The following is a 115,343-nucleotide window of genomic DNA, read 5'->3' as shown; positions in this document are numbered from 1 at the left end:
AGGACCGCGAGATCACCGTCTTCCGGGCCGACGGGGGCTCGTTGGGGCTCCCCGAGGGCGCGAGTTGCGTGGACGCGGCGTACGCGCAGTACGGCGAGGACGCGCACGCCTGTATCGGCGCCCGGGTCAACGGCCGGCTGGCGACGCTGAGCACCGTTCTGCGGGACGGCGACACGGTCCAGCTCCTCATGGGGCAGGACCCGGCCTCCGAGCCCTCCAGGGAGTGGCTGGAGCACGCGCACACGCCCGTCGCCAGGATCGCCATCCAGCGCTGGCTGGCCGCCCACCCGACCCAGGACGACCCGGCGCACGCGTCCGAGTCCTCCGCGGACGCCTCCGAGGCCGAGGCCGCGCGCGCGGCCCTCGACGCCCGAGCCGCGCAGGACGGCTCCGACGAGTCCCCGGCCGCCGCGACCGCCGTCGTCGACCAGCCCGGCGCGACCGTACGACTCGCCGGTTGCTGTACGCCCGTACCGCCCGACGAGGTCACCGGCTTCGCCGTGCGCGGGGGAGTGGTGACCGTGCACCGGGTGGAGTGCGCCGGGGTCGCGCGTATGAAGAGCACCGGGCGCGCCGAGGTCGGCGTGCACTGGGGGGACACCACCGAGGCCCGCGTCACCCTGGTCGCCGAATCGTTCGGCCGGCCCCATCTGCTGGCGGACCTCACCGAGGCCATCGCCCTGGAGGGCGTCGCGATCGTCTCGGCGACCGTCGAACCCCCCAGCCAGCAGCGCGTACGCCACACCTACACGCTCCAACTCCCGGACGCGGCGCACCTTCCCGCGCTCATGCGGGCCATGCGCAACGTGCCCGGCGTGTACGACGTGAGCCGGGCGCAGCATCACGTGGCGGTTCCCTGACCTACCCGTTCGGGTGGGCCTGGTGCGAGTCGCCGCCATGGAGCGGGCGGGCGCTGGTAGCGGTGGTGCATGCTGCTCAACCCCCGCACCCGGTTCACGTCGGCGCTGCTCGCCTCCGCCGTCTCCGTCTGCCTCGTCGCCGCGAGCGCCCCCGCGGCCCCCCTGGGCGTCGGCGACCGCCTCTTCCCGCACCTGGGCAACCCCGGGTACGACGTGGCGTCGTACGACCTCGCCTTCACCTACCCCGGAAGCAACAGCAAGCCGCTCTCCGCCGTCACGACCATCGACGCCTGGACCACCACCGGACTCGAACAGATCAACCTCGACTTCTCCCACGGGACGGTCGGCTCGGTCGAGGTCGACGGTGAGCCCGCGTCGTTCACCAGTGCGGGCGAGGACCTGGTGGTGACGCCCAGGACACCGCTGCCCGCCGGGAGCTGGACGCGGATCACCGTGCGGCACACCAGCGACCCCGTGTCCGCGCCGGGCCGGGACGGCGGCTGGGTGCGCACCGACGACGGGCTCGCCATGGCCAACCAGGCCGATGTCGCGCACCTGGTGTTCCCGTGCAACGACCACCCCTCCGACAAGGCGATGTTCACCATCAGGGTCACCGCCCCGAACGCCTACACGGCGGTGGCCAGCGGTCTGCCCACCGGCGTCGACCGGATCGGCGAGGCCACGACCTGGACGTACCGCACCCAGCACCCCATGGCCACCGAACTGGCCCAAGTGTCCATCGGCCGCTCCACCGTGGTGCACCGCACCGGACCGCACGGACTGCCCCTGCGCGATGTCGTGCCCACCAAGGACCGCGCCCTGCTCGAGCCGTGGCTGAAGAAGACGCCCGCGCAGATCGAGTGGATGGAGAACAAGGTCGGCCGCTATCCGTTCGAGACGTACGGGCTGCTCATGGCCGAGGCGTCGACCGGCTTCGAACTGGAGACACAGACCCTCTCCCTCTTCGAGAGAGGGTTGTTCACCGAGCCCGCGTACCCCGAGTGGTACGTCGACTCGATCATGGTGCACGAACTGGCCCACCAGTGGTTCGGCGACAGCGTCAGCCCCCGCACCTGGTCCGACCTGTGGCTCAACGAGGGACACGCCACCTGGTACGAGGCCCTCTACGCGGAGGAGAAGGCCGGGCGGAAGCTGGCGGACCGGATGAAGGCGGCCTACGCGTCCTCCGACCGCTGGCGCACCGCCGGCGGACCACCGGCCGCCCCCAAGCCGCCCAAGCCCGGCCAGAAGATCGGCATCTTCCGCCCGAACGTCTACGACGGGGCCGCCCTCGCCCTCTATGCCCTGCGCCAGGAGATCGGCCGCCCGGCGTTCCAGCGGTTGGAGGAGACCTGGGTCGCCCTCCACAAGGACGGCGTCGCGGGCACCGCCGACTTCACGCGCCTCGCCTCCGAGATCGCGGGGCGGGACCTGGGCGCCTTCTTCCAGGCTTGGCTGTACGGGGTGAAGACCCCGCCGATGCCTGGACACCCGGACTGGAAGTCCCTCGCACCCACGACATAGCGCCGCGAAATAACACCGTGACGAGACGGGGCGTGCCGTGCGACCATCTTCAGGTCGGCGGCGCCTGCCCCCGGCCGCACGCGACGGCCTCCGGGAATCTCCCGGGGTGCTCGTACGTTGTGATCCGTGACGGGGCTCGCTCCGTCACCGCACACGAAACCCCATCGACGTAAGGACCCAATGACCTCCTCTTCTTCCCCTTCCCAGGACACTGAGCGCTTCGCGCACACCTACCCCGAAGGTCTTCGGGCCGATGCCCTGATGGAAGAGGACGTCGCCTGGAGCCACGAGATCGACGGAGACCGGGACGGCGACCAGTTCGACCGCTCCGAGCGCGCGGCCCTGCGCCGTGTGGCGGGCCTCTCCACCGAGCTCGAGGACGTCACCGAGGTCGAGTACCGCCAGCTCCGCCTGGAGCGGGTCGTGCTCGTCGGCGTGTGGACCACGGGGACCATCCGGGACGCGGACAACTCGCTCGCCGAACTCGCCGCCCTCGCGGAGACCGCCGGCGCGCTCGTGCTCGACGGCGTCGTCCAGCGCCGCGACAAGCCCGACGCGGCCACCTACATCGGCTCCGGCAAGGCCAACGAGCTGCGGGACATCGTCATCGAAACGGGCGCGGACACCGTCATCTGCGACGGTGAGCTGAGCCCGGGCCAGCTGATCCACCTCGAAGACGTCGTCAAGGTCAAGGTCATCGACCGTACGGCCCTGATCCTCGACATCTTCGCCCAGCACGCCAAGTCCCGAGAGGGCAAGGCGCAGGTCGCCCTCGCGCAGATGCAGTACATGCTGCCGAGGCTGCGCGGCTGGGGTCAGTCGCTGTCCCGTCAGATGGGCGGCGGCAAGGGCGGCGGCCTCGCCACCCGTGGTCCCGGTGAGACCAAGATCGAGACGGACCGGCGCCGGATCCGCGAGAAGATGGCGAAGATGCGCCGGGAGATCGCGGAGATGAAGACCGGCCGCGACATCCAGCGGCAGGTGCGCCGACGCAACAAGGTGCCTTCGGTCGCCATCGCCGGCTACACCAACGCCGGCAAGTCCTCGCTGCTCAACCGCCTCACGGGCGCGGGCGTCCTGGTCGAGAACGCCCTGTTCGCGACCCTCGACCCGACCGTGCGCCGGACCGAGACGCCCGGCGGGCGCCTCTACACGCTGGCGGACACCGTCGGCTTCGTACGGCATCTGCCGCACCACCTCGTCGAGGCGTTCCGCTCCACGATGGAGGAGGTCGGCGACTCCGACCTGATCCTGCACGTGGTCGACGGTTCGCACCCGGCACCGGAGGAGCAGCTGGCCGCCGTGCGCGAGGTGATCAGGGACGTCGGCGCCACCGGCGTACCCGAGATCGTCGTGATCAACAAGGCGGACGCGGCGGACCCGCTGACGCTCCAGCGGCTGATGCGGATGGAGACGCGTTCCATCGCGGTGTCCGCCCGCACCGGTCAGGGCATCGACGAGCTGCTCGCGCTGATCGACAACGAGCTGCCCCGGCCCTCGGTCGAGGTCGAGGCGCTCGTGCCGTACACCCACGGCAAGCTGGTCGCCCGTGCGCACACCGAGGGCGAGGTGATCTCCGAGGAGCACACGGCGGAGGGCACGTTGCTCAAGGCGCGTGTGCATGAAGAGTTGGCGGCGGAACTGGCGCCGTACGTTCCGGCGGCAGCGGTGCATTAGGCTCCGCCGGGTGGGTGCGTTGTTGTCTGCGGGTGTTTTGTGGCTTGTCGCGCAGTTCCCCGCGCCCCTGGAAGAGGCCCCCCATGCCGAAGGCATGGGGGGCCTCTTCCATCACTGGGTGGCGAACTTTGTGCTTACCTCGTTGTAGACGCCCTTGGCCACCTTGCCCAGGTGGGGGCCTGCCAGCCAGCCTGAACTCACTGGGCCGATCGAGGTGTTGGAGACCAGGGCCGGTTTGCCGTCCGAGCCCGTGGCGACCCAGCCGCCGCCGGAGGAGCCGCCGGTCATGGTGCATCCGATCCGGTACATCGTCGGGTCGGACCTGACGATCGACAGCCGGCCCGGCTTGTCCTGGCACCGGTACATCGTCTCGCCGTCGAACGGAGCCGCCGCCGGATACCCGGTCGCCGTGATGCTCCCCACCCGAGACACGGCAGGCGCGTCGAAGTCCACCGGCAGGGCCGAACCGACGGTCTCCTCGAGCGACTTGCCGCTGCCGCCCTTCTCCGGCGTCACATGGATGACCGCGAAGTCGTACGGAGCCCCGTCGCCGCCCGTCGCACCGCCCTGCTTGATCCACTGGTCCGAGGTCTGCGCCCAGTCGGCCCACCAGACGCCGAAGGGCGCGATCTCCGTGCGGGGCGCGTTCTCCACCTCGGCGCTCGACACACCGGCGTTGTTGTACGACGGCACGAAGGCCAGGTTGCGGTACCAGCCGCCCTTCTTGCCGGCGTGCACACAGTGGCCCGCCGTCCAGACGAGGTTCGACTTACCGGGGTGGGCGGGGTCGGCCACCACGGTCGCCGAGCAGACCATCGTGCCCTCCGGGGCGTCGAAGAACACCTTGCCCGCCTCGGGCGAGCTGGAGTGGTAGGCGGGCGGCACCGCCCTGGCCGGCACGGCCCGCGGCGTCGGGTCGGTGACGCCCTGGTCGCCCGAGAGGTCGCCCGCGTCGACGCTCTTCTCGGGGTCGTCGGCGTCCCGCATCCGGTCCGTGTTCCACAGGCCCTCGATGATCGGGTTGACGTAGTCCTCGGCCTCGCGCAGCCAGTCGTCCTTGTCCCAGTTCTTCCAGGCGCCGTTCTTCCACTTGTCGATGTCGATCCCGTGCTCTTTGAGCTTGTCCTTGAGCCCGTCCGGGATCGTGATCTTCCCGGCCCCGTCGTCGGCCGCGGACGCGGAGGGCTGCCCGCTCGCGTCGGTGCTCCCGGAGCCCGTACCGCAGGCGGTGGCGGTGAGTGCCAGCGCCATGGCGAGGCCGACGGCGGCCGGCACGGGGGAGGTGCCGCGACGCGTGTTCCTCCCTCGGCGGGCGGTGAAGGGTGAACGTATGGGTCGCATGAGCTGACTCCCCCTGGCGTGGTCGAACCGTGTGCTGTCCCCGCACGGCAACACACACTATTCGGTCGCCGTGGGGGCCGACCGCCGGAACCGCAACGGTTTCGCTACGGGCTACTGACCTGCTGATCGTCGTGCGGGCCGCCCATGTGACGGCTTGTCATCACTGTTTCGCAAGTGCCTCTTCCGGTGCGGTGATGCCGGGCGGCCCGTCGTCTTTCAGCAGTGCTCACGCCATCGCCCCGTCGCCGTAAGGATCTTGAGTCGACCCGTGACTCCCATGGCGCACCGGGTGTTGGTAACGGGAGGGGTGTATCGGCGAGTTGGTGTTCGGCGGGCGGCGGAGCAGTGGGGAGTCGGGGCATTGGGGTTGCGGGAGTCCATGGAGACGGGGGCAACGGGAGCGGGAGCGGACCCCGAGGTCGACATGTGCGCCGGCGTGCGCGAGGCGCACGAGGGGATTCTGCGGCGTCAGTCGGCGCGTGAGTCATCGGCACGCACCTACGCGCGCGCCCTGCCCATCGTCCCCGTACGAGCACGCGGGATGACGATCGAGGGCGCCGACGGGCGTCGCTACCTCGACTGCCTCTCGGGCGCGGGGACACTGGCCCTCGGTCACAACCACCCCGTCGTGCTCGCGGCGATCCGCAAGGTGCTCGACTCGGGGGCGCCGCTGCACGTCCTCGACCTGGCGACCCCGGTCAAGGACGCCTTCATCACCGAGCTGTTCCGTACCCTGCCGCCCGGACTGGCCGACCACGCGCGCGTGCAGTTCTGCGGACCGGCCGGCACAGACGCGGTGGAGGCCGCGTTCAAGCTCGTGCGCGCCGCGACCGGCCGGACCGGGATGCTCGCCTTCGCGGGCGCCTATCACGGGATGACCGCAGGTTCCCTCGGCGCCTCCGGCCACGCGACCGATGTCCGGGTCGCCCGGCTGCCGTTCCCCCAGGACTACCGCTGTCCCTTCGGGATGGGCGGCGACCGGGGCGCCGAACTCGCCGCCCGCTGGACCGAGTCCGTCCTCGACGACACCAAGTCGGGCGTGCCCCTGCCCGCCGGGATGATCCTCGAACCCGTCCAGGGCGAGGGCGGGGTGATTCCCGCACCGGACGCCTGGCTGCGCCGCATGCGGCGGATCACCGAATCCCGCTCGATCCCCCTGATCGCCGACGAGATCCAGACGGGAGTGGGCCGTACCGGCACCTTCTGGGCGGTGGAGCACAGCGGGGTTACCCCCGATGTGATGGTGCTGTCCAAGGCGATCGGAGGCAGCCTGCCACTGGCGGTCGTGGTCTACCGCGAAGATCTCGACGTCTGGGAACCGGGCGCCCACGCGGGCACCTTCCGCGGCAACCAGCTCGCCATGGCCGCGGGTACGGCCACCCTGAGGTACGTCCGCGAGCACGGCCTCGCCGACCGCGCGGCCACCCTGGGGAACTGCATGCTCTCCCAACTCCGGCAACTGGCGGCGGAGTTCCCGATCATCGGCGATGTGCGCGGACGGGGACTGATGATCGGGGTCGAACTGGTCGAACCAGGGGAGGCGCGGGGCAGCGGGTCCAGCGCGGACTTCGCCGGCGCTGATCGGGGCACCGATCCTGAGGTCCTCCCCGGCCCGGTCGGCGGTGGGCCGCACCCCGCCGCGCCCGAACTTGCCGCCGCCGTACAGCGGGAGTGCCTGCGCCGGGGGCTGATCGTCGAACTCGGGGGACGCCGGGCGAGTGTGGTCCGGCTGCTGCCTCCGCTGACCATCAGCGACGAGCAGGCCGCCGCCGTCGTCGACCGGCTGGCCGACGCCGTGGCGGCGGTGGCACGCGGCCGCACCGACCCCGGCGGCCCTCACGCCCCCCGCTCCGAGCGAGCGGGGTAGTCCAGGCCCACTGCCCGCCCGTACCCGCCGAACACCTCGGTCCACCCCGCACGTGCACTCGAACAACTTCACGAGGAACCGTCTTGAACAGCACCCCCGTACCCGAAGGCCGTTCCCACCCCACCCCCGCGCGAGGCCGCGGGCCAGGGAAGGAGCCCGGGAAGGAGACCGTGCCCCGGCAGAAGGGGGCGGCCGGCGGAGCAGAGTGGGCGCGCGGTGCCACGGCCGACCTCCTCGAACACCTCGACCCCCACACCGCGGCCCAGGCCGCCGCTACCGAGAACCTGCTGCGCTGCTGGGTACGGGAGAACGATCTCCCCGCCCCCGGCGACGCCGTCCTCCGCATCCCCCTCCCGGCCAGCGGCACCGCCCTGCTGGCCCCCGTCCACTACTGGTCCCCGACGGGCTGGCACCGCTTCGGCCTTCCCCATCTGGCCGACGCCCCCGTGGGAGCCCCGGCCGCCGACGCGGTCACGGTCGCGACCCTGCTCGCGAGGGAGGCGTACGCAGGCCAGAAGCCGACCGGGACGGACGGCGACCCGGTGACCGAGGCGGCCTCCACCGACGTGGACGCCCTCCCCGGAGCGCTCGACGAGCCGGCCCCACCGGACGCCGTCCCCTCCGTGCTGCCCTCGGACGCGGTCGACCTGGTCGCACGGGTGGCCGACTCCGTTCGCCGGACCGCCGTCTTCATCAGTGACCGGCGCGCACAGCCGGCCGACGGTCCAGACCTCTTTCTCAGCGCCGAGCAGGCGCTCCTGCTCGGCCACCCCCTGCATCCGACCCCGAAGAGCCGCGAAGGGCTCGCCGACGCGGAAGCGCGGCTCTACTCCCCGGAGTTGCGGGGCGCCTTCCCTCTCCACTGGCTGGCGGTGGCGCCCTCCGTACTCGCCACGGACTCGGCCTGGACCGAACGCGGCCGTCCGATCCGCGCCGAACAGCTCACCGCTCAGCTCATCGGTACCGCACTGCCCCTGCCCGACGGCTACGCGGCCCTGCCCCTGCACCCCTGGCAGATCCGCGAGACCCGGCACCGCCCACAGATCGCCTCCCTGTTCGAAGCCGGGCTGCTCCGCGACCTGTGCGCCCACGGCTCCCTCTGGCACCCCACCTCCTCCGTACGGACCGTCCACCGCTCGGGCGCCCCCGCGATGCTGAAGCTCTCGCTGGGCCTGCGCATCACCAACTCCCGGCGCGAGAACCTCCGCAAGGAACTCCACCGGGGCGTGGAGGTGCACCGGCTGCTGCGCGGCGGACTGGCCAAACAGTGGCAGTCCGTCCACCCGGCCTTCGACATCGTCCGCGACCCGGCCTGGCTCGCCGTCGACGACCCGGACGGCAGCCCCGTGCCGGGCCTCGACGTGATGATCCGGCACAACCCGTTCCACCCGGCGGACGACGTGACCTGCGTCGCCGGACTCGTCTCGCCCCGCCCCCGCCTGGGCGGCACGATGGACCCACGACCGGAGGGACCGGTTCTGCGGTCCCGGCTCGCCGAGGTCGTCACACGGCTCGCCGGACGAACCGGCCGCCCGCGCGGCGCGGTCGCCGCCGAGTGGTTCCTGCGGTACCTGGAGCAGGTCGTACGGCCCGTGCTCTGGCTGGACAGCGAGGCGGGCATCGCCCTGGAGGCCCACCAGCAGAACACCCTGCTCCTGCTGGACGGCGACGGCTGGCCCAGAGGAGGCCGCTACCGCGACAACCAGGGGTACTACTTCCGCGAGTCCCGGCGCGCCGAACTCGACGCCCGGCTGCCCGGCATCGGCGAACAGAGCGACACGTTCGTCTCCGACGAGGTCACCGACGAGCGTTTCGCCTACTACCTCGGCATCAACAACGTCCTCGGCCTGATCGGCGCGTTCGGCTCGCAGCGCCTCGCCGACGAACAGCTGCTGCTCGCCGCGTTCCGGCGCTTCCTCAAGGACATCGCCTCGGGCCCCGCCCGACCGCGTACGTCCCTGCCCGGCTCCCTGCTCGACTCACCCGTCCTGCGCTGCAAGGCCAATCTGCTCACCCGGCTGCACGGCCTGGACGAGCTCGTCGGCCCGGTCGACACCCAGTCCGTCTACGTCACCATCGCCAACCCCCTCCACTCCTGACCCCCGCGGCGACGACAGCGACTCCCCCCACACCTTCACCCCCGAGGAACCCGACACACCCCATCTCCCGAGAGGAGCGTCCCGTGCCTTCCGCCGACGCGAGCACCGACGCCCGTACCGACATCACCACCGCCCCGACCGCCGAGGACAGCGAGGACAGCGAGGACACGCTGGAGCTGCGGCTGCCCGCCGAGTTCGTCGCGAGGTACACGCAGACCGGCGAGACCGGCGAGAGCGCCGACGATCTTCTCGACCGCATCGGGGACTGGGGGCCGAGCCGTACGCCGGCGGGGTCGTTCCACCTGGTCCCCGTCCAGGTCGAGCGCGATCTGCCGCTGATCGGCCGCTGGATAAACGACCCCACCGTGGCCACCTTCTGGGAGCTGGCAGGCACCGAGTGCGTGACCGAGGCCCATCTGCGGTCCCAGCTCGACGGCGACGGACGCAGCGTCCCCTGTCTCGGCCTGCTGGAGGGGACCCCGATGAGCTACTGGGAGGTCTACCGCGCCGACCTCGATCCACTGGCCCGGCACTACCCCGCCCGGCCCCACGACACCGGAGTGCACCTTCTGCTCGGCGGTGTCGCCGATCGCGGACGCGGCCTGGGCAGCATCCTGCTCAGAGCGGTCGCCGACCTCGTCCTCGACAACCGTCCTTCCTGCGCGCGTGTCGTCGCGGAACCGGATCTGCGCAACACTCCCTCCGTTTCGGCCTTTCTGAGCGCCGGTTTCCGGTTCGCCGCCGAGGTGGATCTGCCCGTCAAGCGGGCCGCCCTCATGGTCCGGGACCGGGGTCTGCGCGATGTGCTGTAGACCCCCTGTGCCCCTTCTGATCCCACTGTGCGCTCCCGCCTTGATCACCCGATTGTCAGTGCCGCCCCGTAGGGTGGTCGCGCTATGACAAAGCCCTCACTCCACGAACTCCTGCACGCTGCCGTCACCGCCGTCGGCGGTACGGAGCGCCCCGGCCAGGTGACCATGGCCGAAGCCGTCGCGGAGGCGATCGACGACGGTTCCCATCTGCTGATCCAGGCAGGCACCGGCACCGGTAAGTCGCTCGGCTACCTCGTACCCGCGCTCGCGCACGGCGAGCGGGTCGTGGTCGCGACCGCGACCCTCGCGCTGCAGCGGCAGCTCGTGGAGCGCGACCTGCCACGGACGGTCGACGCCCTGCATCCGGTGCTGCGCCGCCGCCCCGAGTTCGCGATGCTCAAGGGGAGATCGAACTACCTGTGCCTGCACCGCCTCCACGAAGGCGTGCCGCAGGACGAGGACGAGGGTCTCTTCGACCAGTTCGAGGCAGCCGCCCCCACCAGCAAGCTGGGCCAGGACCTGCTGCGCCTGCGCGACTGGTCGGACGAGACCGAGACGGGCGACCGTGACGGCCTCACCCCCGGTGTCTCCGACAAGGCCTGGGCGCAGGTCTCCGTCTCCTCCCGCGAGTGCCTGGGCGCCTCGAAGTGCGCGTACGGCGCCGAGTGCTTCGCCGAGATGGCCCGCGAGCGCGCCAAGCTCGCCGAGGTGATCGTCACGAACCACGCGCTGCTCGCGATCGACGCCATCGAGGGTGCGCCCGTCCTGCCGCAGCACGAGGTGCTGATCGTCGACGAGGCGCACGAGCTGGTCTCGCGGGTCACCGGAGTGGCGACCGGGGAACTCACCCCCGGCCAGGTCAACCGTGCCGTGCGCCGGGCGGCGAAGCTCGTCAACGAGAAGGCCGCCGACCAGCTCCAGACGGCGGCCGAGGGTTTCGAGCGGGTGATGGAACTGGCCTTGCCGGGCCGCCTGGAGGAGGTCCCGGAGGATCTCGGGTACGCGCTGATGGCGCTGAGGGACGCGGCCCGCACGGTGATCTCCGCGATCGGCGCGACCCGCGACAAGTCGGTCCAGGACGAGGACGCGGTCCGCAAACAGGCGCTGGCCTCGGTGGAGTCCGTGCACGACGTCGCGGAGCGGATCGCGAACGGCTCCGAGTGGGACGTCGTCTGGTACGAGCGGCACGACCGCTTCGGTGCGTCCCTGCGAGTCGCCCCCATGTCCGTGTCGGGTCTCCTGAGGGAGAAGCTCTTCACGGACCGCTCCGTGGTCCTCACCTCGGCGACGCTCAAGCTGGGCGGCGACTTCAACGGCGTCGGGGCCTCCCTGGGCCTCGCCCCCGAGGGCACGGCGGGGGACGATCTCCCGCAGTGGAAGGGCGTCGACGTCGGCTCGCCCTTCGACTACCCGAAACAGGGCATCCTCTACGTCGCCAAGCACCTGGCCCGCCCCGCGCGCGACGGCGACCGCGGGGACATGCTCGACGAGCTCACGGAGCTGATTCAGGCGGCGGGCGGGCGTACGCTCGGCCTGTTCTCCTCGATGCGGGCCGCTCAGCTCGCCGCGGAGGAACTCCGTTCCCGCATCCCCGAGTTCCCCATCCTCCTGCAGGGTGAGGAGACGCTGGGCGAGCTGATCAAGAACTTCGCGGCCGACCCGAAGACCTGTCTGTTCGGCACGCTGTCGCTCTGGCAGGGCGTCGATGTCCCGGGCGCCAGCTGCCAGTTGGTCGTCATGGACAAGATCCCGTTCCCACGCCCGGACGACCCGCTGATGAGCGCCCGTCAGAAGGCCGTCGAGGACGCTGGGGGCAACGGCTTCATGGCCGTCGCCGCCACGCACGCGGCGCTGCTGATGGCGCAGGGTGCCGGCCGCCTCGTACGGGCGACGGGGGACCGAGGTGTGGTCGCCGTACTGGACCAGCGCCTGGCCACGGCCCGGTACGGGAGTTATCTGAAGGCCTCCCTGCCGGACTTCTGGTACACCACGGACCCGAACGTGGTCCGGCGCTCGCTGGCCGCGATCGACGCGGCGGCGAAACAGACGGAGGACGCGAAGGACGCGCCTGCGGCCGAGGAAGTCGAGCAGGCGGCGGAGGCCTAGACGCCGATGTGCCGGGCACCGACCTCAGTCGGTGCCCGGCACATTCGCGCGCCTGAACACGGAACAGCGTGAACACGGGACAACACAGGGCCCCGGAACCGGCGCAGGGGTTCCGGGGCCCGGCCAGGGGTGGGCCCGTGGGCCCACCTCCCGCAGCTCTCACACGCGGCGGAGAACCGCCACCACCTTGCCGAGGATCGTCGCCTCGTCGCCGGGGATCGGCTGGTACGCGGAGTTGTGCGGGAGGAGCCAGACATGGCCGTCCTCGCGCTTGAAGCGCTTGACCGTGGCCTCGCCGTCCAGCATCGCGGCCACGATGTCGCCGTTCTCGGCGACCGGCTGGCGGCGCACCGTCACCCAGTCGCCGTCACAGATCGCCGCCTCGATCATCGAGTCACCGACGACCTTCAGGACGAAGAGCTCTCCGTCACCCACCAGTTGGCGGGGGAGCGGGAACACGTCCTCGACCGATTCCTCGGCGAGGATGGGACCGCCGGCGGCGATACGGCCCACCAGGGGCACGTACGACGCGGCGGGCTTGCCCGCGGTGTCCGTGGGCTGCACGGAAGCCCCTTGGTCGGAACCGCGTACTTCATAGGCGCGCGGGCGGTGCGGGTCACGGCGCAGGAATCCCTTGCGCTCCAGGGCCATGAGCTGGTGTGCGACCGATGAAGTACTGGAGAGGCCGACTGCCTGCCCGATCTCGCGCATCGACGGCGGGTAACCGCGTCGTTGCACGGAGTCCCTGATGACCTCGATCACGCGCCGTTGCCGGTCGGTGAGTCCCGAGCTGTCAGCTCGGATTCCTGGAGGTCGTCCAGGGAGGGACCGCTTGTGTCCCTCGGGATTCGTGGCTTCGTTCATCGCATGCACCGGCTCGAGTCGGCCCTGGGAGCGGTCCTGGGCGGTGATGGTGGCACTGTCTGCGGTGGTGGTCACGTCGGCCCCTCTCGATGGTCTCCCGTGCAGTGCAACGGTAGTTGCTTTCGAAAGGTTGCGCCAAACACACGTTCGAGTGAAAAATTGGCGATGGCCTGCCGCGATCAGATTTCTGGGTGTATGGCTGACGAACTGCCGGGCGGACAAAAGGGCTGATTGTTGTACCCTTCACCGCCGGGGTGGCGACCTCGTGGGCCGGTGCCCAAGTCTGCCACCCGGAATCCCGCCGGCCGGGGATCGGCCCTCGCCGCGCGCGGTTCTCACCGTATCTCCGCATGTTCCGCAGCGGTATGGCCGTGCGGCACATGCCAATAGCGTTGCGACACGCGTGTGTGCGGTGGATGTACGGGCCAATCCCCACATGTAGTGGTTGGATTACGGCCGTAGCCCAGAAGTTGTGGTCCCCCGGGTCTTCGGTCCCTCGGACATCACCTATGCTGGGGGCTGCTTCGAGGGGCTCAAGGGTCCTTGCGAGGCCATTGAGTCTGCTGTGAGGGAGGGTTGGAGAACATGCACTGCCCCTTCTGCAGGCACCCCGACAGCCGCGTCGTCGACAGTCGTACGACCGACGACGGCACGTCGATCCGCAGGCGCCGCCAGTGTCCCGACTGCTCCCGCCGGTTCACGACCGTCGAGACGTGCTCGCTCATGGTGGTCAAGCGGTCCGGAGTCACCGAACCGTTCAGTCGTACGAAGGTCATCAATGGCGTGCGCAAGGCGTGCCAGGGGCGACCCGTCACCGAGGACGCTCTCGCCCAACTCGGCCAGCGTGTCGAGGAAGCGGTGCGCGCCACCGGAAGTGCCGAGCTGACCACCCACGACGTGGGGCTGGCCATACTCGGTCCGTTGCAGGAACTCGACCTTGTCGCCTACCTGCGATTCGCGTCCGTCTACCGGGCGTTCGACTCGCTGGACGACTTCGAGGCCGCCATCGCGGAGCTCAGGGAAGCGCCGCGCCGCCCCGCCGTGGACGACGAAGACCCGGATGTGGGGCGCCAGGAAGACGACCGCGGGTCCGGGGGGACTGCTCAGGTCCCCGTGCCCGCCCACGCCGCCGACTGACCGGCGGGCCGGAACCGGACAGCGCGTTCGGACCCGGCCCCGGATCACGGCAGGCGAAGACCTGCTGCGGGTGGCAGGTAGCAGAGTGCCCGCAGCGCAAGAAACAACACCGTGTCATGGGAACAACGTGACACTTCTGGGCGTTTTGCCCGATACAGGGAGGCGGCATGACAGAGACGGCGAGCGGTCCGGCACGGAGTTCCCGAGCCAAGGGGACGAAGGTGGCCAAGGGCCTGCGCATCGAGCGGATCCACACCACCCCGGGCGTGCACCCGTACGACGAGGTCGAGTGGGCGAGCCGTGACGTCGTCATGACCAACTGGCGCGACGGCTCGATCAACTTCGAGCAGCGTGGCGTCGAGTTCCCCGAGTTCTGGTCGGTGAACGCGGTCAACATCGTCACCAGCAAGTACTTCCGCGGTGCTGTGGGCACCCCGCAGCGCGAGGTGAGCCTCAAGCAGCTCATCGACCGCATCGTGAAGACGTACACGAAGGCCGGTGAGGACTACAAGTACTTCTCCTCCCCGGCCGACGCGGAGATCTTCGAGCACGAGCTGGCGTACGCCCTCCTGCACCAGATCTTCAGCTTCAACAGCCCGGTCTGGTTCAACGTCGGGACGCCCCAGCCCCAGCAGGTCTCGGCCTGCTTCATCCTGGCCGTCGACGACTCCATGGAGTCGATCCTCGACTGGTACAAGGAAGAGGGCATGATCTTCAAGGGCGGCTCCGGCGCCGGCCTGAACCTGTCCCGGATCCGTTCCTCCAAGGAACTGCTCTCCTCCGGCGGCAACGCCTCCGGCCCGGTCTCCTTCATGCGCGGCGCCGACGCCTCGGCAGGAACGATCAAGTCGGGCGGCGCCACCCGCCGCGCGGCCAAGATGGTCATCCTCGACGTCGACCACCCCGACATCGAGGACTTCATCGAGACCAAGGTGAAGGAAGAGGAGAAGATCCGCGCCCTGCGCGACGCGGGCTTCGACATGGACCTGGGCGGCGACGACATCACGTCCGTCCAGTACCAGAACGCCAACAACTCGGTCCGCGTGAACGACACGTTCATGAAGGCGGTCGAGGCGGGCGGCAAGTTCGGCCTCACCTCCCGGATGACCGGCGAGGTCATCGAGGAGGTCGACGCCAAGACCCTCTTCCGCAAGATGGCCGAGGCGGCCTGGGCCTGCGCCGACCCGGGCATCCAGTACGACGACACGATCAACCGCTGGCACACCTGCCCGGAGTCCGGCCGAATCAACGGCTCGAACCCGTGCAGCGAGTACATGCACCTGGACAACACGTCCTGCAACCTCGCCTCGCTGAACCTGATGAAGTTCCTCAAGGACGACGGCAAGGGCCGCCAGTCATTCGAGATCGACCGCTTCGCGAAGGTCGTCGAGCTCGTCATCACCGCGATGGACATCTCCATCTGCTTCGCCGACTTCCCGACCGAGAAGATCGGCGAGAACACGCGCGCGTTCCGTCAGCTCGGCATCGGCTACGCCAACCTCGGCGCCCTGCTGATGGCGACCGGTCACGCGTACGACTCCGAGGGCGGCCGCGCCCTGGCCGGGGCCATCACCTCCCTGATGACCGGCACGTCGTACCGCCGCTCCGCCGAACTCGCCGCGGTCGTCGGCCCGTACGACGGTTACGCCCGCAACGCGCAGCCGCACCTGCGGGTCATGAAGCAGCACGCGGACGAGAACGACAAGGCCGTCCGGATGGACGACCTGGACACCCCGATCTGGGCCGCCGCCACAGAGGCCTGGCAGGACGTCGTCCGCATCGGCGAGAAGAACGGCTTCCGCAACGCTCAGGCGTCCGTCATCGCCCCGACCGGCACCATCGGTCTCGCGATGTCCTGCGACACCACGGGTCTTGAGCCCGACCTCGCGCTGGTCAAGTTCAAGAAGCTCGTCGGCGGCGGCTCGATGCAGATCGTCAACGGCACTGTGCCGCAGGCACTGCGCCGCCTGGGCTACCAGGAGGAGCAGATCGAGGCGATCGTCGCCCACATCGCCGAGCACGGCCATGTGATCGACGCCCCGGGTCTCAAGCACGAGCACTACGAGGTGTTCGACTGCGCGATGGGCGAGCGGACCATCTCCGCGATGGGCCACGTCCGCATGATGGCCGCGATCCAGCCCTGGATCTCCGGTGCCCTGTCCAAGACGGTCAACATGCCGGAGACGGCGACCGTCGAGGAGGTCGAGGAGATCTACTTCGAGGCTTGGAAGATGGGCGTCAAGGCGCTCGCGATCTACCGCGACAACTGCAAGGTCGGTCAGCCGCTCTCCGCCAAGAAGAAGGAGGACGAGAAGGCCGAGGTGACCGCGAAGACCGAGGCGACGATCCGTGAGGCCGTCGAGAAGGTCGTCGAGTACCGCCCGGTCCGCAAGCGCCTCCCCAAGGGCCGCCCCGGCATCACCACGTCCTTCACGGTCGGCGGCGCCGAGGGTTACATGACCGCCAACTCCTACCCGGACGACGGTCTCGGCGAGGTCTTCCTGAAGATGTCCAAGCAGGGCTCCACCCTCGCCGGCATGATGGACGCCTTCTCGATCGCCATCTCGGTGGGTCTGCAGTACGGCGTGCCGCTGGAGACGTACGTCTCGAAGTTCACCAACATGCGCTTCGAGCCGGCGGGGATGACGGACGATCCCGATGTCCGCATGGCCCAGTCGATCGTCGACTACATCTTCCGTCGCCTGGCGCTGGACTTCCTTCCCTTCGAGACGCGTTCCGCCCTCGGCATCCACTCCGCCGACGAGCGCCAGCGCCACCTGGAGACGGGCTCGTACGAGCCGACCGAGGAAGAGGTCGACATCGAGGGCTTGGCCCAGTCGGCGCCCCGCGCCCAGGAACTGAAGGCCGTCGCCACCCCGAAGACCGCCGCCGAGAAGGCGCCGGAGCCCGCGCTGGCGCAGGTGCACACCAGCGCCGAGCTGGTGGAGATGCAGCTGGGCATCCAGGCGGACGCCCCGCTGTGCTTCTCCTGCGGTACGAAGATGCAGCGGGCCGGCTCCTGCTACATCTGCGAGGGATGCGGGTCGACCAGCGGTTGCAGCTGACCTCGGCCGACGGTCCCTGACCGGTGAATGAGGAGTGAGGGAGGAGGGGTGCCGGCCATGTGCCGGTGCCCCTCCTTCGTCATGTCGTGGGCCGCGTAACCTCCGTCCATGGACAACGAGTTGCGGCATCATGACGGGGACATGGGCGAAATCTCGGGGGCTGCCCGGGGCGCGGCTCTCGAGGCGCTGGTCATGGATCTGCGTTCCCCGGATCCCGTGGTGCGGGACGAGCAGGCGTACGTCACGGCCGTCCGCTGGATACCCGGGCTCGACACGGCGGAGCGGCGGTGGCTCGGGGACCGTATGGCCGAACTGTTCGACGATCCCGACATTCAGGCGCGCGCGTTCGCTCCGCTCGTCCTGGCCCGGATCGTCGACGCGGGGGACTGGCGGCAGGAGTGGTGGGAGGCGTTCGCCGGGTGGTACCCCGGTGAGAGCGATCTGCGCGGATACGACCCCGAGCTCGGCTGGGTGCATGCCGCCGCACACGGGGCCGATCTGCTGGCGGCTCTCGCGCGGCGGCCGCGGCAGAGCCCCGAACCGTTGCTCGCGTTGATCGTCGCGCGGCTGCTGGCCGACACCGGGCAGGTCTTCGACGCCCAGGAGGACGACCGCATCGCTCGTGCCCTGGCCAGGATCCTGTGCCGGCCCGGGCTCGGTGCCGCCGAGTCGGTGGGATGGCTGGACTTTGTCGCGGCGGCGTTCCGGACGGGGGAGCCGGGGCCGGTTCCCCCGTGGGCCTCGAACACCATGCGTACGCTGCGGATGCTCTACCTGCTGGTCGACCGCGGACTGCTGACGCCGGGAGAGGACGGCCCGCCGAGCACGGTCACCCATCGGGAGGCCGTACTCGACGCCCTGGCCGCCACCCTCGCGATCGTCACCCCCTACCTGCCCTCCCCGTCGGGGAAGGATCAGGTCTGACGCGTGCGGCCCATCTCATCGGTGAACGTCGCGGGGTCGTCCTCGAAGCCCTGGACACCGGAGTGGAAGTCCCACGACCCGGACTCGTCCCGGACGAACTCGGCGACCGTGGCCGCCGTGGACCCCAGTACGCCGCCGAAGTCGTCCTCGGCCAGGACCGTGTAGCCCTCGCGGATGCGCAGGCCGGGACTGAGGACGCTCACGAACGTCCGGTGCGCGGAACGCTGTTGGATGATCACACCGACCACCACGCGCGCGTACTGCGCGCCCAGCCGGTCGAACTCCAGCGTCATGACCTCGTCCCAGCCGAAGCCCTTGCCGTCCTTGCTGTCCCGGTTGAGTGTGATCGTGCCGTCCGGGGAGCGGCTGTCGAAATGCACCACATAGGCGGGATCGCCGTACGGATCGCTCGCCGGGTAGGTCGCGGCAACGATGTCGAGATCGGTGGGCGGCTGCCCGGCCGGACTCGGATCCCACTTCAGTGAGACTTCGGCCTTGCGGATCCCCTTGTTGAGGGCCTTCACCAGACTTCCCTTCCCCGTTCGCCGTGGGCTCTCGCTCCAACTGCCGGTACATCACAGCTGGTTGTCCATCGTGCCACGCGCGCGGGGGCGCTCGCGCGGTTGTACTCCGCCGGAGCGTGACCGACGCCACGCTCCGAGCCCTTACGATGGCGCGGTGCTGGTCAAGTGGATTCGCTGCACCGTGGTGGACCGCCGCGGTTTCGAACGGGGGCAGCGAAAGTGGGCGGGACTTCTGGGGGAGCCGGGATTCCGGGGGCAGGGCGGGGGCTGGAGCCGGGGACGTCCCGGCGTGGCGCACGTCTTCGCCTTCTGGGAGAGCCGCGCCTTCTACGACTCCTTCATGGCCCGCTCCCATGACCGGCTCGCCACCGCCCAGTCGGGCACGTTCAAGGACCAGCAGGTCAAACTGTTCGATCACCGTTTCGACGTGAAGACCGGCTTCGAGCCGCGCTTCACGGACTCCGACCTGGTACGGGTGGCACACTGCCGCGTCCACGAGGAGCGCGCCGAGCACTTCGCGCTGATGCAGGAGAAGGTCTGGAACCCGGCGATGGCCGGTTCGCCCGGCATGGTGCGAGGCCTGTTCGGCGAGGCGCCGGGGCACGAGTTCCTGATCCTGTCGATGTGGCGGTCGGCCGCCGAGCACGGCAAGTACCGGGCAGAGCGGGTGGAGCGACTGGCGCTGCGGGCCCAGCTGGAGGCGGACGTCGCGGCACTCGCCGGCGACATCGTCGAACTGGAGCCCAGCTGGACAGTCTGAGCCGGACGGCCCGATTCCGTGGCCCGAAACGCAACGCTGTGTGTTCCACCGCGCACGACATGTGTGACATACGCCGTATAGGGGCCGTGCAAGTGTCCGCTCGGCGCCGAGCCGATCTAGGGTTTTGGCATGGTAAGACCACGGCGCATCGTCCTTGTCCGGCACGGCGAGTCAATGGGCAATGCCGATGACACCGTCTACGAGCGGGAGCCGGACCACGCCCTCGCCCTCACCGAACGCGGCTGGCGACAGGCGGAGGAGACGGGCAAGCGGCTGCGCGAGGTGTTCGGGCAGGAGCAGGTCAGTGTGTACGTCTCCCCCTACCGCCGCACGCTCGAGACCCTGCGTGCGTTCAGCCTGAACCCCGACAACATACGCGTACGCGAGGAGCCCCGGCTCCGGGAGCAGGACTGGGGCAACTGGCAGGACCGGGAGGACGTACGGCTGCAGAAGGCGTACCGGGACGCGTACGGGCACTTCTTCTACCGCTTCGCCCAGGGGGAGTCCGGCGCCGATGTGTACGACAGGGTCGGCGGCTTCCTGGAGAGCCTGTACCGCAGCTTCGAGGCTCCTGACCATCCGCCGAACGTGTTGATCGTGACCCATGGGCTGGCCATGCGGCTGTTCTGCATGCGCTGGTTCCACTGGACGGTCGCGGAATTCGAGTCGCTGTCCAATCCGGGGAACGCGGAGATGCGGATGCTCGTTCTCGGGAGCAACGGCAAGTACACCCTCGACCGCCCGTTCGAGCGTTGGTGCGAGCCGGAATCGTACGGAATCACCGGATAGAGTGACAGGGCGATGACTGCTGCTTCCCCTTCCCACGAGCGCCTGGAGCGCGCCCTGGCCAGCCTTCGCGGGCTCGCGGTGGGGGACGCCCTGGGGTCGCAGTTCTTCGTACCCGTGAACCACCCCCTGCTCAAGCTCCGCGAGCTGCCGCCCGGTACATGGCAGTGGACGGACGACACGGAGATGGCGTGCTCCGTGGTGGCCGTGCTGGCCGAGCACCGGCGCATCGACCAGGACGCGCTGGCCCAGTCCTTCGCGCGGCACCACGACTTCGACCGCGGGTACGGGCCCGCGGTGAACCGCCTCCTGCGACTGATCCGGGAGGGCGGCGACTGGCGTGAGCTGGCGTCCGCCCTGTTCAACGGGCAGGGTTCCTGGGGCAACGGCGCGGCCATGCGCATCGCCCCTCTGGGCGCCTGGTACGCGGACGACCCGGAGCAGGCGACCCATCAGGCGGAGATCTCCGCCTACCCCACGCATCAGCACCGCGAGGCCGTCGTCGGCGCCATGGCGGTCGCCGCTGCCGCCGCCCTGGTGGCCGCTCCGGGCGGGCCTGCGAGTCCCGGTGCGCTCCTCGACGGTGTGCTCGCGCTCATCCCGCGAAGCGCCGTCTCCGTCGGGCTGCGACGTGCCCGGGACATGCTCGACTACGCCGACGCCGGCACCGTGGCGGCCGTACTGGGCTGTGGCCGGCGTACGACGGCGCACGACACGGTGCCGTTCGCGCTCTGGTCGGCCGCGCGTGCGCTGGGTGACTACGAGGCCGCCTTCTGGGCGACGGCCCAGGTGGGCGGCGACGTGGACACGAACTGCGCCATCGTGGGCGGCGTACTCGCTGCGGGAAAGGCCGGGGCACCGCCGTCGGCGTGGCTGGAGCGGACGGAATCACTGCCGGCGTGGGCGCCCGCCGGCGCCTAGCGCGAGCGCGGGTGCCTCGCGAGGGCGGCTCCTGGGAGGTGCCGCGCGGTCGCGGTGGGCGTCCGCGCCAGGAGCGCCACCGGGAGCCGGAGCCCGTACGTTCGCACGCCGTCCCGGGCTCCCAGCCGGCGCGCGCCGCCCGGGACTTGGCCGGACGATTCCGCAGGCTCCCCGGGTGACCATGACACCGGTCCTGGGCCGCGCCCCGCGGCCGCTGAAGGTGGCCCCGGCCCGAGGCGCCGGCGGGAATGGCTCTGCGTGGCCGGGGCGCGTCGCTCCCGGCGCCCGAGGGACCTGCTCCCTGACCTTGCGTCCAGCAGCCCACTGCGGGTCCGCTGTCGGGAGATCAGCCGCCCGCCGGACCCGCGGTGCTCGCCGTGCCTGCCAGGGCCTCCAGGTCGCTCTTGCGGACGCGGATCACGAAGCAGGCGGTGGCGAGGGCCAGGACGGCCATCGCGGCGGCCGGGATGAAGGCCGTGGAGATGCCGTGAGCGAGTACCTCGTGGCTCCAGGGGGCGGGGAGCTGCTTGGTCCTGGCGAACTCCGCCTTCTGCTCCGGCGTGGCCTCGGCGAGGAATTTGGGCACCTGTTTCGTCGCCTCGTCGCGGCTGGCCGAGCCGAACACCGTCGTCAGGATGGAGAGACCGAGCGAACCGCCCACCTGCTGCGTGACGTTGAGCAGCCCGGACGCGGCGCCCGCCTCGTGCGGGGCGACCCCGGAGACCGCCGTCAGCGTCAGCGTCACGAAGTTCAGGCCCATGCCGAAGCCGAACACCACCATCGGGCCGAGGACCCCGCCGACGTACGAGCTGTCGGGAGTGATGAACGCCTGCCAGGTGAGGCCGAGCGCGGCCAGCGTCGATCCGGCGACCATGAACGGTTTGGGCCCGAGGACCGGCAGGAACCGCTGCGAGAGGCCCGCGCCCGTGGCGATCGCGACGGTCACCGGCAGGAAGGCGAGGCCCGCCTCGATCGGCGTGTACAGCAGGACGTTCTGCACGAACAGGACGATGAAGAAGAACATGCCGAACATCGCGGCGGCCAGGCTCAGCATGATCACGTAGGTGCCCGACCGGTTGCGGTCGGCGAACATCTTCAGCGGGGTGATCGGCTCCTTCGCGCGCATCTCCACGAGGACGAACACGGCCAGCAGGACCACCGCCGTGCCGAAGGACGCGAGCGTCAGACCGTCCCGCCAGCCCTCCTCCGCCGCGCGGATGAAGCCGTACACGAGGGACGCCATGCCCAGCGTCGAGGTCAGCGCGCCCAGGAAGTCGAAGCGGCCCGGATGACGTTCGGACTCGGCGATGTACACCGGCGTGAGCACGGCGATCAGAATGCCGATCGGTACGTTGACGAAGAGCACCCAGCGCCAGTTGAGCCACTCCGTGAGCATGCCGCCGGCGAGCAGACCGACGGCGCCGCCGCCGGCCGAGACGGCGGCGAAGACCCCGAACGCCCGGTTCCGCTCCGGGCCTTCGGCGAACGTGGTGGTGATGAGCGCCAGCGCGGTGGGCGAGGCGATCGCGCCGCCGACGCCCTGGAGGGCCCGCGCGGCCAGCAACTGCCAGGGTTCCTGGGCGAGTCCGCCGAGCAAGGAGGCGGCGATGAACAGGAGGATGCCGGTCATGAAGACACGGCGGCGGCCCAGGATGTCGCCGGCCCGGCCGCCGAGCAGCAGCATGCCGCCGAAAGTGAGGGTGTAGGCGCTGACCACCCAGGTGAGGTCGGTGGTGCTGAACTTGAGGGCGTCTTGAATGTGGGGCAGTGCGATATTCACAATCGTCGCATCGAGTACCACCATGAGTTGGCAGGCCGCGATGACGGTGAGCGCTATGCCGGGATGCCCTTCCCGGCGGGCCGCACCTGGTTTCTGGTCCTTCGTCAATGAAGAGGTAGTCACTGTTGGGTCCCCCATAAGAGCACTAGTGAACGCTTGCGTTCACTGTCGCGTCGAACGGTAGTGAGTCCCCGACAGTGAACGCAAGCGTTCACTGAACTCGTCCGCCGGGTCGCCTGTCGGTCGCCCGGGTAATCTCTGCGGTTCACCGCGTCGGCGATCATGGCAATACCGACAATCCTGATAATCCTCGCACTGCCCGCTCCCCCTTGCCCGCTGGAGACAGATCAGATGGTTACTTCGCGCTGGACGGCCGCCCCCGCTCGGCCGGCCTCCCCCCGCCGGCGCGGCGCCGTGCTCGAACGCGCGATCCTCGAAGCCGCGCTGGAACAACTCAGTACCGTCGGCTGGAACGGGCTCACCATGGAGGGCGTCGCCGCCGGAGCGCAGACCGGCAAGGCCGCGGTGTACCGGCGCTGGCCCTCGAAGGAGGACCTCGTCGCGGACGCGCTCCAGGCCGGACTGCCGCGCTTCGACCGGGCGCCCGACCTCGGGAACGTCCGGGACGACCTGGTCGAGCTGTGCCGGCAGGCGCGGGCGGCGATGTTCTCGCGCCCCGGATTCGCGCTGCGCTCGGTGATTCACGAATGCGACAGCCCGCAGGTGGAGCGTTTCCAGAGTGTGATCTTCGGGGGTCTCGTCGAACCGGCCGCCAGGCTTCTCCGGGAGATCATCGACCGGGGAATCGAGCGGGGGGAGACCCGCCCCGACGCCGCGAACGGCTACGTTTTCGACGCCATCCCGGCGATGATGATGTACCGGGCGAAGGTGTGCGGGAGCGAATGGGGGGAGCGGGACATCGAGGAGATGATCGACCAGTTGATGGTTCCGCTGCTGCGGTCGGGGAGGGCATGAAGTCGCTTGCGGGAACCGGGGTGTCGAGCGGGGTTCCGGGCGGCGTAGTCTAAGACCGCCATGCCGTACGAAGCACCCACCCACACCGTCGAGCGCTCCCTGCGCGCCACGACCGGAGCGAAGGTCATCGCCGGCGTCGACGAGGTCGGGCGGGGCGCGTGGGCCGGTCCCGTCACCGTCTGCGCGGCGGTCACCGGTCTCCGGCGGCCCCCCGAGGGACTCACCGACTCCAAGCTCCTCGCGGTCAAGCGGCGTACCCAACTCGCGGAAGTGCTGCGGAGTTGGGTCACGTCGTACGCGCTGGGACACGCCTCTCCGGAGGAGATCGACGACCTGGGGATGACCGCAGCGCTGCGGCTCGCCGCGGAGCGTGCCCTGGAGGCCTTGCCGGTCCGTCCCGACGCGGTCATCCTCGACGGGAAGCACGACTACCTGGGATCGCCGTGGCAGGTCCGCACGGTGATCAAGGGTGACCAGTCGTGTGTGGCGGTCGCGGCGGCGTCCGTGATCGCCAAGGTCCAGCGCGACAAAATGATGGCCGAACTGGGTATCGACCATGCAGACTTCGATTTTGCGGCCAATGCCGGGTATCCGTCCCCCGTGCACAAGGCCGCGCTGGTGGAGCGGGGGCCCACCCCGTACCACCGGCTGTCGTGGGCGTATCTTGATGCGCTGCCCCAGTGGCGGCACCTCAAGAAGGCCCGCAGTTGGGCGGTCGGGAGCGTTCCGGAGATCGAGGGCCAGCTCGGCTTCGACTTCTGACGATTCCGTCCGCACTCATGTGCCACCCGCCGACGCGAGTCGCACCGGCGTTTGATAAATATCAGGTCATGCCTCTCATTCCCGAGGAGCCTCAGATTCACGAGAGTGCCCAGGGTCCCCGCGTAGCTCCGGCCAGTGGCCGTACCGCGCAGACCCCTCGTCCCGTACCCGGTCCCCGTCCCGCGGCTGTGCCGCGTCCCGGCCGTCCGGGGCCTTTCCGGCCCACGGCGCCGGCCCAGCGCGCACCGCACGACGCGCCTGCGGCCGTGGCCTCGACCGCGGGCGCGGTCAAGCCCGGGCCGTCCGCGGCTCCGGCCGCCCCTGTCCCTTCCGCCCCTGCCTCCCAGGCCCCGGCGACCCCGCAGATCCAGCTGATCCCGGCCTCGGCCGAGGGCGCGCTGGACGCTGCCGAGGAAGCCGTCGACCTGCTCCTGGAGTCGGGTCGGGCCCCCGGTGAGGTGCTGGTGATCACCACCGGCGATCCGCACCCGTGGGCCGCGCACGAGCTGTCCTTCGGCGAGGCGCCGTACTGGGCGCAGCACGACGCTGGTGACGACGTCTTCTACGCCGACGCCGCCGCTCTGAGCCGTGCCGCCTCCCGTCCCGTGGTCGTCGTCGCCGTCAACGGCGGTGCCGACGCGGCCGCCGCCGCCCTTCCGCTGGCCCTCGGCCGAGCCGGTGCCCTGCTGATCGTCTGCGGCGACCCGCAGCAGATCAACTCGGTGCTGGGCGCGGGCGTCTGACCGGTTCCGGTTCGTCCGAGCGGCCCCGGGAACCGTCCCCGGGGGCGGCCGGTCCAGCGACACCGGACCGGCGGAGGGCGGGTCACTGAAGCGGTAACGCACGGTGGGCGCTTCGGCGTTCCCGGACACGGGCATGCCGTGCCGACGGGAGGCACGCGTACGCGTGCGGCTGCCGTGCGCGTCGGCTGCCTGCCGTCCAGGGTGGTCGTGTGCCCGCGTGCGTACGCGCGTGCTGTGCCGCTGTCGTACGTCGACCGGCGGACGCCGTTGTCCGCGGTGACGTTCTCTGTGTACGACTTCCTGCGCGCCGCCGCCGTCACCCCGGGACGTCACTCCTGGCCGACAGGCGTGGCCGCGCGGTACGTGAGCCGGCGAGACGCCGGAGAGGTCACGCGGGTCGGTCGATGTGCGCCGGGGTCAGCGGGCTGCCGCCCGGCGCAGGATGTCCGAGGCGGCGCCTCCCGTGCGGGGCATCGGCAGCGGCGGAGGCGCCTCGGACATGGCGAAGGGCTCGGGCGGTGAATCCGCGTTCGGGCGGCGCCCGCCGCGGCCCTCGCCCAGCACCTGCCAGCCGTCGCGGGTCAGCGTGATGTACGCGCCGCAGCGCAGCCCGTGCAGTGTGCAGGCGTCACGCAGTCCCCACATCCACGCGCCGTCCTCCTGCGTCCAGCGGGCGTCGCCGTCACGGCAGTAGAGCAGCACGGCAGTGCGCACCGGCGTACGGCGGCGCAGGTCGTGAGGGATGACCCGGCGCAGCTGCGCGAGCAGCGAGTTCCGGAACATCCAGCCGTCGGCCGGAGCCGAGCGACGGGTGAACGAGGCGCTCGCCCGCAGTCGCTCGTCCGGATCGAGGACAGCGACGACGGCGGTCGCCGGCCCCGGGCGGTGCCGGGCGTGCAGACCGCTGACGACCTCGCGGGGATTGCGCAGCAGGGGAATCCCGGCTGCGGCCCACTCCGCGGGTTCGAGCATGCGGGCTGCTGAGTTGGTGGAAGCGGCGGACAGGTCGGCAGACGTCGACATGGATGCCGCGGGGGACGGAGCGAATCCGAAGGTCACGGTCCTCCCTTCGGCTACACGCCCACTACGGGCGGGAGATCGGACTTGGGGAGCGCACACCGCGGCGGAGCCCTGCCGGACCACGGACACGCCGTGCGGGGAGCGGACTCCAATTCTTGCTGTCGAACTGGGTTGCGGCAACGAGCAAATGGGGCCACCGACCGGCTTCTGGTGATCTGTGGATTATATCCCTGCCAGGTGTGTCATTTGTAGATGCCTGGGGTGGCCGGGAACGAGCCGTTAGTCCGCTTGTTCGGCTTGGTTCATGTTCCCGTCATCAGGCTGCGGGGCGGGGACCAGTGGTGACGTTCCCCGCACGCTGAGTCAGGCCCTCAGTCGCAGGCCGCTGTTGCCGCGCGAACGCCTCAACGTGCGTCCCGTGGAGGCCTGTTGTCCGGCCGAAATGCGCCCCTTCTGAACTGGCCCTCAGAGATATGTACGCGCGCGTGGCCACGCCTCACGCGGTTGACGGATCCTGTGACCGGTCGTGCGCGCCTCGTCACCGCCGGGACGGCCGGCCGATTGGGCCGATGTCAGTGCTGTGGGGTTGCATGGGGGCATGAACAACCAGGAGCTGCGAGCCGAGGCCGACGCCATCCTTGCCGAGCTGGTCGGTGCCCCGGGAGGGTCCGCGCGGCTGCGGGAGGACCAGTGGCAGGCCGTGGCGGCCCTGGTGGAGGAGCGACGGCGGGCGCTGGTGGTGCAGCGCACCGGCTGGGGAAAGTCGGCGGTGTACTTCGTCGCCACGGCCCTGCTGCGCAGGCGGGGTGCCGGCCCGACGGTGATCATCTCGCCGCTGCTGGCGCTGATGCGGAACCAGGTCGAGTCGGCGTCGCGGGCCGGAATCCGGGCACGCACCATCAACTCGGCCAACCCGGAGGAGTGGGACGCCATCTACGGGGAGGTCGAGCGCGGCGAGACCGACGTGCTCCTCGTCAGTCCGGAGCGCCTCAACTCCGTGGACTTCCGTGATCAGGTGCTGCCCAGGCTCGCGGCCACGACCGGCCTGCTGGTGGTCGACGAGGCGCACTGCATCTCCGACTGGGGCCATGATTTCCGCCCGGACTACCGCAGGCTGCGCACGATGCTGGCGGAGCTGCCGGCCGGGGTACCGGTGCTGGCCACGACGGCGACCGCGAACGCGCGCGTGACGGCGGACGTGGCCGAGCAACTGGGCACGGGGGGCGAGGACGCCCTGGTGCTGCGCGGGCCACTGGACCGGGAGAGCCTGCGGCTGGGGGTGCTGGCCCTGCCGGACGCGGCGCACCGGCTGGCGTGGCTGGGGGAGAGGCTGGGGGAGCTGCCCGGCTCGGGGATCATCTACACGCTGACGGTGGCCGCGGCGGAGGAGGTCGCGGCGTCCCTGCGACAGCGCGGTTATCCGGTGGCCTCCTACACGGGGAAGACGGAGAACGCCGACCGGTTGCAGGCGGAGGAGGATCTGCTGGCGAACCGGGTGAAGGCGCTGGTGGCGACCTCGGCGCTCGGGATGGGCTTCGACAAGCCGGACCTGGGGTTCGTGGTGCACCTGGGGTCGCCCTCGTCCCCGATCGCCTACTACCAGCAGGTGGGGCGCGCGGGACGTGGTGTGGATCATGCGGATGTACTGCTGCTGCCCGGGCGGGAGGACGAGGCGATCTGGGCGTACTTCGCGTCGGTGGGCTTCCCTCCCGAGGAGCAGGTACGGCGCACACTGACGGTTCTGGAGGAGGCGGGGCGCCCGTTGTCGCTGCCGGCGCTGGAACCGCTGGTCGATCTTCGGCGGTCGCGGCTGGAGACGATGCTGAAGGTCCTGGACGTGGACGGGGCCGTCAAGCGCGTCAAGGGCGGCTGGACCGCGACAGGGCAGCCATGGGTGTACGACGCCGAGCGCTACGCCTGGGTCGCCAAACAGCGGGCCGCCGAGCAGCAGGCCATGCGGGACTATGTGGCGACCGACGGGTGCCGGATGGAGTTCCTGCAGCGGCAGCTCGACGACGAGAAGGCCGTCCCGTGCGGTCGCTGCGACACCTGCGCCGGGCCCTGGTTCGACCCCGCCGTCTCGCCGGGTGCGCTCGCGGCGGCGACCGGCGAGTTGGACCGTCCGGGGGTCGAGGTCGAGCCGCGCCGGATGTGGCCCTCGGGCATGTCCGCCGTCGGAATCGACCTCAAGGGCCGTATCCCCGCGGGCCAGCAGGCGGCCGCAGGGCGGGCACTGGGCCGTCTCTCGGACATCGGCTGGGGCAACCGTCTGCGTCCGCTGCTGTCGGCGCAGGCCGCCGACGGGCCGGTTCCGGACGATGTGCTGGCCGCCGTGGTCACGGTGGTGACCGACTGGGCCCGCTCGCCGGGCGGCTGGGCCGACGGCTCCCCCGACGCGATGGCGCGACCTGTGGGGGTCGTCGCCATCCCCTCCCGCACTCGCCCGCAACTGGTCGCCTCCCTGGCCGGGGGCCTGGCCCGGGTCGGCAGACTCCCGCTGCTGGGCAGCCTCGCCTACACCGAGCGGGCCGACGAGTACGCGGCGCACCGCAGCAACTCGGCCCAGCGACTGCGCGCCCTGGCGGCCTCGTTCACCGTGCCCGCGAGCCTTGCCGCCGCCCTGGCCGCCACCCCCGGCCCGGTCCTGCTGGTCGACGACTACACCGACTCCGGCTGGACCCTGGCCGTGGGAGCACGTCTGCTGCGCCAGAACGGAGCCGAGCAGGTGCTCCCGCTCACCCTTGCCGTGGCCGGGTAAGCGGGGTGGGCCTGCGCTGGGCGCCCATCCGCCGCCCGGCGTGATCCTTGATGTGCTCCTGATCGAAGTTATCCACAGGCTCAAGCGGAATCTTGAGATCCGCGAGATCGTCACGGCATGACGAATCACGGCGAAACGCATCAGGTCACCCTCCGCACCCCGGCCGAACTGGCCGACGCCCTGCCCTATTTGCTCGGCTACCACCCCGAGGACAGCATCGTTCTGGTCGCGCTGCACGACAGGGAGGGCCGCGGCCGGTTCGGCGGTCGCGCCCGGCTCGGCATTCCCGCCAACCCGGACGACTGGCCCGCCGCCGCACAGCAACTGACGCACGGTCTGGTGACCGGCAGCGAGCGCAGAGGAGCACGGCCCGAGAGCATGGTGGTGTACCTCTGCCAGGAACCGGCCGAGGGAGAGGCCCGGCACGAGGTGCGGGAACGGCTGCGCCCGCTCGCCCAGTTGCTGCGCACCGCGTGCGGTCGTCTCGACGTACCCGTGGTCGAGGCACTGTGCATCGCCGACAACCGGTTCTGGTCCTACTGCTGTGTGACGCCCGAGTGCTGTCCGGACGAAGGGGTGCCCATGGGCCTGCCCGGAACCTCGGTACTGGCCGCCGCCGCTACTTATGCCGGCCTGCAAGTGCGAGGCACATTGAGCGAGTTGCGGGCCAGGTTCCATCCTTGGGAGACCGCTGCGGCGCTGGAACAGGAACACGCGCTCGACACCGCCAACGCCCGCCTGGTCCCGCGCATCCTCGACAGCGCGAGCCGCGCCGACGTGGCCGAGGAGACCCTGCGACAGGCACACCGGGTCAGGAGCCGCTTCGCCGACGCCCCCGCCGTGTCCGGCACCCTCCTTGCGGACCTCCGCGACGACGAACTGCTCACACACGACGAGGCCGCCACGCTGATTCTGGGCCTGCAGGACCGTACGACCCGCGATCGGGCGGCGGAGTGGATGGAAGGCGACGAGGCGGCGCCCGCCCTACGCCTCTGGAGGGCTCTCGCGCGCCGCTGCGTCGGGCCGTACCGCGAGCACGCCGCGGCACCACTGACGCTCGCGGGCTGGGTCGCCTGGTCCACCGGCGACGACCTGGAGGCCAGGGAAGCCCTGGCCATGGCTCTGGGTGCGGATCCCGGTTACCTGTTCGCCCGCCTGCTGCACCAGGCCTGCAACGAGGGTCTGGACCCGGAGTCGATCCGCCGCTGTCTGCGCGCGGAGCGCGGCGGCCGAGCACACGCGGCAGCCGGACCGCCCAGGACCAGTCCGTCCGTCGAACGGGCCGGGACGGGCGAGGAGACGAGCATTGGCTGGGACGACGAGAGGGGCACCGGCCGGGATGAGGAAACGGGCGTCGGCTGGGACGAGGACCCGGAAGGGTTCGAGGCCACGGAGCGGTTCGGGGGACCGAGCGGGGTCGATTACGGGCAGGGGATGGACCGTGACAGCCGGATCGACGGCATCGAACCCGCCGCGCCGTCCGATGCCGCGGGCCCCCCGTCCTGCTCGACGTCGGTCACCGGCGCCGCTCGGGCGCTGGAATCGGCCACGAGGCGTCGGCGGCGGGTAGGCCTCACAGACGGCGGCGATACCCGGCGCCGTGCCGCTGGCACGAGCAGTACTCGTCCTCAGACCTCGGGCAGGCCCGTCGTACGTCGCCCCGGCGCCGGCGCGGAAGGAACCGCTCTTCGCCGCGGCAGGACGAAGGGGAACGACGCGTGAAGAGGGGAGGGGTGGCTGACGGGCGCCCGTCCGGGAAGCGGGCGCCGGGCGGGCGGGTCGACAGGGGCCGGACAAGCACCGGGCGTGCGCGCGATGAACGGACCGGCGGCCGACGACCGAGCAACGGCGGAACGCCTGAGGAGCGATCCGCCGGTGACGGCACTGCCGGGCGGCGATGCGGCCGAGCGCCGGTAAGCGGGCGGTCCGGCAGCGGTGGAACTCGCCGCAGGCGATTGAGCATCGGCAGTGCCGCCCACGTACAACTGAGCGACGCCAGGACGGCTCACGGACACCTCTCCCTCCCGACCACAACGGACAGCCGGTGCGGTCGTTCCGGCGCGGGCCGGACGCATGCCCCGTCTCACCGCCATTCGGTCGGCTTGTACCGCCGGAGGCGTGACTCGGGGAAGCCCTGGTCCGTTCACCTGAGTGGCGGAACCCCTGGACGGGCCGAACCGCCGCATCACCCCCGTCCCGCCGAGGCCCCCTGCCAGGTGCCGAGCGCGCCCTCGGCGCCCAGAGAGCAGAAGAAGCCGCCCATGCATCCGCCGCCCCCGCCCTCGGCCGCCGACGACGACCGGCGGGCGGCAAACACACCCGCACCGCCCTTGCGAGGAGGTGGCGGCGGAGTACCCGGGAGCGGGGGCGCCCCACGTGGCTCGCAGCCGCGCTTTCCGGTCAGCGGGTCCCCTCCATCGGCGGGCGCGCAGTCATCGCCCGGGCCGCCTGTTCCTCCTCGAACACCCTCTGCCGCGATGCCTGCCGCCCGCCGTCCCGCCCAGCTGCCCCCCACCCACACCACCCTGATCTGCGTCGCGCTCCCCGGGCTCGCGATCTCCACGGACCAAGGGCAGCTCACGGGCCGAGGGCTGGAGGGTTTCTATCGCGGGGGAAGGCGCTTACTCGCCCGATGCCAGGTCCGCGTGGCCGGGCGTGAGCCCCTCCCGGTACAGGCCCGCATGACCGGCGCCGACCGCGCCCGGTTCGTGGGGACGTTACGCGCGACCCCGGACGGCGGGCCGGACCCTGACGTCGTCGTCGAGCGCATCCGTCACGCGGACGGCACGGAGCGGATCACCCTGCGCAGTTCGGCGCCGCGCCCGCTGCGTGTGCCGGTCGAGGTGTCACTCGGTACCGATCTGGCCGATCTGGGCATGATCGCCGCCGGCACCCCCGGCCCCGAACTGCCCGCCAGCGTGCACGCCTTCGGCCTGCGCTGGTCCGGCGCCACCGGCGGCGCCGCCGTCACGGCCGATCCGCCACCCGCCGACGCGCTGGCCTCCGCCGGTCTGCTGCGGTGGGAACTCGAACTGCCCCCGGGCGGTTCCTCGACCCTGGAGCTGCGCATACGGCAGGACGGGGCGGGACCCGTCCGAGCCGTGGGCCGTGCGGCGACCAGCCCTCTCGCTTCTGCACGGGCCGGCGGCGACGATCCACGCGTCGCGGCGCTCCTCGAAACCAGCATCGCCGATCTGCAGGCCCTGCTTCTGCGTGACTCCGCGCACCCCTCCGACACGCATCTCGCGGCGGGAGCACCCTGGCGCTGCGGCATGGCCCCGGCCGAAGCGCTCGCCGCCGCCCGCATGACGCTGCCGCTGGGCACCGGGCTCGCCGCGGGCACGCTGCGGACCCTCGCCCGCACCCAACTCCCGGGGCCGGGACCGAGATCCGGCATGCTCCCGGGACCACGCCGGGACGCGGGCCCACACCTGCCACCGGGCTGCACGGGTACGGAGGCCACACTGCTCTTCCCCGTGCTCCTGGCCGAGGCCCGTCGCTGGGGGCTGCCGGAACAGACGATCGAGGAACTGCTCCCGACCGCCGAGCGCTGTCTCACCTGGCTGCGCGCGACTGTGGACGAGGGCACCTACCTGCCCGATCCGCAGCCCGGCGGCCCGGTGCGCTGCGAGACGCAGGCCCACGCACACCGCGCCGCCCTTCTGGGCGCCGATCTCCTCGACGCTTACGGCCGGCCGGGCGGTGCTGGGTTGCGGCAGTGGGCCCAGGAGCTGCGCATCGCGTTCCGGGCCGACTTCTGGATGGACGACCTGAGCGGCGGCAGACCCGCGGCTGCCCGAACCCCGGACGGGCGTAACGTGCCGCACTTCGGCGCCGTCGCCGCCCATCTCCTCGACACCGGTCTGCTGGGTGCGGGCGAACATGCCCCCGGGCTGCTCGACAAGGTGCAGACCGAACAGCTCGCCCGGCTCTTCGGCGGGCCGGCCATGGACTCCGGCTGGGGACTGCGCGGCCTGGGCGTCAAGGAGGCGGGATACAACCCGTTCGGCCACCGGAGTGGAGCCGTGCGGGTCCAGGAGACCGCGGTGGCCGTCGCGGGACTGGCCACCGCCGGGTACGAGAAGGAGGCGAGCGCGCTGCTGCGCGGCATCCTCGCGGCCGCCGAGGCGTTCCAGTTCCGATTGCCGGAGATGTACGCGGGGGAGCAGCGCACGGACCCGGGCGCCCCGCTGCCCCACCCGGCGGCCTGCCGGCCCTCGGCGACCGCAGCCGCCTCGGGGGTACTGCTGCTGGCCACCATGGCCGGCATCCGGCCGGACGCCCCGGCGAGCACGGTCATGCTCCGCCCCGTACGCAGCGTGCCCCTGGGCGAGATCAGCCTGACCGGGCTGCGGATCGCCGGTGCCCCCTTCTCCGTACGGGTCGGTCGGCTCGGCGTCGCCATGGTCGAGGAGGCCGCCGCAGGACTGCAACTGGGAGCGTGACCTCGTACAACATGCCTGTCAGGAGAAGGGAAGCGGCCGGTGGCGCACGTGTCCGACCACTATGGATCAGCCATGGGCGCGGCCGGAGTAGGGAGTGTTTATCGTCAGGCAGACGACTATGATCACGGCATGCCCTACGACCCGTCAGCCTTCCCGCCCTTCGCCGTCACCGTGGACCTGGTCGTGCTGACCGTGCGTCGTCATGCCCTGTGCGCGCTGGCGGTGCGCAGGGGTGAGCCGCCCTTCCAGGGACGCTGGGCGCTCCCCGGTGGCTTCGTGCGGGCCGACGAGGACCTGTCGCAGGCGGCAGCGCGGGAACTGGCCGAGGAGACGGGCCTGCGCGCCCACGATCCGATCGCCCCCGCTCAGGACAACGGCGCGCACCTGGAACAGCTCGCGACCTACGGTGACCCCAAGCGCGACCCCCGGATGCGAGTGGTCAGCGTCGCCCATCTCGCGCTCGCCCCCGACCTGCCCGCCCCCAGGGCGGGCGGCGACGCCAACAGCGCGCGCTGGGCACCCGTGGAGGAACTGCTGCAGCAGGGCGGCTACGGCCGGGACGGCGAACAGGCGGCCCCGCTGGCCTTCGACCACGCCCAGATCCTCTCGGACGGCGTGGAGCGCGCCCGCTCCAAGATCGAGTACTCGTCGCTGGCCACGGCGTTCTGCCCGACCGAGTTCACCGTCGGCGAGCTGCGCCGGGTGTACGAGGCCGTGTGGGGCGTCGCCCTCGACCCGCGCAACTTCCACCGCAAGGTCACGGGCACCCCCGGCTTCCTGGTCCCCACCGGGGGGACGACCACCCGGCAGGGCGGTCGCCCGGCCCAGCTCTTCCGAGCCGGAGGCGCCACCCTGCTCAACCCCCCGATGCTGCGTCCCGAGGTCTGACACGGCCCCCACCGCACCCGGTAAAACGGACATAACGCGCTATCTTGCTACGGGTGATCCAGGCCTTCGGACTGACCAGCAACCCCCGCAAGGAGCTACCGCCCGCCGTCGACGACGTCTCCTTCGAGGCACGCGCGGGCCGCGTCACCACGATCCTCGGCACCCCGGGCGCCGGCAAGACAACAGTGCTCAGGCTCATGCTCGAACTCCAACCAGGCCGTGGAATCACCTACTTCAGAGGCCGCCCTCTGCACCGCATCGCCCACCCGTCACGTGAGATCGGCGTTGTCCTGGGTGATGTACCGGGGCACCCCGCGCGCACCGTCCGAGGCCAACTCCGCATGCTGTGCGCGGCCGCAGGCGTTCCGGCCCGTCGTGCCGACGAGGTTCTCGAGGTGGTCGGCCTGGTCAGCCTGCGTGACGAACGCCTGGGCACTCTGGCACGCGGCATGGACCGCCGGCTAGGTCTTGCCTGCGCACTGCTGGCGGACCCGCACACGCTCGTACTCGACGCCCTCACCAACGGACTGTCCGCTCGCGAACGCCACTGGCTGCACGGCATGCTGCGCGCCCATGCCACCCAGGGCGGCACCGTCCTGTGCACCACCACCGACGCCAAGGAGGCCGCCCGCACCGCCGACCGGATCATCACTCTGGAGCACGGGCGACTCGTCGCCGACCAGGCGGCCACGGAATTCTCCCGCACCCGACTGCGCCCCCGCGTCGCCGTCCGCAGCCCCCACGCCACCCGTCTCGCGGCCCTGCTGACCAAAGAGGCCCGCACGGCACAGCTCTCCGTGGAAGTCGTACAGGAGACCGACAATCGGCTTTCCGTGTACGGCAGTACGTGCGCGGACATCGGCGAGACCGCGTTCCGGCACGGCATCCTCGTGCACGAACTCGCCGACGAGGTCGGCGACATGGGGCCCGGGATCGACTCGGCCTCCCGGCGGCCCGAGGACCGCCGCGAGGACGCTGCTGCTCTGCGTCCAGGTTCCGCCGCCCCGGCGCCGTCCGAGGGCGCCCCGGCATCCCGTCTCCCCGCGCTGAACGAAGCCCCCGACGCCGTACGGGCGGTGACCCCGCTCTCCGAGCCGACAGCTGGCCGAGCCTCCGTGAGGACAACGTCCGCACGCACCCAGGACGCCCGCCCACGCTCCTGCGACGCCCTCACCTCCGACAGCCTCCCCCCGCTCCCCCCGCCCATCTCCGTCCGCCCCGCTCCCAGCCCACTGCGTCCTCTCCGCTACGAACTGCGCCGCGCCGGTGGTGTCGGCACCGGGTTTCTGACCGCGGCCGCCGTGCTCGTCTCGTCCGCGCTCGTCGCCGTACTCCTGGCCCGCATCGGCCACACTCCGCAGCACCGCCTGCTGGCCGCCTGGCCGAGGGAGCTGCCGCTGCCGCCCGCGGCGATCGGCGCCGGGCTGCTCGGCGCCATCGCCTTCGGTGACGAGTTCCGCCATCCCGCCCTGGCGGTGGACAGCGGCACCGTGCCCCGCCGGCTGGGACTGCTCGCCGCCAAGCTGTTCGTCGCCGCGATCACCGGGCTGCTGCTGGCATTCCTCACCGTGGGCTGCGACGCCGAAGTGCTCTACCTCGTCTACGGACGGGAACTGGCACAGGTTCCCGCGGAGTGGCTTCCGCTGACCGCGAGTTGGATCGGCCTCGTGATCGGCTGCGCCTGGGCCGGGGTGCTGGCCGCGGGCATCTTCCGGTCCACCACCGCCGGGCTCGCGGCGGTGGTCGCCGTACCGGTCCTCGTGGTGCCCCTCGTGCAGAAGGCCGTGGAGGGACCGTCCGTGCGAAGTGCGGCCGGGTTCTCCGTGCGGCTGCGGGAACTGTTCCTCGCACAGTGGCCGTTCGGGGGCGAGCGGTATCTGGCCGCCGCAGCGCGGATGATCGCCCAACCCGTGGGTGGCGCGCTCGCGTTGTCGCTGACTGCCCTGCTGTGCGCGTATCTGGTCACGACCCTGCGAAGCAGGGTCCGATGACGATCGTCCGCACCCTTCGAGTCCTGCCCTGCGCACAACTCCCCGAGGGACGCCCGTTTCTTTCCGATAAGGCGTCAATTGCGACGGGGTGAGCGATCACCCTTTCGTGTGCTTTTCACCAAAGACCTCAAGGGAGTTGGAGGCAGAGCCGACAAAGGATCCGTGAGTACCCTTGCGCACACCATGATGACCGCCGCCCGCTCCGCAGACTCCGGTCTCGTCGGCCCGGGCGGACTCGACCGCTACCCCTACGCCGAGGCCCCCGGGGCCGGCCGCGTGGGAGTTCCTTCCTGGGACGCCGCGGACCCGGAGCTGGGCCGCGTCGGCCGTCGCACCGCGGGCAGCCGCGGTCGCGGACTGCACGGTCAACTCGTCCAGCAACTGGGCCAGATGATCGTCTCCGGCGACCTGGGCGCGGACCGCCCCCTGGTGCCCGAGGAGATCGGCCAGCGGTTCGAGGTCTCCCGCACCGTCGTCCGTGAGTCGCTCCGTGTCCTGGAGGCCAAGGGCCTGGTGAGCGCCCGGCCGAACGTGGGCACGCGCGTGCGTCCCGTCAGCGACTGGAACCTCCTCGACCCCGACATCATCGAGTGGCGGGCCTTCGGGCCGCAGCGCGACGACCAGCGTCGTGAGCTCAGCGAGCTGCGCTGGACGATCGAGCCGCTCGCCGCCCGTCTGGCCGCCGGGCACGGGCGCGAGGAGGCTCAGCAGCGGCTCGTCGACATGGTCGAGATCATGGGCCACGCCATGAACCAGGGTGACGCGCTGACGTTCTCTCGCGCCGACGCCGAGTACCACTCGCTGCTCATTCAGCTCGCCGGCAACCGCATGCTGGAACACCTCTCCGGGATCGTGTCCGCCGCCCTCCAGGTGTCCGGCGGTCCGATGACCGGTTGCGACCGGCCCACCGAGGCGTCCCTGGCGCACCACGCCCGGATCGTCGACGCCCTCGGGGCGGGCGACGGCGCGGCGGCGGAAGCGGCCATGCGACAGCTCCTCGTCGTGCACCCCGAGGTCGAGCGCGTGGTCCCGGCCCCGCGCGAGCACTGATCGCGCCGAGGGCGGCGCCGATCGGGAACCGTGTCACTCTCCGGCAGCATCGCTCGCTCGCGAACTGTGACTGCCGGGCCCCGTCGGGCTCCCGAGAGGGCTCGGCGGGGTCCGGCAGCGGGACGAAGTGGGGGCGGACCGTCCGCAAACGCCCGCCAGGGCTGCGACGACAGCTGTGGGAGTGGGCACAGTGAGGTCGGGACGGTCTGGTTGCGACCAGGGCCGACCACCTCTAGCCGTATCTGACCGCTTTTGAGTGCTTACGGGGTGTGACTCGGGCCACGCAGATTGGGCGTAACGCTCGCGGAAGCAGCGCGATGACCTAAGAGGTGACAGCCGCGGAAGGAATACGGACGCCGTTCAAGGCGCTGTGCATCTTCCCGGCCCTTTGCCCGCGCCGTCGGCCCATCCCCAGTCGGCGGTCGTCGGCCCCTGTCCGTAGTGGACGGGGCCGGAAGCCGTTTTCCAACGTTCCGAGAGGTTGTTCGTGTCGGCCAGCACATCCCGTACGCTCCCGCCCGAGATCGCCGAGTCCGTCTCTGTCATGGCGCTCATCGAGCGGGGAAAGGCTGAGGGGCAGATCGCCGGCGACGACGTACGTCGGGCCTTCGAAGCTGACCAGATTCCGGCCACTCAGTGGAAGAACGTACTGCGCAGCCTCAACCAGATCCTCGAGGAAGAGGGTGTGACGCTGATGGTCAGTGCCGCGGAGCCCAAGCGCACCCGAAAGAGCGTCGCAGCGAAGAGTCCCGCCAAGCGCACCGCCACCAAGACGGTCGCGGCGAAGACGGTGACCACGAAGAAGGCCACCGCCACCGCCACCCCGGCGGCTCCCGTCGCCGAGTCCTCCGCCGAGGACGAGGCGCCCGTGAAGAAGGCCGTCGCCAAGAAGACGACGACCGCCAAGAAGACGGTCGCGAAGAAGACCGTCGCCAAGAAGACGGCGGCCAAGAAGACGACCGCCGGCAAGGACGACGCCGAAGGCATCGAGGACGAGGTCCTCGAGGACGTCAAGCCCGGCGAAGAGGAAGAGGAGGGTGGCGAGAACAAGGGCTTCGTCCTCTCCGACGACGACGAGGACGACGCGCCGGCCCAGCAGGTTGCCGTGGCCGGTGCCACCGCGGACCCGGTCAAGGACTACCTCAAGCAGATCGGCAAGGTCCCGCTCCTCAACGCCGAGCAGGAGGTCGAGCTCGCCAAGCGTATCGAGGCGGGTCTCTTCGCCGAGGACAAGCTGGCGAACGCCGACAAGCTGGCCCCGAAGCTCAAGCGCGAGCTGGAGATCATCGCCGAGGACGGCCGCCGCGCCAAGAACCACCTCCTGGAGGCCAACCTCCGTCTGGTGGTCTCCCTGGCCAAGCGTTACACCGGCCGCGGCATGCTCTTCCTGGACCTGATCCAGGAGGGCAACCTCGGTCTGATCCGCGCGGTCGAGAAGTTCGACTACACCAAGGGCTACAAGTTCTCGACGTACGCCACCTGGTGGATCCGTCAGGCGATCACCCGCGCCATGGCGGACCAGGCCCGCACCATCCGTATCCCGGTGCACATGGTCGAGGTCATCAACAAGCTCGCGCGCGTGCAGCGCCAGATGCTCCAGGACCTGGGCCGCGAGCCCACCCCGGAGGAGCTGGCCAAGGAACTCGACATGACCCCGGAGAAGGTCATCGAGGTCCAGAAGTACGGCCGTGAGCCGATCTCCCTCCACACCCCCCTGGGTGAGGACGGCGACAGCGAGTTCGGTGACCTCATCGAGGACTCCGAGGCGGTCGTCCCGGCCGACGCGGTCAGCTTCACGCTCCTCCAGGAGCAGCTGCACTCGGTCCTCGACACCCTCTCCGAGCGCGAGGCGGGCGTCGTCTCGATGCGCTTCGGTCTCACCGACGGTCAGCCGAAGACCCTCGACGAGATCGGCAAGGTGTACGGCGTCACGCGCGAGCGCATCCGCCAGATCGAGTCCAAGACCATGTCGAAGCTGCGTCACCCGTCGCGCTCCCAGGTGCTGCGCGACTACCTCGACTAGGACACGGCCGTACGACACGGAAGGCCCGGCTCCCCTCAGGGGAACCGGGCCTTCGTGCTGAGCGGGCGCGGCTCGTCGCACCGGCGTGCGAGGAGCGTTGCCCGGCGCGTGCGCGATGAAATGCTCCAGCCGTCGGCGTCCCTCTTTCGTGGCCCGCGCGTGCGGGGCCGGGCAGGTTGGATCACTCTGGGTTTCTCGTGATCACCCCAGAGTGAGGAGCGCGCATGCGTCACCCCCTTGTCCGGGCCCTGTCCCGGACGCTGACCCGGTCGCTGGTCATGGCGGCCGCGGCGGCCGTGATACCGCTGGCATCCGCCACGCCCGCGGCTGCCGACGGCGTCGTCGTCGGCGGATTCCCGGTCGACGTGTCCGAAGGCCCGTGGACGGTGGCGCTGTCCAGCCGTGACCGGTTCGGCGGTACCAGGGCGGGGCAGTTCTGCGGCGGCGTGGCCGTCGGCAGGACCACCGTGCTGACGGCGGCCCACTGCATGGACGAGGACGTCCTGGGAGCGCCGCCCAACCGTGTTCAGGATCTGAAGGTCATTACCGGGCGCACCGAGCTGACGTCGACCGAGGGCAAAGAGATCGCCGTCCGCGACACCTGGGTCAATCCCGGCTACGACAAGATCAGTAACGCCGGGGACTTCGCTGTGCTCACCCTCGCCGAGGCCCTCCCGCAGGGCTCGGTCATCGGGATGGCGGGCGCCGGCGATCCGGCCTATCAGCCGGGTGCGAGTGCCACGGTCTACGGCTGGGGCGACATCACGGGCGGCGGGGACTACGCGCGCAGTCTGCGGGCCGCACGTGTGCACGTGCTGTCCGACGCGCTCTGCGAGCGGGCCTATCCCGGCAGCGCCGACGGGACCTATCGAGCGGACAGCATGCTGTGTGCCGGTGAGGCCGTCGGAGGGCCGGACGCCTGCCAAGGGGACAGCGGAGGGCCGCTGGTCGCCCAGGGGCGGCTGATCGGGCTCGTGTCCTGGGGGAGCGGCTGTGGACGGCCCGGCAGCCCGGGCGTCTACACGCGGCTCTCGCACGTCATACGGACGCTGGGGTGGGATACCCCCGCTGCTCCCGGTAACGGTGGCTGAGTGTCCATGTGCGGACTCCGAGGGGCATCGCAGCCCTGGCCCGCTCGAGCGTGCCTGGTGGTCCGTGAGCGGCTTGTGAAGCGCGCCTTGTGAAGCGGGCGGCCACTCCTGAGTGCAGGAGTGGCCGCCCGAATCAACCGGCCTGTGCCGGGGGTGGCTCGTCGTCGAAGCGCGGTATCAGCGGTCTTCTTCGGTGGAGCTGGCTGGAACGGTCGTCAGTCGCTCCGTCTCGTCCTGTATCTCAGCGGCGATCTTCTTGAGTTCCGGCTCGAACTTGCGACCGTGGTGGGCGCAGAAGAGCAGTTCTCCGCCGCTCGCCAAGACAACGCGAAGGTATGCCTGGGCGCCGCAGCGGTCGCAGCGATCAGCGGCCGTCAGCGGGCTCGCGGGGGTCAGAACAGTAGTCACGTCGCCTCTTCTCTAGCTCGACGAGCTGTCGTACCAGGGTCAACATCCAACCAGGCCGAAAACGTTCCCGCTCGTGGCTCTTCCTCGAAAAAATCTTTCGAGACGGCTGTCTGCTGCCGGTTGGCGGCGAATGTGCCGTATTGCGTGTCTTTGTGTCTGTACGGGTTCGCGCTGTCTGTCGTCTGTAGGGGTGTTGGTCCTCCCGGCCGGGTTGCCGGTTGTTCTTGAGGACGTGCCCGGAGCCTAAATGGTTCATGCCTGGAAGGGAACGTGATATGTACTTCACTCCAACGAGGGATCGAACAGTTATGCGACTCTGGTTTAGTCTGAGTTTCAGACGAGGGTGGCGTTACATCGGCTCTACCAGGCCTCGGTACCCTCTGAGCGGTGACCGAAGCCGGGCCCTTACCCACCAGGGCCCCAACTGAAATTCAGCGAGGAGCGAACCGCGTGACCGCCGATACGTCCGTGCCGTCCACAGCGCTGCTGGCAGGAGCAGACCGGGACGGTTCCAACTACACCGCGCGGCACCTGCTCGTCCTCGAGGGGCTCGAGGCAGTGCGCAAGCGTCCCGGCATGTACATCGGGTCGACCGACAGTCGTGGCCTGATGCACTGCCTCTGGGAGATCATCGACAACTCCGTGGACGAGGCCCTCGGGGGCTACTGCGACCACATCGACGTCATCCTGCACGATGACGGCTCCGTCGAGGTACGGGACAACGGCCGCGGCATCCCCGTGGACGTCGAGCCCAAGACCGGCCTTTCCGGTGTCGAGGTCGTCATGACCAAGCTGCACGCCGGCGGCAAGTTCGGTGGCGGCTCGTACGCCGCTTCCGGTGGCCTGCACGGCGTGGGCGCGTCGGTGGTGAACGCTCTCTCGGCCCGCCTGGACGTCGAGGTCGACCGCGGAGGCAACACTCACGCGATCAGCTTCCGCCGCGGCGTGCCCGGCTCCTTCGGGGCCGACGGTCCGGACGCCTCGTTCGAGACCGGTGGCCTGCGCAAGACCAAGCGGATCCCCAAGACCCGTACCGGCACGCGCGTGCGGTACTGGGCCGACCGCCAGATCTTCCTCAAGGACGCCAAGCTCTCCCTGGAGAACCTCCACCAGCGTGCCCGGCAGACCGCGTTCCTGGTGCCCGGGCTCACCATCGTGGTGCGTGACGAGTTCGGGCTCGGCGAAGGCGGCAGCAAGGGCGAGGAGTCGTTCCGTTTCGACGGAGGCATCAGCGAGTTCTGCGAGTACCTGGCCGCCGACAAGCCGGTCTGCGACGTCCTCCGTTTCTCCGGACAGGGCCTCTTCAAGGAGACGGTCCCGGTCCTGGACGACCACGGTCAGATGACACCCACCGAGGTCACCCGCGAACTGGGCGTCGACGTGGCGCTGCGCTGGGGGACGGGCTACGACACGAACCTCAAGTCGTTCGTGAACATCATCGCCACGCCCAAGGGCGGCACCCACGTCGCGGGCTTCGAACAGGCCGTCGCGAAGACGATGAACGAGGTTCTGCGCACCAAGAAACTGCTGCGCGTGGCCGAGGACGACATCGTCAAGGACGACGCCTTGGAGGGCCTCACCGCAGTCGTCACGGTACGTCTCGCCGAGCCGCAGTTCGAGGGTCAGACCAAGGAGGTGCTCGGCACCTCGGCGGCCCGACGCATCGTGACGAATGTGGTGTCCAAGGAGCTCAAGGACTTTCTGACCTCCACCAAGCGGGATGCCGCGGCCCAGGCCCGGGTGGTCATGGAGAAGGCTGTGGCTGCCGCGCGTACGCGCATCGCGGCTCGTCAGCACAAGGACGCACAGCGCCGGAAGACGGCCCTGGAATCCTCCTCGCTGCCCGCCAAGCTCGCCGACTGCCGTAGTGACGACGTCGAGCGCAGCGAACTGTTCATCGTGGAGGGCGACTCCGCGCTCGGTACCGCCAAGCTCGCCCGGAACTCGGAGTTCCAGGCGCTGCTGCCGATCCGGGGCAAGATCCTCAACGTCCAGAAGTCGTCCGTGACGGACATGCTGAAGAACGCCGAGTGCGGCGCGATCATCCAGGTCATAGGGGCCGGATCCGGTCGTACGTTCGATATCGATGCGGCTCGCTACGGCAAGATCATCATGATGACCGACGCCGACGTCGACGGCTCCCACATCCGCACCCTGCTCCTGACGCTGTTCCACCGCTACATGCGGCCCATGGTCGAAGCGGGCCGGGTGTTCGCCGCGGTGCCGCCGCTGCACCGCATCGAGCTCATCCAGCCGAAGAAGGGCCAGGACAAGTACGTCTACACGTACTCGGACCGTGAACTGCGCGAGAGGCTGCTGGAGTTCCAGAGCAAGGGGGTCCGTTACAAGGACTCGATCCAGCGCTACAAGGGCCTCGGTGAGATGGACGCCGACCAGCTGGCCGAGACCACGATGGATCCGCGCCATCGCACGCTGCGCCGGATCAACCTGTCCGACCTGGAGTCGGCCGAGCAGGTCTTCGACCTTCTGATGGGCAACGACGTCGCCCCTCGCAAGGAGTTCATCTCCAGTTCGGCTGCCACGCTGGACAGGTCTCGAATCGACGCGTGATCCGTGCGGGACTCGCGGCCGGGGCGGCACTTCCACGTGCCGCCCCGGCGCCGTTTCTCCACCCTCGGGTGGAGGTCGGTGCCGGGGCGAATCCACCCTTCGACCACCCCTGCTCCGATCCTGTGACGTGCCGTTTTCCGTAGTGTCGAAGCGTCGACAGCACCCGCTGCCGGCTCTCCCCTTCTTCGCCCACGGAGGCCTGCATGTCCGGGCTTGTCGACGCCTTGCTGATCGTCGCCGTCGCCGGTTTGGTGGTCGTGCGACTGTTCCGCACCCGCCGGATAGACGGCGACCGGCGCTGGTGGGTCGTGCCCGTGATCCTGGCCGTCGTGGCACTGCGTGAGCCCGGCCTGATCGACGCCCATCATCGAGCGGAGTCGATCAGTCTGTTCGCGGCCGAGCTGTTCATCGGCCTCGCCACCGGCGCCGGCTGGGCCTGGACCACCCGTGTCTGGGTCGAACCGGGCGGCGAGGTGTGGAGTCGGAGCACCAGGGCGAGCGTAGCCGTGTGGATCATCGGGATCGGTCTCCGTGCCGGCGTCTTCGCCCTGAGCGCGGCGCTCGGCGTCCATCAGGGCACGTCGGCACTGCTTCTCGCTCTCGCGGCGACCCTGCTGCTCCGCGCCGGAATCCTGCGCTTGCGATCGAACTCCCTGCGTGCGACGTCCCCGCACCCGGATTCGCTTCACCCCGCCTCCACGTCCTCGGCGCAGGGGCAGAACACGGCCTACGGTGACAGCGTGCCTCTGCGGAAGGAGCACCTGTGACGAAGAACGACTGGTTGCGCTGGCCTTCCAGGGAGGCGCTCGGCCGCGAGGGCCGCACCGCCAACCGCCGTCGGCTCGCCTGGGCCACCCGGCTGCTGATCCTCGGCATGCTGCTGTGGGGAACCGTCAGCAGCGGCCCGCCCCGAGGCAGTGACTCGGCTCTGGCCGTCGGGGGAGTCGTTCTCGCCGCCCTGCTCGCCTGGGCGTTCCACCGGACGACGTTCCAACACCGACTGTGGCCCTCTCTGGCGCTCCTGCTGCTGCTTCAGGGCCTCGCGGTCGCGGGTCAGGCCGCGGGGTTCCGGGTACCGGCACTCGTCCTGTGGTGCGGGTGCGCGATCACGGCACTGCAAAGACTGCCCCTGTCAGCCGCAGTGCCCACGAGTGTGGTGGCCCTCGGTTCGTACGCGGTGGTCAATGACGACCCCTTGCTCACCACAACCGTCACCAGCGTCGGTCTCGCACTCGCCGGGTACGTCCTGAGGCTCGACGCCGAAGCGCGTGGCAACGCCCAGCGGCTGCTCGCCCAGGAACGAGCCGCTCGGGCAGCCGAAGCGGAGTCGGCGGCGCTCGCGGAACGGGCCCGGATCGCGCGGGAGATCCACGACGTGCTCGCGCACAGCCTCTCGGCGCAACTGGTCCACCTGGAAGCGGCCCGTCTGCTGATCGAGCGGGGCGCCGACCGGGACCGGATACTCGAACGGGTGGTCGCGGCGCGGGGAATGGCCCGTGACGGTCTGGCCGAGACGAGACAGGCCCTGTCCGCGCTGAGGGGCGAGATGTCCCCGCTGGAGGACTACCTGAGCGAGATCGTCGGCGTGACGGACGATGTGGGCGTCACCATTACGGGTGAGCGCAGACCGCTGCCGGCGGAGGCATCACAGGCCGTGCGCAGGGTGGCCCAGGAGGCGCTGACCAACGTCCGCAAGCATGCTCCCGGCGCCAAGGTCCAGGTGCGGCTGGACTACAGCGAGCACCAAGTGACGCTCGACGTAAGGGACTCGGGCGGTTCGCCGGGCGAACTCACGGGGGTGGGCGGCGGGTACGGTCTGCTGGGCATGCGCGAGCGTGCCGAGTTGCTGGGCGGCTCGCTGGATGCGGGGCCGGACGAGAAGGGTTTCGTGGTGACCTTGAGGGTGCCGACATGACGGCGGAGGCCGGGCGGGAACCCGCGCGGGTCGTGGTGGCGGACGACCAGACCGTCGTACGTGAAGGCATCGTGATGCTGCTCGGCCTGCTGCCCGGGATCGAGGTCGTCGGAGCGGCCGGGGACGGGGACGAGGCCGTGCAGCTCGTCGCGCAACTCGCGCCGGACGTCGTGCTGATGGACCTGCGTATGCCGCGTTGCGACGGCGTCGAGGCGACCCGGCGGATCAGGGCGGAGTACCCCGGGACCCAGGTCGTGGTGCTCACGACGTTCGCCGACGACGAGTCGCTGTTCCGCGCGTTGCGGGCAGGTGCGCGCGGCTATCTCACCAAGGACGCGGACGGCGACGACATCGTCAGGGCGGTGCACAGCGTGCTGTCCGGGGACGCGGGGCTGGCGCCCAGCATCCAACGAAGGCTCCTGGAGCGGCTGACGGAGTCCGAGAAGAAGCCGGCCCCGCCCGCGGAGCCGCCCGACGGGCTCACCACGAGGGAGGCCGAAGTGCTGATACTGATCGCGGACGGTCTCAGCAACCAGGAGATCGCGGTCAAGCTCCATGTCTCCACGGCGACCGTGAAGACCCACATCAACAACCTCTTCGCCAAGACGGGAATCAAAGACCGTGCGCAGGCGGTGCGTTACGCCTATGGGAAGGGGTTGGTGCGGCCTCCCACAGCGTGAATCACCTAATGGGGTGAACACCGTGGCGAAGAAGAGTCGGGGATCTTCCCGTTCTGTCCATCCTTGGGCATGCAGTCAAGCACCGGTCGTCCTCGCAGGCGCGGGGGCGGTCCTGAGAGTTCGGCCGAGACCCACGAAGGTCATGCCGCTGTCCCGGCCCATGTGGAGACGGGCGGGGACACGCGGTTCGACGACCCCTGGTACGACGCGCTTGCCTCTGGCTGGGGCGAGTTGGACGGGACGGGCGCACCCGCTCCCGTTGTCCCGCCCATGCGCCGGGAGCAGGAGAACCGGGGCGGCCGTGCGGCGGACGTCTATCTGGAGGTGCAGCGCAGCGCGGCCTTCCAGGAGGTGCGCAGGCGGTACCGCAGGTTCGTGATTCCCGGCGTCGCGGTCTTCTTCTCCTGGTACGTGGGCTATGTGGTGACCGCGACCACGGCGCCCGGGTTCATGGCGCGGCCCGTGGTGGGCGCGGTGAACGTGGCGATGCTGGCGGGACTCGGGCAGTTCCTGACGACCTTCCTGTTCACCTGGGCGTATGCGCGGCACGCACGGTTGCGCAGGGACCGGGCGGCGCTCGATCTGCGCTGGGACACCCAGGAACTGACGCGTGGCCTGCGAGGCGGTGGATCGTGACCGGCAACCATCAGATGCTGGCGCTGGCGCTGGCGCTGTTCAGCGCGTTCGTCGCCGTCACGTTGGGCATCACCACCTGGGTCAGCCGGCACCGTCAGGGTTCGGCGGAGGAGTTCTACGCGGGCGGCCGGCTCTTCTCCCCGATGGAGAATGGTTTTGCCATCGCGGGTGACTACATGTCGGCCGCGTCCTTCCTCGGGATCTCCGGCCTCATCGCACTCTTCGGGTACGACGGGCTGCTGTACTCGGTGGGATTCCTGGTGGCCTGGCTGGTTGTGCTGTTCCTGGTCGCCGAACTGGTGCGCAACTGCGGGCGGTTCACGCTGGCCGATGTCATCGCGGCGCGGATGCGGGAGAGGCCGGTGCGGATCGCGGCGGGAACTTCCTCGGTCACTGTGTCCGTTCTCTATTTGGTGGCGCAAATGGTGGGCGCGGGCAGTCTGGTCGCGCTGCTGCTGGGCGGGACCAGCGAGGCAGCACAGTCCTGGACGGTGATCGCGGTCGGCGCGCTCATGGTGATCTATGTGTCGTTGGGAGGGATGCGAGCCACTACCTGGATCCAGATCGTCAAGGCGGTCCTGCTGATGGGCGGAGCGATCGCACTGACCGTGCTGGTGCTGGTGCGCTTCCACGGCGACTTCGACCAGTTGCTGCGCACGGCGGCCGAGCGCAGTGGCCACGGTGACGCGTTCCTCGCTCCCGGACTGAGGTACGGAGGCGACTGGACCTCGCGTTTCGACTTCATCAGCCTGGGGCTCGCCCTAGTGCTGGGGACGGCCGGACTGCCGCACATCCTGTCCCGCTTCTACACCGTGCCGACCGCTCGGGCAGCGCGCCGGTCGGTCGTCTGGTCGATCGGGCTCATCGGCGGCTTCTATCTGATGACGATCGTCCTCGGCTTCGGCGCGGCAGCGATCGTCGGACCTCAGGCGGTCCGTGGCTCGAACGCGGCCGGGAACACGGCGGTGCCGCTGCTGGCCCTCGATCTGGGCGGCGGCGCGGACTCCACAGGCGGAACGGTTCTGTTCGCGATCGTCGCCGCCATCGCCTTCGCAACCATTCTCGCCGTGGTCGCGGGCATCACGCTCGCTTCCTCGGCGTCAGTGGCCCACGACCTGTACGCGTCGCTGCGCCGCCCGCGCGCCAAGCCGCGCAGCGAGGTGGCTGTGGCCCGCACCGCGGCGGTCGGCATCGGCGTCGTCGCGATCGCCCTCGGGCTGCTGGCCCGAGACCTCAACGTCGCCTTCCTGGTGGGCCTCGCCTTCGCCGTCGCGGCGTCCGCGAATCTGCCGGTGCTGCTCTACTCCCTGTTCTGGGGCGGCTTCACCACCCGGGGTGCGGTGTGGTCGGTGTACGGGGGGCTGATCCCGTCGGTGGTCCTGGTGCTGCTGTCGCCCGTGGTGTCGGGCAGCCCTGATTCGCTGTTCCCGGGAGTGGATTTCCAGTACTTCCCCTTGCAGAACCCGGGTCTCGTCTCGATCCCGCTGGGATTCCTCGCCGGCTGGCTCGGCACGGTCACCTCGGCGGAGGACCCGGACGAGGCCAAGCACGCGGAGACCGAGGTGCGCTCGCTCACGGGAGCGGGCGCCGTTTAGCGGGCGGTGATTCCAGGCTCGTACGCCCCCTGCGGTGGAGGCGGGACGTTCAGGGGGCCACCCACGCGTACCGGTGTTCGGGGCGGCCTGTGTCGCCGTACTTGAGGGAGAGGCGCAGGCGGCCGGCCTGTTCCAGGTGGCGGAGGTAGCGCTGGGCGGTGGAGCGGCTCAATCCTGTCTCGGCGGCCACCTCGTGAGCCGAGAGCGGGTGGCCGGCGCGGTGGAGCACACCGCAGATGAGGTCCGTGGTCGGTTCCGAGTGGCCGGTCGGGAGGCCGGGGGCCGAAGGTGCCGGCGGGGTGCGCAGCGCGCCGAAGATCCGGTCGACCTGCTCCTGGCCGGTGTGGTCCCGGTCGCCGACGCGGTCGACCGTGCGGCGCAGGGCCGCGTAGGAGTCCAGGCGGGCGCGCAGTGCGGCGAAGGTGAACGGCTTGACCAGATAGTGCAGTGCGCCCACGCGCATCGCGGCCTGCACAGTGTCGACGTCGCTCGCCGCCGTGATCATGATGACGTCGGTGCAGTGGCCCTGTTCCCGCATGCGGTGGACGAGTTCGAGCCCTGTCTGGTCGGGCAGGTAGTGGTCGAGCAGAACCAGGTCGATGGTGCCCTGCTGCACGGCGGCCAGGCCCTGGGCGGCACTGTGCGCACGGGCGGCGACCCTGAATCCGGGAACCCTTCCCACATATCTGGCGTTGATCTCCGCGACGCGAAGATCGTCGTCCACTACCAGGACGTCAATCATCGGGCCTCTCCCTCAGGGCCGACGAGCACAACAGACTCTTGCAGACGGAACAACGACTCGCGTCCAGAAGACCGATGTTGTGGCATACGCCATTCCTTCCGCCATCGAACTACGGCGCACGGGCAAGATCTTCACACTTCCGTCAGGTCCGCCCGTACCTCAGGAGCGGGTCGCCCAGACGTAACGGTGCTCCGGGCGGCCCGCGTCGCCGTACTTGAGCGTCAGCCTGGCGCGTCCCGTGCGCTCCAGGAGCTTCAGATAGCGCTGGGCGGTCTGGCGGCTCACCCCCGTCCGCTCGGCGATCTCCTGGGCCGACAGGGGGCCTTCGGCGTTCACCAGGGCCCGGCGCACGAGTTCCGCGGTGGTGGGGGAGTGTCCTTTGGGCAGTTCGGGCTCGGGGCCGGAGGACAGGGCGCCGAAGATCCGGTCCACTTCGGCCTGTTCGGCCTCGCCGCCACCGTCGAGGGTGCGGCGCAGCTCCGCGTACGCCTCCAGCTTGGAGCGCAGCCCCGCGAAGGCGAACGGCTTGACCAGATACTGCAGCGCCCCCTGCCGCATCGCCGCCTGCACGGTCGACACGTCCCGGGCCGCCGTCACCATGATCACGTCGGTCTCGTGGCCGCGCCGGCGCATCTCCTGGACGACCGACAGGCCCGTGTCGTCGGGCAGATAGTGGTCCATGAGGACGAGGTCCAGATGCGGGAGCAGCTCCAACTGCCGCAGCGCCTCGGACGCGCTGTGGGCCTCGCCGGCGACGTGGAAACCGGGCACCTTCTCCACGTAGGCGGCGTTGACGCGCGCCACGCGGATGTCGTCGTCCACGACCAGTACCTCGATCATCGCGGCTCCTCCTCGGCGGTGGCTGTGGCGACTGTGTCCGCCGCGGTCGGCTCCAGGCACGGTTGTGCGTCCGGGACGCGTGCGTGCTCCGCTTCCGGAGCGCGGCCGGGGCGTGGTAGCGGTGCCGGGTCCGGCTCGGCGAGTGCCTCCGGCAGTACGACCATGAACTCGGCGCCCCCGCCGTCGGCATCGGCCACGCGCGCGCTGCCGCCCTGCCGCTCCGCCAGACGGCGCACCAGGGGGAGACCGATCCCGCGTTTGCCGTGCGCCGGCGGCTTCTTCGTGGACCACCCCTCCGTGAAGATCAACTCGCGCTGCTCCGCCGGGATTCCGGGCCCCGTGTCGCGCACTCGGAGGATCGCGGTACGGCCCTCCGCGCGCAGTTCGACCTCCACGCGCGCGTGCGCCGTACCGGCGACGGCGTCCAGCGCGTTGTCGACCAGGTTGCCGACGACGGTGACCAGCCCCCTGGGATCGATCAGCCGGTCCGGGAGCAGGGTTTGGTCCGAGACGAGCAGGGCGACCCCGCGCTCTGCCGCCACGGTCGCCTTGCCGACCAGCAGAGCCGCGAGCAGCGGATCGCGGATCTTCTCGGCGACCTGCTCCGCGGTGGCCCGGTGGTCGCCCACCACCTCGCCGACGAACTCCACGGCGTCGTCGAACATCTCCAGTTCGAGCAGGCCCAGGAGCGTGTGCATGCGGTTGGCGTGTTCGTGGTCCTGGGCACGCAGGGCGTCGAGCAGACCGTGCGTGGAGTCGAGCTCGCGGCCGAGCTGTTCCAGTTCGGTCCGGTCGCGGAGGGTGGCCACGGCGCCGCCGTCGTCGGTGGGCATGCGGTTGGCGACCAGCACCCGCTGACCGCGCACGGTGAGCAGGTCGGTTCCGGTCACGCGGCCGGCCAGCACATCGGTCGTACGTCCGGCGCCGAGCGCCTCGTCCAGGGAGCGGCCGACGGCCTCCTCGCCGATGCCCAGCAGGCGCTGTGCCTCGTCGTTGAGGAGCCGGACGCGGCCCGCGCGGTCCAGGGCGACGACCCCCTCGCGGATGCCGTGCAGGACGGCCTCGCGCTCCGCGAGCAGCGACGCGATGTCCGAGAAGGCCAGGTCACGGGTCTGTCGTTGCACCCGTCGGGAGATCAGCCAGGCGGCCAGGGCGCCCACGGCCATGGCGCCCCCCGCGTAGGCGAGCAGCCCCGGGATCGCGTGGAACAGCCGGGCGCGCACGCTGTCGTACTCGATGCCGACCGAGACCGCCCCGACGACCCTGCCGCCGGTGTCGCGCAGCGGCACCTTGCCCCGGGCGGAGCGGCCCAGGGTGCCGCTGTCGATCTCCATGACCTCCTTGCCCGCCAGCGCCTGGCGGGGGTCGGTGGAGACGACCCGGCCGATCTCCTTCGGATCCGTGTGCGACCAACGCACGCCCCGCATGTCCATCACCACGACGTACTCGGCCCCGCTGGCCTTCCGGATCCGCTCCGCCTCGGCCTGCACCGGCCCGTCGACCGACGGCTTGCTGTGCTGCAGGTCCTCGGCGATCTGCGGCTGGGCCGCGGTGGTCTGCGCGATCGCCAGCGCCCGGCGCATCGCCTGGTCGTCCAACTGGTCGCTGAGCGGCGCGAGGAACAGCCCGGTCGCGAGCACCGCCACTCCCGCGGCGATCGCCACCTGCATCAGCAGCACCTGCGAGAACATCCGCCGCGGCAGACCGAGGCGCAGGCGGCGTACGGGGGGAGTGGGGCTCATACCCATGACGGTACGGGGACGAGCGGCCCATGCCGTAGTGGGGTGACGTGGATCCCTTGATCAATGCGTGTACAGACCGTGCGCGGATATGTACGGCTGCTTGACGGGTGGACTGCGGGCCGCCCGGGCCGACGCCGTACAGATTGACGTGTGCGGATTGATGCCGTGCGGTCAGCGCCTCGGAGCCGCCGACTCCAGTTCACGCACCGCCACCACGTCCAGCCGCGCCGGTGAACCCAACGCCGACCCGCAGCTCTCCGGGCGCGGTGGCAGCGAGGCGCCCTGGGTCACCGCGACGCTCCACCGGCGGCCGTCCGTGTGAGCGACGGTCACCTCCCAGCGGGGCGCCGAGCCGTCTGTGCGTTCGACGCTCAGTGCGTCCATCGCGTATTCGCGCACCGCCGAGCGGACGGCCAGTTCCGCGGCCTGCCCGGGCCGCTCCCAGGCGGAGCCGCCGCGGCAGCCGTCCAACTCGAGACGCCCTTCGCGCACGCCCTGGAGGATCTCCTTGACGTGCGGAGCCTGGGCGCGGCCGTACGCGTACCCGTACGGAAGCACAAGCAGCGTGGGGGAGAAGCGGTGACCACCGAGGTGCGTGACCTCCCAGGCGCCCTCGACCCCGGAGGCGGCCAGCTCGGCGGCGAGAGGGCGGCCGAGCAGCGCACAGCAGCGGTCGCGCTTGCCGTTGGTGCAGACGAGGGCGAGGGGGTCGCCGGTGTGGGGCCGCCCCTGGAGCACCGTGTCGAAGGTGCGTGGGTCGCCCTCGCCGAGAGCCGCGAAGTCGAGGTCGAGCAGCTGTTCGGGGTCACATGTCGTGGCGCTGTGCAGCCAGACGCCTCCGGGAGTGGTGTGGGCCGCGTACACCTGCCGTACGGCAGGTGGCCCGAAGTCGGCGTGCCGGCCTGGGCGGCGGATCAGGGCGATCCGCACGCCGGTGCCCTCGGCGGCCTTCTCGAGGGCGCGGCCGAGAGCGGGGTTCAGATGGCTCATGGTGAGCGCCTGGGCACCCCACGGACCGGGCTGCTCGACCAGCAGCCACGTCCTCGCGGTCGCCGCGGTTCCCGCGATGGGCTCGTCGAGGTCCCGGGAGACGGTTGCGCACCTACTCACAGAGGTGAGCCTAACCTGACTTGGGAGGAGGCGACTTCCGGCCGCGCGGAACGGGTGGTCCGGCGGTCCATCCCCATCCGGCTACTCCGGGAGCGCCTGCGGAGGGCGCTCACCCACGTACGTTCCGGACGGGCGCATCCGCAGGGGACGTTCGCCGTACTCCTCCAGGGCGTGCGCGATCCAGCCCGCCGTACGGGCGACGGCGAAGATCGTCTCGCCTGCCGACGCTCCCATGCCGCAGGCGACGGTGAACACGGCCAGGGCGAGGTCCACGTTGGCGTGCAGCGGGGCGTGGCGAGCGGTGGTGGTCACGACGTCGTGGGCCGCGGCGAGGGCGGGAGCGGCCTGCGGCATCTCCTCCAGGAGGGCGAAGAGGGCACGCGCGCGTGGGTCCTCACCGGAGTAGAGCCGGTGGCCCAGCCCAGGGACACGGCGGCCCGCGCGCAGCTCGTCCGCGACCACGGGAGCCGCGTCGCCCTCTTCGAGCACGTCGACGAGCATCCTGTGCGCCAGACCGCTGGCGGCGCCGTGGAGCGGGCCCTCGAGGACGCCGAGCCCGGCCGAGACGGCTGCGTAGGGGTGCGCGCGGGCGGACGCGGCGACGCGAACGGCGAGGGTCGAGGCGGCCAGGTCGTGGTCGACGAGGAGACCGAGTGCCGTGTCCAGGGTGCGCAGCGAGGCCTCGTCGGCGATCCGGACGGTGAGCCGGGCCCAGAGGCGGTGCGCCAGTGAGCCTTCGTCGCGGTGGCCGGCCGACAGTGGCGGCAGGGCGGCGACAAGGGTGGGGATGAGGGTGCGGGCGGTGCCCAGGACGGTGTCCTCGGAGAGGTCGAAGCGGAGTGGGTCGACCGCGGCCGCGGCGATGGCGGCGACCCGGAGGCGGTCTACGGGGTCGCTGTGCTCCGGCAGAGCGTTCACCGAGCGGCGGGCGGCGGCGACCGAGGCCTTGGGCGCGGTGAAGGTGACTCCGGGACGCAGAGTGCCGGTCCACAGCCACTCGGCGACTTCTTCGTAGGAGTGGCGTGAGGCCAGTTCGGTGGCATCGACGCCCCGGAAGTAGTACCGGTCCTTGTCGATGAGGGTGAGCCGGGTGCGTACGGACAGATCCCCGCCGGACCCCGGACTTCCGCTGCTCTCCCGCTTGTTGCGGTGGGCGAGCGCCTCCACCTCGCGGGCGTCGAAGGTGCTGCCGCGGCCACCGGGGTCGCGTCGGCTGTCGAGCTGACCGCGACTCACGTACGCGTACACGGTTTCAGGCTTCACGCCGAGCAGTTCGGCGGTCTCCTTGGTGCTCAGGCGGCGGCTCGTGTGATCGGGGGCGGGCTCTTGATCGCGCATGGGTGTCACCGTATCCATCTGGATTGCATGTTGATTGAATCAATATTGACATCGTTTTAGTCAATCATGGACAGTCGAATCAAGTCCAAGGAGGAAACATGTCGATCAACCGGGCCGCAACCGCCGCATCCACCGCCGTCGTCGACGTACCGCGGGGCCTCGCGGGCGTCGTCGTCACCGACACCCGAATTGGGGACGTCCGGGGGCGCGAGGGCTTTTACCACTACCGCCAGTACTCCGCCGTGGAACTCGCACAGACCCGGGGCTTCGAGGACGTCTGGCATCTCCTCGTCCACGGGGGACTGCCGGACGCGGCTCGTCTCGCCGCCTTCACCGCGCAGACCGCGGCGCTGCGACGGCTGCCCGACGAGGTGCGGGCGGCCCTGCCGGCGATCGCGGCGGCGAGCGGCCGGTCCGGACCGCTGGCCGGAATGCGCACGGCGCTGTCGCTGCTCGGCGCCGCCAAGGGCTTCCGTCCCGTCTACGACATCGACGCCGAGCAGCGATGCGCGGACGCGCTGGCCGCCTCCGCGGCCGTGCCGACCGTGCTGACGGCGCTGTATCGGCTGGGCCGGGGCCTCGACCCCGTGGAGCCGAGGGACGACCTCCCCTATGCGGCCAACTACCTGTACATGTTGACCGGGTCGGAGCCGGACCCGCTGCACGCCAGGGCGATCGAGCAATATCTGATCTCGACCATTGACCATGGATTCAATGCATCAACGTTCACGGCGCGAGTCATCACGTCGACGGGCGCGGATGTGGTGGCGTGTCTGGTGGGCGCCGTCGGAGCGCTGTCCGGCCCGTTGCACGGCGGAGCCCCGAGCCGCGCGCTGGACACCCTGGACGCGATCGGGACGCCGGACCGCATCGATCCCTGGATCCGCGAACGCGTCCTCGCCGGTGACCGCATCATGGGCTTCGGGCATCCGGTCTACCGCACCGAGGACCCCCGCTCCCGCATGCTGCGGGGGATCGCGGAGCAGTTCGGCGGCCCGCTGGTCGAGCTTGCGGTCGAGGTCGAACGCCGGGTGGAGGCGATCCTGGCCGAACTGAAGCCGGGCCGCGAACTGCACACGAACGTCGAGTTCTACGCGGGCGTGGTCATGGAACTGTGCGGTCTGCCGCGCGAGATGTTCACACCGACGTTCGCCGCGGCCCGCGTGGTGGGCTGGAGCGCCAACATCCTGGAGCAGGCGGAGGACTCGAAGATCATCCGGCCGGCGGCCCGGTATGTGGGGCCCGTACCCCCGGTGGCGGTACCGGTCGCCGTCTGAGGCCCGCAGGCCCGGTATCGCGCGGGTCGCTCACTCGGCGACGATTTCTCTGGCTCGTATCCTGGGGCGGCATTCGTTCCTCGTACGTGCGCGAGGCCCATGGACCGGTGTGCGCGCCGGCGTGAGAGAGGTCGCAGAGTGAGTCAGCCGAGTCCGAGCCAGAGCCCTCGGCAGATCCCCGTCATCGTCCTCGCCGGCTTCCTCGGTTCCGGCAAGACCACTCTCCTCAACCACCTCCTCCACCGCGGCGGTGGCAGCCGTATCGGCGCCATCGTCAACGACTTCGGAGCCATCGAGATCGACGCGATGGCCGTCGCGGGAGCACTGGGCGACTCCACGGTCTCGCTGGGCAACGGATGTCTGTGCTGCGCCGTTGATGCGAGCGAACTTGATGTCTATCTTGATCGACTCACTCAACCCTCGGCCCGGATCGACGTCATCGTCATCGAGGCCAGCGGGCTCGCCGAACCGCAGGAACTCGTACGGATGATGCTCGCCAGCGAGAACCCCCGGGTCGTGTACGGGGGGCTCGTCGAGGTCGTCGACGCGGTCGAGTTCGAGGACACGCGCGTGAAGCACCCCGAGATCGACAGGCACCTCGCCCTCGCCGATCTCGTCGTCGTCAACAAGGTCGGACAGGTCACCGACGGCGGTGAGCGCGTCCTGAACGCAGTCCACGGGCTGGTCGACCGGGCGGCTGTGGTGTCCGCCGACTACGGGCGCGTCGACCCCGAGCTCCTCTTCGACTGCCGGCCGAGCGAGGAGCGCATCGGTCAGCTGACCTTCGACGACCTGCACGATCACAGCAAGGACGAGGACGAGGACGGTCACGACGAGAACGGCACGGGAGACCATTCAGGGCATCTGCACGCCGCCTACGACAGCCTCTCCTTCACCTCCTCGACGCCCCTCCACCCGCGCCGGCTGATGGACTTCCTCGACAGCCGGCCCGAAGGGCTCTACCGCATCAAGGGGTACGTCGACTTCGGGCCGCACGACCCGCGCAACCGGTACACCGTGCACGCCGTCGGGCGGTTCCTGCGGTTCTACCCGGAGCCCTGGGCCGACGACGAGGAGCGTCTCAGCCGGCTCGTCCTCATCGGAACCGGCATCCAGCTCCCCACCCTCAGCAAGGACCTGGAGGCCTGCATGGACGACGCCCCACACGCCGACGAGCACAGCATGTGGGGCGTCCTGAGGTACGTACAGGAGCGGAGCCCGGAGGATTCCGAGGAAGCCGGCGGGCCCACCCCGGGCTGACTAGACCGGGCCCGCCACCACACCCACCGTCTTCGGCAGGGACACGCCCGAGCCGTCGCGGCGCGGATCCACCTCGGGGAGCTCCGCCGGGATGCCGTTCCGCTGGGAGGCACGCGCGGGTGCCGGGCCCGCCCAGCCCAGGGACAGACAGTCCTCGCCCTTCAGGAACCGCTGGCAGCGCACGCCACCGGTGGCACGGCCCTTGCGCGGGTACTGGTCGAAGGGGGTCAGTTTCGCCGTCGTCTGCACGGAGTCGTCCAGAGTGCCCCGCGAGCCCGCGACCGTGAACACGACCGCGTCCACCGCCGGGTCCACCGCCGTGAACGAGATGACCTTGGCGCCGTCCGTCAGCTTGATGCCGGCCATACCACCGGCCGGGCGGCCCTGCGGGCGGACGTGGGAGGCCTGGAAACGCAGCAGTTGGGCGTCGTCCGTGATGAAGACGAGGTCCTCCTCGCCGGTGCGCAGCTCGGCGGCGCCCACGATCCGGTCGCCGTCCCTGAGCGTGATGACCTCCAGCTCCTCCTTGTTGGAGGGATAGTCGGGGACCACACGCTTGACGACACCCTGCTCCGTGCCGATCGCGAGGCCAGGGGACGACTCGTCGAGCGTCGTCAGACAGACCACCGTCTCCCCGTCCTCCAGGGAGAGGAACTCCGAAAGGGGGGCGCCGCCCGAGAGGTTGGGCGCCGCCATCGTGTCGGGGAGCCGGGGGAGGTCGATGACGTTGATCCGCAGCAGCCGGCCGGCCGAGGTCACCGCGCCCACCTCGCCCCGGGCCGTGGCGGGTACAGCGGAGACGATCAGGTCGTGCTTCGCGCGCCGGCCGTCCTCGTCGACCGGGAACGGCTCGCCGTTCGCCGTACGCGCCAGCAGGTCCGTCGAGGACAGCAGGACCCGGCACGGGTCGTCGGCCACCTGGAGCGGGACCGCGGCGGTGGCGGGGGCGCCGGCAGACTCCAGCAGGACCGTACGCCGCTCGGTGCCGAACTTCTTGGCCACTGCGGCCAGTTCGGCCGACACCAGCTTGCGGAGCTCCGCGTCCGACTCGAGGATCCGGGTCAGTTCCGCGATCTCGGCGGCCAGCCGGTCCTTCTCGGACTCCAGCTCGATCCGGTCGAACCGGGTGAGTCGGCGCAGCGGGGTGTCCAGGATGTACTGCGTCTGGATCTCCGACAGGGAGAACCGCTCCATCAGGCGTTCCTTCGCCTGCGCGGAGTTGTCGCTGGAGCGGATCAGCCGGATGACCTCGTCGATGTCGACGAGCGCCGTGAGCAGGCCCTCGACCAGGTGCAGCCGGTCGCGGCGCTTGCCGCGGCGGAACTCCGAGCGACGCCGTACGACCTCGAAGCGGTGGTCGAGATAGACCTCCAGGAGCTCCTTGAGGCCCAGGGTGAGCGGCTGGCCGTCCACCAGCGCCACGTTGTTGATGCCGAAGGACTCCTCCATCGGCGTCAGCTTGTAGAGCTGCTCCAGGACGGCCTCAGGCACGAAGCCGTTCTTGATCTCGATGACCAGGCGCAGACCGTGGCTGCGGTCGGTGAGGTCCTTGACGTCGGCGATGCCCTGGAGCTTCTTCGAGCCGACCAGGTCCTTGATCTTGGCGATCACCTTCTCCGGGCCGACCGTGAACGGCAGTTCGGTGACGACCAGGCCCATCCGGCGTGCCGTCACGTTCTCCACCGACACCGTCGCACGGATCTTGAACGTGCCGCGGCCCGTCTCGTACGCGTCCCTGATCCCCGAGAGGCCGACGATCCGGCCGCCGGTGGGCAGGTCGGGCCCCGGAACGTGCCGCATCAGGGTGTCGAGGTCGGCGTTCGGGTAGCGGATGAGATGGCGGGCGGCCGAGATGACCTCGCCGAGGTTGTGCGGCGGCATGTTCGTGGCCATACCGACGGCGATGCCCGACGCGCCGTTGACCAGCAGGTTCGGGAAGGCGGCGGGCAGCGCCACCGGTTCCTGTTCCTGCCCGTCGTAGTTGGGGGCGAAGTCGACCGTGTCCTCGTCGATGGACTCCGTCATCAGGGAGGTCGCGTCGGCCATCCGGCACTCGGTGTAACGCATGGCGGCCGGCGGGTCGTCGTTGCCCAGCGAGCCGAAGTTGCCGTGGCCGTCGACCAGCGGCACGCGCATGGAGAACGGCTGGGCGAGACGCACCAGGGCGTCGTAGATCGACGAGTCGCCGTGCGGGTGCAACTTACCCATGACCTCGCCGACGACCCGGGCGCACTTCACATAGCCGCGGTCCGGGCGCAGGCCCATCTCGTTCATCTGGTAGACGATGCGGCGGTGTACGGGCTTGAGACCGTCGCGGGCGTCGGGCAGGGCCCGGGAGTAGATGACCGAGTACGCGTACTCGAGGAAGGAGCCCTGCATCTCGTCGACGACGTCAATGTCGAGGATCCGCTCCTCGAAGTCATCGGGCGGCGGGGTCTTCGTGCTGCGGCGGGCCATCGCTGCCGGCTCCTTCTGTTTCCTGGTCGTTCGCTTACACGGCGCTTAGATCGGTGACATGAACGGCATCTGATGCGGACCATTGTGGACTGCCGCACTGACAACGTGGACCAAGGGCCGTCCCTGAGGCGGTGCTGGGCTGTGGACGACGATGCTGAAACGTACCGCCCGCCGCCTCACCAATCTCGCTGTGGGCGTACGTCCGCCGGGAACTTCGCCAGCACTCCACACGCTTGCATACAGTGGCAGGACCGGCAGGAAAACAGCGGTTGCAACAACCGCATCCGCGATCGAAGGGACGTACATGCCCATGGGTCACACGGCCACAGCCGAGGCAGGCTCCGGCGGCCTGACAGCTACAGAGCACCGCCTCGCCAACGGGCTGCGCGTGGTGCTCTCCGAGGACCACCTGACCCCGGTCGCGGCGGTGTGCCTCTGGTACGACGTCGGATCGCGCCACGAGGTCAAGGGCCGTACGGGCCTGGCTCACCTCTTCGAGCACCTGATGTTCCAGGGCTCCGGCCAGGTGAAGGGCAACGGCCACTTCGAACTGGTCCAGGGCGCGGGCGGCTCGCTCAACGGCACCACCAGCTTCGAGCGCACCAACTACTTCGAGACCATGCCCACCCACCAGCTGGAGCTCGCCCTCTGGCTGGAGGCGGACCGCATGGGCTCGCTGCTCGCGGCCCTCGACGACGAGTCCATGGAGAACCAGCGGGACGTCGTCAAGAACGAGCGCCGGCAGCGCTACGACAACGTCCCCTACGGCACGGCGTTCGAGAAGCTGACCGCCCTCGCCTACCCGGAGGGCCACCCCTACCACCACACGCCGATCGGCTCGATGGCCGACCTGGACGCGGCGACCCTGGAGGACGCGCGCGCGTTCTTCCGCACGTACTACGCGCCCAACAACGCCGTTCTGTCGGTCGTCGGGGACATCGACCCCGAGGAGACGCTCGCCTGGGTCGAGAAGTACTTCGGATCCATCGCCGGACACGACGGCAAGCCCGCGCCGCGCTCCGGCGCCCTTCCCGACGTCATCGGCGAGGAACTGCGCGAGGTCGTCGTGGAGGAGGTCCCCTCGCGCGCGCTGATGGCCGCCTACCGGCTCCCGGAGGACGGCACACGCGCGTGCGACGCGGCCGACCTGGCGCTCACCATCCTCGGCGGCGGCGAGTCCTCCCGTCTCTACAACCGGCTCGTACGGCGGGACCGTACGGCGGTGGCGGCCGGTTTCGGCCTGCTGCGGCTGGCCGGAGCACCCTCCCTGGGGTGGCTGGACGTCAAGACGTCCGCGGACGTCGAGGTGCCGGTCATCGAGGCCGCCGTCGACGAGGAGCTCGCCCGGTTCGCCGCGGACGGCCCCACGGCCGAGGAAATGGAGCGCGCCCAGGCCCAGTTGGAGCGTGAGTGGCTCGACCGGCTCGGTACGGTCGCCGGCCGCGCCGACGAACTGTGCCGCTTCGCGGTGCTGTTCGGCGACCCGCAGCTCGCGCTGACCGCCGTGCAGCGCGTACTCGAGGTGACCGCCGAAGAGGTCCAGCAGGCCGCCAAGGAGCGACTGCGCCCCGACAACCGCGCGGTGCTCGTCTACGAGCCTCTGACCGCCGACAGCGACACCGACACCGACGAGGAGGCGGCCAAGTGACCGAGCTCGCCACGATGGAGTTCCACCCCCAGCCCCAGGCGGGCGAGGCCAAGCCCTGGGCCTTCCCGGCCCCCGGGCGGGACACGCTCGGCAATGGTCTGACGGTCCTGCGGTGCCACCGCCCCGGCCAGCAGGTCGTCGCCGTCGAGGTGCTCGTCGACGCCCCCCTGGAGGCCGAGCCCGCCGGTCTCGACGGAGTGGCCACGATCATGGCCCGGGCCTTCTCCGAAGGCACCGACAAGCACTCCGCCGAGGACTTCGCCGCCGAGCTGGAGCGCTGCGGCGCCACCCTCGACGCGCACGCCGACCACCCCGGCGTCCGCCTCAGCCTCGAAGTCCCCGTGTCGCGACTGCCCAAGGCGCTCGGTCTGCTGGCCGACGCCCTCAGGGCGCCCGCCTTCACGGACAGCGAGATCGAGCGGCTGGTGCGCAACCGGCTCGACGAGATCCCGCACGAGACGGCCAACCCGGCCCGCCGCTCCGCCAAGCAGCTCTACAAGGAGCTGTTCCCGGCGACCTCGCGCATGTCACGTCCGCGCCAGGGCACCGAGGACACGGTCGCCAAGATCGACTCGGCCGCCGTACGCGCCTTCTACGACAGGCACGTCCGGCCCGCCACGGCCACCGCGGTGGTCGTCGGCGACCTCACCGGCATCGACCTGGACGCGCTCCTCGGTGACACCCTGGGCGCCTGGACGGGCACTTCGGCCGAGCCGCGGCCGGTGCCGCCGGTGACCGCCGACGACACCGGCCGGGTCGTCATCGTGGACCGCCCGGGCGCCGTGCAGACCCAGCTGCTCATCGGCCGCATCGGCGCCGACCGGCACGACCGGGTCTGGGCCGCCCAGGTCCTCGGCACGTACTGCCTCGGTGGCACCCTCACCTCCCGTCTGGACCGTGTCCTGCGCGAGGAGAAGGGTTACACCTACGGCGTGCGGGCGTTCGGGCAGGTCCTGCGCTCCGCTCCGGAGGGTACGGGTGCCGCGCTGCTGGCCATCAGCGGCTCCTTCGACACCCCGAACACCGGTCCCGCCCTCGAGGACCTCTGGAAGGTGCTGCGCACGCTCGCGGCCGAGGGGCTCACCGACGCCGAGCGCGATGTCGCGGTGCAGAACCTGGTCGGCGTCGCCCCGCTCAAGTACGAGACCGCGGCGGCCGTGGCGAGCACGCTGGCCGACCAGGTCGAGCAGCACCTGCCCGACGACTACCAGGCGACGCTGTACCGCCGGCTCGCGGCGACCGGCACCGTGGAAGCCACCGCGGCGGCCGTCAACGCCTTCCCGGTCGACCGGCTGGTGACGGTCCTCGTGGGCGACGCGGCGGAGATCGAGGCGCCCGTCAGGGCTCTCGGCATCGGCGAAGTGAGCGTCGTACCCGCCGAGTAGGGACACCGTCCACAGAGACGTCGTAGCGGCAGGGGCCCGGTGACGGAAGCGTCACCGGGCCCCTGTTTGTCCATGTTGATGTGCAAGTTGCCCGTATTGATGGAGAGGTTGACAGTCTGCACTGTGGCATGCGCGACAAAACCCGTGATCGGTTTGTTATTTGAAAGTAGTCACGCTTAGCGTCTGTCCGGCTGTCCGTCACGCAGTGCGCCGCAGTCGCGGCACCGGACAGTCATCGCCGAGTCCCCGTACGGCGCGAGCCAGGGGAGCCGGGGACCCACATCGTGCAGTCCCTGGGGTGAATCGGACGCCCGCGCGTGCCGCGAGGGGGCCCGTAGGAGACCTTCCTGCTCCGAACCCGTCAGCTAACCCGGTAGGCGAGAAGGAGGAAAGGAACAACCACTACATGGCGTTCACCCGCGCCACCGGGAAGCACCGTCGTCCCAGCCGCCCCAGCCTTGTCAACCGTACGACCGCTCGCGCGGCCGGCGTCGCGGCCCTCGCGACCAGCGGCGTCGTAGGCGCCCTCGCCGCCCCGGCGCTCGCCACGGAGTCCGCCGTCGAGCAGACCGGCCTCACCCCGGTGATCTCCATAGGGGAGTCGCTCGCCGAGCAGATAGACGCTCAGGCCGCCGCCCAGGAGCAGGCGGCCGAGCAGGCCGCCGCCGAGAAGCGGATCGAGGCCGCGGAGAAGCGGGCCGCGGCCGCCGCCAAGAAGCTGGCCGAGGAACGCGTCAAGCAGGAGCGCGAGGTGAAGGCCCGCGCCGCCCGTGAGGCCGAGCGTAAGCGCCTCAACGCCTACGTGGCCCCGATCTCCGGTTCGTACATCTCCACCGGCTACCAGGCGGGCGGCGGTATCTGGTCCTCCGGCAGCCACACCGGCGTCGACTTCCACGCCGCGTCCGGCACCACCGTCCACGCTGTGGGCTCCGGCACCGTCGTCGAGGCCGGCTGGGGCGGGTCCTACGGCAACAACATCGTGATCAAGATGATTGATGGTACGTACACTCAGTACGGTCATCTGTCGTCGATCAACGTCTCCGTGGGCCAGACGGTCACCCCGGGCCAGCAGATCGGCCTCTCCGGGGCCACCGGCAACGTCACCGGTCCCCACCTTCACTTCGAGGCCCGCACGACCCCGGATTACGGCTCGGACATCAACCCGGTCGCCTACCTCCGCTCGCACGGCGTGAACGTCTGACACCTCTTCGTACCACTCGTCGCGGCCCCGGCTCCTCCAGCCGGGGCTTTCGGCGTTTCCGGGTGCCCTGTGTCCAAAAAATATCCACGGATTCCGGCCTGCCGTCGGAAATTCCGGTTCTCTGCAATAGAGTCACTGAACACACGTCAATCGTCGACGTTTCACGGGGATTAAAGCGGAGGTCGGACATGCGTATTCCGGCGCACTCGGTATGCACGGCGATCCGGGACGACATCGTCGCCGGTGTCTACGAGCGCGGCAGCCGGCTCACCGAGGAACTGCTCGCCCGCCGGTACGGCGTCTCGCGCGTCCCCGTCCGCGAGGCCCTGCGCACCCTGGAGGCCGAGGGCTTCGTGGTCACCCGGCGGCACGCGGGCGCGTGCGTCGCGGAACCCACCGAGCAGGAGGCCTCCGACCTGCTGGAGATGCGCATGCTCCTGGAACCGCTGGGCGCCTCCCGGGCCGCCCAGCGGCGCACCGAGGCCCATCTCAAGGTGCTGCGCGGCCTGGTCAGACTCGGCCAGGAGCGGGCCAGAAGGGGCAACAGCGAGGATCTGCGCTCCTTGGGAGGCTGGTTCCACGAGACGCTCACCCAGTCCTCCGGCAGCCACGCCCTGGCCTCGACGCTCACCCAGCTGCGGCACAAGATCGCCTGGATGTACGCGGTGGAGGCACCGCCCAACCCCGTCGAGTCCTGGGCGGAGCACGGGGCGATCGTGGACGCGGTGGCGCGCGGGGACAGCGAGCGCGCGCGGGCGGTCACGGCACTGCACACCGAGCGGGCGACCCTCGCGCACCGGCTGCGCTTTCCGGGCGACGGAGACCGTCCGGATCGTGTGAGGACTTCGCAACCTCCCGTAAACATGATGGGCCTGCGTCATTAACACGGGCGCCGTATACAAAGAGGGTTGAATTCGCGGGGGACTATTTCTGCTGCCCGTGACCGGGAATTACGAAGGGCCCGCCCGATATTCGGGCGGGCCCTTCGCCATGTGCGGGTGGTGCATTTCGGGTGACGTTCGCCGTCACCGTCGACCGAGGACCCCGCAGGGTGCCTCAGACCGTTTCGGGAAGTTCCTCGAGTCCCTCGGCCACCAGCTTCGCCAGACGGTCGAGCGCCGCGTCGGCGCCCTCCGCCTCGGAGGCGAGGACGATCTCCTCGCCCCCCTGGGCACCCAGACCGAGGACCGCCAGCATGGAGGCCGCGTTGACGGGGTTGCCGTCGGCCTTGGCGATCGTCATGGGGACGCCGGCGGCCGTGGCCGCACGGACGAAGATGGAGGCGGGGCGGGCGTGGAGGCCCTCCGCCCAGCCGACGTTGACGCGGCGCTCAGCCATGTGATGCTGCCCTTCACTGTCTCAGGGTTGTCTAGACCATTGTTCCACAGCATGAAGCGTGCCGGGAAGCGGGCTTCGACCCGTCCCGGAACCGCGTTCGAACCCCGGCCTGGGCCCGACTTCGGTCCCCACAGACTGCCCTGCGACGTTGTCGGACGCGAGCCGTACTCTGGGGCGCATGCAGAACTCGTCGGACCGGCACGAGTACCCCGCCCACTGGGAGGCGGACGTCGTCCTGCGCGACGGCGGCACCGCCCGCATCCGCCCCATCACCGTGGACGACGCCGACCGGCTGGTCAGCTTCTACGAACAGGTTTCGGACGAGTCGAAGTACTACCGCTTCTTCGCGCCGTATCCGCGTCTGTCCGCCAAGGACGTCCACCGCTTCACCCACCACGACTTCGTGGACCGGGTGGGGCTCGCGGCCACGGTCGGCGGCGAGTTCATCGCCACCGTACGCTATGACCGGATTGATGCCGACGGACTGCCCGCCTCCGGTCCCGCCGGCGAGGCCGAGGTCGCTTTCCTGGTGCAGGACGCGCACCAGGGCCGGGGCGTCGCCTCCGCCCTCCTCGAACACATCGGTGCTGTCGCCCGGGAGCGCGGGATCCGCCGCTTCGCCGCCGAGGTGCTGCCGGCCAACACCAAGATGATCAAGGTGTTCACGGACGCCGGGTACACCCAGAAGCGCAGCTTCGAGGACGGTGTCGTACGCCTGGAGTTCGACCTGGAGCCCACCGACCGCTCGCTCGCCGTCCAACGCGCGCGTGAGCAGCGGGCCGAGGCGCGCTCCGTACGGCGTCTGCTCGTCCCCGGCGCCGTGGCCGTCGTCGGCGTCGGCCGTGCCCCCGGCGGTGTGGGCCGCAGCGTTCTCGACCACATCAGGGACGCCGGGTTCGCCGGTGACCTGTACGCGGTCAACAGCGCCTTCCCGGTGGACCAGAAGGACATCGACGGCGTACCGGCCCACCGGTCGGTGCGTGACATCGCGGGCCCCGTGGACCTCGCCGTCGTCGCCGTTCCGGCCGCGCGCGTCCCCGAGGTCGTCGCCGAGTGCGGTGAGCACGGCGTGCAGGGGCTCGTCGTGGTCTCCGCCGGGTACGCGGAGAGCGGCCCGGAGGGACGGGAACGACAGCGTGAACTCGTACGGCACGCGCGTACGTACGGGATGCGCATCATCGGCCCCAATGCCTTCGGCGTCATCAATACGGCCGAGGACGTCCGGCTGAACGCCTCACTCGCCCCGGAGATGCCGAGGCCCGGCCGGATCGGCCTGTTCGCGCAGTCCGGGGCCATCGGGATCGCGCTGCTGTCCCGGCTGCACCGGCGCGGCGGAGGCGTCACCGGGGTCACGGGTGTGTCCACCTTCGTCTCGTCCGGCAACCGGGCCGACGTGTCCGGCAACGACGTACTCCAGTACTGGTACGACGACCCGCACACCGATGTCGTCCTCATGTACCTCGAATCCATCGGCAACCCGCGCAAGTTCACGCGTCTCGCGCGGCGCACGGCGGCGGCGAAGCCGCTGGTGGTCGTGCAGGGGGCGCGGCACGACGGCGCCGCTCCCCAGGGACACGCCGTACGGGCCACGCGGCTGTCGCACGCGACGGTGTCCGCACTGCTGCGCCAGGCCGGGGTGATCCGGGTGGACACGATCACCGAACTGGTCGACGCGGGGCTGCTGCTGGCCCGCCAGCCGCTGCCCGCCGGGCCCCGGGTGGCGATCCTCGGGAACTCGGAGTCGCTGGGGCTGCTGACGTACGACGCGTGTCTGTCCGAGGGACTGCGGCCGTCGGCGCCGCTGGACCTGACCACGGGGGCCTCGCCGGAGGACTTCCACCGGGCGTTGGCCCAGGCGCTGGCGAGCGACACGTGCGACGCCGTCGTCGTCACCGCGATCCCCACGGTCGGGGAGGCCGGCGCCCGGGACGCCGCCCTGGCCGAGGCGCTCCGGTCGGCCGCGGCGGAGGTACCGGGGAAGCCGGTCCTGGTGGTCCACGTGGAGCTGGGCGGGCTGGCCGAGGCACTGTCGGCCGCGACCAGCACCGCACCGCACGCGAGGCAGTCGTCCCCCGCGCCGGTGTCGCAGGCCCCCGCGTCCCCGCCCGCCACCACCGCCTCCCCCGACTCCTGTTCCCGTCTGATCCCCGCCTACCCCGCCGCCGAGCGTGCCGTGCGGGCCCTCGGGGAAGCCGTGAAGTACGCCCAGTGGCGGCGGGAGGCCGCCGAGCCCGGCAAGGTCCCCGGCTACGAGGACATCGACGAGAAGGCGGCCGCCGACCTGATCGGCGGGCTCCTCGCGCGAGGACAGGGACTCACCCTCGGTACGGACGAGACGTGCGAGCTTCTCGGGACGTACGGCATCCCGGTGCGCGGCGCCCTGCCCGCCCCGAGCCCCGACGAGGCCGTGGCCGCCGCGCGGAACATCGGTTACCCCGTCGCCCTCAAGGCCACCGCCCCGCATCTGCGACACCGCGCCGACCTGGGCGGCGTACGCCTGGACCTCGCGGACGAGGAGCAACTGCGGCGGGCGTACGCCGAACTGACCGGCCTCTTCGGCAGCCCGGACGAGGTACGGCCCGTCGTCCAGGGGATGGCACCGCGGGGAGTCGACACCGTCGTACGGGCGGTGATCGACCCGGCGGCCGGCGCGGTGCTCTCCTTCGGGCTCGCCGGGCCCGCCTCCCAGCTGCTCGGGGACACCGCGCACCGGCTGATACCGGTCACCGACCGCGACGCGTCCTCGCTGATCCGGTCGATCCGGACGGCACCGATCCTCTTCGGCTGGCGCGGCTCCGCGCCGGTCGACACCGGGGCGCTGGAGGAGCTGCTGCTCAGGGTGTCGCGGCTCGTCGACGACCATCCCGAGGTCATCGCGGTGTCCCTGGAGCCGGTGGTCGTCGCGCAGCACGGCCTGAGTGTCCTCGGGGCGTCGGTCCGGCTGGCGCCGCCGCCCGTCCGCGACGACCTGGGCCCGCGGACACTTCCTGTGTACTGAGCGGTGCCTCGCAGTCAGTGTGCCCCCGTAGGATGGGCACATGGCCAAGACCAGTACATCGACCCAGGGGCTGCGAGCGGCGATCGAGCGCAGCGGCTACTACCCGGCCCTCGTGGCCGAGGCGGTGGAGGCCGCGATCGGCGGCGAGGCCATCCGGTCGTACCTGGTCCACCAGGAGACGACGTTCGACGCGAACGAGGTGCGCCGGCACGTGACCGTGCTCGTCCTCACGGGCAACCGTTTCATCGTCAGCCACACCGACGAGCAGGCCGAGGACACGACGTCCCCGACGCCGTACGCCACCACGTCCACGGAGTCCGTGAAGCTGGGCCGGATCTCGTCCGTCGTCGTCAGCAGGGTCGTCGCCAACCCGGAGTCGTACACGCCGGGCACCCTGCCCCGCGAGGTCGTCCTGACCATCGGCTGGGGAGCCGTCTCCCGCATCGACCTGGAGCCGGCCGCCTGCGGCGACCCCAACTGCGAGGCGGACCACGGCTACACGGGCAACTCGACGGCCGACGACCTGAGCCTGCGCGTCAGCGAGGCCGGTGACGGCCCGGAGACGGTCCGCCAGGCCCTCGTCTTCGCGCAGGCCCTCTCGGAAGCGACCGCGGACGTCACGCGCTGATGTCCCACCCGACCACCTGGGACCACCCGGAGCCGCTGGCCGTCTCCTCCGCCCCCGTCCCGCACTACGGTACGGGCTCGCTCGCCGACCTGCTGCCCACCCTGGCCGCCGGGATGGACGTACCGGACATGGCCCGGGCGATCCCGGAGCTGGCACCCGCCGACCGCAACTGCGTGTTCCTGATCGACGGGCTGGGCTGGGAGCAGCTCCGGGACCACCCGGACGAGGCCCCTTTCATGAGCTCGCTCATGAGCAGCTCGCGCGGTGGCACGGGCCGGCCGATCACCACCGGCTACCCGGCGACGACCGCGACCTCCCTCGCCTCCGTCGGCACCGGGCTGCCTCCCGGCGCACACGGTCTGCCCGGTTACACCGTGCGGAATCCGGCCACCGGCGAGCTGATGAACCAGCTGCGCTGGCAGCCGTGGACGGACCCGCGCGCGTGGCAGCCGTATCCCACGGTCTTCCAACTGGCCGACCGGGCGGGTGTGCACACCGCCCAGGTCTCCTCGCCGACCTTCGAGAACACCCCGCTGACGAAGATCGCACTCAGTGGCGGAACGTTCCGGGGGAAGCTCACCGGCGAGGACCGCATGGACCTCGCGGCCGAGCAACTGGCCGCCGGGGACCGCTCGTTGGTCTACACGTACTACGCGGAGGTGGACGGCAAGGGACACCGCTTCGGGGTCGACTCGGACGCCTGGCGCGGTCAGCTCATGTACGTCGACCGGCTCGTCCAGCGGCTGGCGGAACAACTCCCGCCACGCGCCGCTCTCTATGTCACCGCCGACCACGGCATGATCGACATCCCGTTCGACGAGCAGCACCGCATCGACTTCGACGAGGACTGGGAACTGCGCGCCGGGGTCGCCCTGTTGGGCGGCGAGGGCCGGGCACGGCATGTGTACGCGGTGCCGGGCGCCGAGGCCGACGTACTGACCTGCTGGCGCGAGGTGCTCGGCGAGCAGTTCTGGGTGGCCTCGCGGGAAGAGGCGATCGCGGCGGGCTGGTTCGGACCGACGGTCGACGAACGCGTGTACGCGCGGATAGGTGACGTGGTCGCGGCGGCCCGGGACGACGTCCTGATCGTCGCCTCGGAGCGGGAGCCGAGGGAGTCGGCGATGGTCGGCAACCACGGTTCGATGACCCCTGCGGAACAACTGGTCCCGCTCCTGCAAGTACGCTCCTGAGGCCCGTCCCGCCCCGACAGTCCCGTATCTCGCCGAAAGGTGCTCAACCTGCCATGCCCGAGCTGGTGTTCTTCTCCGGAACGATGGACTGCGGGAAGTCGACGCTGGCACTCCAGATCGGGCACAACCGGTCGGCCCGGGGTCTGCAGGGCGTGATCTTCACCCGCGACGACCGGGCGGGGGAGGGCAAGCTCTCCTCCCGGCTCGGTCTGGTGACGGAGGCCGTCGAGGCGGCCGTGGGCATGGATCTGCACGCCTACCTGGTGGACCAGATGTCCAGGGGCGGCAAGGTCGACTACGTGATCGTGGACGAGGCGCAGTTCCTCGCGCCGGACCAGATCGACCAGTTGGCGCGGGTCGTGGACGACCTGGGGCTGGACGTCTTCGCGTTCGGCATCACCACCGACTTCCGTACGAAGCTCTTCCCGGGCTCCCAGCGGCTGATCGAGCTGGCCGACCGGATAGAGACCCTTCAGGTGGAGGCGATGTGCTGGTGCGGGGCGCGGGCCACGCACAACGCCCGCACGGTCGGGGGCGTGATGGTCGTGGAGGGCGAGCAGGTCGTCGTCGGCGATGTGAACCGCCCGGCCGCGGACATCGGCTACGAGGTGCTGTGCCGACGCCATCACCGGCGCCGTATGACGAGCGCCTCCGCGCACGCCTCCGTCATCTCTCCGGACGTCCTGCCGGTCAATTCGGCTTGATCGTGCTTGCCGGGCGCTCTTTCCGGCCGTTCTGGATACGATGAAGGTCACAATAACGTATCGGGCATTTCGCGCTTCAACCTTCACCTGAAGCACACAAGTTGGCTAAGTTGACCTCCGAACAACTTCCCGAACCTGCTGTCCGTACCTGACGGTTGGCCGGGAGGACGCACCACGGAAGGAGCTCGTCCCGCATGGCGCCGGAACGAACCCGAGATGATGGGCCGAGCCGTGAGGAGGTCCAGCAGCGGATCAACAGCCTCTACGACCAGGCCGAAAGCTTCACCGGGACCTTCAACGCCACCCGCGCGATGAGGCTCGGGATACGCAAGCGCGTCAAGGCGGTGCCCGACACCGCGCGCAGGCGCTCCGATCCCGCACTCGACGAGGTCGCCCGTCCCTGGTTCGACGTGGGCCGTGCCCAACTCGGCCCGACCGTACCGGCGGTGCTGCCGCCGGACAGGAGACCGGCGCGCGCGCCGGAGGCCCGTCCCGCGCGACCCGCCGCTCCTCCCGCCGAGCCGGCCGCCCGTCCCCTGCCGGAGTTGACCGCCGCACTGCCCGCCGGGCCGACGGCCACACCGCAGCCCGGGCCCATGGCCGCACTGCCGCCCGCACCGGTCGCCGCGCTGTCCGCCGCACCCACGACCGTCCTGCCCGCTGTGCCCGCACCCCGGCAGGAGGTCCAGGGGGGCCTGAACACGCCTTCGGCCGAGCCCAGTTGGTTCCCGACGCCTCCCCAGGGCACTTCCCCGTTCCCGGCGACCGGCGCGCTGCCCGCCGAGGACACCTGGCGCCTCCCCGACTCCGTGGACCAGGTTCGCCCACAGCCCGCCGAGGAATGGCAGCTGCCCCAGTCGGTCGGCCGGAGCGCGGACCCGTCCCTCGACGCGGGGACGCCCCTCTACGCGGGCACCCTGCGGGACGGCGACTACGCCCTCGTCACCGAACTCCCCCTCGTCACCGAACCGTTCCCGGTCGCCGACCCGTTCCCCGTCACGGAGACGGCCTACGGCACGCAGACCCAGACCCAGACACCGCCCCACGGCACTCAGACGTCGTACGCCGCGGAGACGGCGTACGGAACGCACACACCGCCCCACGGGACGCAGACGTCCTACGGCACGGGCACGCACTACTTCGGCGCCGACGCGTTCGCGCCCGGGGGCGGGGCCGGCGCGAGCATCGGCAACGGCATCGCGTTCGTCGTGGACTCCGGTGCGAAGGCCGCCAAGGCGGTCGCCTTCGCCCGTGCGCAGATCGGCAGGCCGTGTGTCTGGGGCGCGGCCGGACCGGGTTCGTACGACAACTCCGGTCTCATCCAGGCCGCCTGGAAGGCCGCAGGCGTTTCGCTCCCGCGTGCCGTGCACGAGCAGGCGAGCGCCGGCATGGCGATCAACGTCGCCGACATCCTGCCCGGTGACCTGGTGTTCTTCCACGGCGACGCGGGCCATGTCGGCCATGTGGGCATCTTCGTCGGCGACGGAATGATGATGCACGCGCCGAGTCCGGGAGCGCGGGTGCGCGAGGACTCGATCTTCGCCGCCGGCGAGGCCGCCATCCACAGCGTCCTGCGGCCCGCGTAAGACCCTCAGGGGGCCCGTCAGTGGGCCCCCTGGATCAGCGAGAACAGCGCACCTTCCGGGTCCGTCACCGTCGCCACACGGCCGTGCTCGCTCTCGTGCGGTGGTTTGACGACATGGCCGCCCAGGTCCACCAGGCGGGCGGCGGCCGTGTCCGTGTCGGCGACCTCGAAGTACGTCATCCAGTGCGGACCCCGGCCGCGGGGCAGGAAGTTGCCCACGCCGTGGACACCGGCGACGGGACGCCCCTCGACGTTCAGCGTGACGTAGTCGAAGTCCGCCGAGATCACGGGCTCTTCCTCGTAGCCGAAGAGGGTTGTGTAGAACTTGGTGACGCTCGACGAGTCGCGGGTCACCAACTCGTTCCAGGCGGGCGTGCCGGGGACTCCGGTGATGCCCGTGCCCAGGTGGGCGGCGGTCTGCCAGATGCCGAACACCGCCCCCATCGGGTCGGAGGCGATCGCCAGCCGGCCCGCGTCGGCCGCGTCCAGGGGGCCCACCCCCACAGTGCCGCCCGAGTGCCGGATCATCCCCGCGGTGAGGTCCACGTCGTCCGAGGCGAGGTAGGGCGTCCAGGCGACCGGAAGGTGGCGGTCCGGCGGCAGCTGGCCGATGCCGGCCACCTCATGGCCGTCCAGCAGGGCCCGTACGTACCAGCCGAGCTGCTGGGGCCCCAGCTCGAACTCCCAGCCGAACAACTCCCCGTAAAAGTCCTGGGTCGCTGTCACCTCGTGCACCATCAGACTCACCCAGCAGGGTGTACCGGGCGCGTGCCGGGCATGTGTTTCGCTGCTCCGGCCGGCCGACTCCCGTGCCTCGGTCATCGTCACTCTCTCCTCGACCCCTCGCGGTGGCCGTGTCACTTCCGCTGTCCGCCCCGTCGGCGGATCTGCCGCACGCCGCTCGTGGGGCGTGCTCCGTTGCGTACGTCGGTCGTGCCGTGCCGCGGTGTCGTGTGCACGGACGCTCCGTGCCGATGCTCGCATTTCCGGGCGATCGCCGCGGACTGTCCATCGGTCGTACAGCACGTGCCCGATCCCGTACGCCACGTGATCGGACCGTCCGGCGGGAGAGTAGCCCGAGCGGGCCGTCGCGGCCACCCCGTACGCAAGGATGGAGCCATGAACGCCATCATCTCCGCATCCGAACTAGTGAACGAGTTGGCCGGTTCTCGACCGCCGGTTCTGCTCGACGTCCGCTGGCAGCTCAGCATGCCCGCCGCGGGCGGCGCGGCGCCCTTCGACGGGCGCGCCGAGTACGCGGCCGGGCACCTCCCCGGCGCGGTGTTCGTCGACCTGGACCGGGAACTCGCCTCGGCGCCGGGAGCGGCCGGCCGGCATCCGCTGCCCGACCCCGAGGTGTTCGGCGCCGCCATGAGCCGGGCGGGCGTCTCGGCCGGCGTCCCGGTCGTCGTGTACGACGGCGGACAGGGCTGGGCGGCGGCCCGCGCCTGGTGGTTGCTGCGCTGGACGGGTCACCCGGACGTGCGGGTCCTCGACGGCGGGTTGCCGTCCTGGGAGGGGGCGCTCGACACGGACGTCCCCGCGCCCGCCGAGGGCGACTTCACGCCGGTGCCGGGCGCTGTGGAGCTGCTGGACGCGGACGGGGCCGCCGCGCTCGCCCGCTCCGGGCTGCTGCTCGACGCGCGCGCGGGGGAGCGTTACCGGGGCGAGGTCGAGCCCATCGACCGGGTCGGCGGACACATCCCGGGCGCGGTCTCGGCGCCCACGAACGAGAACGTGGGGGCGGACGGACGCTTCCTGCCCGCGGACGAACTGGCGGCCCGTTTCAAGACCCTGGGCGCGGCGGACACCACCGCGGTGGGCGTGTACTGCGGTTCGGGCGTCTCGGGCGCCCACGAGGTCCTGGCCCTGGCGGTGGCGGGCATTCCGGCCGCCCTGTACGTCGGTTCGTGGTCGGAATGGTCGGGGGACCCGGCACGGCCGGTGGCCGTCGGCCCGGATCCGCAGTAGCTCGGCGCCTCCGCGCCCCCTGACGGGGGCGCGGGGAACTGCGCGACCAGCCCCCACCGGCCCGCAGCCAACGAGCTGCCTGACCGGCGGAGCTACTCCTTGTTCTTCCGGCGCGTGCCGAACACGATCTCGTCCCAGCTCGGTACCGCCGCTCTACGGCCGGGCCGGACACCGTCCGCCTCGGCCTGGCGGTCGGTGGCACCGACCAGCCGGTCGCGGTGGGCGCCGACCGAACGGGGCATGAGCACGTCCGCGTACGCGGAACCGGCCGAGGCCGCGGGAGCCGGAGGCTCCTCCACCTCGGTCTCGGTTGCCGGGTCCTCCGGGTCTTCCGTGGAGGAGACGCGTTCCGGCACGACCATGTCGCCGCGGAAACTCGGGACCGCTTCCAGAAGGCTCGTCAGCGAGTCACGTTCGCTCGCGCTCACGCCTTCCTCGGACAGCTCTGCCGACGGCGCGGGCGGGACCGGACGGTCCAGCGGGCGGTCGCGCGGCAACCGGGCGATACGCGGTACGAACGGGAAACTGGGCTCGGGCGCCGCGAGGTCGTCCGACTCGCCGATCAGCGAGCGGGCCTCATCGTCGACAGCCTGTACGAGCCGCCGGGGCGGGTCGTACGTCCAGCTCGCCGAGTGGGGCTCGCCGGCCACCAGGTAGACCAGCAGGACTTCCCAGGTGCCGTCGTCGCGGCGCCAGGAGTCCCACTGGACGGTGTCCTTCTCGGCGCCACGGATCAACAGCCGCTCCTGCACGGCTTCGCCGAGCTGAGGACCGGCGTTCTCACCGGGCCGACGGACCGGAGTCTTCCGGGCTCGCTCGGCCATGAAGGCTCGCTCGGCCAGCACGGGGCCCTCGAAGCGGCGTACGCGGTCGACCGGAATCCCGGCGAGCTGCGCCACTTCTTCCGCGGACGCGCCGGCACGTATGCGTGCCTGGATGTCGCGGGGGCGGAGATGACTCTCCACCTCGATCTCGATCTGGCCGAGGCGGGGACGGTCGCCGCGAACGGCGGCGCGCAGACGCTCATCGATCGGAAGCGTGTACTCCGTGCTGTCCGCAGCCTTCAGCACCAGCCGTGTGCCGTCGTTAGAGACGGCCACGACACGCAGTTCGGGCATGGGGACCTCCCGGGTGGTGCCTGCCGACGTCACGTGCGTCGCTGCTTCCGCTAGTCGAGTGTGGCCTGCCCGGGTGCAGCCTGCCACAACCTTGCCGAGTTGCCCGGCGTGTCGGGCAGGGGCCCGAGATCGCCGTTATGCCACGGTTATCTATTCGCAACGCTAAGTGACAAACTCCGTCACCCTGTGCAACGAGCCCCCTCTTGACGGTCCTGGAAGGCCCCGGACGCCCAGGCGGGAGACCGGACCCAGGGCTCGCAACAGTACTCCATTTGGGCCACGTGCGTGGATTGGCGCGCCACCCAATTCCTGCCGGGGAGTGCGAGTTGGCCGATCTCCCGCCGGTTCCGTGACCTCGGACGCAGCGCGGTTCGCGTAAACATCGGAAACGGAACCAATTGCTTCGCTAGGCGCCGAGAACCCGCCGCAAGTAGTCATTTTGGAACAGGCGTTGAGGGTCGAGCCGGTCCCGCAGTGCGGTGAACTCCCCGAAGCGGGGGTAGACACCGGCGAAGTACTCCGCGTCCCGTGTGTGCACCTTGCCCCAGTGCGGGCGTCCCTCGTGCGCCGTGAAGATGCGCTCGGCGGCGGTGAAGTACGCCTGGTAGGGCGTCCCGCGGAACATGTGGACCGCGACATAGGCGCTGTCGCGGCCGGAGGCCGTGGAGAGCGCGATGTCGTCCGCGGGGGCCGTACGCACCTCCACGGGGAAGCTGATGCGCATGTCCGACCGGTCCACCATCGCCTTGAGTTCGCGCAGCGTCTCCACCAGAGCCTCGCGCGGAACGGCGTACTCCATCTCCACGAAGCGCACCCGGCGCGGCGATGTGTAGACCTTGTACGGGATGTCGGTATAGGTCCGCGCGGACAGGGCCTTGCTGGAGATCTGGGCGATCGTCGGGATCGTGGCGGGTACCGTGCGGCCGACCAACTGGGCCACCTGGAAGACGCCGTTGGAGAGGAACTCGTCCTCGATCCAGCCGCTGACCGGGCTGACCGGCTTCTCCGGCCCCGCGCTGCGGTTGTTGCGCTTGGTGTTGGTGTTGCCGGTGTGCGGGAACCAGTAGAACTCGAAGTGCTCGTTCTCCGCCCAGAGTTCGTCGAAGGTGCTGGTGACCTTGTCGAAGCTCATCGGCTCCTCGCGGGCGGTGAGCAGGAAGAGGGGCTCCACGGCGAATGTGATCGCGGTGATGATCCCCAGGGCGCCGATGCCCACCCGGGCCGCCGCGAAGACCTCCGGGTTCTCCTTCTCGGAGCAGACGAGCACCGAACCGTCCGCCGTCACCAGCTCGAGCGCCCTGATCTGGGCGGCGATCGAACCCGATTCGCGGCCGGTGCCGTGCGTGCCCGTGCTGGTGGCCCCCGAGACCGTCTGCTCCATGATGTCGCCCATGTTCGTGAGCGACAGGCCCTCGAGCGCGAGAGCCTTGTTGAGTCTCTTGAGTGGGGTCCCCGCCTCGACCGTGACCGTCATGTTGTCGCGGTCAATATTGCGGATGCCGGTCAACAGTTGAGGGCGGATCAACACCCCGTCGGTGGCCGCGGCCGCGGTGAAGGAGTGCCCCGTTCCGACGGCCTTCACCCGGAGACCCTCGGCGGCTGCCGCCCGCACGGCAGCGGACAGTTCCTCCACGGAAGCCGGCGTGACCTCCCGGACGGGCCGGGCGACGACGTTGCCCGCCCAGTTACGCCACGTGCCGCTCTTGCCGCTCACTGTGCTGCCCAACGGTGCCTCCCCGACGCGGAGCCGGTCTCTTCAGCCGGCGGTACCCGAGGAAACCGACCGCGACCGCGACGGCCCCGGACGCCACCGGAACCCCGTACCCGGCGCTCGCACCGGCGGCGTCGATCACCCAGCCGGACACGGAGGAGCCGAGCGCGACACCGACCGCGAGCCCGGTGCTCACCCAGGTCATGCCTTCGGTCAGTTGCGCGCGTGGTACGTGCTGTTCGATGAGGGACATCGTCGTGATCATCGTGGGAGCGATGGACAGACCCGCAACGAACAGCGCCACGGCCAGAAACGGCAAGTTTCCGACCAGTAGGAACGGGATCATACTCACGGCCATCGCACATATGCCCAGTAGCCATCGGCGTTCCGGGGCTCCCGACAGGTGCAGCAGCCCGAACACGGCTCCCGCGACGCAGGAGCCCGCCGCGTAGAGGGCCAGCACGACGCTCGCGGCGCCCTTGTGGCCCTGTTCCTCGGCGAAGGCGACGGTGACCACGTCGACGGCTCCGAAGATCGCTCCGGTCGCCGCGAAGGTGGCCACCAGGACCTGGAGACCGGGGGAGCGCAGCGCCGAACCGCTCCGCTCCCGCGCGCGTGGATGCGGCTTCGGCTCGGTCCCGTGCTGGGACGTCAGCCAGAAGACGCCGACCGCGAGGAAACAGGCGGCGAGCAGCGGACCCGCCTCCGGGAACCACACCGTGGACAGTCCGATCGAGATGATCGGCCCGAAGATGAAGCAGACCTCGTCCAGCACGGACTCGAAGGAGTACGCGGTGTGCAGTCGCGGAGTGTCCCGGTAGAGGGCCGCCCAGCGGGCCCGGGTCATCGCACCGACGCTCGGGACGCAGCCGATGCCGGCGCTGCACACGAACAGCACCCAGTCCGGCCACGCGAAGTGCGCGGCGAGCAGCAGCCCCGCCGAGGCCAGCAGCGCACAGAGCGTCGCGGGACGCAGCACGCGGCGCTGCCCGTACTGGTCGACCAGACGCGATATCTGCGGGCCCGCCAACGCGGCGGCGAGAGCGATGGTCGCGGCCAAGGCGCCCGCGAGCCCGTAGCGGCCGGTGAGCTGGGAGATCATCGTGACCACGCCGATGCCCATCATCGACATCGGCATCCGGCCGAGGAGCCCCGCGGCGGTGAAGCCCTTGGAGCCGGGGGCGGCGAACAGGGCGCGGTAGGGGCTGGGCACTGCGGTCTCCGGTCGATCCGGTAGGAAGTGTCTGACGCGCGAGTAAGGCGTGCGGTAGGCCGATACAGCTTACTGACCAGGTGAACCCGACGCATCCGCGGGGGCAGGCCGGGATCCCGGCTGTCGGAGGGGGGTGGCAGGATCGGAACCATGCCAGATGCGCTCGACGCCACCCCCTACGACGCCCTGCTCCTGCTCTCCTTCGGCGGCCCCGAGGGCCCGGACGACGTGGTTCCGTTCCTCGAGAACGTGACCCGTGGGCGGGGCATCCCCAAGGAACGCCTCAAGGAAGTCGGACAGCACTACTTCCTGTTCGGCGGGGTCAGCCCGATCAACGATCAGAACCGCGCCCTCCTGGACGCCCTGCGCAAGGACTTCGCGGATCACGGTCTCGACCTGCCGGTCTACTGGGGCAACCGCAACTGGGCCCCGTACCTGACCGACACGCTGCGCGAGATGGTCCAGGGCGGCAGACGCCGCATCCTCGTCCTCGCCACCAGCGCGTACGCCTCGTACTCGGGCTGCCGCCAGTACCGCGAGAACCTCGCGGACTCCCTGGCCGTTCTGGAGGGCGAGGGCCTCGACCTGCCCGAGGTCGACAAGCTGCGGCACTACTTCAACCACCCCGGCTTCCTGGAGCCCATGATCGAGGGCGTGCTCACCTCCCTCGCCGAGCTCCCCGAGGACGTCAGGGCCGGGGCGTACCTCGCCTTCTCGACCCACTCCATCCCGACCGCGTCCGCCGACACATCAGGGCCGGTCGAGGACCACGGCGACGGCGGGGCGTACGTGAAGCAGCACCTGGACACCGCGCGGCTGATCGCGGACGCCGTGCGCGAGCGGACCGGTGTCGACCATCCCTGGCGGCTCGTCTACCAGTCGCGTTCCGGAGCCCCGCACATCCCGTGGCTGGAGCCCGACATCTGCGACCACCTCGAGGAGCTGCACGGCGCCGCCGTCCCGGCGGTGGTGATCGCGCCGATCGGGTTCGTGTCGGACCACATGGAGGTCCTGTACGACCTCGACACGGAGGCCAAGGCGAAGGCGGCCGAGCTGGGCCTGCCCATGCGCCGCTCCGCGACCGTGGGAGCCGACCCGCGCTTCGCCGCGGCGATCCGCGAACTCGTCCTGGAGCGTGCCGCCAGCGAGAGCGGGCAGGAGATCACACCGTGCGCCCTGGGCGCGCTCGGCGCGACCCGGGACCTCTGCCCCGTGGGCTGCTGCCCGTCCCGTGCCCCCAGGCCCGCCGCCGCGGGCGCCGACAGCCCGTACGCGTGAGGACCCCTGTGAGCGACCCCCTGCTGCCCGAACTCCTCCGGCTCGCCCAGGAGGCGGCCCGCCGGGCCGGTGAGCTGCTGCGGGACGGCCGGCCGGCCGATCTCGCGGTCGCCGCCACCAAGTCCAGCCCCATCGACGTCGTCACCGAGATGGACATCGCGGCGGAGAAGCTGATCACCGACGTGATCTCCAGCCACCGCCCTGACGACGGTTTCCTCGGCGAGGAGGGTGCGTCGAGCGAGGGCAGCAGTGGTATCCGCTGGGTCGTCGACCCGCTCGACGGCACGGTCAACTACCTTTACGGGCTGCCTACTTGGTCCGTCTCCATCGCGGCCGAGCGGGACGGCGAGCGGATCGTCGGCGTGGTCGCGGCGCCGATGCGCGGCGAGACGTACCACGCGGTGCTCGGCGGGGGAGCGTGGGCCGGCGGCGCCTGGGAGGGCGAACGCCGGCTCGCCGTCCGCCCGGCGCCGCCCCTGGACCAGGCCCTGGTGTCGACGGGCTTCAACTACGTCGCCGAGGTCAAGGCCCACCAGGCCGAGGTGGCCCGGCAACTGATCCCGCTGCTGCGCGACATCCGACGAGGCGGCTCGGCGGCGGTCGACCTGTGCGATGTGGCGGCGGGCCGCCTGGACGGCTACTACGAGCGGGGCCTCAACGCGTGGGACGTCGCCGCGGGCGACCTGATCGCGCGTGAAGCGGGTGCGCTGACCGGTGGACGCCCCGGAGAGCGCCCCTCACGCGACCTGACGGTCGCTGGCACCCCGGGCGTCTTCGAACCCCTCCAAACCCTCCTGGAGGACTTCGGCGCCTGGCACGACTGAGTGAACCAAAAAAGGGGGAAGCCCCGGCACTGGATCGATGCCGGGGTCCCCTTTTCTCATTTCTGCGGGCTGATCAGACGCTTGCCGCGCCGACCTCCACACCGTGTTCGGCGGCGAGGCGGCGCAGGTCGTCGAGCTCGGCCTGTTCCACCTCGACGAGGAAGTCGTCGCCGTCGTCTCGAGCCCGCGTCAGGTCGGTCTCGGTCGCCCTTATGCGCTGCAGAAGTCCTGCGGTGAATGCGTCCATGCTGCGCCCCCTCGTCCTGGGTCGTGGGTCGATGGCACGGGGGTGTGCCGTTCGGAAGGGGCGATCACGTCTCCAACTGGGTGCCCAGCGCTGCCCTGCTGGGCGGCGACGGTGCCGGACACCCACGCCCGCTCTGCGGAAGCGGATCGGCGTACCACTAGGTGTCGTGGCACACGCAGAGCGTGATCGCGGGGTGTAAGACCGTCCTCCCCCCGCTCCGTTCGGGGGAAACCTCAACCCGCCGAGAATTCTTCCCGCCTCCGTCGCCGGGGCCTCTTACAACCGGTTTACGGGCGAAAGCGGCAGGATGGTGGCCTGACCACACGAACAGTTTCCGCCAACGTGCCGTCCCGGCTCGCGGGCGAACCCGAGGAAGGACCAACGACGTGCGCGTACTCGTCGTCGAGGACGAGCAACTGCTCGCCGATGCGGTGGCCACCGGACTGCGCCGGGAGGCCATGGCCGTCGACGTCGTGTACGACGGTTCGGCGGCCCTGGAGCGCATCGGCGTCAACGACTACGACGTGGTCGTCCTCGACCGGGACCTCCCGCTCGTGCACGGCGACGACGTCTGCCGCAAGATCGTCGAACTCGGCATGCCCACGCGCGTGCTGATGCTCACCGCCTCCGGAGACGTCAGCGACCGGGTCGAGGGGCTGGAGATCGGCGCCGACGACTACCTCCCCAAGCCCTTCGCCTTCAGTGAGCTGACGGCACGCGTGCGTGCCCTCGGCCGCCGTACGAGCCTGCCCCTGCCGCCCGTCCTGGAGCGTGCCGGGATCAAGCTCGACCCGAACCGCCGCGAGGTCTTCCGCGACGGCAAGGAAGTCCAGCTGGCGCCCAAGGAGTTCGCCGTCCTGGAGGTGCTGCTGCGCAGCGAGGGCGCGGTCGTCTCCGCCGAGCAGCTCCTCGAGAAGGCCTGGGACGAGAACACCGACCCCTTCACCAATGTCGTACGGGTGACCGTGATGACCCTGCGCCGCAAGCTGGGCGAGCCTCCTGTGATCGTCACCGTGCCCGGTTCCGGCTACCGGATCTGATGTCGATGGCCACGACACCCGCTCCCCCGAAGGCGCCTCCGAAGCCCACCTGGGATCCGAGGAAGCCGCAGCAGCTGCCGCTGCCCTGGCTGCGCCCGACCATTCGCATACGGCTCACGCTGCTCTACGGCGGCATGTTCCTGATCGCCGGCATCCTGCTGCTGTCGATCATCTATCTGCTGGCCGCCCAGGCCATCCGCGGGGGCAGCAACCAGTCCTTCCAGATCTCCGGCAGCGGCATCAGCATCACCAGTGACACGTGCCCGGTGCTCAACGCCGCGAACAACGACGACCAGCGCAACGCCGCGCTCAAGGCCTGCAACGACGCCCTGCGGCAGCACGCCCTGGACGATCTGCTCAGCCGCTCGCTGCTCACGCTCCTGGGCCTCGCCGTGATCGCCTTCGCCTTCGGTTACGCCATGGCCGGCCGGGTCCTGACGCCGCTCGGCCGGATCACCCGAACCGCCCGTGCGGTGGCCGGATCGGACCTGTCGCGCCGTATCGACCTGGACGGCCCGGACGACGAGCTGAAGGAGCTGGCGGACACCCTCGACGACATGCTGGAGCGCCTCCAGCGGGCGTTCACCGCCCAACAGAGGTTCGTCGGCAACGCCTCGCACGAGCTGAGAACACCCCTCGCGATCAACCGCACGCTTCTCGAAGTGCACCTGTCCGATCCGGGGGCGCCGGCGGAGCTCCAGCAGCTCGGCAAGACACTGCTGGCCACCAACGAGCGCAGTGAGCAGCTCGTCGAGGGGCTGCTGCTGCTCGCCCGCAGCGACAACCAGATCATCGAGCGCAAACCGGTCGACCTCGCCGAGGTCGCCTCGCAGGCCCTCGACCAGACGCATGCCGAGGCCGAGGCCAAGGGGGTCGAGTTCCGCGGGAAGCGCGATCCCGCGGTCCTCCAGGGCAACGGCGTACTGCTGGAGCGGATCGCGCTGAACCTCGTCCAGAACGCGGTGCGGTACAACGTGCCGGAGGGCGGCTGGGTCGAGGTGAACACCGTGCTTCAACACGGGCAGGCGGTGCTGGTCGTCTCGAACACGGGTCCTGTGGTCCCGGCGTACGAGATCGACAACCTCTTCGAGCCCTTCAGACGGCTGCGTACGGAACGAACGGGCAGTGACAAGGGTGTGGGCCTCGGCCTGTCGATCGCGCGCTCTGTGGCGCGCGCTCACGGCGGTCACATTTCGGCCCAGCCGCGTGAGGGGGGTGGGCTTGTGATGCGAGTCGCCCTGCCGATCTGAGATCATGTCGCCGACACGCGAGGATGTTCGCTTTGCGCGGAATTTCCGGGGTACCCTCCCGGCGACTTCGTGTGCGATCGATCACAAGGGCGAATGTGGACCCATCCACTCTCCGTGATCATGCAGATCACCGTAAGCCCCGGTAAATCCGGGTTTTCGGGGGTCTTGATCACGGGAAGTACACGGTGGGGGCCTTTGAAGTGTGGCAATTGGACCGTGTACGGTCCCGATCGCCATCCACGCCGATCTCTCCTGAGGGGGTCGGTTGGGTGTCGATTGAGTAACAGACCTTGATGTGAGGCAAAATCTCCGCCTCAGGTCGGGCACAAGTCCGGCCTCTCACGCGTTACCTGCGCTGAGACACCGCAGACACCCAGAGGGGGAGAGCGCGACATGGCAACGGATTACGACACCCCACGCAAGACCGACGACGACGTCGACTCGGACAGTCTTGAAGAACTGAAGGCCAGGAGGAACGACAAGTCGACTTCCTCCGTGGACGTCGACGAGTTCGAGGCCGCCGAGGGCCTCGAGCTGCCCGGAGCGGACCTCTCGAACGAGGAGCTGGCCGTCCGGGTACTGCCCAAGCAGCAGGACGAGTTCACCTGCATGACCTGCTTCCTGGTGCACCACCGCAGCCAGCTGGCCCGCGAGAAGAACGGTCAGCCGATCTGCCGCGACTGCGACTGAGGCAGGGTCGGCCGTGACTGGCTCGACCCCTCCTTGGAAGCGCCGTTTGCCCTCGCGGGCAGCGGACCACGAGCGAGGCTCATCCGATCCCGGATCGGCCTCGCTCGAACCGGCCGCCGGGCCGGCCGATCACGGGGACGACCTCCCGGTGCCGGCCGTGCCTTCCGTCCCCGTCACGGGGCGACGGACGGCGGCGATCCGGCAGAAGGCCAGGGAAGGCGTCCGTAAGGGCGGCAGCCGGGCCAGGGCGGGCCTCGCCCACCTCACCGACCGGGTCATCGAGATCGCCCCGCGTATCCCCGTACGCGACCTCGCCACCCTCCGCCGGCAGTTCCCGGGCCTCGGGCCCGAGCAGCTCGCGGACAAACTGGTCGCGGGGGCCGCGAGCGCCACGGCGACCGTCGGGGCGGGCATCGGGGCCGCGGCGATGCTGCCGGTGCCACCGGCCATGCCGACCGAGCTGGCCGCCGAGATCACCGGGGTGGCCGCGATCGAGCTGAAGCTGATCGCCGAACTGCACGAGGTCTACGGCGCACGGCCACCTGGCAACCTGAAGCAGCGCAGTACCGCGTATCTGAACTCGTGGTCGGGTGAGCGCGGGATCGACGTGACGAAGCCGTCGACGATCAACTCGGCCCTCGGGGGCCAGATGAAGCGCGAACTGCGCCAGCAGATCATGAAGCGGATGGTCCGGGACCTGCCCAACCTGATGCCGTTCATGGTGGGCGCCGCGGTCGGCGCGGTCATGAACCGGCGCGACACCAGAAAACTCGCGGACCGCATCCGCAAGGACCTGCGCACGTTCCAGATCCCCTGGGACCAGCTCCCGGAGCTGCCCGCGCTCAAGCCGCCCGCCGACGCGCTGGACATCGGCAACGAACCGAAGGAACTCGGGAAGTAGGCGCCCCGCCCCACGGGCGCGGGCGACTGTGAGGTGGCCATGCGGCGGCGGGCAAGTCTTTGCCCGCCGCAGAAGAAGAATTTGCCGAGGTGCCCGAGCCGCAGCCCGGGACCGCTCAGCCCGCGTCGCGCGAGGCAGCCGCCCGCGCCGACTCCAGCGCCGCCACCAGCTGTTCGGGCTCCCGCGTCGACAGATACAGGTACGGGGTCGGGTCCTCGGGGTCCGTGACCTGGACGCGCAGCGCCGTGGGGATGTAGGCGCGCAGCAGCATGAAGGCACGGGTGTCCGCCTTGTACGTCCGCCAGGCGCGCGCCTCCTCCGGGCCCAGGATCTCCGCCTCGCCCAGGGCCGCCACGGGGATCTTCGCCTCGCCCGCGATCAACGCGTCGCCCACGACCCGGATCCGGATCGAGCCGTACGAACTCGCCGCCACCGCGGCCACCGCCGTGCCGCCCACCAGGCCGCCGAGCAGGGGCAGTGTGCCGAACGGAAGCAGGATCAGGGCGAAGGAGACGCCGACCAGGAACGAGATCAGCCACCAGGAACGGGGGGCCGTGAGGCGTTCTTCGTACGGGGAGGCGGAAAGCTGCATGAGCCAAGCTTGGCACGGTGTCGGTCGACGGCCGACTCGCGGGTAAGGTCTGCGGCTGTGAGTGGTCCTTCCGCAGCTCTGCAGCCTCCCGCCGACGCCGTGGCGCCCGTGCGGCACCCGGACGCGCCCGCGCCCGGCGAGCTCCTCGGTGCCCACTACGAACAGTGTTTCGGATGTGGCGGTGAGCAGGCGCACGGCCTGCATCTCGCCGCGCGGGCCGGGGACGGGGTCACGGTCACCGCCGAGTTCACCGTCCGGGCCGCCCACCAGGGCGCTCCCGGCCTCGCCCACGGCGGCGTGCTCGCCAGCGCGCTCGACGAGACCCTCGGCTCGCTGAACTGGCTGCTGCGCACCATCGCGGTGACCGGGCGGCTGGAGACCGAGTTCGTCCGGCCCGTGCCCCTCGGCACGCTGCTGCATCTGGAGGCCGAGGTCACGGCGGTGGCCCGGCGGAAGATCTACTCGACCGCCGTCGGTCGCATCGGCGGCCCCGACGGGCCCGTCGCGGTGCGTGCCGACGCCCTCTTCATCGAGGTCAAGGTCGACCACTTCATCGACAACGGCCGCCCGGAGGAGATCCAGGCGGCCATGAGCGACCCGGACCAGGTCCGGCGCGCCCGCGCATTCGAGGTGAACCCGTGAGCACCGCACCCATGGGCCGAGAGCCGCTGGACGTCCTCATCCGCCGCGTCGATCCGGACGTACCGCTTCCGGCGTATGCGCAGCCGGGCGACGCCGGGGCCGATCTGCGGACCACGCAGGGGTGCGAACTGGCGCCCGGCGAACGGACTGTTCTGCCCACGGGCGTGTCTGTCGCGCTCCCGGAGGGGTACGCGGCCTTCGTACACCCCCGGTCCGGGCTCGCCGCCCGCTGCGGTGTCGCTCTGGTGAATGCCCCGGGGACGGTTGATGCCGGGTACCGTGGGGAGATCAAGGTGATCGTGGTGAATCTCGACCCGCACGAACCCGTGCGATTCGAGCGCTTCGACAGGATTGCCCAACTGGTCGTCCAGCAGGTCGAGAAGGTCCGCTTCCGGGAGGTCGCGGAACTTCCCGGCTCGGCGCGGGCCGAGGGGGGCTTCGGGTCCACCGGCGGTCACGCCGCGGTGGGCGGTGCGAGCGGTCACAGCGGTCAGGCCGCAGTGGGCGGCACAACGGGTGGGAATCGATACGCTTCGGTCGTATCCGACCGGGAAGGACAGTGACGTGTTCGGACGTCGCAAGAAGAAGGGTGCCGCCGAGGACGCGGCCGGCGAGGCCGAGCAGGTCGTCGACAGCGTCGACACTGAGGCGGACGAAGCAGCGGGTTCGCGTACGCGCGTCCGGCTGGAGCCGGAACCGCGTCCCGACGGGCCCTGGGACGACACCGAGGTGCGCGAGCCCGGCGAGGGCCGGGTGGACCTGGGCGGACTGTTCGTGCCCGGGGTCGACGGCATGGAGCTGCGGGTCGAGGTCGCGGGTGACGCGATCGTCGCGGCCACCGTGGTGCTACGCGACAGCGCCGTGCAGCTCCAGGCCTTCGCCGCGCCCAAGCGCGAGGGCATCTGGGGCGAGGTGCGCGAGGAGATCGCCGGCGGCATCACCCAGCAGGGTGGCATCGTCGACGAGGTCGAGGGGCCGCTGGGCTGGGAGCTGCGGGCGCAGGTGCCGGTGCAGCTGCCGGACGGCACGGGCGGCTTCCAGGTCGTACGGTTCGTCGGTGTGGACGGTCCCCGGTGGTTCCTGCGGGGTGTCATCTCCGGGCAGGGTGCCGTGCAGCCGCAGGCCGCGGGTCTGCTGGAGCAGATCTTCCGGGACACGGTCGTCGTCCGTGGCGAGGGGCCGATGGCGCCGCGCGACCCGATCGTCCTGAAGCTGCCGAACGACGCGCAGATGGTGCCCGAGGGTGTCCAGCAGGAGGAAGCGGGTTCCCGTTTCTCCGGTGGCATGGGGCAGCTGCAGCGCGGACCGGAGATCACCGAGGTTCGCTAGGTCGGTTGTCTGGCGCGGGCCCGGTGGGGGCTGGTCGCGCAGTTCCCCGCGCCCCTAGCGGGCGCTGGCGCGCCGCATCGAGTTCCAGGACGTGGGCTGTACTCCTCGCTGGGGAGTGCAGCCCATTTTCCGTTCGCCCGGGCGTCAGGGTTGCGTCAAAGAGCCGGTCCGGCCTGCCGCTCGTCCCTTTTGTCGACATTGTTGGACGTAGGGTCGACGCTGCGTGAGCAGTGGACACGGGAAGACAATGAGGCCATGGGTCGCGGCAAGCTTCGGATATACCTCGGTGCGGCACCGGGCGTCGGCAAGACGTACGCGATGCTGTCCGAGGCGCACCGCCGTGTGGAGCGGGGCACGGACTGTGTGGTCGCGTTCGTGGAGCACCACAGCAGGCCGCGTACGGAAGTGATGCTGCACGGGCTCGAGGAGATCCCGCGCCAGGAGCTGCCCTACCGCGGAGCCGTCTTCACCGAGATGGACGTGGACGCCGTGCTCGCCCGCCGGCCGCAGATCGCCCTGGTGGACGAACTGCCGCACACCAACATCCCCGGCTCGCGCAACACCAAGCGCTGGCAGGACGTGGAGGAGCTGCTGGCGGCGGGTATTGACGTGATATCGACGGTCAACATTCAACATCTTGAGTCGTTGGGTGATGTGGTTGAGTCGATCACTGGTGTACGTCAACAGGAGACCGTCCCCGACGAAGTGGTCCGGCGCGCGGATCAGATCGAGCTCGTCGACATGTCCCCGCAGGCGCTGCGGCGGCGGATGGCCCACGGCAACATCTACAAGTCGGACAAGGTCGACGCGGCTCTCGCCAACTACTTCCGGCCGGGAAATCTGACCGCCCTGCGGGAGCTGGCGCTGCTGTGGGTGGCGGACCGGGTCGACGAGTACCTGACCGAGTACCGCAGCGAGCACCAGGTCTTCAGGATCTGGGGCTCGCGCGAGCGGATCGTCGTCGGGCTGACCGGCGGACCCGAGGGCCGTACGTTGATCCGGCGGGCCGCGCGGCTCGCGGAGAAGGGCGCGGGCGGCGAGGTCATGGCTGTCTACGTCGCCCGCAGCGACGGGCTGACGAATGCCTCGCCGAAGGAGCTGGCCGTCCAGCGCACGCTGGTCGAGGACCTCGGAGGAACGTTTCACCATGTGGTGGGGGACGACGTCCCGGCGGCCCTCCTGGACTTCGCGCGGGGCGTGAACGCCACGCAGATCGTGCTGGGCGTCTCCCGGCGCAAGACCTGGCAGTACGTCTTCGGACCCGGGGTCGGCGCGACCGTGGCCCGCGACTCGGGGCCCGACCTCGACGTCCACCTGATCACCCACGACGAGGCCGGCAAAGGGCGAGGGCTGCCCGTGGCCCGGGGAGCGCGGCTCGGGCGGGCGCGGATCATCTCGGGCTGGCTGGTCGGCGTGGCCGGCCCGCTGTTCCTCGCGCTGATGCTGAACAGGGTCGACCTCGGCCTCGCCAACGACATGCTGCTGTTCCTGGCGCTCACGGTGGCGGCGGCCCTGCTCGGCGGCCTCTACCCGGCCCTCGCCTCGGCGGCCTTCGGCTCGCTGCTGCTGAACTACTACTACACGCCGCCGTACCACCGGCTGACCATCGCCAACCCGAAGAACATCGTCGCCCTGGTGATCTTCTTCGGCGTCGCCGTGTCGGTGGCGTCCGTGGTGGATCTGGCGGCCCGGCGTACACACCAGGCGGCCCGGCTGCGGGCCGAGTCGGAGATCCTCTCCTTTCTCGCGGGGAGCGTTCTGCGCGGTGAGACCAGCCTGGAGGCCCTCCTGGACCGGGTTCGGGAGACCTTCGGCATGGAGTCGGTGGCGCTGCTGGAGCGGGCGAGCGACGTCGATCCCTGGACCTGCGCGGGCAGCGTCGGCACCCGGCAGGCCGTGCAGCGGCCGGAGGACGCCGATGTGGACATGCCGGTCGGCGACCACATGGCCCTCGCGCTCTCCGGCCGGGTACTGCCCGCCGCCGACCGGCGTGTGCTGGCCGCGTTCGCCGCCCAGGCGGCCGTGGTCCTTGACCGCCGGCGCCTCCAGTCCCAGGCCGACCAGGCCCGTGCCCTCGCCGAGGGCAACCGCATCCGCACGGCGCTGCTCGCCGCCGTCAGCCATGACCTGCGTACACCGCTGGCCGGGATCAAGGCGGCCGTCTCGTCGCTGCGGTCGGACGACGTGGCGTGGTCCGAGGAGGACCAGGCCGAACTGCTGGCCGGCATCGAGGACGGCGCCGACCGGCTCGATCACCTCGTGGGCAACCTGCTGGACATGTCCCGGCTCCAGACCGGCACCGTCACCCCGCTGATCAGGGAGATCGACCTCGACGAGGTGGTGCCGATGGCGCTGGGGGGCGTACCCGAGGACCGTGTCGAGCTGGACATCCCGGAGACCCTGCCGATGGTCGCCGTCGACCCGGGGCTGCTGGAGCGGTCGGTGGCCAACCTGGTCGAGAACGCCGTCAAGTACAGCCCCGACGGGCGGACGGTTCTGGTGGCCGCCAGCGCCATCGCCGAGCGGGTGGAGGTGCGGGTGGTGGACCGTGGGCCGGGCGTGCCGGACGAGGCGAAGGACCGCATTTTCGAGCCGTTCCAGCGGTACGGTGACGCTCCGCGCGGGGCCGGGGTGGGGCTGGGGCTCGCGGTCGCCCGGGGGTTCGCCGAGGCGATGGGCGGCACCCTGCGGGCCGAGGACACGCCTGGGGGCGGGCTGAGCATGGTGCTCACGGTGCGTGCGGCCCAGGCGGCGGCCGGGGCGGCGGGAACAGAGGTGTCGGCGGAGTCGGCGGTGCCGGCGGTTTTGGCTGAGTCGGAGAGGCAGGTGTCATGACCCGGGTGCTGGTGGTCGAGGACGAGCCGCAGATCGTGCGCGCCCTCGTGATCAACCTCAGGGCGCGCAAGTACGAGGTCGACGCGGCCCCCGACGGCGCCACCGCCCTCGAACTCGCCGCCGCCCGGCACCCCGATGTGGTCGTGCTCGACCTCGGACTGCCCGACATGGACGGCGTCGAGGTGATCAAGGGACTCCGGGGATGGACCCGGGTGCCCATCCTGGTGCTGTCCGCCCGGCACTCGTCCGACGAGAAGGTCGAGGCGCTCGACGCGGGCGCCGACGACTACGTCACCAAGCCCTTCGGCATGGACGAACTGCTGGCCCGGCTGCGCGCGGCCGTCCGCCGGGCCGAGCCCGTGGGGAGCGGTGAGGACGACGTCCTGGTGGAGACCGACGAGTTCACCGTCGACCTGGCCGCGAAGAAGGTCCACCGCGGCGGGCGTGACGTACGGCTGACTCCCACCGAGTGGCATCTGCTCGAGGTCCTCGTGCGCAACACGGGACGGCTGGTCAGCCAGAAACAGCTGCTCCAGGAGGTCTGGGGGCCGTCGTACGGCACGGAGACCAACTATCTACGCGTGTACATGGCGCAGCTGCGGCGCAAACTGGAGGCGGACCCCTCGCATCCGAAGCACTTCATCACCGAACCCGGGATGGGGTATCGGTTCGAGAGGTAGCGGGTACGTCGGTGTCGGTGGGCGCCGGTACGCTTCAGTTATGAGTGCTGTTCCTCGTTCCGAGAAGCCGGTGGGCCGGTTTCGGCGCATGCTCGACCGGCTCTCCTCGTCACAGGAGGACCTGGAGTCCGAGGAGTTGCGCGAGGACACCGCGGTCGCCGGCTGTACGCGTATCGGTGACTGCCACGACCGACAGATAGTGACGGTTACTGGTACCTTGCGCACGGTCACGCTACGGCCGAGGGCGGGGGTTCCGGCCCTGGAGGCCGAGCTCTTCGACGGCTCGGCCGCGCTGGACGTGGTGTGGCTCGGCAGACGTTCCATCGTCGGGATAGAGCCGGGGCGCAAGCTGATCGCGTCGGGGCGGATCTCGATGAGCCGGGGCCGGCGCGTGCTGTTCAATCCGAAATACGAACTGAGACCTCTCGGACGGGAGTAGCCGGTGACGTCGCTCGACAAGCCGACCGAAGACGCCCAGCACGATTCCAGGGCGGTGACCGAGGCCGCGCTCTTCGAGGCGTTCGGCGGTCTGCGGGGCATGATCGAGACGGTCCTGCCGGGGCTGCTCTTCGTCACGATCTACACGATCAACAAGGACCTGCACTCGTCGGCCATCGCGGCTCTCGGTGTCTCGGTGCTGCTGGTGGTGGTGCGCCTGGTCATGAAGGACACCGTCAAGCACGCCTTCAGCGGTGTCTTCGGGGTGGCCTTCGGTGTCGTCTTCGCGATGATGACGGGCAACGCCAAGGACTTCTATCTGCCCGGCATGCTCTACACGCTGGGGCTGGCGCTGCTGTATATCATCACGACGTTGTTCGGGGTGCCGTTGCTCGGGGTGATCCTCGGCCCGGTCTTCAAGGAGAACCTCTCCTGGCGCACGCGTAACCCGGGGCGCAAGAAGGCCTACGCGAAGGCCAGTTGGGCCTGGGGGCTGATTCTGCTCGCCAAGTGCGCGATTCTGTTCCCGCTGTACTGGTGGGCGGACACGGCGTCGCTCGGGTGGGTGCTGGTGGCGTTGAAGATTCCGCCGTTCCTGCTGGCCGTGTGGCTCACGTGGGTGTTCCTGGCGAAGGCGCCGGCGCCGATCGATGTGTTCGCGGAGATGGAGGCGGAGGAGCGGGCCGAGGAGCAGCGGAAGGCTGCGGCTTCTTCTTCCGAGTAGGGCGGTGTGTGGGGGTGGGCGTCGGGGGTTTTCGCCCCCGCCGCCCCTACCCGTCCCATCCCTTCTGGGGGCTGTGCCCCCAGACCCCCCCTTTCGGCCCTGAAGGGGCCTCGTCCTCAAACGCCGGACGGGCTGGGGGTCAGCTCGGGGCTTCTTCCTTGCGGACCGACAACAGGTCCTCCAGCTGTTCCTCTCTGGCCTGGGCTGCTACGAACAGGAGTTCGTCGCCTGCTTCCAGGGAGTCCTCCCGGGACGGGGTCAGGACCCGGGTGCCGCGGATGATCGTCACCAGGGACGTGTCCTCCGGCCACTCCACGTCGCCGACCTGGGTGCCGGCCAGCGCCGACTCCGGGGGGAGCGTCAGTTCGACGAGGTTGGCGTCGCCGTGGCTGAAGCGGAGCAGGCGTACCAGGTCGCCTACGCTCACCGCCTCCTCGACCAGGGCCGACATCAGACGCGGGGTGGAGACCGCCACGTCCACGCCCCAGGACTCGTTGAACAGCCACTCGTTCTTGGGGTTGTTCACGCGGGCGACGACGCGCGGAACGCCGTACTCCGTCTTCGCGAGCAGGGAGACGACCAGGTTCACCTTGTCGTCGCCCGTCGCGGCGATCACGACGTTGCAGCGCTGCAGCGCGGCCTCGTCCAGTGACGTGATCTCGCAGGCGTCGGCGAGCAGCCACTCCGCCTGAGGGACTCGTTCGACCGAGATGGCCGTGGGGGCCTTGTCGATCAGCAGGATCTCGTGCCCGTTCTCCAGCAGCTCGCCCGCGATCGAGCGGCCCACGGCACCGGCACCGGCAATGGCGACCCTCATCAGTGACCGGCCTCCTCTTCAGGGCCCTCGGCGAAGGACGCCTCGACCTTTTCGACGTCGTCCGTACGCATCATCACGTGCACCAGGTCACCCTCCTGGAGCACCGTCTGCGAGGTGGGCAGTACCGCCTCGCCCAAGCGGGTGAGGAAGGCGACGCGCACGCCGGTCTCGTCCTGCATCCTGCTGATCTTGTGGCCCACCCAGGCCGACGACGCGTGCACCTCGGCGAGCTGGACGCCCCCGGTGGGATCCCGCCACAGCGGCTCCGCGCCGGACGGCAGCAGGCGGCGCAGCATCTGGTCGGCCGTCCAGCGGACCGTGGCGACCGTCGGGATGCCCAGGCGCTGGTAGACCTCGGCGCGGCGGGGGTCGTAGATACGGGCCGCGACGTTCTCGATGCCGAACATCTCGCGGGCCACCCGGGCCGCGATGATGTTCGAGTTGTCACCGCTGGAGACGGCGGCGAAGGCGCCCGCCTCCTCGATGCCCGCCTCGCGCAGGGTGTCCTGGTCGAAGCCGACCCCGGTGACGCGACGGCCGCCGAACCCGGAGCCCAGTCGTCGGAAGGCGGTGGGGTCCTGGTCGATCACCGCGACCGTGTGCCCCTGTTGCTCCAGGGTCTGCGCGAGAGCGGAGCCCACTCTGCCGCAGCCCATGATGACGATGTGCACGACCGTCCTTCCATCCGTTGACTTGGCTTGAACAGGGTCTCAGACCCCCGCCCAAGCTTCACACGCACGGTCGCCGGAGGGCACCCCTCTACCTGCGGCTGATGCTGCGGACGCTGGCCAGGGTCAGCAGGGCGAGGGCGACGAGAGTGGCGCCGGCGCCGATCAGTTCCGCGGCGAGATCTGGCATGGGGGCTCCTGGGGGAGACGGCGGAGGTGAAGGGGGGAAAGGGGGTAAAGAGGGCATAAGGACTGCGGTGGTTTCGTCATATAGCCATGAGGACGCGGCCCCCGGGGTGTCCGCCTGTCTCGCATGCCGGAATTTCACTCGGCGGACCGGCGGGATTTCACCCGGATGTGCTCAGAGCAAGTCAGGGAGCTTACGATCCTGTCCGTGTCCAAACTGACCGACGTGCCCAAACGCATCCTGATCGGGCGCGCACTGCGCAGTGATCGGCTGGGCGAAACGCTCCTGCCGAAGCGCATCGCTCTCCCCGTCTTCGCCTCCGACCCGCTCTCCTCCGTCGCCTACGCGCCCGGGGAAGTGCTGCTGGTCCTGTCGATCGCGGGCGTGTCGGCGTACCACTTCAGCCCGTGGATCGCGGTCGCTGTCGTCGTACTGATGTTCACCGTGGTCGCCTCCTACCGGCAGAACGTGCACGCGTACCCGAGCGGTGGCGGCGACTACGAGGTGGCGAACACCAACCTCGGCCCCAAGGCCGGCCTCACGGTCGCCAGCGCGCTGCTCGTCGACTACGTGCTCACCGTCGCCGTGTCGATCGCCTCCGGCATCGAGAACCTCGGCTCCGCCGTCCCCTTCGTCGTCGAACACAAGGTGTTCTGCGCGATCGCCGTCATCGTGCTGCTGACGCTGATGAACCTCCGGGGCGTCAAGGAGTCCGGGAAGCTCTTCGCGATTCCGACGTACGTGTTCGTCGCGGGCGTCTTCATCATGATCGCGTGGGGCGCGTTCCGCGGCCTGGTGCTCGACGAGACCATGCGTGCGCCGACCGCCGGCTACGAGATCAAGGCCGAACACCAGGGGCTGGCCGGATTCGCGCTGGTGTTCCTGCTGCTGCGTGCCTTCTCCTCCGGCTGCGCCGCGCTCACCGGCGTCGAGGCCATCTCCAACGGCGTGCCGGCCTTCCGTAAGCCCAAGTCCAAGAACGCGGCGACCACCCTCGCGGCGATGGGGCTCCTCGCCGTCACCATGTTCTGCGGAATCATCGTGCTGGCCATGACCACCAAGGTGCGCATGGCCGAGAACCCCGCGCACGACCTGCTGGACAACGGGGTCGAGGTCGGTTCCGGATACGTCCAGAACCCGGTGATCTCACAGGTCGCCGAGGCCGTGTTCGGCGACGGCAGCTTCTTCTTCATCCTGCTCGCCGCCGCCACCGCACTGGTGCTCTTCCTGGCCGCCAACACCGCGTACAACGGCTTCCCGTTGCTCGGCTCGATCCTCGCGCAGGACCGCTACCTCCCGCGCCAGCTGCACACGCGCGGTGACCGGCTCGCCTTCTCCAACGGCATCGTGCTGCTCGCCGGGGCGGCCGTCCTGCTGGTGTGGATCTACGGGGCGGACTCGACGCGCCTCATCCAGCTGTACATCGTCGGCGTGTTCGTGTCCTTCACGCTCAGCCAGACCGGCATGGTCCGGCACTGGAACCGCCACCTGGCCACCGAGAAGGACCAGGTGAAGCGCCGGCAGATGATGCGCTCCCGCGCGATCAACGCCTTCGGCGCCTTCTTCACCGGGCTGGTGCTGGTCGTCGTCCTCGGTACGAAGTTCACGCACGGTGCCTGGGTGGCCCTGCTCGGCATGGTGATCTTCTACGCGGTGATGACCGCCATCCGTAAGCACTACGACCGGGTCTCCGAGGAGATCGCGGCCCCGGAGGGCCCGGGCGACGACAGCGTGCGGCCCTCGAGGGTGCACTCGGTCGTCCTGATCTCGAAGATCCATCGGCCCACGCTGCGGGCGCTCGCGTACGCGAAGCTGATGCGCTCCGACACCCTGGAGGCGCTCAGCGTCAACGTCGACCCGGTGGAGACGAAGGCACTGCGGGAGGAGTGGGAGCGGCGGGGGATCACCGTGCCGCTCAAGGTGCTCGACTCGCCGTACCGGGAGATCACCCGGCCGGTGATCGAGTACGTGAAGGGTCTGCGCCGGGAATCGCCGCGCGACGCCGTGTCCGTGATCATCCCGGAGTACGTGGTCGGTCACTGGTACGAGCAGCTGCTGCACAACCAGAGCGCGCTGCGCCTCAAGGGCCGCCTGCTGTTCACCCCGGGCGTCATGGTGACGTCGGTGCCCTACCAGCTCCAGTCGTCCGAGGTGGCCAAGAAGCGGGCCCGCAAGCGGCAGGAGTGGAACGCCCCCGGATCCGTGCGGCGCGGGCCCGCGGAGGAGCGGGCGCGGGAACCGGAAGCGAAGGACTGACGGCTGTCGGCGACCGGGTCCGGTACGACGGACTTGTGGTGAGCGGCCGGGCGACGCCCACGTAGACTGGTGGGCTGTTGTCCGGCCGTCCCCCTTTGCTCATCCCTTTCGCATCCCTTTCTCATCCCTGGAGTCACCCCGCCATGCAGGCAGAACCCAAGAAATCGCTGGTGGGCCAGGAGTACGAGGTCGAGGTCGGGCCCGTCGCGCACGGCGGCCACTGCATCGCCCGTACGGACGAAGGACAGGTGCTCTTCGTCCGCCACACGCTGCCCGGTGAGCGCGTCGTGGCCCGGGTGACGGAGGGCGAGGAAGGGGCGCGGTTCCTGCGCGCGGACGCGGTGGAGGTGCTGACGGCTTCCAAGGACCGGGTCGAGGCGCCCTGTCCGTACGCCGGCCCCGGCCGCTGCGGCGGCTGCGACTGGCAGCACGCCAAGCCGGGCGCACAGCGCCGCCTCAAGGGCGAGGTCATCGCCGAACAGCTCAAGCGGCTCGCCGGCCTGACCCCGGAGGAGGCCGGCTGGGACGGCACGGTGATGCCGGCCGAGGGCGACAAACTGCCGCCCGGCGAGGTGCCTCAGTGGCGTACGAGGGTGCAGTACGCGGTGGACGCGGACGGCAACGCCGGTCTGCGGCACCACCGTTCGCACGAGGTCGAGCCGATCGAGCACTGCATGATCGCGGCGCCGGGCGTCAGCGAACTCGGCATCGAGCAGCGCGACTGGGCCGGGATGGAGTCCGTCGACGCGATCGCCGCGACCGGATCACAGGACCGCATGGTCATCCTGGAGCCCAAGCCCGGCGCCCGCCTGCCCCTGGTCGAGCTCGACAAGCCCGTCTCCGTCATGCGCGTCGAGGAGCACGACGGCGGCATCCACCGCGTCCACGGCCGCGCGTTCGTGCGCGAGCGGGCCGACGGGCGGACCTACCGGGTCGGCAGCGGCGGCTTCTGGCAGGTCCACCCGATGGCGGCGGAAACGCTGATGAAGGCGGTCATGCAGGGCCTGCTCCCGCGCAAGGGCGACATGGCCCTCGACCTCTACTGCGGCGTCGGCCTGTTCGCGGGCGCCCTCGCCGACCGGATCGGCGAGAAGGGCGCGGTCCTCGGCATCGAGTCGGGCAAGCGCGCGGTCGAGGACGCCCGGCACAACCTCGCGGCCTTCGACCGCGTCCGCATCGAACAGGGCAAGGTCGAGGCGGTTCTGCCGCGCACGGGTATCACCGAGGTCGACCTGATCGTCCTGGACCCGCCACGGGCGGGCGCGGGTCGCAAGACGGTCGGGCAGCTGGTGAAGCTGGGGGCGAGGAAGATCGCGTACGTGGCCTGCGATCCGGCGGCGCTGGCGCGGGATCTGGGGTACTTCCGGGAGGGGGGGTATCGGGTGCGGACGTTGCGGGCTTTTGATTTGTTTCCGATGACGCATCATGTGGAGTGTGTCGCCATCCTTGAACCCGCTGGAAAGGGATCTTGACCTGCGGTTTTCTGTCTTCTTCGTCGGATCGACCGGTTTGGGAGGCGGGAACGGGTAAGGCGCCGTCGTAGTCGCGGGCGTCGTGGCCGACCGTCTCCGCAGCGTTGATGGACTGGGAGACGATGACGGTGGCGACCGCGCTGGGCGCCCGGCCAGCGGCGGCCCAGCGGGGCATGAATCCGTAACACATGTGCCAGGGCGGGAAGTCCTTGGGCAGGGCCCGCCACTTGCAGCCGGTGTCGGCCGTGTATCGGATCGTGTCCACCATCTCGCGCCGTGGGTGCTTCTCCGGTCGCCCACCCGTGCTGGTCTCGCAGGCCGGTGTCGGCAGCGGGTGTCGTGAAGTCGGCGATGATGTAAGCGTCGAGTCGACCGACCCGAACTGGGTGTTCAGGTGTTTGATCCACCGCCCCTTCGGCTGTGTTCGTGTGGGTGTTCGCGATCCGTCGCTGCCGTGAGATGGCCCTGATGTTCTGACGTTCTCCGGCACGAGCGTCGGCAGACCGGCGGTCGGAGAGTGTGAGGGCAGCTCCGCTCATGCTCGCGAGGATCGACGCCCACTTCCGGGTGCCGTCGTGTCGCGATTTTTTGGACTGACATGCTGTGGTCGTGCAAGTGTGCACGCACGGTCATTGCTCACAGCACTACAGAGGAATACGTTGAAAGCTTTTCGGCAGTCCGTGCCCTCACCTCGGATCGGCGACAGCCAGTCGCCAGTACGGGGACGGGATGCGGAGTTGGCTCTCCTGGACGAGCGCTTTGCCGAGCTGGCGCGGGGCCGCGGCGGCATCGTGTGTGTCGAGGGGGCTCCCGGCAGTGGCAAGAGCCGCCTGCTCGTGGAAGCGTGGGGACGAGCAATGCGCCGCGAGCTGCGAGTGTTCCAAGGCGGCGCCGATCCTGACGGGCAGTTCGTTCCCCTGGGGCCGCTGCTGGACGGACTGCTCACGGACAGCGGCACGCTGTTCGACGTCGATCGCCTGCGCGACCTGGCGAGCGCTTCCGAGCAACGCTTCTGGCTGCTCCAGGAGTTGCAGGACCGGTTGGAGCAGGCGGCGCTCGACATGCCGCTGGTCATCGCCCTGGACGACGTCCAGTGGCTCGACGACGTCACCCTCCTCGCCCTGCGCACGCTGACCGCGCGACTCACGTCGCACGCCATCCTGTGGCTCCTGGCGGTCCGAACCAACGCCGCCGCGCCGGGTGTCCGCGCGACGCTGGACCGCCTCGGGCAACTTGGCGCACTCCGCCTGGAACTCGGTCCCCTCACCGCCGAGGCGGTCGCCGAGATCACCGAGGACGTCCTGGGGGCCAGGCCCGACGCCGGGACGCTGAAGGCGGCTGGACGGGCCGAAGGTGTGCCGCTGCTGCTCGTCGAACTGCTGCGCAGCATGCGCGAAGAGCACTCCGTGGTCGTCGAGGGCGACATCGCACGACTGGCCGGCGACGAGGTGCCGGCCCGTTTCCAGGCTTCCGTACGGCTCGCTCTCGACCGCCTCACCCCGGCGACGCGCGAGGTCGTACAGACCGCTTCGGCGGTCGGCCGCACGGTCACCATCGGGCTCCTCGCCGAACTGCTGGGACGGCCCTCGGCCTCGCTGATAGCGCCGGTGCAGGAGGCCCTGGACGCCCATCTGTTCGTCGAGCGCGACGAGCGGTTGCTGTTCCGTCACGACCTGTTCCGTGAGGCCGTCGAGAGCAGCATCCCCGTGGCCGTGCACCGGGCTCTGCGGCGGCACGCCGCCGAAGTGCTGCTGGCACGCGGAGCCCCGGTGACCGAGGCGGCCGCCCTGCTCGTGGACACCGCCGAGGCCGGGGACCAGCGAGCTGTGGAGTTACTGAGGGCCGCCGCTGCCGAGCTGTCCGCTTCGGCTCCGGCATCGGCCGAACAGCTCAGCCGGCGGGCGCTGGAACTGACCGCGGAGACCGCGCCGGAGCATCCCGCTGTCGTCGCGGAGACGATGCTGCTGCTGTGGCAGACGGGACAGGCCGGACAGGCTCGGGCGCTGGCCGCCGCGGTCCTGCCGGGGAGCATGCGGCCGGAGGCCGAGGCCCGGCTGAGGCTCGGTCTGGCCCGCGTCTCCAGCCAGTTCGACTTCACCGAGGCCGCCGAGCAGGCCCGGATCGGGGCGGCGCTTCCTGACATCTCCGAGGGTGTGCGGGCCCAGTTGCTGGCGCTGCGTTGCCTCAACCTGTCGATGATCGGTGACTTCGAGGCGACGTCACGGGCCGTTGCCGAAGCCCTCGCGGCGGCGGCCGAGGGCGATGACGACGCCGCCCGGGCCACCGCGATCGCAGTCGACTCCGTCGTCCGCTTCTACCGGATGGAGTGGCAGCGGGCGTTCGAGCTGGCCGACGAGGCGTCGTCCCTCGCGGACGACATCGGCTTCCTCCACTCGCTGTGGGTGCCGGAGGCGCTGTGGCAGGCTTTCCTGTTCAACGCCGAGGGCCGGACCGACCGGGCGCTCGCCGAGTCGGCGGCCGGCATCCGGGAGACCCAGAAGCAGGGGCAGGCCGCGGCCATGGGCCTGTGGATGAGCAACCGGTCCCGGGTGCTTTTCGACGCCGGCCACCTGGACGACGCACGCGCGGAGGCCGAGGCCACCACGGCGCTGGCGGACGAGATGGGCATGGGCAACTTCGCCGAGGCGACGGCCCTGTACACGCTTCTGCGCGTCGCCCTGCACACCAACGACCGGGAAGCCGTCACGACGTACGCCGCGCAGGCCGAGCGCATGGTCGGCGACCCCGCCGTCCTCGTCCGCAACGTGGGCTCCTGGCTCCTCGCCCTGGTCGCGGACGACGTGGGCGCACCGGATCGTGCCATGGAACTCCTCGACGAGTCCTTCGGCACCTTAGCCCTGGACGGCCCGTCCCTCGCCAGCCCGGACGACCCGGCCGACATGGTCGTCTTCGTCCGCATGGCGCTGCGGGCTGGGGCGGCGGAGCGGGCCGCCGCGGCCGTCTCCCTCGCGGAGCGCCGGGCGGATCGCAACGCCGGCTTCCCGGTCCTCGCGGCCGCCGCCGCGCACGCCCGGGGCCTGCTCGACAACGATCTCGGACAGCTGCTCACGGCGGTCGAGCTGTACGACGGCATCCCCCGACTGCTCCCCAGGGCCGCGGCGCTGGAAGACGCCGGCATCCGGCTGGCCACGCGCAGCGCCGCCGACGCCGTGCCCCGTCTCGACCGTGCGCTCGACCTCTACACGGAAGCGGGTGCGGAACGTGACGCAGCCCGTGTCCGGTGCCGGCTGCGCGCCATGGGTGCCCCGCGGCGCCGTACCTCCGCCCAGCGGACCTCCGCGGTCTGGCCCGAACTGACGGAGTCGGAGGTGGCGGTCATCCGGCTGGTCGCGCAGGGTCTGACCAACCGGGCGACCGCTCAGCGCCTGGGGCTGTCGCCGCACACGGTCAGCTCGCACCTGCGGCGCGCCTTCATCAAGCTCGACATCACCTCACGCGTCGAGCTGGCGGAAATCGCAGCCGCACGTCGGCACGGAGAGTAGTCACTTCGTATCCCACACCCCTCCTCAAGATCCACCGCGGACGTGCGACGCGCGGGGCGCGCGGAGCGCGGCAGGCTCGTGAGGAAGGAAGGGGACGCATTCTTATGACTACTGGGACGACTGCCCGAGGCAGCTCCCGCACCACCATCCACGCCGGGCCACTGGTGTCCGCCCGCGCACAGGGAACGGACTGGCGTGACACGTTGTCGCATGCGTTGGGGGGAGTCGACATCTCCTCGCGGGACCCCTCGTCCTCGGGCTCCGTCAGCACCGCCGTCCTCGGCATGCTGCGGGTGGTGCGCTCGGAGGGCGACGGAATGACTGTCCGGCGCTCCGCCGTCTCGACCGAGGACACCGGTCGCGGGGACTGCGTGGTCGTCAGCCTCCTGGAGTCCGGGGCCGGTCGGATCGACCAGGACGGGCGGACGGCGGCTCTGGAGACGAACGACGTTTTCCTCTACGACACGTTCCGGCCCGTCCGGCTGGACATCACGCACTCCTTCCGCGTGAAGTCCCTGGTGCTGCCCCGTGCGGCGCTGCGCTCGCACGAGGACGACTTGTGCCGGATCACGGCGGTGCCGTTCGGGCCCGACACGTCCATCGGTGCCCTGTTGCCCTCAATGGTCACGCGGCTCGTGGACGACGCGGAGCTGTTCTCGGCGGACATCGGTGAGTTGATGGCCCGCAACGCGGTGGACCTGCTCGGGGTGCTGGCCGACGAATGGCTCCGGCGCGGCCGAGCCGAGGCGGCCGACGCCAACCGGGCCCTCCTGCTGCGGATCCAGGGGTTCATCGACGAACAGCTCGCCGATCCCGAGCTCTCGCCCGCGCGCATAGCCCGCGCCCATCACATTTCGCTGCGATACCTGCACAAGCTCTTCCAGTCCGAGGGCACGACGGTCGGCCGCTGGATCCTGCGTCGCCGGCTCGAAGCCGGCCGACGCGACCTGCGGCACCGCCAGACCCGGGGGCTGACCATCGCCGCCGTGGCACACCTGCACGGATTCGCCAGCGCCGCGCACTTCAGCAGGTCGTTCCGGGCCTTCTATGGTGTGTCCCCCAGCGAGTGGCGCGCCACGCCGGCCCCAGGTTCTGGCGTCATGTATCCGCCTGGGTGACTTCGTCGAAGCCGTCGGCCGGTACCCCGGACGGCAGCGCCGCCCAGGCCGATGCGTCCGCAGTCCTCAGGCGGGCGGCCTGGTCCACTCGGGTGCGCCGGCCGACAGCCGTCGCGCGGTCACCGACGTCACCACGAGCAGCACCAGCGCCAGCAGCAGGATGTGCACGAGTTCGGTGTGTGCCAGCAGGAGTGTCCCCACGAGCGCGCCCAGGAACATGGCGAGGACCGACAGCACCCGGCGACCGGGCCGCGGTGCCGCACCGCCGGCCACGGTGGAGTCCGCCGCCAGACCGGTCAGGGTGAGCGTCAGGACGGTGGTCGTCAGGTCCGGGACCCCGAGACGCCGCGCGACCGCGTTCTGCGTCCCCATGGCGAGGCCGAGCAGCACGATCAGGGTGTAGCGGACCGGGCTGGACACCTCGCCGTGCGCGACCGCGACCGCGATCACCGTCCCGGCGACGAGCAGGGCCTGTAGAGCGGTCGTCGTGCTCAGCAGCCGTCCGCGATGGGCTGCGAGCCCGGTGCTGAACCGCCCGCCCCCCAAGGCGCCCGCGAGGAACGACAGCAGCGAGACGATGGCGGCCGCCACCGACAGGCCCGGCGCGCCGGCCAGGGCGAAGCCCAGGAAGACCACGTTGCCCGTCATGTTGGCGACGAACACCCGGCCGAGCGCCAGATAGCTCACGGCGTCGATGAGGCCCGTCACCACCGTCAGCACGAGCATCAGGGGCGGCAGCGGCCCGTGCCGGTCGCCCCGGGGCGGGACGAGTGTCCGTGCGGCGTCAGTCAGCAGCTTGCGCATGCCGTGTCCTTTCGTTCGTCGGGTCGCCGGCCGTCGGCCGCGACAGCACCGCTCGGGTGACCAGCCCGCTTGCCGGGCCGATCACGATCGCCGCGAGGGAGACCCACAAGGGCCAGGTGATGGGCCCGAGGGCGTGGTCGAGCGACCACTTTCCAGGACCGGTGAGGGCGAGGGCCGCGGCGACGGCCACGAGGACCGCCGGGTACTCGTAGCCGTCGTGCTGGACCCACAGCCCGTTGTGCCACTTGATGGTGCCGGCCACCGTCATCACCCCCATGGCGGCCGTTGCCGCCAGCGGAGTGAGGAGTCCGGCCGCCAGGAACAGTCCGGCCCCTATCTGGCTGCCGCCCGCGGCGAGGGCGGTGAGTTGCCCGCCGCGAAAGCCGTCCCGGCGGAACTCCTCGGTTCCTCCGGCCAGCCCGCTGCCGTCCAGCCGGAAACTGACCTTCTGCACTCCGTGCCCGGCGATGAGGAGCCCCACCACCAGCCGGAGCAGCAGCAATCCGCTGTCCATCGCGTGTATCCGCCTGTTCCTGACGTCCGTCGTCAACCGTGGGGGAGGGTCAGCCGGCGGCGTGCTCGCCGATGACCGCCTGGGCGTAGACGACGCCGAGACCGTAGGTACCGCCGTGCGCCTTCACGACGTCCATGACCGGCAGGTACGTCTCCGCGCGCGCCCAGTCGCGCTGGAGCTCCAGGAGCACCTGCACCCAGGTCACCGGCACCACACCGGCCTGGACCATGCGCTGTACGGCGTGCTCGTGGGCCTGGGGGCTGACGCCGCCCGACGCGTCGGTGACGACGTAGACCTCGTAGCCCTGGGCGAGCGCCGACAGCGCGGGCAGCACGACGCAGACCTCGGTCCACAGCCCCGCGATGACGAGCTTCTTGCGCCCGGTCGCCTTGACCGCCTCGACGAAGGCCTCGTCCTCCCAGGCGTTCATCGTGGTGCGGTCGACGATCTTCTGACCGGGGAAGACGTCCGCGAGCTGCGGCATCAGCGGGCCCGAGAACGACTCGGCGGCCACGGTGCTCAGGACGGTGGGGACCTCGAAGGCCTTGGCGGCCTTCGCCAGGCCCACGGTCGCGTTGATGATCGCGGTGCGGTCGCCGCTGCCCGTGCCGAAGAACATCTGCGGCTGGTGGTCCACGAACAGGACCGTGCAGTTGTCGGGGGTCAGCAGGTCGGGGCTGGGAGCAGCGGTGACCTCGGCGATATCGACCATGAGTGTGCCTTTCTGCGATGAGAGATGACGATCACGGACGGTCGTCCGCGATCCGGGAAGGGAGGTGTGAGGGCCGGAGCGCACGGGCGCGCCTCCGGTCACAGGGAGAAGCAGGGGTCGAAGACCGGGGTGTCGTTCTCGGGGACCAGTCCGCGGCGGGCACGCCACTGGCGGTGCAGCTCCGACTCGGCGGCGGCCTCGCCGAGCAGTTCCGCCTGACGGACTCCCGGCCTGTCCTGCGCGGGGGTCGCCTGGTAGCCGCCGAAGTGGGCCACCGGGCTCCACTCGGGCGTCACGGCGGGCATCTCCTCGTCGATGCCCTCGTACTCGCCGGCGGCGTACACGACCCGGCCGCCGACGACCGTCAGGAGGGCTTCGATGTGGGCGATCTCCGGATCCGGCACCGTGAAGTAGTCCTCCGACAGGACGGTCAGGTCACCGAGGAAACCCGGGCGCAGTACGCCCTTGAGGTCCTGTTCACCGGTCAGCGCGGCACCAGCCGTGGTGAACATCTCCAGCGCCGTCTCCCGGTCGACCCGGTTGTGCGGCGGATGGATGGTCAGATCGCCCACGGTCCGGCCGGTGACCAGCCAGTGCAGAGCGATCCACGGGTTGTACGAGGAGACCCGTGTGGCATCGGTACCGGCGCCCACGGTCAGTCCCCGCCCCAGCATCGCCCGGACCGGCGGCGCGTCCGCAGCGGCACCGATCCCGTACCGGCGGACGAAGGCCTCGCCCTGGAAGGAGAGCCGGTTCTGCACGGACATGGCGCCGCCGAGCGCGACGATACGGTCGAGGCTGTCGGCGGACACCGTCTCCGCGTGGTCGAACAGCCACCGGTTGTTCCCGGGGAACAACCCCTCGGCGGCCAGCTTCTCGAAGACGGCCAGGTCACGGCGGATGGTCTCGTCGTAGGTGGCGTGCAGGCGGAAACCCCAGCCGTTCTCCATGAGGAGGCGGACCGCTTTCTCGAACTCCACCTCGTAATCGGGGGCGTGTTCGGGGCGCGGCTCGGCGAAGTTCTCGAAATCCGCCGCCGCCCAGGTGAGGTTCTCTCCGGCGCCGTTGAGGCGCAGCCACTCGTCGCCGTCCTCGGGGCGGACCATGGCGATCCACCGGGTGAGGTCGTCGATCTCCTGTCCGGCGGTCTGCGGGAAGAGGTGGTAGGCGATCCGCAGGGAGAGCGCGCCTTCCCTGGCCAGCTCCGTGACGGTCTCGTAGTTGTCCGGGAAGTTCTGGAAGCCGCCCGCCGCGTCGATCGCGGAGGTGAGACCGAACCGGTTGAGCTCGCGCAGGAAGTGCCGGGTGGACGTCTTGCGATGCTCCTCGTCCAGCACCGGCGCCTTGGCCAGCGTCGAGTAGAGGATCAGTGCGCTCGGGGCCGCGAGCAGCATGCCCGTGGGGTCGCCGTCGCGTCCCCGCATGATCTGTCCGCCCCGCGGGTCGGGGGTGTCCTTGGTGTAGCCGGCGGCCTTGACGGCCGCGCGGTTGAGGATGGCGGACTGGTACAGATGCAGGATGAAGACGGGGGTGTCCGGCGCGGCGGCGTTGAGTTCCGCGACCGTGGGCAGCCGCCGTTCGGCGAACTGCTCGGCGGACCAGCCGCCGACCACCCGTACCCACTGGCCCGCGGGGGTGCGGGCCGCCTGTTCCCGGAGCATGGCCAGGCCCTGGCGAAGGGAGCGTACGCCGTCCCAGCGCAGCTCCAGCACGTAGTTGAGGCCGCCGCGGATGACGTGCAGGTGAGAGTCGTTGAGGCCGGGGATCATCCGGCGGCCCAGCGCGTCGACCACCCGGGTCGCGGAACCGACCTGCCCGGCCACGTCCTTGTCCCCGCCGACGGTAGTGATGACTCCGTCGCGGATGGCGATCGCCTCGGCCTGGGGCAGCCGGGGATCACCGGTGTGGATCTTCGCGTTGCGGACGACGAGGTCCGCCGCGTCGTCGGTGGCGCGGGGAATCAGCCCGCCGACCGGCATCGTGGACACCTTTCGACAACCTCCTGAAGGGCGTACGGGGCGTATGGGGTGGGATCTGCGACAGGCCGCGCTCAAGCCGACGACACATCGGCGAGGTGCACGGACGACCGTGCGGCGGCTGCTTCGCCGATCACGCTACGGGGGAAGAGCCGGGCCCGATGTCCGGTCAGTGCACTGCGGGTTGACCTGTAGCGCACGGGTGGTCCGGCGGCCCGAGGGTGCTTCGCACGCGGTGGTGGTCGCCGGCCTCGCGGGAGCGACTCAGGGGTTCTGCCGGGTGACCGCGACGACGACACCGCCCAAGAGCGCACCGGCAACCAGCGCGGGCGCAGGGAGCCACGTCGCCGGCAGCAGGCCGACGACGGTGACGGCGCACGGGACGTCATCGGCCTTGCGGCGCCGGTGCGGGCGGAGGTGCACCGCCCGGACGGCGAACACGAAGACGGCGGCCGGAACCGTGACCCCCAGCGCGGCCGGCAGGACCCCGGCGGTCCCCGCGGGGCGCGTGAGGTGGTCGGCGTAGGCAGCCAGGCCCGCTCCCTCGGCGGTGGCCGACGCGAACACGAAGTAGTGCCCGTAGGCCCAGGTGAACCGTCTGCCGTGCGCCTGGTGCGTCGTGGCGAGCAGCGTGTGCGCGGGCCGGGCGAAGTACAGCCACCACATCGCGATGGCCATCAACAGCCTGCCCCCGGCCAGGGCGCACAGGGCGGCGATGTTCTGTTGCCGCTCGAAGGCCCCCCGTACGGCGATCGTGGCGGCCGCCTCGTAGGCTCCGCGATATGACGTGGAGGCCACGGCGTCATGCACGGAGATGCCGGGAAGTCGACCCGTGGCCGGGAGGAACAACAGCCCCACCAAATCGAGTTGACAGACCGTCACGCCGACGGCGAAGCGCAGCGTGGTCGCACGCCGCGGGCGATCGGCGAGGCCGGCGCGCAGCCACAGTGCCGCCAGTGCCGTGCGCAGCACCACCGGTACCGAAGGAGGAAACGGTGACCGGGTAGAACAACACCTGCGCACCCTGTTCGGCGATTCACCGGGCCACCGCGTGGGTTCTCTCGATCGCCACCGGGTAGCGGGCCTCGGGCGACAGGTCGTACTCCGGGAACACCACCACAGTGTCCGTGGGCCGGCCCGGCACCACCACCCACTCCTTGTCCAGCGCCGGCAGAGCGATGTCGCCGGATTGCACCTCGTCGACCGCCCTGCGGCCCTTCACCGGCGTCAGCTCGAACAGGTAGGGCGGACGCGGCGGCAGCCGCCCAGCGCCTGCCAGTCGGTCGGTGTCATGCCGTAGGTGGCCCGGAAGACACGGCTGAAGTGGGCCGCGCTGGTGAACCCCCAGCGGTGCGCCACCGCCGCCACGGTGATCCTGCGGTTCGGCGCCCTGCTCAGATCACGCCGGCAGCAGTCCAGCCGACGCTGCCGCACCCACTGCCCCACGGTGATCCCGTCGGCCTGGAAAAGCTTGTGCAGGTAGCGCACGGAAATATGGTTCGCGCGTGCGATCGACTGCGGGGACAGGTCGGGGTCCGGCAGATGCTGTTCGATGTAGGCGCGGACATGGGAGAGCATCTCGTCGCGGGCGGACGGCCCCGCCGGATCGTTCCGTTGCGCCCCTTGCAGGAGTTCCATGACGAGGACGACCAGGAGATCGACGGTGTTGCGGGTCAGTTGGTGAATCACCTGAGGCGCGTGCGTGTCGGCCCCGGCGGACAACACCGACAGGAAGTCCGAGACCAGCCCGCCCAGTCCCGCATCGCCCGCGACCCTCGTTCCGGTGAGTTGGTCCCAGTCAGCTTCCGAGAGTTCCAGATAAGAGCGTGGCAGCCGGAAGACCGTCATGCCGCAGGCGTCCGGAAACCTCGGCGAGCGTTGTCGTCCCGGATCACAGAAGATGAGGTCGCCCGGTCTCATGACGATACGGCCTCCGTCCCGGGTCGTCGCGACAGAGTCCTTCTCGGCCAGCCCCAACCGGAAGAACTGGTCGTCTCCTGCGTGCGGCAGTGGCGAGAGGGTATGGGTGAGCCCGGGCAGTGTGGACATGAGGAGTTCTCCGCTCGATGCGATAGCGGCCCTGTCGCGTCGCGGCCCGTGCTCCGGGAGACCGTCCGCACACCGTGGTCGGTGTCGCATCGGTGTTGCCTGCGCCGAGTCCAGGGTCGAGGTCATGCCGCCGACGGCGGCCTCATGTCCTCTACTCTGCCGAACGTCTGTCCTGCAGGCATCTGTCAGTCGACTGGCGATGTGACTGTCCGTTGGCAGGCCGGGGCACCGTCAGCCCGCGACCGCATCCCCTGAGCGGCGTTCGGCCTCGGTGATCCCGCCCCAGACGCCGTACTGCTGCCGCGAGGCCACAGCGAAGCGGGCGCACGGGCCGCTCACCGGACCGGCGCGGCAGATCGCGCGCGCCCGCCTCCTCCCGACGCCTGCGCGCCGTGCCCCGCTCGCCGCTGGGAGAGAAGAAGACCGCGCTGTCCACGCCTCGGCACGCGGCCTTGCCCTGCCAGTCCCACATGTGCAGCAAGGCTTCGCCAGCGCCCTCATCCGTCCCGTCCCGCCGCTGAGGCGTCCCTGGCGGCGGGGGTTCAGGAGTGTGCCGACGGACGTGTTCGCGCACCGCCTGAGAACCGGCTCAGCGCGGCGAGCCGCTGTTCGAAGGGGATCAGACCGGCGCCGAACCCGTCGGTGGGGTCGACCGAAGTGATCGCGCCGTGCAGGGAGCGGGGTGCGATCGCCGCGGTGGTGTCGACGTCGGGGGCCGTGGCGGGGGCGGGGACTCTGCCGGGGCCCGGGGAGCTGCCGGTGGCCTCGGTTCCGGTGGAGGTCATGAAGCGGGCCAACTCGGTGCCCGCGCGGGCGATGCGGTGGGCGAGGCCCTCTTCGCCCCAGTCCTCGGACGCCGCGTACACGGCGGTCGGCAGGACGAGCGCGCGCAGGTAGGTGAACAAGGGGCGCAGGGCGTGTTCGGTCACCAGGGAGTGGCGGGCGGTGCCGCCGGTCGCGCCGGCGAGCAGGGGCTTTCCGGTCAGGGCGTCTTTGTCGATGAGGTCGAAGAACGACTTGAACAGGCCGCTGTAGGACGCGGAGAAGACCGGCGTGACGGCGATCAGGCCGTCCGCGGCGGCCACCGTGTCGAGCGCGGCGGCGAGCCGGGCGGCCGGGAAGCCGGTGACGAGATGCTGGGCGATCTCGGTGGCGAGGTCGCGCAGTTCGACCACCTCGACCTCGGCGTTCACATGGTCGAGCGTGGCCGCGGCGAGGCGGTCGGCCAGGAGCCGGGTGGACGACGGGGAGCTCAGCCCTGCCGCCACGACGACGAGCCTCACCGGGAACTCCCTTCGGCGGTGGTCGTCTTGGCGGCGACGCGGGCGGCGTGGGTGGGCGCGTCGGGGACGCCGGCGGGCTTGAGGCCGGCGAACTCCTTGCGCAGCACCGGGACGACCTCCTCGCCGAGGATGTCGAGCTGCTCCAGGACGGTCTTGAGGGGCAGCCCGGCGTGGTCCATGAGGAACAGCTGGCGCTGGTAGTCCCCCACATAGTCACGGAAGGACAGGGTCCGCTCGATGACCTGCTGCGGGGAGCCGACGGTCAGCGGGGTGTCGCGGGTGAACTCCTCCAGGGACGGGCCGTGGCCGTAGACCGGAGCGTTGTCGAAGTAGGGGCGGAACTCGCGGACCGCGTCCTGGGAGTTCTCGCGCATGAACACCTGGCCGCCGAGGCCGACGACGGCCTGCTCCGGGGTGCCGTGCCCGTAGTGGGCGAAGCGCCTGCGGTAGAGGTTCACCATCTGCTTGGTGTGGCCGGCGGGCCAGAAGATGTTGTTGTGGAAGAAGCCGTCGCCGTAGTACGCGGCCTGTTCGGCGATCTCCGGAGAGCGGATGGAGCCGTGCCAGACGAACGGTGCGACACCGTCGAGCGGGCGCGGGGTGGAGGTGAACGACTGCAGCGGCGTACGGAACTTGCCCTCCCAGGTCACCACGTCCTCGTCCCACAGGCGGCGCAGCAGCGCGTAGTTCTCGATGGCGAGGTCGATGCCGTCCCGGATGTCCTTGCCGAACCACGGATAGACCGGGCCGGTGTTGCCGCGGCCCATCATCACGTCCATGCGGCCGTCCGCGACGTGCTGGAGCATCGCGAAGTCCTCGGCGATCTTCACCGGGTCGTTCGTCGTGATCAGCGTCGTCGAGGTGGACAGGATCAGGTTCTCTGTGCGGGCGGCGATGTAGCCGAGCATCGTCGTCGGAGAGGACGGCACGAACGGCGGGTTGTGGTGCTCGCCAGTCGCGAAGACGTCGAGGCCGGCCTCCTCGGCCTTGAGCGCGATGGCGAGCATCGCCTTGATCCGCTCGTGCTCACTCGGCGCACGCCCGGTCGTCGGATCGACGGTGAGATCACCGACGCTGAAAATCCCGAACTGCATTGCTGATTCCTTTCGATGACGTACTCGGTACTGGGGATGCGGTATTGGTCGTCGCACATGAGTCGCACATGACAACGCGGGGTCACGAGTCAGGGACGGGCACTTTTCTCCAGGAGGGAAGTGAGGGCGCCGATCAAGGCCGTACCCGACCCGTTCCTGAGGACGACGCGGAGGGTGTCCGGGTGGTGGCCGTGCGCGGGCAGCCCCGGACGTCGCCGGAGCCCGTGGGGCGCCGCAGCCCCCCGGCCAGGAGGTCGCGGGCGAACACCCACGGAATGCGTGGGCCGATCAAGGGGCCGAGAGACATACCGACGGCGTGAGGATCGGTGACGCGGTACCGCAGTTCCGCGGGCAGCGGAAGCGGCGGCCTGTTGAGAGGTCTGACATGCGCCCTGACAGCGCGGGTGACAGTGCCGGAATGCAGTTCCATTGAAGCCTCGAAAAACTGAGAAGAGCGTTTCCTCCTCAGCACCCTAGGCACGGGCTGCACGGGTGGTTTGTCGTGGAACGCACAGGCCTTGCCCGGGAAAGCACCGCTGCCGCGGCACGTCGTGACGGTCCCGGCGTACCCGGCTCACTGCCCTGGCGGAGTCGCATCGACACGGCTGGTGTGTCGGGCTGCGGCCGGTACACGCTGGGGCAAATGGCTCGCTCGGCGCGCTCCTAGCCTGGCTGCGACCTTGTGGGCGACTCCCCTGAATGATGGTCGACGGCCTGCCACCGCACGGCACCGCTTACCCTCACACCGACTTCGCGGCCATCGCCCGTGCGGCCATCGCTGCGCGGCCGGTGCCCGGGGCATCCGGGTGGAGAAGCTCGCCGAGGTGCGTGACGCCCTGCGCGAGGCCTGCGCCCACGGCGGCCCCGTACTGGTCGACGTGGTCACGGACCCCGACGCCCTCGCCATCCCGCCGAAGATCACCGCCGAACAGGTCACCGGATTCGCGCTGTCCGCGAGCCGCACCGTCCTCACCGGCGGCGTCGGACGCATGGTCCATCTGGCGCGCGCGAATCTGCGCAACGTCCCGCGCCCGTGAACCGGCCGCCCCGAACCGACGCACCCGAACGGCCTTCGCCGTCCCACCTCGCACCTAGGGACAGCCGTGGGAGTCGGCCGTCCGGGGCCGGCCGTTCGCACGGCGCAGTCGTACTGATCGACAAAATCAAGGAGCAAGCGTGAACGCCGAGATGGGCGACGAGGTCTACCAGCCGGACGGGACGGAGGTGCTGGACGGCACCGTCCTCTTGGACGCCGCGGACACCCTGGACTACCGGGCTGGTGACGAACCCATGGACGAGGGTTACTCGCCACCTGAGCGACCGTGGGGCGCCGAACACAGCGGGGTCACGGCTGGGGGGTGGTGGCGGGGGGGCGTGTTGAGTCGGCACGGAGCGCGGTGCCGGTGTTGCCGCCGGTCCTGCGAGCTCCGGGAGAACGCGCCTTCGCCCAGCTGAAATCCTGGCGGCTGCTCCGGCGAGCCAGATGCTCCACCCGCCGCATCAGCACCATCGTCCAGGCTGTCCACACGCTGCTGACCTGCAACTATCCAGGATGAGGAGGCCGAAGAAATCAGGCCGGCCTTCTCACCTATGGCTTCACGTCGAGACGCACGAGCGCGCCGATCTCCACAAGTTGGTCCGGCAGGGCCAAGTCGGAGACTCCCATGACCGTGCTGGTGGGCCGGTGCTCCCCGAAGTACTCGGCGTGAAGGCGTGCTGTCGTGTCGAAGTTCTCCCGCAGGCTCCTCACCAGAACCGTGGTCTCCACTATCTGGCTGCGCTCGGCTCCGAACTGCCTCAGCACCAGGTCCAGATTCTCCAGTGTGGTGCGGACCTGCAGTTCGAAGTCGCCGGCGCCCACGAAGTTGCCGTGACGGTCATGAGACAGCTGCCCCGACACGTAAACCGTGTCACCGACCTGGGTGGCCTGGCTGTACCCGTACAACGACTCCCACGGCATGCCGAACCCGAATACCTTCACCTGTGAATTCATGACTCACTCCCTTGATACAGCGCGCGGGGCCGTAGTTGCAGGCAGGCCCCTTGCGTGTAGAAGTTACGGGTCCGTACAAGCGATGCTTGTCTGGTAGCGCCGCCCGAGTGTTCTCTGCGCGCACAAAATTGGCTGCAGTGGGCTCCTCCAGGCGCCGGTGTGATCCAGCAGAGGATCAAAGGGGCTCATTAGGCGCCGCCTGCCCGCTTTGCGGATCTGTGCCGGAGATCCGAAACGCTCCAGCAGCGTGAGGACGGCCGGGTGCTGCAACCCCGGCCCCAGCACCGGTTCCAGCGATGGATGGATCTGGGTCAGCAGGCCGTGCAGTCGGTTGGCGACTCTGGTGGCTTCGCCGGCCAGGTCGTCGTCGAACCCGACGATCATCTCCAGCTCGGCGATGATGAACGCATCCCTCGCGTCCGTCTTGGCCTCACCGGGGTAGAGGTCGGCGATCCGCCGCATCGTCAGCCCCGGCAGGTAGGCGACCGAACAGCCCATGTCTTCGCAACAGCCAGCGGCAGGGCGCCGATCGAGGCTGGCTGGTCGACCACGACCAGCACGGTTCCGTGCTCGGCCTGGAGTTTCGCGAACAGCTCGCGGAGCTTGGGCGCGGTGTTGGGCAGGCGCTTGTCGAACGCCTTCTTCCCGGCCGGGGTGACGGCGGTGGCGTGGTGTTCGCCCTTGCCGACGTCCAGGCCGAGGAAGACGTCGATGTAGCCGGTGTCGATCACGCGCAGGCCCCTCCATCACGCTTTCGTCCGGCCTTGGCACGGCACCGAGCCGCCACATCCACGTTACGGAGAGCTCTTCCGGCTCGGGTGAAGCCGGTGCTAAAGCCCCTCAGCAGCGGTCCGTCGATGCCTACGGACCCGGTGACACCACCCCCCGGATCATCAACAACAGGAGGGGGAAGTCATGCCGGACCCGAAGGCCGGAGGCCCCATCGCGGAGCCACGAAAAAGGTAACGGGGGGCACGCTGCTGTTGCGGTTCCGGAAGGTTTCCCGGGCGGATCACGCCTGCCGCTGCCAGGTTGGGGTGGACTCTCTGCTGAGCTTGTCCTTCGACCCGCCGCGTCCTGCGGGCCGAGGTCTACGGCCACTCGGTGATCTCTTCTTTGAGGTTGTGTGGTGAGTTCGGTGGGCAGGGCGGTGGCGTCGGTTTCTGACGCGATCGGGTGGAGGCGGGCCCCCGCGAGGAGGTCGAGTCCCCTGAAGCGGCGGCCTCGGTCCACTCATCGTTCTGCTCGGCCAAGACCGCCCCGACCCGTCGGAGGGGCGGCGCGGTCGGGGAAGATGCCGACCACGTCGGTGCGACTCTCCTTGGTCAGGCGTTCCTGCGGGTTGTTCGACCAGATCTGCCGCCAGATCTCGCGCGGGAAGACAGCGAACGCCCGCACGTCGGCCTGCGCGGCGTCGAGATGCTCGGCGGACTTGGGGAACTTCGCCTCCAGAGCGTCGAGCACGTGCTTCATCTGGGCCTGGACGGCGTCGGCGTCGGGCTGTTCGAAGATGGTCCGCAGCAGCGTGGCCACCCAGGGCTGGGCCGACTTGGGCACCTGGCTGAGCAGGGACGCGGGCGTGGTGAGTGCGGCAGCGCTGCCAGCTCGCCCCGGGCGGCGTGGCGCCGATCGCGTTGATTAGGCCCATGTGGGCGTCGGAGATGGCCAGTTGGACGCCGGACGGGCCGCGGGCGACGAGCGAGCGCAGGAAGGCCGGCCAGCCCGCACCATCCTCAACGTCCACGCGCTGATCGCGGTCGCCGTCAACGCCGACGGCCACCGCGAGACCCTCGGCCTGGACTGATGCGGCCGCCCTCGCGGACCTTCTGAGTCAGGGCATTGACCCGGACGAACGAGTAAGTGCCTTGGTCCAGGGGACGGTTGAGGAACGCGGCGACCTGCTCGTCCAGATGCTTGGCCATCGCGCTGACCTGGGATTTCAACAGCTGGGTGACACCCAGGCTCTCGGCGCGTTTATCGACACGGCGAGTGAAGACGCCGAGCAGGTAGGCGGTGGCGACCACCCTGATGAGGGCCTGCTCGGCTCGCTGTCGGCGTTCGAGAAGCCAGTGCGGGAAGTAGCTACCGGTCCAGAGCTTGGGGACAGCCAGTTCGATCGTGCCGGCCCTCGTGTCCCACTCACGCGGGCGATAGCCGTCTGCGGTGATTGACTCTCTCCTCGCTGACCTGGCCGTATTCGGCGTTGCAGAGGGCGTCGGCCTCGGCGGACATGAGCGCGTCGGCGAACGTCTGATCATCGTGTGCAGCAGATCGGGACTCGCCGCGGCGAGGTTGTCTTCCGCGAGGGCGTGCAGGGGCGACTTTCAGGTGCGGTCATCGTGCTGATCTCCTTCGGGCTTCGACATTTCGAAGATCAGCCGGTGGCCGTTCGCCTATGCGGACTCCACCCCGATGCCGGAGCGAACTCCCGGACCAGGTCGAACCCATACACCACTTCCGCGGACGCAACCTTGCCACGTCATGATCGTGGTCTCGGCGTCTCTGACGCACGCATGCGGCGGTGACGCACGTATGACGCACGGGCTTCCTCGTATGCCGCGAGCGCCGTCGGCCTGTTGATTCCTACCGGCTCACCTGGCCCGCAGGACGTCGAGCGCTGTGAGTGCCACGTGTAGTTCGGTGCGGTGTTCGCCGGACTCGAGATCGCAGTCGAGTATCCGCTCGATGCTGCGCAGACGTTGGTAGACGGTCTCGCGCGACAGACCGCCGGAGCGGGCTGCCAGGGTCTTGTTGCCTGCCGCGTCAAGGTAGTGGCGCAAGGTCGTCAGCAAGTCCGTCCCGTGGCGGGCATCATGGTCGAGGAGCCGGCTGAGCCGGCGCTCGGTGAAGTCCTGGATCCGGATGTCCTCCCGGAGCGCGAAGAGAAGGCGGCGCAGGCCGATGTCGGATGGCTTGTGGTAGGAGCGTCCCGGCGGGAGCGGCTGACCGGGCTCGGTGGCTTCGGTGACGCGGGTCGCCTCGCGGAAGGATCGGGCGACATCGAAGAGGTCCGCCGCCTCGCTGCCCGCGCTGACGGTGGCCCCCGGCGCCAACTCGAGTACGGTGCGGCTCAGATGTTCGACCACGGGTGGGCAGGGCTGGCCGGAGCGCAGGGACAGGAGGATGCCGAGGCGCGTGGGGCCGAGAACGCCGACGAGGGCTTGTGTCCCCTGCTTCCTCAGCTCTTCGCAGAGGAGGGCCTCGCTTTTCGTCGCGTCCGTCTCTTGGGGGAAGTCCGCGAGCACGGCCATGAAGCCGCAGTCCTTGGTGGACAGACCCAGTGCGGCGACCCGGGCCGCGGCGTCAGCAGGAGAGTGGTGACGTTGTCCGACGAGGTCGCGCAGGAGATCGCGGTGTGCGGTGCGTTCCCAGG

The 115,343-nt window shown here is 70.3% G+C and carries 92 protein-coding genes, 7 pseudogenes and 1 riboswitch (2 of these 100 only partly in view); of the genes and pseudogenes, 62 read left to right on the top strand and 37 right to left on the bottom strand.

From position 1 onward, the window contains the following. The 3 genes from ABZ855_RS22485 to hflX all read left to right on the top strand — a co-directional run. Positions 1-860, top strand: the 3' end of a protein-coding gene (locus ABZ855_RS22485; protein ID WP_360809398.1) for an HD domain-containing protein. 1,357 nt of this gene lie to the left of the window's left edge; the window shows 860 of its 2,217 coding nt (coding positions 1,358-2,217); its start codon lies beyond the left edge, outside the window; its stop codon occupies positions 858-860. Between the two features lie 69 nt (positions 861-929). After that, positions 930-2,384: a M1 family metallopeptidase gene (locus ABZ855_RS22480; protein WP_360809396.1), complete on the top strand. Its 1,455-nt coding sequence runs from the start codon at positions 930-932 to the stop codon at positions 2,382-2,384. 180 nt (positions 2,385-2,564) lie between these two features. Next, positions 2,565-4,061: a GTPase HflX gene (gene hflX, locus ABZ855_RS22475; RefSeq protein ID WP_360809394.1), complete on the top strand. Its 1,497-nt coding sequence runs from the start codon at positions 2,565-2,567 to the stop codon at positions 4,059-4,061. Between the two features lie 111 nt (positions 4,062-4,172). On the opposite strand, the gene ABZ855_RS22470 is transcribed toward hflX, so the two are convergent. Next, positions 4,173-5,402 carry a hypothetical protein gene (locus ABZ855_RS22470; protein ID WP_360809392.1) on the bottom strand — a complete coding sequence of 410 codons (1,230 nt, stop codon included), beginning with the start codon at positions 5,400-5,402 and terminating at the stop codon, positions 4,173-4,175. Positions 5,403-5,826: 424 nt separating this feature from the next. Here ABZ855_RS22470 and ABZ855_RS22465 point away from each other — a divergent pair, with 424 nt between their 5' ends. The 4 genes from ABZ855_RS22465 to ABZ855_RS22450 all read left to right on the top strand — a co-directional run bounded on the left by ABZ855_RS22465 (position 5,827) and on the right by ABZ855_RS22450 (position 12,286). Continuing rightward, positions 5,827-7,269 (top strand): diaminobutyrate--2-oxoglutarate transaminase family protein, encoded by a 1,443-nt coding sequence (locus tag ABZ855_RS22465; protein WP_360809469.1) that lies wholly within the window; start codon positions 5,827-5,829, stop codon positions 7,267-7,269. A gap of 170 nt (positions 7,270-7,439) precedes the next feature. After that, complete coding sequence (locus ABZ855_RS22460) at positions 7,440-9,368, top strand: IucA/IucC family protein (RefSeq protein WP_360809390.1); 1,929 nt, start codon at positions 7,440-7,442, stop codon at positions 9,366-9,368. A gap of 83 nt (positions 9,369-9,451) precedes the next feature. After that, positions 9,452-10,180: a GNAT family N-acetyltransferase gene (locus ABZ855_RS22455; protein ID WP_360809388.1), complete on the top strand. Its 729-nt coding sequence runs from the start codon at positions 9,452-9,454 to the stop codon at positions 10,178-10,180. An 84-nt stretch (positions 10,181-10,264) separates the two neighbouring features. Beyond that, complete coding sequence (locus ABZ855_RS22450) at positions 10,265-12,286, top strand: ATP-dependent DNA helicase (RefSeq protein ID WP_360809386.1); 2,022 nt, start codon at positions 10,265-10,267, stop codon at positions 12,284-12,286. 159 nt (positions 12,287-12,445) lie between these two features. On the opposite strand, the gene lexA is transcribed toward ABZ855_RS22450, so the two are convergent. Then, a complete protein-coding gene (gene lexA, locus ABZ855_RS22445) occupies positions 12,446-13,225 on the bottom strand; it encodes a transcriptional repressor LexA (RefSeq protein WP_319199861.1) in 780 nt (259 codons plus the stop codon). Between the two features lie 510 nt (positions 13,226-13,735). On the opposite strand from lexA, the gene nrdR reads away from it, so the two are divergent. From nrdR to ABZ855_RS22430, 3 genes are all read left to right on the top strand, one after another. Continuing rightward, positions 13,736-14,287: a transcriptional regulator NrdR gene (nrdR, locus tag ABZ855_RS22440; RefSeq protein ID WP_319199862.1), complete on the top strand. Its 552-nt coding sequence runs from the start codon at positions 13,736-13,738 to the stop codon at positions 14,285-14,287. Positions 14,288-14,454: 167 nt separating this feature from the next. After that, on the top strand, positions 14,455-17,352 hold the full coding sequence (locus ABZ855_RS22435; protein WP_360809383.1) for a vitamin B12-dependent ribonucleotide reductase: 2,898 nt from the start codon (positions 14,455-14,457) through the stop codon (positions 17,350-17,352). Between the two features lie 108 nt (positions 17,353-17,460). Beyond that, positions 17,461-18,276, top strand: a complete 816-nt coding sequence (locus ABZ855_RS22430) for a DUF2785 domain-containing protein (RefSeq protein ID WP_360809381.1) — start codon at positions 17,461-17,463, stop codon at positions 18,274-18,276. Here ABZ855_RS22430 and ABZ855_RS22425 read toward each other — a convergent pair. Continuing rightward, positions 18,267-18,800 carry a TerD family protein gene (locus tag ABZ855_RS22425; protein ID WP_360809379.1) on the bottom strand — a complete coding sequence of 178 codons (534 nt, stop codon included), beginning with the start codon at positions 18,798-18,800 and terminating at the stop codon, positions 18,267-18,269. The genes ABZ855_RS22430 and ABZ855_RS22425 overlap by 10 nt on opposite strands. A gap of 154 nt (positions 18,801-18,954) precedes the next feature. On the opposite strand from ABZ855_RS22425, the gene ABZ855_RS22420 reads away from it, so the two are divergent. The 3 genes from ABZ855_RS22420 to ABZ855_RS22410 all read left to right on the top strand — a co-directional run bounded on the left by ABZ855_RS22420 (position 18,955) and on the right by ABZ855_RS22410 (position 21,267). Beyond that, positions 18,955-19,560 (top strand): YdbC family protein, encoded by a 606-nt coding sequence (locus ABZ855_RS22420; protein WP_360809377.1) that lies wholly within the window; start codon positions 18,955-18,957, stop codon positions 19,558-19,560. Positions 19,561-19,689: 129 nt separating this feature from the next. Further along, positions 19,690-20,349, top strand: a complete 660-nt coding sequence (locus ABZ855_RS22415; RefSeq protein ID WP_360809375.1) for a histidine phosphatase family protein — start codon at positions 19,690-19,692, stop codon at positions 20,347-20,349. 12 nt (positions 20,350-20,361) lie between these two features. Next, positions 20,362-21,267: an ADP-ribosylglycohydrolase family protein gene (locus ABZ855_RS22410; RefSeq protein ID WP_360809373.1), complete on the top strand. Its 906-nt coding sequence runs from the start codon at positions 20,362-20,364 to the stop codon at positions 21,265-21,267. A gap of 346 nt (positions 21,268-21,613) precedes the next feature. On the opposite strand, the gene ABZ855_RS22405 is transcribed toward ABZ855_RS22410, so the two are convergent. After that, the gene (locus ABZ855_RS22405) at positions 21,614-23,170 is read right to left on the bottom strand and encodes an MFS transporter (protein ID WP_360809371.1); all 1,557 of its coding nucleotides are present in this window, start codon (positions 23,168-23,170) and stop codon (positions 21,614-21,616) included. A 228-nt stretch (positions 23,171-23,398) separates the two neighbouring features. Between ABZ855_RS22405 and ABZ855_RS22400 the strand changes: the two genes are divergently transcribed. The 3 genes from ABZ855_RS22400 to ABZ855_RS22390 all read left to right on the top strand — a co-directional run bounded on the left by ABZ855_RS22400 (position 23,399) and on the right by ABZ855_RS22390 (position 25,527). Then, complete coding sequence (locus ABZ855_RS22400; protein ID WP_360809369.1) at positions 23,399-24,022, top strand: TetR/AcrR family transcriptional regulator; 624 nt, start codon at positions 23,399-23,401, stop codon at positions 24,020-24,022. Between the two features lie 60 nt (positions 24,023-24,082). Next, on the top strand, positions 24,083-24,784 hold the full coding sequence (locus ABZ855_RS22395; RefSeq protein ID WP_360809367.1) for a ribonuclease HII: 702 nt from the start codon (positions 24,083-24,085) through the stop codon (positions 24,782-24,784). A 68-nt stretch (positions 24,785-24,852) separates the two neighbouring features. After that, complete coding sequence (locus ABZ855_RS22390; protein ID WP_360809365.1) at positions 24,853-25,527, top strand: hypothetical protein; 675 nt, start codon at positions 24,853-24,855, stop codon at positions 25,525-25,527. 417 nt (positions 25,528-25,944) lie between these two features. Here the strand turns inward: ABZ855_RS22390 and ABZ855_RS22385 are convergent, their stop codons facing one another. Then, complete coding sequence (locus ABZ855_RS22385; RefSeq protein WP_360809363.1) at positions 25,945-26,586, bottom strand: hypothetical protein; 642 nt, start codon at positions 26,584-26,586, stop codon at positions 25,945-25,947. Positions 26,587-27,145: 559 nt separating this feature from the next. Here ABZ855_RS22385 and ABZ855_RS22380 point away from each other — a divergent pair. From ABZ855_RS22380 to ABZ855_RS22345, 8 genes are all read left to right on the top strand, one after another. Continuing rightward, positions 27,146-29,305 (top strand): RecQ family ATP-dependent DNA helicase, encoded by a 2,160-nt coding sequence (locus ABZ855_RS22380; RefSeq protein ID WP_360809361.1) that lies wholly within the window; start codon positions 27,146-27,148, stop codon positions 29,303-29,305. A gap of 117 nt (positions 29,306-29,422) precedes the next feature. Continuing rightward, entirely contained in the window at positions 29,423-31,027 is a 1,605-nt protein-coding gene (locus ABZ855_RS22375; RefSeq protein ID WP_360809359.1) for a DUF4192 domain-containing protein, read from the top strand. A gap of 755 nt (positions 31,028-31,782) precedes the next feature. After that, on the top strand, positions 31,783-33,750 hold the full coding sequence (locus tag ABZ855_RS22370; RefSeq protein WP_360809357.1) for a glycogen debranching N-terminal domain-containing protein: 1,968 nt from the start codon (positions 31,783-31,785) through the stop codon (positions 33,748-33,750). 129 nt (positions 33,751-33,879) lie between these two features. Next, complete coding sequence (locus tag ABZ855_RS22365) at positions 33,880-34,638, top strand: NUDIX hydrolase (RefSeq protein WP_319199876.1); 759 nt, start codon at positions 33,880-33,882, stop codon at positions 34,636-34,638. A 53-nt stretch (positions 34,639-34,691) separates the two neighbouring features. Beyond that, complete coding sequence (locus ABZ855_RS22360; RefSeq protein WP_360809355.1) at positions 34,692-36,629, top strand: ATP-binding cassette domain-containing protein; 1,938 nt, start codon at positions 34,692-34,694, stop codon at positions 36,627-36,629. A gap of 162 nt (positions 36,630-36,791) precedes the next feature. After that, positions 36,792-37,679 (top strand): FCD domain-containing protein, encoded by an 888-nt coding sequence (locus ABZ855_RS22355; protein ID WP_360809353.1) that lies wholly within the window; start codon positions 36,792-36,794, stop codon positions 37,677-37,679. A 487-nt stretch (positions 37,680-38,166) separates the two neighbouring features. Beyond that, on the top strand, positions 38,167-39,702 hold the full coding sequence (locus ABZ855_RS22350) for an RNA polymerase sigma factor (protein ID WP_360809351.1): 1,536 nt from the start codon (positions 38,167-38,169) through the stop codon (positions 39,700-39,702). A 224-nt stretch (positions 39,703-39,926) separates the two neighbouring features. Beyond that, on the top strand, positions 39,927-40,793 hold the full coding sequence (locus ABZ855_RS22345; protein WP_360809350.1) for a serine protease: 867 nt from the start codon (positions 39,927-39,929) through the stop codon (positions 40,791-40,793). A gap of 177 nt (positions 40,794-40,970) precedes the next feature. Here ABZ855_RS22345 and ABZ855_RS22340 read toward each other — a convergent pair whose 3' ends face one another. Then, positions 40,971-41,201: a hypothetical protein gene (locus ABZ855_RS22340; protein WP_044471628.1), complete on the bottom strand. Its 231-nt coding sequence runs from the start codon at positions 41,199-41,201 to the stop codon at positions 40,971-40,973. 450 nt (positions 41,202-41,651) lie between these two features. Between ABZ855_RS22340 and ABZ855_RS22335 the strand changes: the two genes are divergently transcribed. The 6 genes from ABZ855_RS22335 to ABZ855_RS22310 all read left to right on the top strand — a co-directional run bounded on the left by ABZ855_RS22335 (position 41,652) and on the right by ABZ855_RS22310 (position 48,598). Continuing rightward, complete coding sequence (locus tag ABZ855_RS22335) at positions 41,652-43,772, top strand: DNA topoisomerase IV subunit B (RefSeq protein WP_360809347.1); 2,121 nt, start codon at positions 41,652-41,654, stop codon at positions 43,770-43,772. A gap of 203 nt (positions 43,773-43,975) precedes the next feature. Continuing rightward, positions 43,976-44,539, top strand: coding sequence for a DUF1453 domain-containing protein (locus ABZ855_RS22330; RefSeq protein WP_360809345.1), 564 nt, complete (start codon positions 43,976-43,978; stop codon positions 44,537-44,539). Next, positions 44,536-45,687: a histidine kinase gene (locus ABZ855_RS22325; RefSeq protein ID WP_360809343.1), complete on the top strand. Its 1,152-nt coding sequence runs from the start codon at positions 44,536-44,538 to the stop codon at positions 45,685-45,687. The genes ABZ855_RS22330 and ABZ855_RS22325 overlap by 4 nt, the downstream gene beginning before the upstream one ends. Continuing rightward, positions 45,684-46,367, top strand: coding sequence for a response regulator transcription factor (locus ABZ855_RS22320; protein ID WP_360809341.1), 684 nt, complete (start codon positions 45,684-45,686; stop codon positions 46,365-46,367). The genes ABZ855_RS22325 and ABZ855_RS22320 overlap by 4 nt, the downstream gene beginning before the upstream one ends. Positions 46,368-46,436: 69 nt before the next feature. Further along, on the top strand, positions 46,437-47,003 hold the full coding sequence (locus tag ABZ855_RS22315; RefSeq protein ID WP_360809339.1) for a DUF485 domain-containing protein: 567 nt from the start codon (positions 46,437-46,439) through the stop codon (positions 47,001-47,003). Continuing rightward, positions 47,000-48,598 carry a cation acetate symporter gene (locus ABZ855_RS22310; protein WP_360809337.1) on the top strand — a complete coding sequence of 533 codons (1,599 nt, stop codon included), beginning with the start codon at positions 47,000-47,002 and terminating at the stop codon, positions 48,596-48,598. The genes ABZ855_RS22315 and ABZ855_RS22310 overlap by 4 nt, the downstream gene beginning before the upstream one ends. 49 nt (positions 48,599-48,647) lie before the next feature. Here the strand turns inward: ABZ855_RS22310 and ABZ855_RS22305 are convergent, their stop codons facing one another. The 5 genes from ABZ855_RS22305 to ABZ855_RS22285 all read right to left on the bottom strand — a co-directional run bounded on the left by ABZ855_RS22305 (position 48,648) and on the right by ABZ855_RS22285 (position 54,370). Next, positions 48,648-49,340, bottom strand: coding sequence for a response regulator (locus tag ABZ855_RS22305; protein ID WP_360809335.1), 693 nt, complete (start codon positions 49,338-49,340; stop codon positions 48,648-48,650). Positions 49,341-49,499: 159 nt separating this feature from the next. Beyond that, positions 49,500-50,180: a response regulator gene (locus ABZ855_RS22300; RefSeq protein ID WP_360809334.1), complete on the bottom strand. Its 681-nt coding sequence runs from the start codon at positions 50,178-50,180 to the stop codon at positions 49,500-49,502. Then, complete coding sequence (locus ABZ855_RS22295; protein WP_360809332.1) at positions 50,177-51,922, bottom strand: sensor histidine kinase; 1,746 nt, start codon at positions 51,920-51,922, stop codon at positions 50,177-50,179. Before ABZ855_RS22295 ends, ABZ855_RS22300 begins: the two co-directional genes overlap by 4 nt. A 171-nt stretch (positions 51,923-52,093) precedes the next feature. Continuing rightward, on the bottom strand, positions 52,094-53,032 hold the full coding sequence (locus ABZ855_RS22290; protein WP_360809330.1) for a sucrase ferredoxin: 939 nt from the start codon (positions 53,030-53,032) through the stop codon (positions 52,094-52,096). Between the two features lie 81 nt (positions 53,033-53,113). Next, positions 53,114-54,370: a citrate synthase gene (locus ABZ855_RS22285; protein WP_360809328.1), complete on the bottom strand. Its 1,257-nt coding sequence runs from the start codon at positions 54,368-54,370 to the stop codon at positions 53,114-53,116. 98 nt (positions 54,371-54,468) lie between these two features. On the opposite strand from ABZ855_RS22285, the gene ABZ855_RS22280 reads away from it, so the two are divergent. Together ABZ855_RS22280 and ABZ855_RS22275 are read left to right on the top strand one after the other, a co-directional pair. Further along, positions 54,469-55,647, top strand: a complete 1,179-nt coding sequence (locus ABZ855_RS22280) for a citrate synthase/methylcitrate synthase (RefSeq protein ID WP_360809326.1) — start codon at positions 54,469-54,471, stop codon at positions 55,645-55,647. Between the two features lie 138 nt (positions 55,648-55,785). Next, positions 55,786-56,907 (top strand): GTP-binding protein, encoded by a 1,122-nt coding sequence (locus tag ABZ855_RS22275; protein WP_360809324.1) that lies wholly within the window; start codon positions 55,786-55,788, stop codon positions 56,905-56,907. Here ABZ855_RS22275 and ABZ855_RS22270 read toward each other — a convergent pair whose 3' ends face one another. After that, positions 56,908-59,364 (bottom strand): DNA topoisomerase IV subunit A, encoded by a 2,457-nt coding sequence (locus ABZ855_RS22270; protein ID WP_360809322.1) that lies wholly within the window; start codon positions 59,362-59,364, stop codon positions 56,908-56,910. 310 nt (positions 59,365-59,674) lie between these two features. On the opposite strand from ABZ855_RS22270, the gene ABZ855_RS22265 reads away from it, so the two are divergent. The 4 genes from ABZ855_RS22265 (at position 59,675) to ABZ855_RS22250 (ending at position 64,482) form a co-directional block, all read left to right on the top strand. Beyond that, on the top strand, positions 59,675-61,012 hold the full coding sequence (locus tag ABZ855_RS22265; RefSeq protein ID WP_360809467.1) for a pitrilysin family protein: 1,338 nt from the start codon (positions 59,675-59,677) through the stop codon (positions 61,010-61,012). Further along, positions 61,009-62,397, top strand: a complete 1,389-nt coding sequence (locus ABZ855_RS22260; protein WP_360809320.1) for a pitrilysin family protein — start codon at positions 61,009-61,011, stop codon at positions 62,395-62,397. Before ABZ855_RS22265 ends, ABZ855_RS22260 begins: the two co-directional genes overlap by 4 nt. Positions 62,398-62,623: 226 nt before the next feature. Beyond that, positions 62,624-62,792: riboswitch (cyclic di-AMP (ydaO/yuaA leader) on the top strand. 11 nt (positions 62,793-62,803) lie between these two features. Continuing rightward, positions 62,804-63,598 (top strand): M23 family metallopeptidase, encoded by a 795-nt coding sequence (locus tag ABZ855_RS22255; RefSeq protein ID WP_360809318.1) that lies wholly within the window; start codon positions 62,804-62,806, stop codon positions 63,596-63,598. 188 nt (positions 63,599-63,786) lie between these two features. Further along, on the top strand, positions 63,787-64,482 hold the full coding sequence (locus tag ABZ855_RS22250; protein ID WP_360809316.1) for a GntR family transcriptional regulator: 696 nt from the start codon (positions 63,787-63,789) through the stop codon (positions 64,480-64,482). A gap of 172 nt (positions 64,483-64,654) precedes the next feature. Here the strand turns inward: ABZ855_RS22250 and ABZ855_RS22245 are convergent, their stop codons facing one another. Then, positions 64,655-64,936, bottom strand: a complete 282-nt coding sequence (locus ABZ855_RS22245) for an HPr family phosphocarrier protein (RefSeq protein WP_006379745.1) — start codon at positions 64,934-64,936, stop codon at positions 64,655-64,657. 178 nt (positions 64,937-65,114) lie between these two features. Here ABZ855_RS22245 and ABZ855_RS22240 point away from each other — a divergent pair, with 178 nt between their 5' ends. The 5 genes from ABZ855_RS22240 (at position 65,115) to ABZ855_RS22220 (ending at position 72,042) form a co-directional block, all read left to right on the top strand. Next, positions 65,115-67,934 carry a GNAT family N-acetyltransferase gene (locus tag ABZ855_RS22240; RefSeq protein ID WP_360809314.1) on the top strand — a complete coding sequence of 940 codons (2,820 nt, stop codon included), beginning with the start codon at positions 65,115-65,117 and terminating at the stop codon, positions 67,932-67,934. A gap of 40 nt (positions 67,935-67,974) precedes the next feature. Continuing rightward, positions 67,975-68,562: a DUF5998 family protein gene (locus tag ABZ855_RS22235; protein WP_360809312.1), complete on the top strand. Its 588-nt coding sequence runs from the start codon at positions 67,975-67,977 to the stop codon at positions 68,560-68,562. Further along, the gene (locus tag ABZ855_RS22230) at positions 68,562-69,752 is read left to right on the top strand and encodes a nucleotide pyrophosphatase/phosphodiesterase family protein (protein ID WP_360809310.1); all 1,191 of its coding nucleotides are present in this window, start codon (positions 68,562-68,564) and stop codon (positions 69,750-69,752) included. Before ABZ855_RS22235 ends, ABZ855_RS22230 begins: the two co-directional genes overlap by 1 nt. Positions 69,753-69,805: 53 nt before the next feature. Next, positions 69,806-70,456: a thymidine kinase gene (locus ABZ855_RS22225; RefSeq protein WP_319199901.1), complete on the top strand. Its 651-nt coding sequence runs from the start codon at positions 69,806-69,808 to the stop codon at positions 70,454-70,456. A gap of 194 nt (positions 70,457-70,650) precedes the next feature. After that, the gene (locus tag ABZ855_RS22220; RefSeq protein WP_360809307.1) at positions 70,651-72,042 is read left to right on the top strand and encodes a C40 family peptidase; all 1,392 of its coding nucleotides are present in this window, start codon (positions 70,651-70,653) and stop codon (positions 72,040-72,042) included. A 17-nt stretch (positions 72,043-72,059) separates the two neighbouring features. Here ABZ855_RS22220 and ABZ855_RS22215 read toward each other — a convergent pair whose 3' ends face one another. Beyond that, the gene (locus ABZ855_RS22215; protein ID WP_360809305.1) at positions 72,060-72,863 is read right to left on the bottom strand and encodes a VOC family protein; all 804 of its coding nucleotides are present in this window, start codon (positions 72,861-72,863) and stop codon (positions 72,060-72,062) included. A gap of 297 nt (positions 72,864-73,160) precedes the next feature. Here ABZ855_RS22215 and ABZ855_RS22210 point away from each other — a divergent pair, with 297 nt between their 5' ends. Beyond that, the gene (locus ABZ855_RS22210) at positions 73,161-74,012 is read left to right on the top strand and encodes a sulfurtransferase (RefSeq protein WP_360809303.1); all 852 of its coding nucleotides are present in this window, start codon (positions 73,161-73,163) and stop codon (positions 74,010-74,012) included. A 92-nt stretch (positions 74,013-74,104) separates the two neighbouring features. Here ABZ855_RS22210 and sepH read toward each other — a convergent pair whose 3' ends face one another. The 3 genes from sepH to ABZ855_RS22195 all read right to left on the bottom strand — a co-directional run bounded on the left by sepH (position 74,105) and on the right by ABZ855_RS22195 (position 78,054). Continuing rightward, a complete protein-coding gene (gene sepH, locus ABZ855_RS22205) occupies positions 74,105-75,130 on the bottom strand; it encodes a septation protein SepH (RefSeq protein WP_360809301.1) in 1,026 nt (341 codons plus the stop codon). A 406-nt stretch (positions 75,131-75,536) separates the two neighbouring features. Next, positions 75,537-76,856, bottom strand: coding sequence for a D-arabinono-1,4-lactone oxidase (locus ABZ855_RS22200; RefSeq protein ID WP_360809299.1), 1,320 nt, complete (start codon positions 76,854-76,856; stop codon positions 75,537-75,539). Then, on the bottom strand, positions 76,816-78,054 hold the full coding sequence (locus ABZ855_RS22195; RefSeq protein ID WP_360809297.1) for an MFS transporter: 1,239 nt from the start codon (positions 78,052-78,054) through the stop codon (positions 76,816-76,818). Before ABZ855_RS22195 ends, ABZ855_RS22200 begins: the two co-directional genes overlap by 41 nt. A gap of 150 nt (positions 78,055-78,204) precedes the next feature. Here ABZ855_RS22195 and ABZ855_RS22190 point away from each other — a divergent pair, with 150 nt between their 5' ends. Together ABZ855_RS22190 and ABZ855_RS22185 are read left to right on the top strand one after the other, a co-directional pair. Further along, entirely contained in the window at positions 78,205-79,332 is a 1,128-nt protein-coding gene (locus ABZ855_RS22190) for a ferrochelatase (protein WP_360809295.1), read from the top strand. An 8-nt stretch (positions 79,333-79,340) separates the two neighbouring features. Beyond that, the gene (locus ABZ855_RS22185) at positions 79,341-80,156 is read left to right on the top strand and encodes an inositol monophosphatase family protein (protein ID WP_360809293.1); all 816 of its coding nucleotides are present in this window, start codon (positions 79,341-79,343) and stop codon (positions 80,154-80,156) included. 73 nt (positions 80,157-80,229) lie between these two features. On the opposite strand, the gene ABZ855_RS22180 is transcribed toward ABZ855_RS22185, so the two are convergent. Beyond that, entirely contained in the window at positions 80,230-80,403 is a 174-nt protein-coding gene (locus ABZ855_RS22180; protein WP_199834879.1) for a hypothetical protein, read from the bottom strand. 386 nt (positions 80,404-80,789) lie between these two features. On the opposite strand from ABZ855_RS22180, the gene ABZ855_RS22175 reads away from it, so the two are divergent. From ABZ855_RS22175 to ABZ855_RS22160, 4 genes are all read left to right on the top strand, one after another. Next, the gene (locus ABZ855_RS22175) at positions 80,790-81,443 is read left to right on the top strand and encodes a response regulator transcription factor (protein ID WP_360809292.1); all 654 of its coding nucleotides are present in this window, start codon (positions 80,790-80,792) and stop codon (positions 81,441-81,443) included. A gap of 5 nt (positions 81,444-81,448) precedes the next feature. After that, on the top strand, positions 81,449-82,693 hold the full coding sequence (locus tag ABZ855_RS22170) for a HAMP domain-containing sensor histidine kinase (protein WP_360809290.1): 1,245 nt from the start codon (positions 81,449-81,451) through the stop codon (positions 82,691-82,693). Between the two features lie 393 nt (positions 82,694-83,086). Further along, positions 83,087-83,383, top strand: coding sequence for a DUF4193 domain-containing protein (locus tag ABZ855_RS22165; RefSeq protein ID WP_006380512.1), 297 nt, complete (start codon positions 83,087-83,089; stop codon positions 83,381-83,383). Between the two features lie 13 nt (positions 83,384-83,396). Next, a complete protein-coding gene (locus tag ABZ855_RS22160) occupies positions 83,397-84,284 on the top strand; it encodes a hypothetical protein (RefSeq protein WP_360809287.1) in 888 nt (295 codons plus the stop codon). Between the two features lie 115 nt (positions 84,285-84,399). Here the strand turns inward: ABZ855_RS22160 and ABZ855_RS22155 are convergent, their stop codons facing one another. Continuing rightward, a complete protein-coding gene (locus tag ABZ855_RS22155; protein WP_360809285.1) occupies positions 84,400-84,876 on the bottom strand; it encodes a DUF3093 domain-containing protein in 477 nt (158 codons plus the stop codon). A 57-nt stretch (positions 84,877-84,933) separates the two neighbouring features. Between ABZ855_RS22155 and ABZ855_RS22150 the strand changes: the two genes are divergently transcribed. From ABZ855_RS22150 to ABZ855_RS22120, 7 genes are all read left to right on the top strand, one after another. Continuing rightward, positions 84,934-85,518, top strand: coding sequence for a PaaI family thioesterase (locus tag ABZ855_RS22150; protein ID WP_360809282.1), 585 nt, complete (start codon positions 84,934-84,936; stop codon positions 85,516-85,518). Between the two features lie 11 nt (positions 85,519-85,529). Next, a complete protein-coding gene (dut, locus tag ABZ855_RS22145; protein WP_360809465.1) occupies positions 85,530-86,081 on the top strand; it encodes a dUTP diphosphatase in 552 nt (183 codons plus the stop codon). Between the two features lies 1 nt (position 86,082). Next, positions 86,083-86,847, top strand: a complete 765-nt coding sequence (locus ABZ855_RS22140) for a DUF3710 domain-containing protein (protein ID WP_360809281.1) — start codon at positions 86,083-86,085, stop codon at positions 86,845-86,847. 255 nt (positions 86,848-87,102) lie between these two features. Further along, on the top strand, positions 87,103-89,682 hold the full coding sequence (locus tag ABZ855_RS22135; RefSeq protein WP_360809279.1) for a sensor histidine kinase KdpD: 2,580 nt from the start codon (positions 87,103-87,105) through the stop codon (positions 89,680-89,682). Beyond that, a complete protein-coding gene (locus tag ABZ855_RS22130) occupies positions 89,679-90,362 on the top strand; it encodes a response regulator (protein WP_360809277.1) in 684 nt (227 codons plus the stop codon). Before ABZ855_RS22135 ends, ABZ855_RS22130 begins: the two co-directional genes overlap by 4 nt. A 40-nt stretch (positions 90,363-90,402) precedes the next feature. Beyond that, positions 90,403-90,801, top strand: coding sequence for an OB-fold nucleic acid binding domain-containing protein (locus ABZ855_RS22125; protein WP_360809275.1), 399 nt, complete (start codon positions 90,403-90,405; stop codon positions 90,799-90,801). A gap of 3 nt (positions 90,802-90,804) precedes the next feature. Further along, positions 90,805-91,524 (top strand): DUF3159 domain-containing protein, encoded by a 720-nt coding sequence (locus ABZ855_RS22120; protein WP_319199918.1) that lies wholly within the window; start codon positions 90,805-90,807, stop codon positions 91,522-91,524. Positions 91,525-91,663: 139 nt separating this feature from the next. On the opposite strand, the gene ABZ855_RS22115 is transcribed toward ABZ855_RS22120, so the two are convergent. Continuing rightward, on the bottom strand, positions 91,664-92,341 hold the full coding sequence (locus tag ABZ855_RS22115) for a TrkA family potassium uptake protein (protein ID WP_307630888.1): 678 nt from the start codon (positions 92,339-92,341) through the stop codon (positions 91,664-91,666). Next, positions 92,341-93,012 carry a TrkA family potassium uptake protein gene (locus ABZ855_RS22110; protein ID WP_319199920.1) on the bottom strand — a complete coding sequence of 224 codons (672 nt, stop codon included), beginning with the start codon at positions 93,010-93,012 and terminating at the stop codon, positions 92,341-92,343. Before ABZ855_RS22110 ends, ABZ855_RS22115 begins: the two co-directional genes overlap by 1 nt. 391 nt (positions 93,013-93,403) lie before the next feature. Between ABZ855_RS22110 and ABZ855_RS22105 the strand changes: the two genes are divergently transcribed. Together ABZ855_RS22105 and ABZ855_RS22100 are read left to right on the top strand one after the other, a co-directional pair. Beyond that, positions 93,404-95,452 carry an APC family permease gene (locus ABZ855_RS22105; protein ID WP_360809272.1) on the top strand — a complete coding sequence of 683 codons (2,049 nt, stop codon included), beginning with the start codon at positions 93,404-93,406 and terminating at the stop codon, positions 95,450-95,452. Positions 95,453-95,595: 143 nt separating this feature from the next. Further along, entirely contained in the window at positions 95,596-96,924 is a 1,329-nt protein-coding gene (locus tag ABZ855_RS22100; protein ID WP_360809270.1) for a class I SAM-dependent RNA methyltransferase, read from the top strand. Between the two features lie 64 nt (positions 96,925-96,988). On the opposite strand, the pseudogene ABZ855_RS22095 reads toward ABZ855_RS22100, so the two are convergent. After that, positions 96,989-97,255, bottom strand: a pseudogene (locus ABZ855_RS22095) (transposase); the annotation flags it as partial. 286 nt (positions 97,256-97,541) lie between these two features. On the opposite strand from ABZ855_RS22095, the gene ABZ855_RS22090 reads away from it, so the two are divergent. Together ABZ855_RS22090 and ABZ855_RS22085 are read left to right on the top strand one after the other, a co-directional pair. Beyond that, a complete protein-coding gene (locus tag ABZ855_RS22090; protein ID WP_360809268.1) occupies positions 97,542-100,427 on the top strand; it encodes an AAA family ATPase in 2,886 nt (961 codons plus the stop codon). Positions 100,428-100,531: 104 nt separating this feature from the next. Beyond that, on the top strand, positions 100,532-101,545 hold the full coding sequence (locus ABZ855_RS22085) for a helix-turn-helix domain-containing protein (RefSeq protein WP_360809266.1): 1,014 nt from the start codon (positions 100,532-100,534) through the stop codon (positions 101,543-101,545). Between the two features lie 66 nt (positions 101,546-101,611). On the opposite strand, the gene ABZ855_RS22080 is transcribed toward ABZ855_RS22085, so the two are convergent. The 11 genes and pseudogenes from ABZ855_RS22080 to ABZ855_RS22030 form a co-directional block, all read right to left on the bottom strand. Then, positions 101,612-102,349, bottom strand: coding sequence for a YoaK family protein (locus ABZ855_RS22080; RefSeq protein ID WP_360809264.1), 738 nt, complete (start codon positions 102,347-102,349; stop codon positions 101,612-101,614). Next, on the bottom strand, positions 102,330-102,863 hold the full coding sequence (locus ABZ855_RS22075; protein WP_360809262.1) for a DoxX family protein: 534 nt from the start codon (positions 102,861-102,863) through the stop codon (positions 102,330-102,332). Before ABZ855_RS22075 ends, ABZ855_RS22080 begins: the two co-directional genes overlap by 20 nt. Positions 102,864-102,912: 49 nt before the next feature. Beyond that, on the bottom strand, positions 102,913-103,575 hold the full coding sequence (locus tag ABZ855_RS22070) for a hydrolase (protein WP_360809260.1): 663 nt from the start codon (positions 103,573-103,575) through the stop codon (positions 102,913-102,915). 98 nt (positions 103,576-103,673) lie between these two features. Next, on the bottom strand, positions 103,674-105,554 hold the full coding sequence (locus ABZ855_RS22065; protein WP_360809463.1) for an amidohydrolase: 1,881 nt from the start codon (positions 105,552-105,554) through the stop codon (positions 103,674-103,676). A 261-nt stretch (positions 105,555-105,815) separates the two neighbouring features. After that, positions 105,816-106,523: a low temperature requirement protein A gene (locus ABZ855_RS22060; RefSeq protein ID WP_360809258.1), complete on the bottom strand. Its 708-nt coding sequence runs from the start codon at positions 106,521-106,523 to the stop codon at positions 105,816-105,818. Position 106,524: 1 nt separating this feature from the next. After that, positions 106,525-106,800, bottom strand: a pseudogene (locus ABZ855_RS22055) (alpha/beta hydrolase fold domain-containing protein); the annotation flags it as partial. Further along, positions 106,779-107,600 (bottom strand): helix-turn-helix domain-containing protein, encoded by an 822-nt coding sequence (locus ABZ855_RS22050; RefSeq protein WP_360809256.1) that lies wholly within the window; start codon positions 107,598-107,600, stop codon positions 106,779-106,781. The gene ABZ855_RS22050 and the pseudogene ABZ855_RS22055, both read right to left, overlap by 22 nt. Positions 107,601-107,831: 231 nt before the next feature. Further along, positions 107,832-108,072: pseudogene (locus tag ABZ855_RS22045) on the bottom strand (WhiB family transcriptional regulator). A 70-nt stretch (positions 108,073-108,142) separates the two neighbouring features. Then, entirely contained in the window at positions 108,143-108,883 is a 741-nt protein-coding gene (locus ABZ855_RS22040; RefSeq protein ID WP_360809254.1) for a CE1759 family FMN reductase, read from the bottom strand. Beyond that, positions 108,880-109,977: an LLM class flavin-dependent oxidoreductase gene (locus ABZ855_RS22035; protein ID WP_360809252.1), complete on the bottom strand. Its 1,098-nt coding sequence runs from the start codon at positions 109,975-109,977 to the stop codon at positions 108,880-108,882. Before ABZ855_RS22035 ends, ABZ855_RS22040 begins: the two co-directional genes overlap by 4 nt. A 133-nt stretch (positions 109,978-110,110) precedes the next feature. After that, positions 110,111-110,407 carry an SsgA family sporulation/cell division regulator gene (locus tag ABZ855_RS22030; RefSeq protein WP_360809250.1) on the bottom strand — a complete coding sequence of 99 codons (297 nt, stop codon included), beginning with the start codon at positions 110,405-110,407 and terminating at the stop codon, positions 110,111-110,113. 269 nt (positions 110,408-110,676) lie between these two features. Here ABZ855_RS22030 and ABZ855_RS22025 point away from each other — a divergent pair. The 3 genes and pseudogenes from ABZ855_RS22025 to ABZ855_RS22015 all read left to right on the top strand — a co-directional run. Then, positions 110,677-111,014, top strand: a pseudogene (locus tag ABZ855_RS22025) (thiamine pyrophosphate-dependent enzyme); the annotation flags it as partial. A 139-nt stretch (positions 111,015-111,153) separates the two neighbouring features. After that, positions 111,154-111,432 (top strand): hypothetical protein, encoded by a 279-nt coding sequence (locus ABZ855_RS22020; RefSeq protein ID WP_360809477.1) that lies wholly within the window; start codon positions 111,154-111,156, stop codon positions 111,430-111,432. Beyond that, positions 111,396-111,533: pseudogene (locus ABZ855_RS22015) on the top strand (IS5/IS1182 family transposase); the annotation flags it as partial. The gene ABZ855_RS22020 and the pseudogene ABZ855_RS22015, both read left to right, overlap by 37 nt. 32 nt (positions 111,534-111,565) lie before the next feature. Here ABZ855_RS22015 and ABZ855_RS22010 read toward each other — a convergent pair. The 4 genes and pseudogenes from ABZ855_RS22010 to ABZ855_RS21995 all read right to left on the bottom strand — a co-directional run. Further along, positions 111,566-111,970, bottom strand: coding sequence for a RidA family protein (locus ABZ855_RS22010; protein ID WP_360809248.1), 405 nt, complete (start codon positions 111,968-111,970; stop codon positions 111,566-111,568). 183 nt (positions 111,971-112,153) lie between these two features. After that, positions 112,154-112,698 (bottom strand): annotated as a pseudogene (locus ABZ855_RS22005) (IS110 family transposase); the annotation flags it as partial. A gap of 454 nt (positions 112,699-113,152) precedes the next feature. Further along, a pseudogene (locus ABZ855_RS22000) lies at positions 113,153-114,285 on the bottom strand (IS256 family transposase); the annotation flags it as partial. 276 nt (positions 114,286-114,561) lie between these two features. After that, on the bottom strand, positions 114,562-115,343 hold the end of the coding sequence (locus tag ABZ855_RS21995) for a PucR family transcriptional regulator ligand-binding domain-containing protein (protein ID WP_360809246.1). 904 nt of this gene lie beyond the right edge of the window; the window shows 782 of its 1,686 coding nt (coding positions 905-1,686); the start codon falls outside the window, past its right edge; the stop codon is at positions 114,562-114,564.

Source organism: Streptomyces sp. NPDC047042 (genome assembly GCF_040644035.1).
In the GTDB taxonomy this organism is placed as follows: Bacteria; Actinomycetota; Actinomycetes; order Streptomycetales; family Streptomycetaceae; genus Streptomyces.
This window is presented reverse-complemented; position numbering and strand designations above follow the sequence as displayed.

Excerpts from the sequence above, each read along its gene's own strand:
- ABZ855_RS22220 (WP_360809307.1), top strand. The coding sequence starts at position 70,651 with ATGGCGCCGGAACGAACCCGAGATGATGGGCCGAGCCGTGAGGAGGTC.
- ABZ855_RS22345 (WP_360809350.1), top strand. The coding sequence starts at position 39,927 with ATGCGTCACCCCCTTGTCCGGGCCCTGTCCCGGACGCTGACCCGGTCG.
- ABZ855_RS22480 (WP_360809396.1), top strand. The coding sequence starts at position 930 with ATGCTGCTCAACCCCCGCACCCGGTTCACGTCGGCGCTGCTCGCCTCC.
- ABZ855_RS22450 (WP_360809386.1), top strand. The coding sequence starts at position 10,265 with ATGACAAAGCCCTCACTCCACGAACTCCTGCACGCTGCCGTCACCGCC.
- ABZ855_RS22390 (WP_360809365.1), top strand. The coding sequence starts at position 24,853 with ATGCCTCTCATTCCCGAGGAGCCTCAGATTCACGAGAGTGCCCAGGGT.
- ABZ855_RS22375 (WP_360809359.1), top strand. The coding sequence starts at position 29,423 with ATGACGAATCACGGCGAAACGCATCAGGTCACCCTCCGCACCCCGGCC.
- sepH (WP_360809301.1), bottom strand. The coding sequence starts at position 75,130 with ATGCCCGAACTGCGTGTCGTGGCCGTCTCTAACGACGGCACACGGCTG.
- ABZ855_RS22215 (WP_360809305.1), bottom strand. The coding sequence starts at position 72,863 with ATGACCGAGGCACGGGAGTCGGCCGGCCGGAGCAGCGAAACACATGCC.
- ABZ855_RS22100 (WP_360809270.1), top strand. The coding sequence starts at position 95,596 with ATGCAGGCAGAACCCAAGAAATCGCTGGTGGGCCAGGAGTACGAGGTC.
- ABZ855_RS22430 (WP_360809381.1), top strand. The coding sequence starts at position 17,461 with ATGGACAACGAGTTGCGGCATCATGACGGGGACATGGGCGAAATCTCG.
- ABZ855_RS22125 (WP_360809275.1), top strand. The coding sequence starts at position 90,403 with ATGAGTGCTGTTCCTCGTTCCGAGAAGCCGGTGGGCCGGTTTCGGCGC.
- nrdR (WP_319199862.1), top strand. The coding sequence starts at position 13,736 with ATGCACTGCCCCTTCTGCAGGCACCCCGACAGCCGCGTCGTCGACAGT.
- dut (WP_360809465.1), top strand. The coding sequence starts at position 85,530 with ATGGGCCGAGAGCCGCTGGACGTCCTCATCCGCCGCGTCGATCCGGAC.
- ABZ855_RS22245 (WP_006379745.1), bottom strand. The coding sequence starts at position 64,936 with ATGGCTGAGCGCCGCGTCAACGTCGGCTGGGCGGAGGGCCTCCACGCC.
- ABZ855_RS22235 (WP_360809312.1), top strand. The coding sequence starts at position 67,975 with ATGGCCAAGACCAGTACATCGACCCAGGGGCTGCGAGCGGCGATCGAG.
- ABZ855_RS22155 (WP_360809285.1), bottom strand. The coding sequence starts at position 84,876 with ATGCAGCTTTCCGCCTCCCCGTACGAAGAACGCCTCACGGCCCCCCGT.
- ABZ855_RS22285 (WP_360809328.1), bottom strand. The coding sequence starts at position 54,370 with ATGCGCGATCAAGAGCCCGCCCCCGATCACACGAGCCGCCGCCTGAGC.
- ABZ855_RS22330 (WP_360809345.1), top strand. The coding sequence starts at position 43,976 with ATGTCCGGGCTTGTCGACGCCTTGCTGATCGTCGCCGTCGCCGGTTTG.
- ABZ855_RS22465 (WP_360809469.1), top strand. The coding sequence starts at position 5,827 with ATGTGCGCCGGCGTGCGCGAGGCGCACGAGGGGATTCTGCGGCGTCAG.
- ABZ855_RS22415 (WP_360809375.1), top strand. The coding sequence starts at position 19,690 with ATGGTAAGACCACGGCGCATCGTCCTTGTCCGGCACGGCGAGTCAATG.
- ABZ855_RS22190 (WP_360809295.1), top strand. The coding sequence starts at position 78,205 with ATGCCAGATGCGCTCGACGCCACCCCCTACGACGCCCTGCTCCTGCTC.
- ABZ855_RS22305 (WP_360809335.1), bottom strand. The coding sequence starts at position 49,340 with ATGATTGACGTCCTGGTAGTGGACGACGATCTTCGCGTCGCGGAGATC.
- ABZ855_RS22135 (WP_360809279.1), top strand. The coding sequence starts at position 87,103 with ATGGGTCGCGGCAAGCTTCGGATATACCTCGGTGCGGCACCGGGCGTC.
- ABZ855_RS22400 (WP_360809369.1), top strand. The coding sequence starts at position 23,399 with ATGGTTACTTCGCGCTGGACGGCCGCCCCCGCTCGGCCGGCCTCCCCC.
- ABZ855_RS22085 (WP_360809266.1), top strand. The coding sequence starts at position 100,532 with ATGACTACTGGGACGACTGCCCGAGGCAGCTCCCGCACCACCATCCAC.
- ABZ855_RS22050 (WP_360809256.1), bottom strand. The coding sequence starts at position 107,600 with ATGTCCACACTGCCCGGGCTCACCCATACCCTCTCGCCACTGCCGCAC.
- ABZ855_RS22115 (WP_307630888.1), bottom strand. The coding sequence starts at position 92,341 with ATGAGGGTCGCCATTGCCGGTGCCGGTGCCGTGGGCCGCTCGATCGCG.
- ABZ855_RS22395 (WP_360809367.1), top strand. The coding sequence starts at position 24,083 with ATGCCGTACGAAGCACCCACCCACACCGTCGAGCGCTCCCTGCGCGCC.
- ABZ855_RS22030 (WP_360809250.1), bottom strand. The coding sequence starts at position 110,407 with ATGGAACTGCATTCCGGCACTGTCACCCGCGCTGTCAGGGCGCATGTC.
- ABZ855_RS22250 (WP_360809316.1), top strand. The coding sequence starts at position 63,787 with ATGCGTATTCCGGCGCACTCGGTATGCACGGCGATCCGGGACGACATC.
- ABZ855_RS22225 (WP_319199901.1), top strand. The coding sequence starts at position 69,806 with ATGCCCGAGCTGGTGTTCTTCTCCGGAACGATGGACTGCGGGAAGTCG.
- ABZ855_RS22265 (WP_360809467.1), top strand. The coding sequence starts at position 59,675 with ATGGGTCACACGGCCACAGCCGAGGCAGGCTCCGGCGGCCTGACAGCT.
- ABZ855_RS22070 (WP_360809260.1), bottom strand. The coding sequence starts at position 103,575 with ATGGTCGATATCGCCGAGGTCACCGCTGCTCCCAGCCCCGACCTGCTG.
- ABZ855_RS22065 (WP_360809463.1), bottom strand. The coding sequence starts at position 105,554 with ATGCCGGTCGGCGGGCTGATTCCCCGCGCCACCGACGACGCGGCGGAC.
- ABZ855_RS22210 (WP_360809303.1), top strand. The coding sequence starts at position 73,161 with ATGAACGCCATCATCTCCGCATCCGAACTAGTGAACGAGTTGGCCGGT.
- ABZ855_RS22080 (WP_360809264.1), bottom strand. The coding sequence starts at position 102,349 with ATGCGCAAGCTGCTGACTGACGCCGCACGGACACTCGTCCCGCCCCGG.
- ABZ855_RS22230 (WP_360809310.1), top strand. The coding sequence starts at position 68,562 with ATGTCCCACCCGACCACCTGGGACCACCCGGAGCCGCTGGCCGTCTCC.
- ABZ855_RS22180 (WP_199834879.1), bottom strand. The coding sequence starts at position 80,403 with ATGGACGCATTCACCGCAGGACTTCTGCAGCGCATAAGGGCGACCGAG.
- hflX (WP_360809394.1), top strand. The coding sequence starts at position 2,565 with ATGACCTCCTCTTCTTCCCCTTCCCAGGACACTGAGCGCTTCGCGCAC.
- ABZ855_RS22280 (WP_360809326.1), top strand. The coding sequence starts at position 54,469 with ATGTCGATCAACCGGGCCGCAACCGCCGCATCCACCGCCGTCGTCGAC.
- ABZ855_RS22170 (WP_360809290.1), top strand. The coding sequence starts at position 81,449 with ATGGCCACGACACCCGCTCCCCCGAAGGCGCCTCCGAAGCCCACCTGG.
- ABZ855_RS22315 (WP_360809339.1), top strand. The coding sequence starts at position 46,437 with ATGCAGTCAAGCACCGGTCGTCCTCGCAGGCGCGGGGGCGGTCCTGAG.
- ABZ855_RS22240 (WP_360809314.1), top strand. The coding sequence starts at position 65,115 with ATGCAGAACTCGTCGGACCGGCACGAGTACCCCGCCCACTGGGAGGCG.
- ABZ855_RS22035 (WP_360809252.1), bottom strand. The coding sequence starts at position 109,977 with ATGCAGTTCGGGATTTTCAGCGTCGGTGATCTCACCGTCGATCCGACG.
- ABZ855_RS22130 (WP_360809277.1), top strand. The coding sequence starts at position 89,679 with ATGACCCGGGTGCTGGTGGTCGAGGACGAGCCGCAGATCGTGCGCGCC.
- ABZ855_RS22365 (WP_319199876.1), top strand. The coding sequence starts at position 33,880 with ATGCCCTACGACCCGTCAGCCTTCCCGCCCTTCGCCGTCACCGTGGAC.
- ABZ855_RS22270 (WP_360809322.1), bottom strand. The coding sequence starts at position 59,364 with ATGGCCCGCCGCAGCACGAAGACCCCGCCGCCCGATGACTTCGAGGAG.
- ABZ855_RS22295 (WP_360809332.1), bottom strand. The coding sequence starts at position 51,922 with ATGAGCCCCACTCCCCCCGTACGCCGCCTGCGCCTCGGTCTGCCGCGG.
- ABZ855_RS22380 (WP_360809361.1), top strand. The coding sequence starts at position 27,146 with ATGAACAACCAGGAGCTGCGAGCCGAGGCCGACGCCATCCTTGCCGAG.
- ABZ855_RS22255 (WP_360809318.1), top strand. The coding sequence starts at position 62,804 with ATGGCGTTCACCCGCGCCACCGGGAAGCACCGTCGTCCCAGCCGCCCC.
- ABZ855_RS22165 (WP_006380512.1), top strand. The coding sequence starts at position 83,087 with ATGGCAACGGATTACGACACCCCACGCAAGACCGACGACGACGTCGAC.
- ABZ855_RS22470 (WP_360809392.1), bottom strand. The coding sequence starts at position 5,402 with ATGCGACCCATACGTTCACCCTTCACCGCCCGCCGAGGGAGGAACACG.
- ABZ855_RS22075 (WP_360809262.1), bottom strand. The coding sequence starts at position 102,863 with ATGGACAGCGGATTGCTGCTGCTCCGGCTGGTGGTGGGGCTCCTCATC.
- ABZ855_RS22410 (WP_360809373.1), top strand. The coding sequence starts at position 20,362 with ATGACTGCTGCTTCCCCTTCCCACGAGCGCCTGGAGCGCGCCCTGGCC.
- ABZ855_RS22010 (WP_360809248.1), bottom strand. The coding sequence starts at position 111,970 with ATGAATTCACAGGTGAAGGTATTCGGGTTCGGCATGCCGTGGGAGTCG.
- ABZ855_RS22370 (WP_360809357.1), top strand. The coding sequence starts at position 31,783 with ATGCCTGCCGCCCGCCGTCCCGCCCAGCTGCCCCCCACCCACACCACC.
- ABZ855_RS22320 (WP_360809341.1), top strand. The coding sequence starts at position 45,684 with ATGACGGCGGAGGCCGGGCGGGAACCCGCGCGGGTCGTGGTGGCGGAC.
- ABZ855_RS22435 (WP_360809383.1), top strand. The coding sequence starts at position 14,455 with ATGACAGAGACGGCGAGCGGTCCGGCACGGAGTTCCCGAGCCAAGGGG.
- ABZ855_RS22300 (WP_360809334.1), bottom strand. The coding sequence starts at position 50,180 with ATGATCGAGGTACTGGTCGTGGACGACGACATCCGCGTGGCGCGCGTC.